Genomic DNA, 115,343 nt, shown 5'->3' on the forward strand with positions numbered 1-115,343 from the left:
TCGATCCTGATGACGCCATGTGCCCGTCGTGGAAAGCCACCCGCGAACGCGCGCAGTCGCCCAAGGGCCGCGCTTCGCTGATTCGCGAATGGCTACGGTTGCAGGGCGAGGCGGGCGTCGATGTGCTCTCGGACGCAATCCGTAAACCGGCGTTTTTCAGCACGCTGTGGCAGCGCTGGCGCAACAGCCGCGATCCGTCGGGAGACTTCTCTCATGAAGTGTATGACGCCATGGCGGGTTGTCTGGCCTGCAAATCCTGCGCGGGGCAGTGCCCGGTGAAGGTCAACGTGCCGGAATTCCGCTCGCGTTTTCTCGAGCTGTATCACAGTCGTTATCTGCGTCCGGCACGGGATTACCTGATTGCCTCGCTGGAATACACCATTCCATACATGGCGCGGGTACCGGCGCTTTATAACGGTCTGATGGGTGCTGGCTGGGTGCGTGGCGCGCTGGCGCGGATCGGTGGCATGGTCGATGTGCCGCTGCTCAGCCGTTTCGATTTCCATGCGGGGATGCGCCGTTGGCAGGTGCAGCCGGCAACCGTCGCAACGTTGTCGGCGCTGACCCCGAAGCAACGCGAACGCAGCGTGGTCATCGTGCAGGACGCCTTCACCCGCTACTTCGAGGCGCCGCTGCTGGCTGATCTGGTCGAGCTGATTTCGCGCCTGGGTTATCAGGTCTATCTCGCGCCGTTCAGCGCCAACGGCAAGCCGCTGCACGTGCAGGGCTTTCTCTCGGCGTTCAATCGGGCGGCGTTGCGTAACGCCGGGCAATTGCAGGCGCTGGCGCAGACCGGCGTGCCGCTGCTGGGGCTGGATCCGGCGATGACTCTGGTCTATCGCCAGGAATACCTGAAAGTACCCGGCCTGAATGAGTGCCCAGAAGTAGCGCTGGTGCAGGAGTGGTTACTCAAGGTCATGCCAGAACGGACGCCTGAGGCTCAGCCGAAAGCGTTCCGTCTGCTCGCACATTGCACGGAGAAAACCAACGCGCCGGCCGCGACCCGCCAGTGGGAACAGGTCTTTGAACGTGCCGGTCTGAAGCTGGCCACGCAAGCCACCGGTTGCTGCGGCATGTCCGGCACCTACGGCCACGAAGCACGTAATCGCCAGACCTCGGCAGTCATTTACGAGCAGTCGTGGGCGCGTCAGGTGCAGGCTCCGGCGGAGCAGGGCGAGGCGTTGGCGACCGGCTACTCCTGCCGCAGCCAGGTCAAGCACCAGTCGGATCAGGCGCTGCGCCATCCGTTGCAGGTGCTGCTCCAGACGCTACGTCGCTGACCGTGTCGCTGGTGTCCCTGTCCCAGATCAGGCGCGGGTCGAAACTCATCGCCGCGAGCATGGTGAACACCACGACCAGGCCGAAGAACAGGATGCCCGGTCGTGGCTCGATATCGCCCAGCGCCTGGAACTTCACCAGCGCCGCGACCAGCGCGACCACCAGCACATCGAGCATCGACCAGTAGCCGATCAGTTCGACGAAGCGGTACAGCTTCGAACGCTCCCTGCGCGCCCAATCGCTGTTGCGCTGTACGGTGACCAGCAGCAAGGTCAGGGCGACGAACTTGACCCCCGGCACCGCGATACTGGCGATGAAAATGATCAGGGCGATGTCCCACGCCCCGGCCTCCCAGAACTCCAGCACGCCACTCATGATCGTGCTGTCGGCGCCGTTGCCAAGCATCACCGTATTCATCACCGGCAGCAGATTGGCCGGGATATAAAAGGCCAGGGCGGCGAGCATGTACGCCCAGGTTCGCGTCAGCGAATTGGTTTTGCGCCGATGCAGCGGCGCATCGCAGCGCGGGCACTCGTGTGGCTCGTCGGTCATATCGCAGGCTAGGCCACAGCTGTGGCACAGGCATAAATTGAGTTCACTGGCGGTCGGTGGACGCTTCATAAAATGTCCCAGAGTTCACGGATGTCACGGCCGGCAATGCGGATCATCATCAGGCTCAGCACCGCCAGGGCGAACAGGCCGATCCCCGGCAGCACATCGAGCAGGCCGGCGAGTTTGAACACCGCGACCATCGCCCCCAGCAGACACACCTCAAGCATGCTCCACGGGCGCAGGGTTTCCAGCCAGCGCATGCACAGATTGAACCCCGGTGCCCGCCTCATGCCGAGGGCGAAACTCAACACCCAGACCAGCAACACTAGCTGAAATGCCGGGGCGATGATGATTGCGATCGCCGCGACCATGGCGATAAAGGTGATCGGCCCCTGGCTCAGCGCGAGCACCGAATCCCATAGGGTCGCGCTGTTTTTCATGCCTTTGAGGCTGATGCTCATCACCGGGTAGAAATTGGCGAACAGCCACAGCATCGCCGCCGTAAACGTCAGCGCCAGACGCTGCTCGATGGTCAGGCCGTTGAAGCGCTGCAGCACGCCACCGCAGCGCACGCACAGGGTTTTCTGATGTTTGGCGAGCACGACTTTCTCGTACACGCAATCACAGTGCTCGCAGATGATCAGGTGTTCGGTGTTGACCATGGACAGCGCTCAAGGGCAGGGCGGACCTGTTCACTATAGAAGGCTGGCGCGGATGGGCAACCTCGATGCTGGATGTTTGGGTTTTGTTTTTTTGATGTTATAAGGTAACGCGAAATTTGCGGACGGCGTTGTGGCTGTCCGGTGTTATTCCTCTCGATTGCGAAAGCCCCATGACTCCTGTGCTTCCCCGTTCTGCCCCATTGACGACTGGCCGGCTGCTGTCCATTGATGCGCTCCGAGGCCTGGTGATCCTGTTCATGCTGCTCGATCACGTACGTGAAACCTTCCTGTTGCACCGACAGGTCTCCGATCCGATGGACATCGCCAGCACCGAGCCGGCGCTGTTTTTCAGCCGCACTCTGGCGCATCTGTGTGCGCCGGTGTTTGTCTTGCTGACCGGTTTGTCGGCATGGCTCTACGGCGAAAAATACGCCGGCAAAGCCGATGTCAGCGCATTTCTGTTCAAACGCGGATTGTTCCTCGTGGCGCTGGAGTTCACCTTGGTCAACTTCGCCTGGACGTTCCAGTTGCCGCCGAGCGTGATTTACCTGCAAGTGATCTGGGCGATCGGCCTGAGCATGATCGCGCTGGCGCTGCTGGTCTGGTTGCCACGTGCGCTGCTGCTGACGCTGAGCGTGGCGATCATCGCCGGGCACAACTTGCTTGATACGCTGCATTTCCCGGTCGAGTCGGCGCTGCATGTGCCTTGGGCGATTCTGCATGATCGAGGCTGGATCGAGATCAGCGAAACCCTGCGCCTGCGCACCTCGTACCCGCTGCTGCCGTGGATTGGTGTAATCGGCCTGGGCTATGCGCTCGGGCCGTGGTTTGCTCGCGGCATGGACGCGGCGGTGCGTCAGCGTCGTTTGCTGGTTGCCGGGGTCGGTGGATTGCTGGGATTTGTGGTGCTGCGCTTGATTAACGGCTACGGCGAAAAACCGTGGGCGATCAGCGATTCGCTGGTGCAGACACTGATGAGCTTTTTCAACATCACCAAATACCCGCCATCGCTGCTGTTTCTCGCGCTGACTGTGAGCTTAGGGCTGTTGCTGTTGCTCGCCTTTGAGCGCGTGCAGAGTCGCCGCTGGATTGGCTGGCTGACCGTGTTCGGCTCGGCGCCGATGTTTTTCTATCTGCTGCACTTGTACGTGTTGAAGGTGTTGTACCTGATCGGTGTCGCGCTGTTCGGCCTGAATCAGGGCAGCTATTTCGGCTTTTCGACGGTGACGGCGGTGTGGCTGGCGGCGGTGGTTCTTGCGGTGGTGCTGTTCCCGGCAGTGCGCTGGTTCTCTGCATTGAAAGCGCGGCGCCGCGACATCAGCTGGCTGAAATATCTGTAAATTGCGAGGAATTGTGGGAGTGAGCTTGCTCACGAAAGCGGTGAATCAGTCGGTATAAATGCTGGCTGATGCACCGCCATCGCTGGCAAGCCAGCTCCCACAGGGTTCTATGGTGTTTGCTGTATCAGTGTCCACCGCAGTATTTGTGGGAGCTGGCTTGCCAGCGATGGCTCCGGTGGATTCGGCATCTTCATCGCTTGATACACCGCTTTCGCGAGCAGGCTCGCTCCCACGGGTTTTTAGGCATCCGGCTTATTTACGATCCAGCCATACGGTCTGCGCGTTGCAGAATTCCCGTACGCCAAAGTGCGACAACTCGCGACCGAAGCCGCTCTTCTTCACGCCGCCGAAGGTCACACGAGGATCGCTCGCCGAGTAGCCGTTGATGAACACGCCGCCGGTTTCCAGTTCGCTGGTCAGTTGCTCGGCCAGCGCGACGTTGGCGGTGTAGATCGTGGCGGTCAGGCCGAAATCGCTGTCGTTGGCCAAGGCCACGGCGTGTGCGCAATCGCGGGCGGTGATGATTGAAGCGACCGGGCCGAACAGCTCTTGCTTGAACGAGGTCATGCGGTCGGTTACATCGGCCAGCAAGGTCGGTTCGTAGTAGTTGCCGGCGCCCTCGGTTTTTCTGCCGCCGAGCAGCAGCGTCGCGCCTTCCTCCAACGTGTCACGCACTTGCTGATCGAGTTCATCACGCAGATCGAAGCGCGCCATCGGCCCGATGTAAGTGTCGGCGTTCAGCGGATCGCCCATCTTCAACTGGCGTGTCGCTTCAACGAACTTGCGGGTGAATTCCTCGACCACACCTTGTTCGATGATCAGACGTTTGGCAGCCGCGCAGACCTGGCCGGAATTCTGATAACGACCGACCACCGCTGCGTGCACCGCCTCATCCAGATCAGCATCGTTGAGCACGATGAACGGATCGGAGCCGCCGAGCTCTAGCACGCATTTCTTCAGTGCTGCACCGGCCTGAGCGCCGATGGCCATGCCGGCGCGGACGCTACCGGTCAGGGTCACGGCGGCAATGCGCGGATCGGCGATGGCGGTGGAAACGCCTTCCGGGGTGACATTGATCACCTCAAACACGCCATCGGGAAAACCGGCGCGGACAAACGCATCGCGCAGCAGGTAAGCGCTGCCCATCACGTTTGGCGCATGCTTGAGCACGTAAGTGTTGCCAGCGATCAACGTCGGCACCGCGCCGCGCAGCACTTGCCAGATCGGGAAATTCCACGGCATCACCGCCAGAATCGGCCCCAGCGGACGGTACTCGATACGCGCCTTGCCGCCTTCAACCAGGGTGGCTTCGGCGTCGAGCATGGCTGGACCGTGTTCGGCGTACCACTCGCAGAGCTTGGCGCATTTCTCGATTTCGCCACGGGCCTGGGCGATCGGCTTGCCCATTTCCCGGGTGATCATGGTTGCCATCGCTTCTGAAGTTTCACGCAGCGCGCCGGCGAGGGCGGTCAAAAGGCGCGAACGATCCTGCAGCGGCTTGCGCTTCCACTTGCCAAAAGCGAAGGCAGCGCGAGTCAGTGCCGCATCAAGGGCAGCGGCGGATTCGAACGCGTAATGACCGATCTGCTCGCCGGTGGCAGGGTTGATCGAGATGGCGTGGGTCTGGCTGGAAATCTGGCTCATTGACGTTGTCCTGTAGGTTCGTCGGATGGGCCTAGAGTAGGGTGGCGTTAGTTTTCTGGAAACTGAATAATAAAGATCGTTTCTTTCACGATCGGAGAATGACTGTGGATCTGGTGCAACTGGAAATCTTCAAGGCCGTGGCCGAGCACGGCAGCATCAGCGCCGCCGCCACGCAGATTCATCGCGTGCCGTCGAACCTGACTACGCGGATCAAGCAGCTTGAGCAGGACCTCGGCGTCGATCTGTTTATCCGCGAGAAGAGCCGTCTGCGCCTGTCGCCGGCCGGGTGGAGTTTTCTCGAATACACGCGGCGCATTCTCGATCTGGTGCAGGAAGCGCGGGCGACGGTGGCGGGGGAGGAACCCCAGGGCGCGTTCCCGCTGGGCTCGCTGGAAAGTACCGCAGCAGTGCGTATTCCCGAACTGCTGGCGGCATACAACCAACAACATCCGAAGGTTGATCTCGACCTGTCCACCGGGCCATCAGGGACGATGATCGACGGCGTGCTGTCCGGGCGTCTGGCTGCGGCATTCGTCGACGGCCCGGTGCTGCATCCGGCCCTGGAAGGTGTGCCGGCGTTCGAGGAGGAAATGGTCATCATCGCGCCGCTCAATCATTCACCGGTCGAACGTGCGGCGGACGTTAACGGCGAGAATATCTACGCCTTCCGTTCCAACTGTTCCTACCGTCACCATTTCGAAAAATGGTTCAGCACCGACGCTGCCGTACCCGGCAAGATCTTCGAAATGGAGTCCTACCACGGCATGCTCGCCTGCGTCAGCGCCGGTGCCGGCCTGGCGCTGATGCCGCGCAAAATGCTGCAGAGCATGCCCGGCAGCGCGACGGTCAGCGTCTGGCCGCTGACCGCGGACTTCCGCTATCTGACTACGTGGCTGGTGTGGCGCCGGGGCACGGTGTCGCGCAGTCTGAGCATGTTCGTGCGCTTGCTTGAAGAGCGGGGCGTAGTGCGTGAGCAAGCCTGATCGAGCATGTCTTTATGGCGTGCCATTGCGCCCGTACAAACGATAACCGTCGCGCTGATTCAAGCGATCGTAATAGGCGCGCACCGCAGCCAGATTCCCGTGATCGAGCGGCGTTTCGAACCAGCGATTGACCGACAGCCCGATCGGAATGTCCGCCAGGGAAAACTGCTCGCCACTGACGTAAGCGCCAGTCTTCTCCAGTTGGCGGTCGAGGATTTGCATGTTGCGCATCCAGTCCCGGCAGTCGGCGGCCAGGGCATCGCCGTCCTGATAATCCGGCGACTTGCGCACCAGCGCCATCAGCGGGTACGACCAAGAGCGATTCAGCTCCGAGGCCTGCCAATCGATCCACTGATCGACCCGCGCGCGGGCGATGGGCTCAACCGGATATAAATGCGCACCGCCGTAACGCGTCGCCAGATAACGAATGATGGTGTTGGATTCCCAGAGAGTGAAATCGCCGTCCTGGATCACCGGCACCATCGCGCAGGGATTGAGCGCGAGAAACTCCGGCGTGTTCGGCGACTGGAAGCCCGAACCCCAGTCTTCGCGCTCGAACGGGATGTGCAGTTCAGCACAGGTCCACAGCACTTTGCGCACGTTGATCGATGAGGCTTTGCCGAGTATTCGCAGCATGGGATTTCCTTCTCCGGGTAATGGACGCAGAAAAAATACCATAGCGCAAAACACAAGGCCCGCATTGCGCGGGCCTTGGTTCATCAGCATCTGACTACGGCTTTTGCCGGGCGGGATTACCGGTTGAGGAACGCCAGCAGATCCTCATTCAACGCCTGCGCATGGGTCACGGCAAACCCGTGCGGCGCGCCCGCGTAAACCTTCAACTCGGCGCCCTTGATTTGCGCAGCGGCCTGCTTGCCGGTGGTTTCGAACGGCACGATCTGGTCGCCGTCGCCATGGATCACCAAAGTCGGCACATCGATCTTGGCCATGTCCGGGCGGAAGTCGGTTTCCGAGAACGCGGTCACGCAATCGACGGTGCCCTTGAGCGATGCCATCAGCGCAATGTTCAGGGTTTGCGTGAGCACGCCGTCAGAGACTTTCTGGCCCTGATTGGTGCCATAGAACGGCGCGTTGAAGTCGGCGATGAACTGCGCGCGATCCTTCAGCAGGCCAGCCTTGATGCCGTCGAACACCGATTTGTCGACGCCCTCGGCGAAGTCGGCTTTCTTGCCGAACAGCGGCGTCACCGCACCGAGCAATACCAGGCCGGCAACGCGCTCGCTGCCGTGGCGGGCGATGTAGCGGCTGACGTCGCCGCCACCCATGGAGAAGCCGACCAGGGTCACGTCGCGCAGGTCCAGATGGTTGATCAGGCCGGCGATGTCATCGGCGAAAGTGTCGTAGTCGTAGCCGGTCCATGGTTGATCGGAGCGACCGAAACCACGGCGGTCGAAGGCGATGGTGCGATAGCCGCGACTGCTCAGGTATTCCATCTGGTATTCCCACATGTCGGCGTCCAGCGGCCAGCCGTGGCTGAACAGCACGGGCTTGCCGCTGCCCCAGTCCTTGTAATAGATCTCGGTGCCGTCTTGGGTCTTGAAGGTGCTCATACAAACTCCTTGTGATCGTGTGTGGCAAGAATAGATGCCGAATGGGCAACGGCCACTATCCGCGCAAAACGCGCCCGCCACTTGTACGCAGGTGCTGGTTTCACCCGTATGAAAGCGCGGCAAATCCCGATGAGCGGAACAAACTTAAGTTTGACGTCAAAATGATGGCCCTCTAATATCGCGCCACTATTTTGATGTCACTTTTTGTGTCGAGGGATCGAACATGTTTTCACCCGCCTTCACGGCGCGGTTGTGCCTGGCGCTGCTCTGCCTTTCTCCGCTTGAATCTGCCTGGGCCGCGCCCACTCCTGGTGAAACCGACCTGATCCGCGAACGTCAGAACCGTTTGCTCGAAGAGCAGCAGCGGCGCCTCGAAGAACTCAAGGATCTGCCCGGCAAAGACGCCAAACCGGCGCAACCGACAGCACCCGCCGATACGCGCTGCTTCACCATCAAGGACATCGAGCTCAAGGGCGCCGACAGCCTCTCGGAGCGCGAAAAGACGCGGCTGCTCAAGCCTTATATCGGCGAATGCCTCGGCGTGCCGCAGCTCAACGAGCTGCTCAAAGTCATCACCGATCACTACATCGAGAAAGGTCTGGTCACCAGCCGCGCTTATCTGCCGCAACAGGATCTGTCCGCCGGGCACCTGAAAGTGCTGGTGGTCGAAGGCAAACTCGAAGGCATGAAAGGCGCAGAAAACAGCCGGCTCTCGGATCGCGAACTGGCCATGGCCTTTCCCGGCAAAAGCGGTGAACTGGTCAACCTGCGCGAGATCGAGCAAATGGTCGACCAGCTCAATCGCCTGCCATCCAATCAGGCCAAAATGGAGCTGGCGCCGGGGCAGAATGTCGGCGGCAGCGAGGTGCGCGTGACCAACACGCCGCAGAAGCCATGGCGCGCCGGCCTGTCCCGAAGCAACGATGGCCAGCGCAGCACCGGCGAGCAGCAGTGGGGCACCTCGTTCGACTGGGACAGCCCGCTGGGTCTGGCTGACCAATTGAGCCTGCGCGGCGGTCACGATGCGATGACCGATCATCAGCACACCTCGAACAACGCCATGCTCAATTACAGCCTGCCGTGGGGCTGGTGGACGTTCAGTTACACCTACAGCCAGAGCGAGTACCGCTCGCAGATCGCCGCCAACGGCTACAACTTCAAGCAGACCGGCGACAGCGAAAACCATCAACTGCGCGCCGAGCGCGTGATCCATCGCGACGCGGTCAGCAAGACCTCCCTCAGTGCGGGACTTTCGTACCTGCGCAGCAACAACTTCATCGAAGACAGCAAACTCAAACTGAGCAGCAATCGCATCAGCGAAGCGCAATTCGGCTTCAACCACGGCCGTCGTGTCGGCAGCGCTTTCGTCAACTTCGACGCTGGCATGCAGGAGGGCATTGGTGCTTTCGATGCGCAGGGCAGTCACGATCCCGGTCCCGGCGAACCGGATGCACGCTACCGCAAATACACCGCAACCCTGAGCTATTTGCAGCCGTTCAAATTACTCGGTGAGTCCTTCAGCTTCAGCAGCCTGATGACCGGCCAGCGCAGCGAAGATGTGCTGTTCAGCCCACAGCGCACCAGCCTCGGCGGCTCGGCGTCGATCCGCGGCTACAAGGATCAATCGCTGTCCGGCGACAGTGGTGGCTACTGGCGCAACGACCTGCGCTGGAGCCGCCCGGTGACCGCCGAATGGCTGCAACCGGTGTTCGCCGAATACGGCACCAGCTTCGGTTACGACCAGGGCGTGATTCGCGGCGATCGCTACAACGGCGATCAGCACGGACGCATGTCGAGCAACTCGCTGGAGTTGTTCGCACGTGGTCAGCATGTGGCCGCCAGCGTGACTTTCGCGCATTCCCTGGAACGACCGGACGCGCTGACCGAGGGTGAAGCGCCGATCTATTTCCGCCTGGATTTCTTCATTTAATTTTTGCCCGCTTCGAGATTCTGATATGGACATTCGCCACCTGGCCTTCCTGGCTAGCCAACCTTCTGCGGCCGTAAAAAAGCGCGAGCAATTCTGGGGCATGCCCAAGCGTGGTCTGGCCTTTTTGCTGGCGAACGTCATGTTCTGGCAACCGGTGTGGGCGCAGGCGGACGGCATCGTTGTCAGTGCACCCGGCACCAGTCTGGATCGCGCCGGCAATGGCGTGCCAATCGTCAACATCGCAGCGCCCAATGGCAGTGGCCTGTCGCATAACCAGTTCCACGACTACAACGTCGGTGCGCAAGGCGTCATCCTCAACAACGCCACCGACCGCATGCAACAGACGCAACTGGGCGGGATCATTCTCGGCAACCCGAACCTGCGTGGCGCAGCGGCACAAACCATCCTCAACGAAGTCAATGGCGGCAGCCCGAGCCAGTTGCGCGGCTACACCGAAGTCGCAGGGCAATCGGCACGGGTGATCGTTTCCAATCCTTACGGCATCAGTTGCAACGGTTGCGGTTTCATCAACACGCCACGTGTCACGCTGACCACCGGTAAACCGGTGCTCGACAACGGTCGCCTGGAGCGCTTTCAGGTCGATCAGGGAAGCGTTTCGATTGACGGCGTCGGTCTTGATGCGAGCAACGTCGACAGTTTCGAAATCATTACCCGCAGTGCGCAGATCAATGCACAGATCCACGCAAAAAACCTGAACATCACCACCGGCCGCAACGACGTCAACGCCGACACGCTCAGCGCCACCGCCCGTGCCGATGACGGCAGCGCCAGACCACAACTGGCCATCGACTCCTCGGCGCTCGGCGGCATGTATGCCGGTGCAATCAAACTGGTCGGCACCGAGCAGGGCGTTGGCGTGAAGCTGGCAGGGGATCTTGCCGCCAGCGCAGGTGACATCCGGATCGACGCCAATGGCCAACTGACCCTGGCCAAAGTCACGGCGGGTAATGCCGTCGATGTAAAGGCCAAAAGTCTCGATGCCCAGGGCGCGGTTTATGCCGGTACGCAGGTCACCGTACAAACCGCCGAAGACCTGATCAATCGCCAAAGCCTCGCTGCCCGTGACCGCGTCAGCCTGAGCAGTGGCGGCAGGCTGACCAATACCGGTGTGATTGAAGCCGGGGTAAGCGCAGACAACAGCCGCAACGCCAATGGTGATCTGTCGATCAACAGTGCTTCGGTGAGCAACAGTGGCAGCGTGTTGGCCAGCCGAACCCTGACCGCCAGCGCAGCCGCAACGTTCGAGAACCAGAACGGTACCGTGCAGGCTCAAGACCTCACTCTGAACGCGGCGCGCTTGGTCAACCAAGGTGTGAATGCGCGTGTTTATGGTGAAACCCGTCTGGTCGTGAGCGCGCCGGCCATCGTCAACCTCAGCGGCCTGATTCGCTTCGCCGATGGGCAAGCGGCAACACTGGTGGTCGACAGTATCGACAACCGTCAGGGCCGTATCGAAATCGCCGTCGGCAGCCTCAAGCTCAATGCTCAGGAGGTAAAAAACACCGGCGGCAAAGTGATCGCCGGTCGCCTCGACGTGGACGCCCGTCAACTGGACAACAGCGGCGGCCTGATCGGCGCCAGCGACGGTGAGGCCAAGGTTGTCGCCCGCGAACGTCTGAATAACGGCGCGGGCAAGATCCAGGCGAAAACCACGCTGGCACTGTCGGGAGGGGAGTTGCTCAATCAGGGTGGGACGCTGGCTGCCGACGACATTCACGTCACGGCCACTCGCCTTGATAACAGCGCCAAGGGTGTGATCAGCGCGGAAAACGGTGCTGCTGATCTGACGCTGATGCAGGATTTCGACAACCACGACGGCAAGGTGCAAGCCTCGGATCGCTTGACCGTCACTGCGCAGAGCATCAACAACCGCAACGCAAGTCTGACGGGCAAAACCCTCGAGGTGGCCAGTCGCGGCACGCTGGATAATACGCAAGGCACGATTTCGTCCGATGACAGCGTGGTTTCCAGTGCAGACCTGGATAACAGCCTTGGCCTGATCCAGGGGACCGATCGCCTGAGCCTGACCGCGCAGGATCTGCAAAACGCCAGCGGCCAACTTTTGGGCGGCATCGTCGACGCTAAACTGCTCAATCTGACCGGCAACAACGACGGCACGCTCAGCGCCGAAACCGGGCAACTGACGCTCCACGTCCAGCAGCACTTGAACAACGCATTGGGCCGTCTGCAATCCATCAAAGGCGATGTGGAACTGCGTGCCAGCTCTGTCGATAACCGTGGCGGTGTAGTCGCCGCCCGGCAATTGCTGGTGTTGGCCAAGGACGGACACGTCGACAACCGTGGCGGGCGGATGATCGCCGACGGCCTGGAGTTGCACGCGGCCAGCCTTGATAACCGTGCCAACGGGTTGTTGGCCGCAGGTGCCGATGGCGCGCGGTTGATCCTCAAGCAAACCTCGCCGGGCCAGTCGCAACTGCTGAATCAACAGGGCCGGATTCAGAGCGAAGGTCAGTTGCACATCGACGGTGACGAGGTCGACAACAGCGCCGGTGTCCTGCTTGGCAACGCTATCGACATCAATGCCAAACAACTTGGCAACAACGACAAGGGCGGCATCGTCGGTAATGGCGGCGATGTCGTCCTCAACATTGCCGGAGTCTTCAGCAACGTCACCGGTCTGGTCGACGCTGGCGCACAGCGCTTGCTCCTTGATCAACTGACCTCGCTGGATAACCGGGGCGGCACCCTGCAAGGCAAGCGCCTGGACATCAATAGCGCCTGGATCAACAACAACGCTGCCGGGCAGATCATCGCTGGCAGCGACGGCCTGAAGATTACTGGCAAAACACTGCTCAATCAGCAAGGTGTGATTCTGGCCAACGGCAGCCATGCCGAACTGGCGCTGAACAACGGCAATTTGCAAAACCAGGGCGGCACGCTGCAAGCCGACTCGGTGAGCATCACCAGTGCCGACCTCGACAACAGTGCAGCCAGCGGCAAGGCCGGGCTGATTTCCAGCCTGATTGATGACTTGACGTTGACCGTGACGCGCCTGGCTAACCGCGCCGGCAAGATGTTCGGCAAGGATCAGGTGATCTTCACTGGTGCCAGCCTGGACAACACCAGCGGCGAGATCAGCGGTAATCAGCTGGGGCTCGAAGCCGTCGGGCAGGTTCTCAATCAGGGCGGCCTGATCGAATCGGCAAACAGCCTCAAGCTGACTGCCTACGGCTTGGATAACAGCGCCGGTGGCCAGCTCCGCGCCCTCGGTGGCGCTGCGAGTCAGATCAAGCTGACCGGCAATCTGAACAACCAGAGCGGCGTGATCGAAATCGGCAGTCAGGACCTGCTGCTGTCTGGTGCCGAAATCAATAACTTCAGCGGCAATGTGCGCCATGCGGCGCAGGGCCTTTTCGATCTGGATGTCAGCCAACTGACCAACAACCAGGGCAGTCTCACCGGGCTGGGCAATGGTGTATGGGATGTCGGCTCGGTCAACGGCGTTGGCACCTGGCAACTGAACGGCGGGCTGACCTACACCAGTGCGCAGAACCTGACGCTCAATGCTGGCGAGCGGATCGCCAGTGCTTCGGCGCTCAGCCTCAACGTGGCCAACCTGAACAATGCCGGACAATTGCTCAGCGGCGGCGATCTGGCGCTGACCCTCGGCGGCAATCTGCTCAACAGCGGCAAAGTCTCCGCGCAGCAGAAACTCACGATCAGCGCCAGCGACGTGATCCAGCAGGACGGGCGACTGGTCAGCGGCGGCGACACCGTCATGAACTTGCGCGGCACACTGGACAATCTCGGTCGCCTGATCGCCAACCAGAACCTCACGGTGACGGCGGCACGGATCAATAACAAAGGCACCCTCGGCGCCCAAGGCAATCTCGAATTCACCGCCGCCAACGGTCTCTACAACGATGCCGACACGCTGCTGTTCAGCGGCGGCACGATGAAGCTGCACGGCAACAGCCTGAATAACTATTACGGCGATATTTACAGCCGCGGCAACATGAGCTTCGACGCTGTCGATGGCGGGCGCGCGGCGTTGTTCAGCAACTTGTCGGGCACCATCGAAGGCGAGGGTGACGTCGACATCAACGCGGTTTCCTTCGAAAACGCCAAAGCCGAGTTCGAGCTGACTTCCGGTCAGTCGTCCGGCAGTTTGAGCTGGGTGTGCGGTCAGCACTGCGATGGTGGTGATGGCTGGAAGCGCGGCACCATCACCATCACTACCCAATTCAACGACGAGGTGCTCAAGGACTCGCGTGCGGCGCGATTCGTGGCAGGCAAGAACTTCACCATCCACGCCAACCAGGTTGAAAACCGTTACAGCCTGCTGGCCGCCAACGGCGACCTGACCGTGACGGCTGACAGCCTGCTGAACCAGGGCGCGGAGTCGCGTTCGGGGACGCGAGTGGTGAAAAGGGGCACCCCTGGGCGTATCGACAACAGCCTCTGGGACAAGATGGAGTTCGTCGATGTTCCGGCGTTCAACGCGGCTACCGCGGCCGGCAACTTCGATCAGGCGCGGTTCGATGAACTGATCAGTCGCTCCAGTGATTCGCGATTCTCTTTGATGAGTGACGTCACCACCTGGAATGCAAACGGCAACGCCGTTTACGCTGCGGTGATGCAGGCCGGCGGCAAGGTCAAGCTCGACGTCACCAACAGCATCCAGAACGGCACGCTATACGACAACACTTATGATCAACTGACAGGTTCCCTGGCCAGCGACCAGACAGACGCGGTCGGCGGCATCAACATCAACCTGGGCAAACGTAGCACCGACGCTGTCGCCCAAACCTCCAGATCCGTTACCCGTATCGAGCATGTCGACGCCGATGGCGTGAAGCAGATCAGCTTCACACCGGTGGACTTCAAAGGTGTGCCGTTCGCCGCAGTCGACCCGACGGCTTCCTCGACCTTCCGGTTGCCGAAAGGCCCGTACGGCATGTTCGTGCAAAGCACGAATCCGCAGAGCCGTTATCTGATCGAAACCAACCCAGAGCTGACTCAGGCGACGGCGTTCATGAGCTCCGACTACCTGCTCGGCAAGCTCGACTTCAGCGCCGACGAAGCGGCGCGTCGCCTCGGTGACGGTCGCTATGAATCGCGGCTGATCAGCGACGCCGTCATGGCCCAGACCGGCCAGCGTTTTCTCGCCGGTGGCCTGGAGAACGACTACGAGCAATTTCGTTATCTGATGGATAACGCGCTCGCCAGCAAAAACCAACTGAACCTGTCGGTCGGCGTCAGCCTGGCCTCGGCGCAGGTCGCTGCGCTGACCCACGACATTGTCTGGATGGAAGAGCGCATCGTCGACGGCCAGAAAGTGCTGGTGCCGGTGTTGTATCTGGCGCAGGCCGAGTCGCGCAACGTGCGCGGTGGCAGCCTGATTCAGGGCCGAGATCTGGAAATGCTGGCCGGTAGCGATCTGGTCAACGTCGGCACATTGAAGGCCAGCAACGACGTGTCCGTCGACGTCAAGGGCAGCCTCTATCAGGGCGGTCTGGTGGAAGCCGATGAGCGTATCAAACTCATGGCCACCGACAGCATTCGCAACGCACTGGCCGGCGAAATCCGTGGCAATCAGGTCGAACTGACGACACTCAAGGGCGATATCGTCAACGATCGTACCGCCATCGCTGTGCGTGATGGCAGCGGCATGCGCACCCTTGTCGACGACGGCGGCTTCATCAGCGCTCGCGACAGCCTGACCATCAAGTCCGGACAGGATCTGACCAACGCGTCTGCCATCAGCAGCGGCGGTGACGCCAGCCTGAGTGCAGCGCGCGACATCAACCTGTTGGCGACACGCGACGAAGACGAACTCCACGAATCATTCGATGGCGGCCACCGCTCAGTCATTACCTCCACCGTGGAAAACCTCGCGTCGACAGTGAAAACCGGCGGCGACCTGAAGCTCGATGCCGGTCGCGACATCAACGTCGTCGCCAGCACAGCCGAAGCCACCGGCAACCTCGCCGCCGAGGCCAAGCGCGACATCAACATGTCCTCGGCCGGAGATGAACACAACGTTGAAACCCATAGCAAGGACGGCAAGAAACGTGTCCATGAACAGGATGACCACACTGTTCAGAAAGCAGCTGAGTTCATCGCCGGCGGCGACGTAAAAACCAGTTCCGGGCGTGACACCACACTGGTCGCGAGCAAAATCAGCGCAGGCAATGAAGCCTACGTCTACGCCGGTAACGACCTCAATCTGCTGGCCGCGCAGAACAAGGACCACACCCTTTACGACATGAAGGAGAAGGGCGGTTTCGGCAACCTGAAACTCCAGCGCGACGAAGTCACCCAGGTCACCCACGTCGGCAGCGAAATCAAGAGCGGCGGCAACCTGTCTCTGGTCAGCCTGGGCGACCAGCATTACCAGGTGGCCAAACTCGACAGCGGCAAGGACATCCTCCTCGACAGCGGCGGCGCCATCACCTTCGAAGGGGTGAAGGATCTGCATGACGAGAGCCATACCAAAACCAACAACAACGCCGCATGGGTCTCGGCCAAGGGTCGCGGCAACACCGACGAAACCCTGCGCCAGACGCAGATGATCGCCAAGGGCAACATCGTCCTGAAAGCGGTCGATGGGCTGAAGATTGACATCAAGGATGTGAGTCAGGAGTCCGTCAGCCAGACCATTGATGCGATGGTCAAGGCTGATCCGCAACTGGCGTGGTTGAAGGATGCGGAGGCTCGGGGAGATGTTGATTGGCGGCGCGTGAAGGAGATTCACGAGTCGTTTAAATACGAGAACTCGGGCGTCGGGCCAGCGGCGCAAATTGCCATCGCCATCATGATGTCTTTTGTGATGGGGCCGGCAGGACTGGGCTTGGTCGGCGGTGGCTTCGGCGGCGCATTCGCCACAACTCTCGCTACGACGGGCGTGACAAGCACGATCAGCAATAAAGGGAACCTCGGCGCTGCATTCAAGGAAACATTCAGCGCCGACAGTCTCAAGAACGCAGCTATCGCTGGCTTCACCGCAGGCATGCTTGATTATGCCGATGCCAATTGGTTTACAGCGGGGGGCAGCAAAGCCGCAAGTATTCTGACCAGCAGTAATTTTACCGACGTAGCGATCCGAACTGCGGGTCGCGCGTTCATTTCCAGTGGCATCTCTACCACCATTGGTGGCGGAAGTTTTGCTGACAACTTTGGTTCCGCGTTGCTGGGAGAAGCGGGCAGTGTCGCGATGGCGACCGGGTTCAATTTCGTTGGCGATCAAACGATCAAGTTCCCGGAAGGTGGCGTAGTAAAAGTTGTCGCGCATGCGCTGATGGGCGGTTTGATTTCCGAAGTAACTGGCGGGGATTTTGCTACCGGTGCGGCGGCTGCTGGGCTGAATGAAGCTGCGATGAATACGCTGGTGAAGTTCGCCGCTGGCAATGATCAGCTGCAGGTGATGTTGTCCCAACTCACGGGTGTTCTTGCAGCGGCCCTCGTTGATGGCAATTCACAGTTGGGAGCCAGCATCGCCGGGAGTGCCACGACTTATAACTATCTCTACCACCGTGAGGTGAAAGAGATGCTCGCTGAGATGGACAGCAAGACCACGGATAAGGAAAAGCTTGCTGTCAGGGATAAATATGAAGCGCTTGACAAGCAAAGAGAGTTAGAGCTGGACGAGTTTTGTAAAGGGGCACCTGATACCTGCCGTCAAATCTCCCACGATTTGGCCGACGATGACGAAAAGTTCTCGAAGCTGATAGCGACGCTACGAAGTGAAGGCAAAAGTGGAGAAGCCTATTGGGTAGGAGTTGTTCAGGGAGGGAATCTAAACTCCACTGGGTCAATAGCCTCCATCGTGAATTTACAGGAAGGTGGTTTCTTTGCAAAATTGGGTGCTGTCGCGATCCAGATGGGGGGTGGAATTTTTCCGGGTAGGGCAACCGGGAAAGGTACGACTGCCACAAAGGAAGCCGACGTAAAGGGTACGGGTGGTGTAAAAGGAAACGAAGCGTCCAAAGCACCGGTTCAAGAACTTGAGGTTGACTCCTATAAGAATCTCAAGTCAAGAGAAGTAGTTGCTGACGGGTTAGAGCACGACCACATCCCTTCCTTTGCTGCATTGCGTACGGCAAAAGAAGCTGAATTAGGTCGTCCCCTTACAGAGGTGGAGGCCAAATCGCTTTACCAAAACGCAACAGCCGTGGAGGTTCCTCGCGATGTCCACATTGCGGGTCCCACGTATGGGGGTAAAAATACCCGTGCACAGGTTCAACAGGACGCCATTGATCTGTGCGGCGCGGTGTGCCGTGATACAGACGCATTGCGAGAAAATTTACGCAATCGAGGTTATGATTCAAAAATTGTCGATGAGACAATTAAAAAAATAGTGGAAAGAAATCGAGAGATTGGGGTTATCAAATAATGAATACTTGGTCTGACTTTATTCACGCTCTCGGTCAAGATGAGAATGGATCAGTCATCACGGGTCTATGGCAACGTTTTGAAGAAAAGCCCGTCATTTCAGAGACTCCTGATGCCTATAATGATCCAGGCGGGAAAACAAAATATTACAAGTTTATAAAGTCTGGGATAGAGCTTGGGTTTCGTGCGGGACAATTAAATCACATTCATTTTTTTGTGCAGGAGGATGAAGGCTATTCACCGTATAACGAATATGTGCTTGATCGGGCTGCTCATGCTTGGACTGCCAAAAATGTCACTCAGGTATTGGGTACGGCAGACGCAGGAGCATCTGCTAAAGTTGATATGTTGATTGGTAAAGTCCGGCAGTGGTGCAAATATCAGTTTTCAACATACGATCTACGTATGGAGTTTTCAGAGGATGGTAAGTTGTGGAAGGTAACCCTGATTGCTAAGGGTTAGGTGAAGGAAAATTACGTTGAAACGGTATTGGAAGAGTGTGGATGAATGGGGGCAGGCCACGTTGAAAAAGTACTCCAAAACGTGGTCTGTCCGCATTTTCCCCCGACCATTCAGCAGCCTAGCCGAGTAATTCAAAGTGTCGACAAACGGGGCAACCCTCAGCCCGGAGCCATTTATGAGTTTGAGGTTCCCGCTTCAGGTGGCGGTACGCGGACAGTGAGAATTCGTGACGACACAGCGGGACATGATTGCGGGGAAGGTGATCCGCAAAATCGCGGGGCGCATTTTAACGACGAAGCGGGAAATTATTATCATTACTAAAATCAAAATTTTGGGAGAAAATGACGTATCTGATTCGAATCAGACAATCAATCTGAATGAGGGTAACGGAAAATGCAGATTAAAGTTGTCTGCAGCTAGTTTTATTGCGTCGAAGCCTCATGAGTCATTGGAAACAATATTCGACTTCATACATGAACGCGTTGTCGAAAATATGCCGGGATATGCAGCCTGGTTGCTTTTGGGTAACTCGGCTTGGCAGCCAGGCACGAGAATCGTCAAATATTTAGGGCTATGGGGTGGGTTCAAATCACGGGGGATTGAAGTTCCCCAAGGAAGTCATTCGATAGTGCATACCATGGAGCGCGATGGGAAGCTAAAGTTTTTTGGAGGTATTCGCCTATCGGATCTTTTAGATGGGACAATTCTGGAGGCGTTCTTGGCTGAGAGATGTTCTTATGTAGCCATTGTGCCTATAGATTTGGATATGGAAGAAGCCTTACTCATTGGCTGGTCTGGAAAGATTTCGGAAGATCTGATGCTCTTCGAATATGTGGCGGAGGGGAACGGACTGTTAATGGCAAAGATTGGTGAATTTGATGATCTTGATAGAGGAGTTGTCGCTGTCGGAAAACGACAAGTGCTGGATGATCTTTTATCAAACTTTGATAATTCGTAAAACCGAATTTCGCTATTTTTTCTCCTTCTGAGCTCCGCGCAGGTCGCCACGCTGATTGTCGATATCGTCTGAGAGATAAATGGGTGCAGACCACGTTGAATGCAAAAGCTGGGTACTCTTGGGGGGGAAGGGAACAGACCACGTATAGAAGGCACTCGAAAACATGGTCTGTCCCCGTTTCCTCAATACTCAACAGAGCAATAAATTCGGAAGCGAAATTTCGAACAAGGGTAAATAGGGACAGGCCACGTTTAAAACGCACTCCAAAACGTGGTCTGTCCCCGTTTCCCCACGTATGGAAAACTACCAAGTGCAGCCGATCTTGAGTCGGTTGGCGTCAAGGTTATCCAGGATGGAGGTCTAGATGCTCGATTCTCGGGGCACACGTTCCTACGCACAGACGGTAGTAAGATTACTGATCTCCATAGTATGAAAACCATCGTTCTAGAGAAAATAAAATGATAGTTTCAGCGATGTTTGATTCCCTCGTCACATTTGACTGCGTATATGGAGGCTTTGAGCTCGAAAATGGAGTAGTTCGCCTTTATGTCGAAAGAGGCCTAGCCTTGAAAAAAACGAAGTTGGTAACAGCGGCGGATGGCGCTCGGATCGTACAGTGTGATGAAGATGAGTGTCCTAAGGGCGAAAGTATTTTTCCTGTTCATTACATTTACGATCCCGCTAGAGATGTGGAGTATGTTGAATGGAGTCTTGTAAATGGTTTGTTACACGCTCGAAGCGAGGGTGGTGAATGGGTCAGATACGAGAGCGAGAGTGAAGGTTTGCACGCAATGCATGAATATGTGGGTGACTGCTGGCTGGTCTTTTCTGGTGTGAGTGTGTTGAGAAAAGTTATCTATGAATATTCTCTCGATCGAAAGAGTTCCTCAGGTAATGAGTTTGTCGAGGAGTTTATTAGTGGGCCTAAAGTCGATAAGTCTGCAAGTGAGTATTTTCTTGAGGGTGAAATAAACGTTTTGCCTGGGCCAGGATGGATGTCTTTGAAAATTGATGCAGATTCGTTTCATATCGAGATTCCCGACGATTGAAAGAAAAGCGGATAAATGGGGACCGGATAAATGGGGAAAGACCACCTTTCGAGAGACAAACGGGGACAGGCCACCTTCAAATTCGCGTCGAGCGTAAAAGCGGCGGTGACCTGCAGCTCGATGCCGTCGCAACATCTATTTGTCCTCGGCCGGAGATGAATACAACGTCGAAACCCATAGCAAGGACGGCAAGAAACGTGTCCATGAACAGGACGACCACACTGTTCAGAAAGCCGCCGAGTTCATCGCCGGCGGCGACGTAAAAACCAGTTCCGGCCGTGACACCACACTGGTCGCGAGCAAAATCAGCGCAGGCAATGAAGCCTACGTCTACGCCGGTAACGACCTCAATCTGCTGGCCGCGCAGAATAGGGACCACACGCTCTATGACATGAAGGAGAAGGGCGGTTTCGGCAACCTGAAACTCCAGCGCGACGAAGTCACCCAGGTCACCCACGTCGGCAGCGAAATCAAGACCGGCGGCAACCTGTCTCTGGTCAGCCTGGGCGACCAGCATTACCAGGTGGCCAAACTCGACAGCGGCAAGGACATCCTCCTCGACAGCGGCGGCGCCATCACCTTCGAAGGGGTGAAGGATCTGCATGACGAGAGCCATACCAAAACCAACAACAACGCGGCGTGGGTCTCGGCCAAGGGTCGCGGCAACACCGACGAAACCCTGCGCCAGACGCAGATGATCGCCAAGGGCAACATCGTCCTGAAAGCGGTCGATGGGCTGAAGATTGATATCAAGGATGTGAGTCAGGAGTCCGTCAGCCAGACCATTGATGCGATGGTCAAGGCTGATCCGCAACTGGCGTGGTTGAAGGATGCGGAGGCTCGGGGAGATGTTGATTGGCGGCGCGTGAAGGAGATTCACGAGTCGTTTAAATACAGCAACTCGGGGCTTGGCCCGGCGTCCCAAATGATCATTGCGATCGTGATGGCTGCGGTTGTTGGACCGGCAGCTTTGACGGCGATGAGTGGGATGGGCACGTTCTGGGCGGCATCTTATGCTGCTGTAGCTACCGGAGCAGCGACAAATGCCGCCACCAGTTTTATCAATAACGGTGGCAACCTTGGCGCTGTATTCAAAGATGTAACGTCTTCTGATGCGCTGGCTGGCTATGTTATTTCAGGAGTAACTGCTGGCCTGACGGCGGGCTACTTCGACAGCATTCTCAAGACCACAACAAATCCGATAACCGGCCAAGTCATGACTGACTTGAGCAGTCTGGAAGGCATTGGCCGTTTCGCCGGTAACCAGCTGCTGCAGAACATGACTTCCACTGTTTTGGGCGCGACTTTCGGTCAGCACGCGGATTTCGGTAATGCGTTGACGGGCGCTCTGTTGAGTACTCTGAACGCCGCGGCATTCAATGCTGTAGGCGATTTTGCTGCTAAACAGGGCTGGAAAGACGGCAGTCTCGAAAAAATCGCATTGCACGCGGTTGTTGGAGGGTTGCTGACTGAAGCTGCGGGTGGCGATTTCAAAACGGGTGCATTGGCGGCGGGTGCAAATGAGGCTCTGGTTACACAGTTGGCGACGCTGGTCAAGAACGACAGCAACCTGTTGTCGATGTCCTCCCAACTAGTGGGTATCGCTGCGGCAGCCGTAAGCGACGGTAACCTTCAAGAGGGCGCGACTATTGCGAAGGACGCTACTAACTACAACTACCTTATGCACCACGAAATCGTGGAAATGCTGGATGAGCAGGCAAAATGCGCATCCGAGACGTGCAAAGCAGAAGTGCGAGAGCGTTATGCCAATCTGGATGAGCAGCGAAATGCGGAGTTGGGTAGCCTCTGTCAGAAAAACTTGAGTGCCTGCAAGCAGCTTTCGGATCAGCTCCTAGCCGATCAGCCAAAAATTCGCGAACTGGCAGAGCAGCTGAGGCTCAGTGGGGATATATGTGCAGCTGCAAACGTAGGCTGGATCATTACGGAGAATAACCAAACTGCGCAAAACACGATCATCAGAGAGATTGTAGTTCAGCGTGATGGTGAAAGCGCCGCGTTTTGGGCAGATGCCGCAGGCGTAGCCGCAGATGTCGCGGGCGGTGGTAAACCGGGCGGTAGCAAAGGAACGACCAAAAACAGCGCTTCTCATTCACCAGATGTCGACGGTAATCTTGGTGGGTCTGGAGGCGTAAAGGGCGCGGGTGATATTGTTGTGCGCAGCGATGACGATTTCAGTGCCACCGTGAATGGAAACGGAAAACCGAAAGCGCATCTTAACGAAAATGGCGATTTAGTTCCGCCAAATATAGACGGGACCGGTAGCGTTCAATCACATGTACGCGGTGGTAACGCTGAAAACTCGCCGTATATTTCTGTTACCGACCCGAGCACAACGTCAAACCCAAAAGATTACGGTACGAACAAAATTGAGATTGACGTAAAAAGATTGCAACAGGACATTGATTCCGGTGTATTGCCAAACACTAAATTTTTGACAAATCAGGAAGTGACAACGGAGTTGCAGACGAAAGTCGATGCGGCGCGTGATAAATTTACGAACAATCCCACGCCAAAAAATCAAACCTCATTAGACAGAGCAGAGACAGATTTGGCAAGCGCTGCGAGGGATGGGGAATGTTTGATCAAAGGTTGTGTTCCGGCTGACTACATTAAACCGGTGAAAAAATAGGTGAAGGCGATGGATCCCAAAACATACGAACTGCTCAATGGTATTCCGGAACACGCCGATTACGCTGTGGAGGCGGGTGACCTTGACCGAGAAGACATTTCAGAAGAAAGAATGGCCGCAGTGAGGCAACTGCTCAACAGTGGGAATGAAATGGAGCGTTTTCAGGCTTCTAAACTTCTCACCAGCTGGGGCGTCCATGACGGCTTGATAGTGCTGGAAGAATATATGCGTCGCCCAGAGATTATTGAGGGTATTTATACCCATAGACTCCATGGGTACGATGATACATATCGGCATATATTGATGGCAGTGACGATGTATTTCGCAAATGCCGCTGAGGTCAGTGGAAAGGAATTAGCGAGGCGTCAGGTATATGATGTGCTTTCAAAAATAATCGCTCTGGCCAACGAGAGGCCTTTTGAAATATCGGAAATATATTCTTTCGTGCATCGTGAAAAGTATTCAGAGTACCTACCGCTGCTGAAGCAGCATTTGATCGCAATGGTTGAACATCCGGAACTTCATCGGTGGAAAATCAAGGATGCCATTGGTTTGATAATGGAATTTGATGCTGATTTTGTCAGAGCCTTATTGTCTGAGAAAAATAAAATTCTGGAAAATTTTGTGAAAAAATAAAAAATCAAATTTTCTGTGAAAAAGAATAGGTGGGGGTAGGTCACGTTTAGAAAACACTCTAAAAACTTGGTCTGTCCCCATTTCTCACTATTGAAGGCGGGTCTGACATTTATAATCATTTTTTTGGGGCGGTAGCCCGTCTAATTACAACCCGGTGAAGGACGCATTTTCCTACATTCCCGGAGGGTATGGCCCTGCAGTATATAGTGGCGGGGATCTTGTGTTTTCAGTTGGAGCAGGTTTTGTAAAAGTATCTTTGAAAGTCATCGCTGCGGATGGCCTCAGGTGAACTTCCTTGTTTGGTGTGACTGTGGTGCGAAATAAAAAATATTGTGCTTTAGCTGATTATGTACTTAAGTCTGGCAGGGTTCGTTTGGACTGTATTCATGACGATTACTTTAGTTATGGTTTTCTTGTTGATGGCTGTTATGTATTTGTTTTTTGAACCGGATTTTGAAATGGTGTTTAAATAGTTGTGCCTGCCGTTGTCTATTCTCATGTCTGTATATTGGGCTTCCAGCAAACTTTCAAAAATCAAAGATTATGTTGAAGGGGCGTAAAGGGGCGGAACACGAGGCTGATCGAGCATTGGTTAGCTCGCTCCCTGGTTACTTGTCTCGATGACTTACGTTAGATAAAATGATTGATGATTTTTCATGAGTGTCTTTAAGACTTAGAGTCAGAAGTGGTTGACCAGATTAGTGCCGCGACCAATGGAAGTAATGTTTTTGGCGGCCCAAAGTTTGCTGTTGAAGTCGAGGCAATGATCGGTCGTCGTGTGCAGCGAGGGAGCCCGGGACGGCCGAAAAAATCTACCATTTAGTAAAAGGTGGGCTGTCCCCCTTTTTCCCAAGAAGAATTTTTAGAGTTTAAGAAATGACCATTGATCAAGAAGTTTTTGATGACCTGTGGGACGGCAAAAAAAGTATCGGTTTTTTTGTTCAGTCAGCTCAGTGCTACTGGGTTGTTGATGAAAAACGTAATTTTACGCTTGACGTTGACAAGAGTCTTAGAGCGTCATTGAGTAACGGAACTATGACGCAAGAGCAATACGAACGATCCTGCCTGAAATTCAGGAATGGAATCTTGAAGATGACAGCTGAGAACTTTCCTTCGTATCTTCAAGGGCCGAGTGTGAAGATTTTGTTGTCTTCCGAATTGCAAGGCTTTATTGGGGCTGAGTCGGATGTTTTCGAAAGAATTGAAAACTACTATCTCACAGGCGAAGGTCTGGATTCGGAATTGTTCAAAAATGCAAATGTCATACGCTCGCGGCTTCCTCTGTTTTACGTGAATTTTGATCGAAAGATTTTCATGCATGTGGATGACGGTCGATTTCATGAGGAGTATGTGCATCCGGGTTGGATTGCTGAATCTAGCGATTTCAGCTACTTGATTCCGTCACGAGAAAAGTATTGGGTGGATGCAGGTAAAGATTTTTGGAAAGTCCGTTTTTTATAAACTAAATGCTGATATTTAATATATTGGAGGGTAAATTGGCGCAGGCCACCTTTGAATCACCTTTCAATTCGTGTCGAACGTAAAAAAAGCGAAAAAAAGGGGACCGTCCCCTTTTGTCACCGGCGGCGGTACAAAAGGCGCTAGGAGTAACATTGAAATGATTTACGGCGATCCGTTTATATTCTCAATTCAGTTTGATGTAGTGAGGGATTGGACTGATTCAAGTTGTTTCTGGGTAAACGGCTTGTTTTCGTTGTTTGTTGGTGGGGAAAGGCTCCTTGATGTCGTGGATGTCGTCGAACTTAAAACTGCCGTGAACTTCTACGCAAAAATGGAATTTGAAAATATAGAGGAGGGCGATTCAGCGATTTCTGCAAAAGAATTATTTGCTTCCGCGCATCGTTATTTCTTCAAAGGGGAGTCCGCCATTTTAGAAGGCGTGCAAGATATGACGTGCACCTTCTTGGGGGACGCCGGTCTGTTTATTTATTTTCAAAAAACGGAGCATGCGGACAGGCTGGTCTGGAGTAAAGACTTTGGCAACCTTGTCCATGAGGCGTTGCTGCCTCGGGGGGCAGTGAATGGCGTAATTGAAGGTATTGATGAATTTTAGAGTTCGCAGCGGCATGGATGGGCAGAATGTCCTGATGTTCAAGTCCATTACTGTCTTTTGACTTTATTTAATGGTGGTTGTAGCGGGGCAGGTTTGTTGAGCCCGACAAATCTGGCCGCTACTCTTTGAAAGGGTAATAAAAATTGATTAAACCCGGACTTTTGCTGCCTTTTGTTTTCCTGATTGCAGGCTGCCATTCCAACGTCAGAGACTCTTCCCCCAGTCTTTTAAAGGAGGGTGTCCAACTTCAGCAAAAAACGGTAACACCAGATGCACAACACGCCAAAATCATCATGAAAGCGACAGGTTACACATACCCTGTCGAGTTCTCGGTTCGCCAGGCTTCAGATCCCGATCGGCGAATGGAAGTGCTGGGTACTGTGGTGGATTCCGGGCGGGGCAAGGTATTCGGCTGGATCGCCAAAGTCAGCGAAGCGGCCAATAGCGCCACGTTCAAGCACTTCCCTCAGTTGGAAACGCAAGCCAATGCCGACGAACCTTTCGAGGTGTCGGGGCGTTCCAACGGCATGGGCACTGGCAATACTTATAGCTGCGGGCCGCTGAACAGTACTTTTACCCCGGAGCGAAGCAAGGTCTACCTGGTGGAGTTTCAGTTTGTTGGGCAGGCTTGCGAGCAGCATGTTTACGATGTCACCCGGCCGGGTCAGCGTAGCCTCATCGGAACCTGAGCCATTTGAAATTAAATATTCATTTCCCTGACAACCTGATCTCCGATGACTTGCTCAGACAGCAACGGATTCCGTGTATTTGCAAGGTTTCAACGCAATTCGAAATTTCCTTCTCGGATACAGTCCCTGAATCATCCGGGATCGTATCGGGCTGGAGTCGTGAGGAACTGGAACGACGTGCGGTCGCCGGGGCGGGTGGTCAATACACCCACTATGCCAATGGTCTGATTACCTTGGGTAAAATTAGCGAAGGCTTGTACCAGATCATTGATCTTGAAATGTTCTACCGAAGTTTTGGTTGGTGCGCCGTTTTCCGAGATGGCCAATACGCACCCGCTGGCAATTTTTGGGACGACGAGCCGACGTAAAACTAAAACGCCCCGAACTCTGCCGGGGCGTTTTAATTTACCGGGCCGAGCCAGTAGGGGGTTACCGAAACGCCGGCACCACATCCCTGATAAACAACTCCAGCGACTTCTTCTTCTCTTCATGCGGCAAGCTGTTGTCACACCAGAAACTGAACTCATCCACCCCCAGTTCCTGGTAGTACTTGATGCGCGGAATGATCTCTTCCGGCGTACCAATCATCGCCGTCTTGTGCAGGCTCTCCAGCTCAAACTCCGGACGTCCGGCAAACTTCTCTTCCGGGCTCGGCGCGAGGAAGCCATTGACTGGTGTTTGCTTGTTGCCAAACCACGCATCAAAAGTGCGGTAGAAACGTGAGATCGCTTTGGCGCCTACTTTCCAGCCGTCCGGGTTATCAGCGGTGTGCACGTGGGTGTGGCGCAGCACCATCAATTGCGGGCGCGGTACGTCTGGGTTGTTGTCCAGCGCGGTCTGGAATTTGTTCTTCAGGTCGAGGACTTCTTCGTCGCCTTTCATCAATGGCGTGACCATGACGTTGCAGCCGTTGGCGACGGCGAAGTTGTGCGAGTCGGGGTCGCGGGCGGCGATCCACATGGGTGGGTTGGGCTTCTGGATCGGCTTCGGCACGCTGGTGGAGGTGGGGAATTTCCAGATGTCGCCGTCGTGGGCGTAGTCGCCTTGCCACAGGGCGCGGACCACCGGGACCATTTCGCGCAGGGCCTGGCCACCGCTGGAGGCTGGCATGCCGCCGGCCATGCGATCGAATTCAACTTGATAGGCGCCGCGCGCGAGGCCGACTTCCATGCGGCCGTTGCTGATGACGTCGAGCAGGGCGCATTCGCCGGCGACGCGCAGCGGGTGCCAGAACGGCGCGATGATGGTGCCGGCGCCGAGGTGGATGGTCGTGGTTTTCGCTGCGAGGTAGGCCAGCAGCGGCATCGGGCTTGGGGAGATGGTGTATTCCATGGCGTGGTGTTCGCCGATCCACACGGTGCTGAAACCGCCGGCCTCGGCCATCAGGGTCAGTTCGGTCAGGTCTTCGAACAGTTGGCGGTGGCTGACGCTTTCGTCCCAGCGTTCCATGTGTACGAACAGGGAAAATTTCATGACGCTACCTCGAGTCTTTTGTAATTGGCCGGTCGTGTGCGGGCCTGTCGAACTGACGTGAGCGCTGTGCGCTCGCGAGTCTTCTCACCATTCAGGCACGCCTTCGAGGACGGCTGTTCGGTTGATTGAATATTGGTATACCATAATACGGAATATCCGCAAAATATTTCTGACCGACACTTCGAACAAGGAAGGCGCAAGCAATGAACATAAAACAAAAACTGACTCTGGCGTTTGCGGTAATCGCCAGCCTGCCGGTGTTACTGGTGGCAGCGCTGATCATCCTCAATGTCCGCGAGGGCGCGCGCGACACCTTTACTGACAGCACCGGGCGCGAGGTGCGTCAGGTGGAAAACGCGATGCAGCTGTTTTTCGAGGGCATCAGCCAGAACGTTGCTTATCTGGCCGAGCATCCGCAACTGCAGAGCATCGACACCAGCCTTAAACGCTACCTGAGCAGCGACGCTGCGCAAGTGCCGATGGGGCCGCAGGATCAACAGCTGTTCAAGCTGTTCGACGGTCTGGCCAAGGCGCACCCGGCTTACACCTATCTATCTGTCGGCACCGAGCAAGGCGGTTATCTGTTCTGGCCGGGCGATGCGCAACTGGCCAACTACGATCCGCGCACCCGGCCCTGGTACAAAACCGCGATGGCCAATCCCGGCAAAACCCTGCGCACCGAGGCCTATTACTGGGCGGCGGATGACGTGGTGCTGGTGAGCACCGTACGCAGTTTCAACAACCAGTTGGGCAGCAATGCTGGCGTGGTCAATATCGATGTGTCGCTCAAGCAGTTGACCGACCTGGTCAAGCAGATCCGCCTCGGCGAGAGCGGTTATCTGATGTTGATGGAAGCCAACAACACCGTGCTGGTGGACCCAAGCGATCCGGCGCACAACTTCAAGAAACTCAGCGATCTCGGCGACGGTTATCAGCAACTGGCCGAGGCGGGCAAAGGCCTGGTCGAGGTGCAACTGGCCGGCGAGGATTACATGGCGCTGGTCTGGCCCTCGCAGGCGTTGGGCTGGCGGTTTGTCGGCTTGGTCAAGGCGAGCGAAGTGATGGCGGGGGCGACGCGTTTGACCTGGCTGATCGGCGTTATCGCTGTGGTTTGCGCATTGTTGTTTGCAATGGCCGGCGCTTGGTTTGCCGGACTGATGGTCAAGCCGATTCGTGGTGTCGCCAGTGGTCTCGAAGGTATTGCTCAAGGCGAGGGCGATCTGACTGCGCGACTGGAAGTACGCGGGCAGGATGAAACCGCGCAACTGGCCGGCTGGTTCAACCAGTTTCTCGAAGCGATTCGTACGTTGATTCAGCGCATCGGCCAAGCAGCGGGGCAGATTCACAGCAGCTCCGGCAGCGCCACCGAGGTCTCGGCGGAAATGGCCGACGTGGCTTCGCGTCAGCGTGAGGCGGTGGACATGGTTTCTACGGCGTTTCACGAAATGGTCGCCACGTCCAACGAGGTTGCGCGCTCGTGCAGTCAGGCGGCCGACTCGGCAGACAACGGTCAGCGTCAGGCACACACCGGGCAGCAGCAGATCGACGCGGCGGTAAGTAACGTCGGGCGCTTGAGTCAGGAGATCGGCCACAGCGCCGAGTCGATGCAGCATCTGGAGGAGGACAGCAACGACATCCAGTCGATCCTCGGCACGATTCGCTCGATTGCCGAGCAGACCAATCTGCTCGCGCTCAACGCCGCCATTGAGGCCGCGCGCGCCGGTGAACAGGGCAGGGGCTTTGCCGTGGTCGCCGATGAAGTTCGCGCGCTGGCCAAACGCACCTCGGATTCCACCGGTGAGATTGACGCACTGCTCGGCAATCTGGCGCGGCGCACCCACCAGATGGGCAAGCAGATGCACGCCAGCCTCGAGGTATCGCAGGAAACCGTGGTGTCGATCAACGCGGCGCGGGCGAGTTTTGAATTGATTCGTGAATCCGTTGACGTGATCCGCGACATGAACACGCAGATCGCCACGGCGGCGGAGGAACAGCATCAAGTGGCGGAGGACATCAATCGGCACATCAGCCAGATTCATGGTGATGCGCAGTTGGTGGCGAGCCTGGCGGATTCAACTCGGCAGGATGCGCAGAACCTGACGGCGTTGTCGCAGACGTTGAATCAGTTGGTGAGCCGGTTTAGGACCTGACACGGTCGCCCAGGCAACACCAAAACCTGTGGGAGCGAGCCTGCTCGCGAAGGCGTCGGGTCAGTCAAAAATATAACAACTGACCCATCGCTTTCGCGAGCAGGCTGGCTCCCACATGGGATATCCGAGATCTGGTGAAATCACGCCACAACCGGTAACGCACCCATCTTGCCGTGGCAATACACCAGCGGTCCGGCGACTTGCTCGGGGACGATCAGGTTCTTCACCGCGCCGACCATGATCGCGTGGTCGCCACCTTCGTATTCACGCCACAACTCGCACTCGATCACCGCCGTCGCATTGGCGAGGATCGGGTTGCCCAGTTCGCTCAACGTCCACTCGATGCCCTGCGCCTTGTCCTTGCCTTTGCGCGCGAAGGCATAGGCCTCGCTTTGCTGCACGCTGGACAACAGGTGAATCGCAAAGCGTTTGTTCTTGATCAGCACGGGATAGGAGTCGGAGCTGTAGTTGGGGCAGAACAGCACCAGCGCCGGGTCCATCGACAGCGAGCTGAACGCGCTGGCGGTCAGGCCGACGATCTGGCCGTCGTCGTCCAGCGTGGTGATGACGGTGACGCCGGACGGGAACGAGCCCATGACTTGTTTGTAAATGGCAGCATCGATCATTGGGTGGTCCTCGGGTGGTGTGACGCGGTTTTTATGGTTTGTAGGTCTGATGGTATACCGTAATACATATCTTGCAAGAGCTTTTCTGGTGAACCGATAAACGCGCCACTTTCGTCGGAAACTCAATGTTTACGGGGAGTTCAGCTAGCCGTGCAGGGGCGGGATCAGCGAGGATAGCGGATCAGACAGCGACAGAATCAGCGGATCAGGCTTGTGCAAAGTTTGGAATACCATAATATGGTCTGCATCTGAGGGGCGGCCCAAGAGTCCTCCCGGTTTGGCTTCATACAAAGATAAAAACAGACAAACTCGAGTTCATGCATATGTCCCAGATGTCCCGGCAAGATCCGTTGATCGAGAATCATACGGTCGATTACGTCCCACTCGCGGAACGCCACGGGAAGGCCCGCGATCTGTTCACTCTTTGGTTCAGCACCAACATCGCGCCACTGCCCATCGTCACCGGCGCCATGGTGGTTCAGGTGTTCCATCTGAATCTGTTCTGGGGGCTGCTGGCGATTGCGCTGGGGCACATGATCGGCGGCGTGGTGATTGCGCTGGCCTCGGCGCAGGGTCCGCGCATGGGCATTCCGCAAATGGTCCAGAGTCGCGGTCAGTTCGGCCGCTATGGCGCGCTGCTGATCGTGTTCTTCGCAGCGCTCATCTACATCGGTTTCTTCATTTCCAACATCGTGCTTGCCGGCAAATCCATCGTCGGCATTGCGCCGTCAGTGCCGGCACCGCTGAGCATTCTGATCGGCGCGCTGGCCGCTACCGCGATCGGTGTGATCGGCTACAACTTCATCCACACCCTCAACCGCATCGGCACCTGGGTGATGGGCGGCGCGTTGCTCGCGGGGTTCATCTACATCTTCGCCCATGACTTGCCGGCGGACTTCCTGACGCGCGGCAGTTTCAATCTCTCCGGTTGGCTGGCGACGGTGTCGCTGGGGATCATCTGGCAGATCAGCTTCTCGCCGTACGTCTCCGACTATTCGCGATATCTGCCAGCAGACATCGGTATCGCCAAACCCTTCTGGGCGACGTATCTGGGCGCGACGCTGGGCACGATTCTGTCGTTCAGTTTTGGCGCGGTGGCGGTACTGGCGACGCCGGAAGGCACTGAAGCGATGGCGGCGGTCAAGCAGTCCACCGGCTGGCTGGGGCCGATTCTGATGGTGCTGTTTCTGCTCAACATCATCAGCCACAACGCGCTCAATCTGTATGGCGCGGTGTTGTCGATCATCACCTCGATTCAGACCTTCGCCAGCCAGTGGACGCCGAGCATCAAGGTGCGCGTGGTGCTGTCGAGCGTGATCCTGACGGGATGCTGTGTGGTCGCCCTCGGCGCTTCGGCAGATTTCATTTCCCAATTCATCGGACTGATTCTCGCGCTGTTGCTGGTGCTGGTGCCGTGGGCGTCGATCAACCTGATCGATTTCTATCTGATCAAGCGCGGCAACTACGACATCGCCTCGATCTTCCGCGCTGACGGCGGGATCTACGGGCGCTTCAACCTGCACGCGATCATTGCCTATTTCATCGGCATCATCGTGCAGCTGCCGTTTGCCAACACCTCGCTGTACGTGGGGCCGTACGCCAATCTGGTGGAAGGTGCCGACCTGTCCTGGCTGGTCGGTCTGGTGGTAACGGTGCCGCTGTATTACTGCCTCGCAACCCGTGGTCAGGCGCAGCAGAGCAGGGCGGCCAGACTCGGCTATACCGACTGATCGAAACGGCAACACAGCAATGCCCGGCCCAGCGCCGGGCATTTTTGTTTGCGTATCACGGCGGTCAAGCAAATTGGCCATATCGATCCCCTTTTGGCCCGCCGCCTACTGTCATCGCGCTACGCTGTCAGCAAGAATCGAAACCATAACAACAGGCTCGACCTTTTTTGCCCTTGGCTATCGTTACAGCCACTGCCGTGTACAGAACATAAAAACCATCGATCTCACGTCGCATTCGGGGAAACAACCATGGTCACGATCAAACGCATTCTGGGCGCCACCGTGTGGGGCCTGACGCTGCTGGCCAGCGCCGTCCAGGCCGAGCAGCGCGAACTGCGGGTGTACAACTGGGCGGATTACATTCTGCCGTCAGTGCCCAAGGACTTCGCCGAGCAAAGCAAGATCAAAGTGACCTGGGACACCTTCGACACCAACGAATCCCTGGAAGCGAAACTGCTCACCGGCAACTCCGGTTACGACCTGGTGGTGCCGTCCAATCAGTTCATCGAAACCCAGATCAAGGCCGGCGTGTTCCAGAAACTCGACAAGTCGAAATTGCCGAACTGGCAGCACCAGGATCCGGCCCTGCTCAAGTTGCTCGACGCCAACGACCCCGGCAACCAGTACGGCGTGCCGTACATGTATGGCACCGTGCTGATCGGCTTCAACCCGGCCAAGGTCAAGGCTGCCCTGGGCGACAACGCGCCGGTGGACAGTTGGGATCTGGTGTTCAAGCCCGAGAACATGGAAAAGCTCAAGGCCTGTGGCGTGGCGATGCTCGATTCGCCGTCGGAAATCCTGCCGCTGGCCCTGCATTACCTCGGCCTCGATCCGAACAGCCAGAACCCGGCGGACTATGAAAAGGCCAAGGCCTTGATGATGAAGATTCGCCCGTACGTGACCTATTTCAACTCGGCCAAATACATGACCGACATTGCCAACGGTGACATCTGCGTGGCGATCGGTTATTCCGGCAGCTTCTACCAGTTCGGTAATCGCGCCAAAGAGGCGGGCAACGGCGTGGTGGTCGACTGGCGTCTGCCGAAGGAGGGCGCGCCGATCTGGTTCGACACCTTCGCCATTCCGAAGAGCGCGAAGAACGTCGCCGAGGCCCACGAATTCCTCAACCACTTGCTCGACCCGAAAGTGATCGCACCGATCAGCGATTTCCTCGGTTACCCGAATGCCAACAAGGACTCGATGCCGCTGGTCAACAAGGACATCACCGACAACCCCAACCTGACCCCGACCAGCGAAGCGCTGAAAACCCTGTATGTGGTGCAGCCGTTGCCGCAGAAAATGGAGCGGGTGCGCACGCGGGTGTGGACGAGTATCAAGTCCGATAAATAAGAGCACCGCACTTCAAATGTGGGAGCGAGCCTGCTCGCGAAAGCGGTGTGTCATTCAACTCCTATGTTGAATGATCCGGCGTATTCGCGAGCAGGCTCGCTCCCACAGGTGGGGGTGGGTTGTGTCATTCGGTGCGGCGTTCTGCCTTGCGGCTGGCCACCAGGCTCAACAGCACCGACCCGAGAATCACCGTCCCGACGATTGCCAGCGACCATTCCACCGGCATGTGGAACCACGGCATCAGCACCATCTTGCCGCCGATGAACACCAGCACGATCGCCAGCCCGTATTTGAGCAGGTGAAAGCGATCAGCCATGTCCGCCAGCAGGAAGTACAGCGCGCGCAGGCCCATGATCGCGAAGATGTTCGAGGTGAAGACAATGAACGGGTCGGTGGTGACGGCGAAGATCGCTGGAATGCTGTCGACGGCGAACATCAAGTCGCTGGCCTCGATCAGCACCAGCACCAGGAACATCGGCGTTGCCCAGCGCACGCCGTTCTGCAGGATGAAAAACTTCTCGCCGTGAAAGCCACTGGTGATGCGCATATGCCCGCGCACCCAACGCAATAACGGATTCTTTTCCAGATCCGGTTGATGATCAGCGAACACCAGCATCTTGATCCCGGTGATGATCAGGAACACACCGAAGGCATACAGCAGCCATTCGAACTGCGACACCAGCCACACACCGGCAAAAATCATGATCGCGCGCATCACAATCGCGCCGAGCACGCCGTAGAGCAGCACCCGCCGCTGCAATTCCGGCGGTACGGCGAAGTAGCTGAAGATCATCACGAAGATGAACATGTTGTCGATCGACAGCGACTGCTCGATCAGATAGCCGGTGAGAAATTCCAGGGTTTTCTGCCGGGCGATTTCACCGCCGAATTCACCGTGCAGATACCACCAGAGCAACCCGGCAAAACTCAGCGCCAACAGGCACCAGGCAACCACCCAGGCCGACGCTTCCCGCACCGAAACCCGGTGCGCCTTGCGCCCGCCGAAGACAAACAAGTCCAGGGCCAGCATGGCCAGAACGAAGATGATGAAGGCACCCCACATCCAGGGTTCGCCGATATTGATGTTCGTGGCAGGCATGGCACGCTCCCCTGTCTTTTTATTTGCAGCAAGCACATCTCCTGTGGGAGCGAGCCTGCTCGCGAATGCGATGGAACAGTGAAGTTGAGGTTGCTGACCCACCGCGTTCGCGAGCAGGCTCGCTCCCACAGGGATCATCTTCTCTTCTCGATCAAAGTCAGACGGGGCCATGCTAGCGACGGATCTGGAGCAAAGAAAAATCGTTTATTTCTGACTGACAGTTCGGCAAAAGCGAAGTGTCAGCGGAAAAACTCCCCCGGTGTCTCGCCAAACTGCTGACGAAACGCGGCGATAAACGCCGAGGTCGAGTCGTATCCACAAGCCAGCGCAACATCGGTCACACGCTCGCCTTTTTCCAGCGGGGTCAGGGCGCCAAGCAAGCGCAGGCGCTGGCGCCAGGCGCGGAAGGTCAGGCCGGTGTCGCGCAAAAACAGGCGGGTCAGAGTCTTTTCGGTGACACCGAATTTTTCGCTCCAGTGGCTCAGCGTGGTCTGCTGTTCCGGGTGTTGCTCAAGGCTTTGGTAGATCTGCTTCAAGCGCGGGTCTTGCGGCAGCGGCAGCATCAAGTCGATGGTCGGCGCGTCGGCCAATTGATCTAGGATCACCTCGGCCAAGCGTCCGTCAGGGCCGCTTTCGTCGTATTCCACTGGCACCTGACTGAAGGCGCGAATCAACTCCCTGAGCAAATCGCTGACGCCGAGCACATGGCAATGCTCAGCCGCCCAGCCGGTGACGCTGCTGTCGATGTACAGGCTGCGCATTTCCGTATGCGGTGCGCTGAACACCCGGTGCGGCACGCCGGCCGGAATCCACACCGCACGCTCCGGCGGCGCGACGAATCGGCCGGCGCTGGTCTGCACTTCGAGCACGCCTTGAATCGCGTAGGACAACTGCACCCACGGATGACTGTGGCGGCGGGTGAGGGCGCGATTGGGCAGCGATTCGGTGCGTCCGTACACGGGGCGCGGCAGGCTGGGCAACCCGGGAACACTGCGGCGCACGCTTTTGCTATGTCCTTTAGGCGGCATCTTGCGGCTCTTCGGCGTTAGTCGGTAATTGCCAGTCACGTTAGAGTCGTCGGCACGCACTGGCAACCCCCGGATGAATCTCATGACGCGCCCACGTTTTCTGCCCGATAACTTCACGCTGACCTTGATCGGCGTCGTCCTGCTGGCCAGCCTCCTGCCGGCCAGCGGCCAGGTCGCGGTCGGCTTCGGCTGGCTGACCAACATCGCCATCGCCCTGCTGTTTTTCCTGCACGGCGCCAAGCTGTCGCGCGAATCGATCATCGCCGGCGCCGGCCACTGGCGTCTGCATCTGCTGGTGTTCGGGCTGACCTTCGTACTGTTCCCGATTCTCGGTCTGGCGCTGAAGCCGCTGTTGTCACCGCTGATAGGTGATCAGCTGTACATGGGCATGCTCTACCTCTGCGCATTACCGGCGACCGTGCAGTCGGCCATCGCGTTCACTTCGCTGGCGCGAGGCAATATTCCGGCGGCGATCTGCAGTGCGGCGGCGTCCAGTCTGTTCGGGATTTTCCTTACACCGCTGCTGGTGACGCTGCTGCTCAACGTCCACGGCGACGGCGGCTCGACTCTCGATGCCATCGTCAAAATCAGTGTGCAATTGCTCCTGCCATTCATTGCCGGGCAGATCGCCCGACGCTGGATCGGCGCGTGGGTAGGGCGCAACAAGAACTGGCTGAAATTCGTCGATCAGGGCTCGATTCTGCTGGTGGTCTACGGCGCATTCAGCGAGGCGGTCAACGAAGGCATCTGGCAGCAGATTCCGTTGTTCGAGTTGCTCGGCCTGGTGGTGGTCTGCTGCATCCTGCTGACGTTGGTTCTGGTGGCATCAATTCTGTTGAGCAAAGCGTTCGGCTTCAATCAGGAAGACCGCATCACCATTCTGTTCTGCGGTTCGAAAAAGAGCCTGGCCACCGGCGTGCCGATGGCGCAGGTACTGTTTGCTGGCAGCACCATCGGCGTGCTGATTCTGCCGCTGATGCTGTTCCACCAGATTCAGCTGATGGTCTGCGCGGTATTGGCCCAGCGCTATGCGAAACGACCGGAGTCGGTGCCGGATCTGATGGCGCAGGTTGATCCGTAAAAGCGCTTCACAGCCCCGAATACTTGACCGCCGCTGCCGCCCGCGTCGGCACATCCAGCGTGCGCAGCAACGAAGACACATGGATGCGTACCGTGAACGGGGAGATATCCAGTTCACGGGCAATTTCCTTGTTGGTCTTGCCTTGCGCGATCAAACGCAGCACGTCCTGCTGACGCGGCGTCAGCGTCGTCGCGGTTTCCAGCGGCAAGAGGCCGGACGGCGCCGACTTCACCAACACCTCGCCTTCACGAATGGCCAGAATCGCCTGGCCGATTTCATCCGGCGCAATGTTCTTGCCGATAAAACCGTCAATGCCCGCCGCCATGACTTCACTGATCAGCGCCTGATCGTCAACCATCGACACCACGATCAACGTGGTGCGCGGCAACTGTCGGCGCAAGTCGGCGAGTTGAGTGATGCAGGTCAGCCCGGGAAAACGCAGATCGAGCATCAGCGTGTCCGGCTCGTTGTCCTGTGGCAGCAGCTCAAGCACGGCGTCGAAGTCGCCGGCCTCACAGATATTCGCTTCGGGCAGCAAGCGCTGCACGGTGCGCAGCATTGCCTCGCGAAACAGTGGGTGATCGTCGGCTATGATGATCCGGCACGTCATGATGCGACCCTCCCTGGGTCAAGCGTGATTCAAGGCCTGCACCTTAGCACTGGACGCGAAGGTTGCCTGTAGGCTGCTTCCGAAACTGCAATCGCTGCACAAGGACGTTTCCCATGAAGTTCGAGAAAAACACCGAACTCGACCAAGCCAATCTGCGCATCATCATCGCCGCCATCGCGGTGGTTTACATGGTCGTGCTGGGTTTTCTGCCGGGCCATCGCTTCGATACCTACCTTCCGGTCATCTCTTACATTGTCTTGTTTCTGCTGGCTTCGATCGCGTTCCGCCAAGCCATTGCGCGTTGGCCCGGGCATTATCCGGCGCGGCGGATTTTTGCCATGGTCCACGATTACACCGGCACCTGTTTTGGACTGGTGATCGGCGGCGAGGCAGCGTTGCCGCTGTATGCGGTGATGGTCTGGGTCAATCTTGGCAACGGCATGCGCTACGGCTCGCGCTATCTGGCGATTGCCACCGGGCTGGCGCTGGTGGCGCTGCTGGTGGTCTATCGCTTGACGCCGTATTGGCAGGCGCAGCCGTTCATGGTGTTGATGCTGCTGATCACCAGCACGGTGATTCCGTTTTATGCGCACTTGCTGTTGGAGCGCACGCGCAAGGCGTCGGAAGAAGCGCTGGCGGCTAATCTGGAAAAGTCGCGGTTTCTGGCGCAGGCCAGTCATGACTTGCGTCAGCCGATTCATTCCATCGGTCTGTTTACCGCGTGTCTGCGAGAGTCGCGCCTGGGCGATGACGAGCGGCGGCTGGTCGATAACATCGACCGCTCACTGCTCAACGTCTCGCAGTTGTTCCGCTCGATTCTTGACCTCTACACCCTCGATAACGGTCGGATCGAAGCGAAAATGCAAACGCTGAATCTTGGTGAATGGCTTGCGGATCTGATACGCCAACACCAGGAAGCGGCCCGTTGGGCGGGCGTCGAGCTGCGCCTGCGGCCGTGCAACTACTGGGTCAGAACCGACCCGGGATTGCTCGCGACCATGGTGCAGAACGTGCTCTCCAACTGTTTCAAATACGGCGCGCATCGGCCGGTGCTGATTGGTGTGCGTAAACGCGGGGCAGGGGTGGCCATCGTCATCTACGACTGCGGCAACGGCATTGCCGAAGAGCATCTGCACAAGGTCTTCGAGGAGTTTTATCGCGTGCGGCAAGTGCGCGACAAAGACGTCGAAGGCGTCGGGCTGGGCCTGTCGATCATCAAGCGTCTGAGTGAACTGATCGGTGTGCAAGTGGCGCTGCGTTCACAGTTGGGGCGCGGCACGGCGGTGACCCTTGGCGGTTTGCCGATCGTAGCGGCACCGCAGTCGCTGGTTGTCCGCGGTGAAGCGCGGCAAGCGGGTTTGTTGACGGGGCTGAAGGTCTGCCTGGTGGAGGATGATCGCAACGTGCTGCTGGCGACTTCAGCTTTGCTTGAGCGCTGGGGCTGCTTGGTGCAGGCCGAGTGGTCGGCTGAAGGCCTGGTCACCGACTGCGACATCATCGTCGCCGACTATGACCTCGGCACCCACGCCACTGGCATCGAATGCATTGACGAAGTGCGCAGGCGCCGCGGCTGGGCTGTGCCGGCGATGATCATCACCGGGCACGACGTCGAGAAGATTCAGGCAGCCTTGCATGACCGCCAGATTGCGATTCTGTCGAAACCGGTGCGCCCGGCCGAGTTACGCGCGACGCTGCGCACCCTGCGTGATCGACAAGGCGAAGCGGTTGAACAGATGCTGTAAAGGCCGATGTAAACGGGCGGCTCAGGAGCTCGCCCGTTATTTCGCGGCGATTATTGTGGGCTGTTGAACTGGTCGGAATAGCTGCCGGTCATCAGCGCCGATGCCACGCGATCAGAACCGACTCCGACCCGGGAGTAGGCCACTCGGTTGACGCCGGTGCGGTCGGCCCCATCCGCTGCCAATGCTCCGGCACCGACACGATCAGCGCCATCGGCAGCCACTGCGCCGGCACCGACGCGATCAGCACCATCGGCAGCCACCGCGCCGGCACCGACACGATCAGCACCATCGGCAGCCACCGCGCCGGCACCGACACGGTCAGCACCATCGGCGGCCACCGCGCCTGCGCCGACACGATCAGCGCCATCGGCAGCCACCGCGCCGGCACCGACGCGATCAGCGCCATCGGCGGCCACCGCGCCTGCGCCGACACGATCAGCGCCATCGGCAGCCACCGCGCCCGCGCCGACACGATCAGCGCCATCGGCAGCCACCGCGCCCGCGCCGACGCGATCAGCGCCATCGGCAGCCACCGCGCCGGCACCGACACGATCGGCGCCATCGGCAGCCACTGCGCCGGCACCGACGCGATCAGCGCCATCGGCAGCCACCGCGCCGGCGCCAACATGATCAGCCCCATCCGAAGCCAACGCCTGCGGTTGCGCCGCCAAGACATTCGGCACCACAACGCTGGCCGCTACCGCAAGAAGCACGCCTGACAACAACTTGTATTTCATGGTTTTCTCCACGACCCGGCTGCCATACAGCGATCAATCGCGCGCGATGCATACAAACGCCACGACTCATTGGCTTGGGTTTTACCTGGTTGGCGAAAGGCACGGGCACACCGAGCGGCGTGCGGGTGTCGAGATAATCCTGATCGAGCCGATTGAGTATAGGATCGGCCTGGGGAACTGCCACGGCGGGGAGATCGACGGACAAAAAAACACGAAGCCCGCATTGCGCGGGCTTCTTGGTGTGGAGCTGTTTACATTCTTGCCAGTGCCTGAGCCAGATCGGCGCGCCAGTCTTCAACGTCCTCAACCCCAACTGACAACCGCACTGATCAGAGCCTTCAGCCACGACGTAGTTGAGCAATTCGCCAATCAACAGGCGTTCGACTCACTGGCTCGGCTCAAGCTAAATGGTGAGTGCAGGCCGAAGGCCGGAAACGTTTGGGATTGAAGCCCGAAAGGGTGAAACGGGCCGGCTCTTTGGCCTGGCTCAACGCGCACCGCGAAAGTCCGGTCCGCAGGGAACGTCCGATGGCAGGATCGGCAGTAAGCCATCACTGATCGCATGCGACCATTGCAACGATGGCCTCAGCGACTTGAAGCACTAAGCTTGACACTTGTTTCCGGTCCCGCTGGCCGCTGAGATTAAACGCCTTCAATCGGGTGAGTGACGTTCCATTTTTCGGCAAAAGCTTTGCCTTGCTCGATTTGTTCGGGGGTCATTTTTTTAGAATATTCTTCTAATCTTTCCCGATCATAGTCTTTATCAGACTCATCATTATCTAAGCCTGCTAAAAGCAACGTAAGGCCATAAGCCTTCACCATATCAAATGGAAAGCCATAGTAATTTGGATTACTTGCATACTCTCGAGCAAGCAAACCGATGCCACTGCCGTCACCCGCCTTCGCAGACTCCTCTAGCCAATACCGGGAAACTGATAGGTCTCCGTTATCTTCATAAATGGAGGCTGCATAGGCAATCATTGCTTTTGGATAGCCATTTTCAGCCGCTCGCTTATACCATTTGTTGATTTCCTTGCGGCGCTGCCCAAACCACCAAAAAAATCCATCTCCAGCTGAATAGCTCTCGGCAAGTTGATATTGTGCGAGCGGGTACCCTCCCTCTGCTGATTTAATCAGCATATTAAAGTCAGAATTGCCTACGTATAACAAATAGGCAGCTTCCATGTCACCGGAAGCAATTTTTTCTCGCGCAATCTTCTCAAATTCTGATTTCCACTCGCGCTGAGTTTTATCTCCCTTAGGGCAGTTCTCAACGATGGTGCATAATTTATCTCCATCATCAAGAGCCAGACGAAGTAGGGAGTTAAAATTCCCTTGATTAGCAGAATGTACTAGCCATTCGCGCGTATCTTCCACCCTATGGTTTTTAGCATAACGAAGCTCATCCTGTAGATGAAACCACTCTCCTACAACATCCGACTTGGCTACCCAATCATTTAGTTCGCCTAGTTGTTGCAAATCATTTGAGGCAAATTTCTCCATTAAAGTTTTTTTGTACTCTTGATCCCATTCACCTCGGCTTTTTTCCCCTTTGGGACAAAATGAAGCGATAACACACACGTTGACGTTGTGAGATAACTGATATAGGGAGAATAAATTGCCTTGATTAGCAGAAGCCACGAACCACTTTACAGATTCTTTCGAGTCTAGCGCTTTACTAAGTTCCATTTGGCGAAGTTGTTGCGCCAAATAAAATTGTGCTTCTGCATCGCCAGCCTCGGCGGCAATGCGCAATTCACGCTCTGCATTTTTCTCTTGTTTATATAGTGAAATGCCGCGTTCCTTGGCTGCCTGCTGCTCCTGTGAAAGCACTGCCGATGCGGTGGCTGAGTTAAATAAAAAAAGTAAACTTAAAATCGATTTAATTAGATTTTTATAATGATTCATTTTCTTCCCTGTGTAATTAACAAGCGAGCGCCGTATTCCATATGCTGTTTGACACCAAGCTGCGAAATGAGGTGGGCGAATGTTGCGACACTTGTGTTGCCGAGTTTGCGCAGCAGCACGGAGCTCTTCATTCGGCAGACTTGATGCCATTTTCAAAAAGACTTGTATGACAATAAAAACGAAAGATCGAAACGCCACAGAGTGGTTTCCCCGTGTGGCGAGGGTATTTATCCCCGTTGGGCTGCGATGCAGCCCCCTTCAAAGAGTCACATCTTAGCCAAAGCCTGCGCCAAATCTTCCCGCAGATCCTCAACATCCTCAACCCCCACCGACAACCGCACCAGCCCATCGCCAATCCCCAGTTTTGCGCGGGTTTCCGGCGGAATTGTCGCGTGGGTCATGATCGCCGGATGTTCGATCAGGCTCTCCACACCGCCCAGACTTTCCGCCAGTGCAAAGATCCGCACGTTCTCGAGAAAGCGCCGCGCACCGGCCAGGTCGCTGTTCAGGTCGACAGAAATCATCCCGCCAAAACCACGCATCTGCCGCTTGGCCAGTTCGTGCTGCGGGTGCGAGGTCAGGCCCGGATAGTAGACGCGCTTGACCTGCGGCTGCTGTTCCAGCCACTGCGCCAGGTCCAGGGCGTTGCTGCAATGGCGCTCCATGCGCAGCGCCAAAGTCTTCACCCCGCGCAAGGTGAGGAATGCATCGAACGGCCCGGAAATTGCGCCGACGGCGTTCTGCAGGAAACCGAGTTTTTCCGCCAGTTCGGCGTTCTGCCCGACCACGGCAATGCCGCCGATCACGTCGGAGTGGCCGTTGAGGTATTTGGTGGTCGAGTGCAGGACGATGTCGAAACCCAGCTCTAGTGGGCGCTGGATGTACGGGCTGGCGAAGGTGTTGTCGGCGACGCAGATGATCCCGCGTGCGCGGCAGATGCGAGCGATGGCGGCCAGATCCGACAGGCTCAGCAGCGGGTTGGTCGGGGTTTCGACCATGACCATGCGCGTGTCGTCCTGCAGCGAGGCTTCGAACGCCGACAGATCGGTCAGGTCGACGAAGCTGAAACGGTGCCCGGCGCTGCGCTGGCGGACCTTGTCGAACAGGCGGAATGTGCCGCCGTACAAGTCATTGCCGGAGACGATGTGTGAGCCGGCGTCGAGCAGTTCCAATACCGTGGAAATCGCCGCGAGCCCCGAGGCGAAAGCGAATGCGCGGGTGCCGCCTTCGAGGTCGGCGACGCAGCGCTCCAGGGCGAAGCGCGTCGGGTTGTGTGAGCGGCCGTAGTCGAACCCCTTGTGCACGCCGGGGCTGTCTTGCAGGTAGGTGGAGTTGGCATAGATCGGCGGCATCAGCGCGCCGGTGGTCGGGTCCGGCTCTTGCCCGGCGTGGATCACCCGGGTGGCAAAGCCTTGGGATTTGGCGTCGTGCTGACTCATGCAAGGGATCTCCGTAATTGGTTGAGCATGTCGGTGCGGGTGATCAGGCCATGGAAGCCGGAGGCGTCGGCGATGATCGCGACGAGGCCACGGCTGAGCACCGATTCCAGCTCGGCCAGGCTCGCAGCCGGGGCGAGAGTTTGCAGTTTGTCGGTCATCACGCTGGACACCGACTGGCTGAAGCGTGCGGCATCTTCGTGGACGCCGAGGAGGATGTCGGACTCGTCGATCACGCCCACCAGTTGCTTGCCTTCGACCAGCACCGGCAGTTGCGAAACGTCCGCCAGACGCATGCGCTGGAACGCAGTGAGCAGGGTGTCATCGGGGCCGACGCTGATCACCCGGCCGTCCTCGAAACGCCGTGCGATCAAGTCGCGCAAGTCGCCGTAGCCTTTGCGTTGCAACAGGCCTTGATCGGTCATCCACTGGTCGTTGTAAACCTTCGACAGGTACCGCGTGCCGGTGTCGCAGACGAAGCTGACCACGCGTTGCGGCTCGGTCTGTTCGCGGCAATAACGCAGCGCGGCAGCGAACAGGGTGCCGGTCGATGAGCCACCGAGAATGCCCTCGGCCTTGAGCAACTGCCGGGCATGATCGAAGCTTTCCGCGTCGCTGATCGAGTAGGCGTGACGCACGCTGGACAGGTCAGTGATCGACGGAATGAAGTCTTCGCCGATACCCTCGACCGCCCACGAACCGGGCGTCGGCAAGGTTCCGTCGCGGCTGTATTGCGCCATCACCGAGCCGACCGGATCGGCGAGGACCATTTCCAGATCCGGTTGCACGCGCTTGAAGAAACGGCTCAGCCCGGTCAGCGTGCCGGCCGATCCCACGCCGACGACGATGGCGTCCAGATCATGTTCGGTCTGCGCCCAGATTTCCGGCGCGGTGCTGCATTCATGGGCCAGCGGGTTGGCGGGATTGTTGAATTGGTCGGCGAAAAACGCGCCGGGAATGTCCTTGGCCAAGCGGGCGGCGACGTCCTGGTAATATTCGGGATGGCCCTTGCCGACGTCAGAACGAGTGATGTGCACTTCGGCGCCCATGGCCTTCAAGTGCAGGACTTTCTCGGTGGACATCTTGTCCGGCACCACCAGCACCACACGATAGCCTTTCGCTCGGCCGACCAGCGCCAGACCCAGACCGGTATTGCCGGCAGTGGCCTCGACAATCGTCCCGCCCGGTTGCAGGCGACCGTCACGTTCGGCAGCGTCGATCATCGCCAGACCGATACGGTCTTTGATCGAGCCGCCGGGGTTCTGCGATTCAAGTTTGAGAAACAGCGTGCAGGGTCCGGTATCGAAGCGGGTGACCTGCACCAGCGGAGTATTGCCTATCAGCCCAAGCACGGCAGGGCGTGATTCCTTCGACATTTCTTCACCTCTTTATGGTGTTGATCGCGTTCCAATCGCGGGGAAAAGACTCGCGTGCAACTTAGGCGCAGACATCCTCTCTCGCAACCTCTAATCCTTGGAAAACCCAGCCATTTGGATCTAACGATAGAACGAAAACTTGCATGTTGCCCTGACGTGTTCTGATCGTTCCCACGCTCCGCGTGGGAATGCAGCCTTGGACGCTCTGCGTCGCTACGGCCAGAAGATCCCAGCCTTCGGCAGCTCCCACGGGGCGCCTGTGCATGAGTAGAACTTGTGATGATCTAGAATTTATTGAGTTTGTTTCATCAAGTCCGGTTCCCGACAATACCCGCCATCGATTAAGCATCTGGAGTTGTTTGTCATGGCACTGGCCCATTCCCTTGGATTTCCGCGCATCGGTCGCGACCGCGAACTGAAGAAAGCGCAAGAGGCGTTCTGGAAAGGAGAACTGAACGAGGCGGGCCTGCGTGACGTCGGGCGTGAGCTGCGCAAGGTCCATTGGGACTTGCAGAAAAACGCCGGCATCGACTTGCTGCCGGTTGGCGATTTCGCCTGGTACGACCAGGTGCTGAGCCACTCGCTGATGTTCGGCGTGATCCCCGAGCGCTTCCGCCCGCATGACGGCAAACCCACGCTGCAGACCCTGTTCAGCATGGCCCGAGGCGTCAGCAATGCTTGCTGCGACGAAGGCCACGCTCAGGAAATGACCAAATGGTTCGACACCAACTATCACTATCTCGTACCGGAATTCAGCGCCGATCAGCAATTCCAGCTCGGTTGGGAGCAGCTGTTTGAAGAAACCGAAGAGGCCCGTGTGCTGGGGCACAACGTCAAACCGGTGATCATCGGTCCGCTGACCTATCTGTGGCTGGGCAAAACCAAAGGCGCCGATTTCGACAAGCTCGATTTGCTTGACCGCCTGCTGCCGCTGTACGGCCAGATCTTCGCGCGGCTGGCGGCGTTGGGTGTGGAGTGGGTGCAGATTGATGAGCCGATTCTGGTGCTCGATTTGCCACAGGACTGGAAGAATGCCTTCGAGCGCGCCTACAACCAGATCCAGCGCGATCCGCTGAAAAAACTGCTCGCCACGTACTTCGGTGGTCTGGAAGAAAACCTCGGTCTGGCGGCGAACCTGCCGGTCGACGGCCTGCACATCGATCTGGTGCGCGCACCGGATCAATACCCGACCATTCTGGATCGTCTGCCGGCCTATAAAGTGCTGTCGTTGGGTGTGGTCAACGGTCGGAACGTCTGGCGCTGCGATCTGCAAAACGCGCTGGCGACGCTGCGCCATGCTCATGAGCGTCTGGGTGATCGTTTGTGGGTAGCGCCGTCCTGTTCATTGCTGCACAGCCCGGTTGATCTGGGCCGCGAAGACCAGCTCGATGCCGAACTGAAAAGCTGGCTGGCGTTCGCCGTGCAGAAGTGCGAAGAGGTCGCCGTGCTCGCTCAAGCGGTCAGCGAGCCGGAAGCGCCGAAGGTACTGCGTGCCCTCGCGCAAAGCCGTTCGGTGCAGACCAGCCGCGCTGCCTCGCCGCGTATTCACAAACCGGCGGTGCAAGCGCGGGTCGCGGCGATCACTGCCAAGGATGCGCAACGCCAATCGCCGTTTGCCCAGCGCATCGCCAAACAGCGCGGCAAACTCGATTTGCCGCTGTTTCCGACCACCACCATTGGTTCATTTCCGCAGACGGCGGCGATTCGTCTGGCGCGTCAGGCCTACAGGCAAGGCAAGCTCAGCGCGGCCGATTACACCGATGCGATGCACACGGAGATTCGCCACGCGGTGGAAATTCAAGAACGCCTCGGCCTGGATGTGCTGGTGCACGGTGAGGCAGAGCGCAACGACATGGTCGAATACTTCGCCGAGCAGCTCGACGGCTATGCCTTCACCCGCTTTGGCTGGGTGCAGAGCTACGGTTCGCGCTGCGTCAAGCCAGCGGTGATCTTCGGTGACCTGAGCCGCCCGCAAGCGATGACGGTCGAGTGGATCCGTTACGCCCAAGGCCTTACCGACAAGATCATGAAAGGCATGCTGACCGGCCCGGTGACCATGCTGATGTGGTCCTTCGCCCGCGAAGACGTCAGCCGCGAGGTGCAGGCACGACAACTGGCGCTGGCCATTCGTGACGAGGTGAATGATCTGGAAACGGCGGGAATCAAAATCGTGCAGATCGACGAAGCGGCGTTCCGTGAAGGCTTGCCGTTACGCCGGGCGCAGTGGCCGGCGTATCTGGAATGGGCAAGCGCAGCGTTCCGCCTGTGCGCCTCCGGCGTGCGCGACGAAACCCAGATCCACACGCACATGTGCTACAGCGAATTCAACGACGTGATCGAGTCGATCGCGGCGATGGACGCCGATGTCATTACCATCGAAACCTCACGGTCGGACATGGAACTGCTCGAAGCGTTTGAAGCGTTTGCCTACCCGAACGACATTGGCCCCGGCGTGTACGACATTCACTCGCCACGGATTCCGGATGTGTCGGAAATGGTCGGTTTACTGCGCAAAGCGGCGCAGCGTATTCCGGTGGAGCGCCTGTGGGTCAATCCGGATTGCGGGTTGAAAACCCGAGGCTGGCCAGAGACCGAAGCGGCGCTGGTGCACATGGTCAGCGCCGCACGGCAACTGCGCAAAGAGTGGGCCTGATCCTTTACCGCCCTGGAATACATAACCCTGTGGGAACGAGCCTGCTCGCGAAAGCGGTGTGTCAATCGACATCAATGTCGGATGACCTGACGCCTTCGCGAGCAGGCTCGCTCCCACAGAATTCGCGTTCCCCCTGTCATTCACGGCAACACACAAATCCTTTGTGGGAGCGAGCTTGCTCGCGAAAGCGGTGTGTCAGCTACACATGCATCAGGCAAGGAAACGCAATATCGGTGCACCATCGAACGGGTCCGTCAGATAGTGCGCCCTGACGCCGAAGGTCGTCTGTAACCGCTCCGGCGTCAGCACGTGCAGCGGCTCGCCCAATGCCACCAGACGCCCGCGCTCCAGCACTGCCAGGCGATCGCATTTGAGCGCCTGATTGAGATCGTGCAGGGCGATCAACGTAGTCACCGGCAGTGCGCGCACCACTTGCAGAATGCTCAACTGATGCTGGATATCGAGGTGGTTAGCCGGCTCGTCGAGCAGCAGGATCTGCGGGCGCTGCGCCAGTGCGCGGGCGATGTGCACGCGTTGGCGTTCACCGCCGGAGAGGCTGCGCCAGAGGCGGTTGCGCAGGTGCACGGCGTCGACGTCGACCAGCGCTTGCTCGACGATGGCGTCATCGGCCGGCGACCATGGTTGCAGCGCCGACAACCACGGCGTGCGCCCCAGCGCCACCGCGTCGAACACGCGAATGCCATCGTCGGTATCGGCCTGTTGCTCAACCACCGCGAGCGTCTGCGCGATAGTGCGCCGCGACATCTTGCCCAGCGTCCGACCGTCGAGCTGCACCTGACCTGCGCTCGGTTCGCGCAGGCCGGCGAGCAGTTTCAGCAGAGTGGATTTACCCGAACCGTTCGGCCCGACAATGCCCAGGGTCTCGCCGCGCTGAACATCGAGACTGACACCATTGAGCAACTCGGCACCGCGCACTTTGAAGCCCACCCCCGCACAACTCAGAACCGTGTTCATCGCGCCGATCTCCGGCCCACCAGAATCAGCGCGAACACCGGCGCGCCGACCAGCGCAGTGATCACGCCGACCGGAATCACCTGACCCTTGATCAGGGTGCGTGACAGCACATCGGCGGCGATCAGAAACACTGCGCCGCCCAACGCACTGGCAGGCAGAAGACGCGCATGGCCGGTGCCGAGCAACAACCGTGCGGCATGGGGAATCACCAGACCGACAAAGCCGATCGAGCCGACAATCGACACCATCACCGCCGTCACCAGCGCGGCGCAGCCAATCAACAGAATCTGCACACGTCGCACTGGAATGCCGAGAGACGCCGCCGAGTCCGCACCAAAGGTGAACGCATCCAGCGCCCGGCGATGCCACAGACAAACAACCAACCCCAACACCGCCACCGGCACCGCCAGCCACACCGACGGCCAGCGTACGCCGCCGAGATTGCCCAGCAGCCAGAACATGATGCCGCGCGCTTGTTCGGAGCTGGCCGAGCGGGTGATCAGAAAAGCGGTGAGGGCGTTGAACAGCTGCGAGCCGGCAATCCCGGCGAGAATGATCTGCCCGGTGCCGCTGGCCGAGCCGCTGACCCGCGCCAACAGGATTACCAGCACGAACGCCGTCACCGCGCCGGTAAACGCACCGACCGACAATGAAATCGCCCCGGCGCCGACGCCAAGCAGGGCGACCATCACCGCGCCAGTCGAGGCGCCAGCAGAAATACCCAGCAGATACGGATCGGCCAGCGGATTGCGCAGCAGCGACTGCAGGATTACGCCACAGGTCGCCAGACCGGCGCCGCAGGCCGCCGCGACCAAAGCGCGGGTCAGGCGATAGTTCCAGACAATGCCTTCGTCGATCGGGTCGAGCACATAACCGGCGCCCCACAGCTTGTTGGCCAGCACCTGCAATACCACGCTCGGCTCGATCGAAGTCTCACCAATGGCCACGCCGCCGATCAGCGCGACCGACAGCGTCAACAGCACCAGCAGCAAACGGATCAGGCGTCTGCTCATGGCGACAGGTCGTAGCCGTTGATCGCGCTGGCCAGTTGTGCGAGGCCGTCGAAGGTGCGCAGGCTGGCCTGCATGGCCATGGCGTCAAGGATGATGATGCGGTTGTGCTTGACCGCGTCCATGTTGCGCGTCACCGGATCACTGCGCAGGAAGGCGAGTTTCTTCTGATAGTCGTCCGCCGGGAAACGTCGACGATCCATGCGCGCGATCACCAGAAACGTCGGGTTGGCCTTGGCGATGGTTTCCCAGCCGACGGTTGGCCATTCTTCATCCGACTCGACCACGTTGCGCACGCCGAGGGTGCTGAGCATGAAATCGGGAACGCCTTTGTGCCCGGCCACGAACGGCTCGATGTCCATCTCGGCGCTGGAGAACCACACCAGGGCGCTGACGTCTTTGCGCTGCTTCTTTTTTGCGGTGGCGATCGACTGCGCGAGGCTGGCTTTGAGCTGCTCATTGAGCTGCTCGCCACGCGCCTGCACATCGAAAATCGCTGCGAGCTGGCTCACGGCTTTGTAGATGCTGTCGATGCGAAACGGCGCCAGCCGCGTGCCGTCCGAACCGACGAGGTTGTCCTTGGCTTCGCAATCGGAGGGCAGCAGATAGGTCGGAATCTTCAGTTCATGAAACTGCTCGCGGGTGCCGACCGCGCCTTGCGGGCCGACCATCCATTCCAGCTCGACGGCTACCAGTTCCGGGCGTTTGGCGATCACCGCTTCGAAACTCGGCTCGTTGTCGGCGAGGCGCTCGATCCTGTCGTTCTGTGCTTTGTATGTGCCCAGCACGTCGTTGAACCACAGCGAAGTGCCAACGACTTTGTCGCCCAGGCCCAAGGCGTAGAGCATTTCCGTGCCGGCCTGACCGATGGTCACCGTGCGAGCGGGTGCGTGTTGAAAGGTCAGGCTGCTGCCACAGTTTTCGACGGTCAGCGGATACGCAGTCGGCGCCGCTTGCGCCAGGGCGCAAAGGCTCAGAGCGGTGAGCAGGGTGGCAATGCGGGGCAGCAGCATGGGGCAGTCTCCAGGAGAACCGTACGGGAGCGGGCGGCTACGGTTGGAAACACACCTCGGGCGCGGTCGTGGAAACTGCGCAAGGCCGGCACGGGGAAAATGCGCACGGCACGATGTCCTTCCCGGACACCCCGCCGGTTAGTCAGTCATTGTGCCGGCAGGTCTCCTGACTGATGCGTCATCGCCACGCTCCGGCCTTCCCGGGATTCACCCAGTGGCAGTCGAGGAGCAGGCTCGGCACCTACAGTTGCGGGGGCAGTTCCGATTGATGCTGTGCAAGCATTTCGGATTCCCTATTAATTCCGTGTGGAAACCGGCGGCGGCATGGTAGTCGATTTGCGCGGTGGAGGGGGAGGCGAATCTGCCACAGCGTCGATTTTGTCGTCGGCATTGCAATCTGTCATATGCCTTGGCTAATATACGATCCATATACAAATCGTATCGGATTCATATATGGGCATCGTAAAGATTTCAGAGGACATGCACGAGAACCTGCGCATCTCCAGCAACGCCCTCAGCCGCTCGATCAACGCGCAGGCCGAGCACTGGATGCGCATCGGCATGCTCGCCGAGCTGCATCCCAACCTCGACCACAGCGCCATTTGCCGCCTGCTGATCCGCGCCGAACAGAACGGCGGACTGGATCTACAACAACTGACTCAGGAAGCCGTCAGCGCATGAGAAACCAGATCAAGATCAACACGCCGGCCGACATCGATAAATCCCGCGCCGCCGGCAAGCTCGCCGCTGAAGTGCTGGCGATGCTGGTGCCGCATGTGAAGGCCGGGGTGACCACCGATGAGTTGGACCGGTTGTGCAACGACTACATCGTCAATGTGCAGAAAGCCGTGCCGGCCAACGTCGGTTATCACGGCTTTCCGAAAACCGTCTGTGCGTCGGTCAACGACGTGGTGTGTCACGGAATTCCATCGGGTACGCCATTGAAGGATGGCGACATCGTCAATCTCGACATCGCCGTGATCAAGGATGGCTGGTTCGGTGATACCAGCCGCATGTACGTCGTGGGTGAGGCGACTCCTGAAGCGCAGCACCTGATCAAGACCACCTACGAAGCCATGTGCGCAGGTATTCGCGCAGTGAAACCGGGCGCAACGCTGGGCGATATCGGTCATGCGATCCAGAGCCTGGCGGAGGCGGAGGGCTTCAGCGTGGTGCGCGAGTACTGCGGCCATGGCATCGGCAAGGTCTATCACGACGAACCGCAAATCCTGCATTACGGCTTTCCCAATCAAGGGCTGAAGCTCAAGGCCGGGATGATTTTCACCGTGGAACCGATGCTCAATGCCGGCAAACGCCATGTGAAGAACATGCCTGATGGCTGGACCGTATTGACCAAGGATGGCTCGTTGTCGGCGCAGTGGGAGCATATGGTCGCGGTGACGGAGAGCGGGTTTGAAGTGCTGACGGCGTGGCCGGATGAGATTGAAGGGTACCGGGCCATTGGCTGATACCGTGTCGCCTGCTTGCCCTCACCCTAGCCCTCTCCCAATGGGAGAGGGGACTGACCGAGGTGTTGTTGCGAGATACGCCGACGTGCGATACCGAGTCGAACTTACATTTTGAACAGCATGAAGATCGGCTCCCTTTCCCCCTCGCCCCCCGTGGGGGAGAGGGCTGGGGTGAGGGGGTAGATCCAACTGACTCAGCGCAATCAGTGAGCACCTGCTGCCTTGTTCAAATCGCTCTCGGTCCATTCGGTATAAACACAAGCATCCGCCGTCGCCCAGCGCACCCGGACCGGATCGCCGGCCTTGAGTGGCATGCCCGCTGCCGACAGCGCTTTCACCGTCATTGACGTCCCGCCCGCCGTCACGACACTGCAGGTCTGGCTCTCACCGAGAAACAGCACCTCCACAACATTTGCCGACACCTCATTCCAGCCCGCCGCCAACGGCTCATCCAGCGCCTGCTGCGTGCTCAACGCCAAGGCTTTTTCCGGGCGCACCATCAGCAGCACATCCTGATCAGTGTGCAACCCGGACGTCAGCCGAATCGACAACGACTGACCCTCGAAACTCGCCGCTGCATTGCCTTGCGCCTTGAGCTTGAGGAAGTTCGAATTGCCCAGAAACGACGCGACAAACGCATTCGGCGGATTCTGGTAAAGGTCATAACCACTGCCCAGACCGACGATTTTGCCGTGGCTGAAAATCGCGATGCGTTGCGACAGCCGCATGGCTTCTTCCTGGTCGTGGGTCACGTACACGATGGTGATGCCCAGGCGCCGGTGCAGTTGGCGCAGTTCATCCTGCAAGTCCTCGCGCAGCTTCTTGTCCAGCGCGCCCAGCGGTTCGTCCATCAGCAGGATGCGCGGCTCGTAAACCAGCGCCCGGGCGATGGCGACACGTTGTTGCTGGCCGCCAGACAACTGCGAAGGGCGGCGATGGGCGAACTGTTCGAGCTGCACCAGCTTCAACATCGCATCGACGCGTTTTTCACGCTCGGCGGCAGCCAGTTTGCGAATCGCCAAAGGGAAGGCGATGTTGTCGCGCACCGACAGATGCGGGAACAGCGAGTAACGCTGAAAGACCATGCCGATGTCGCGCTTGTGCGGCGGCACATTGACCAGCGACTGGCCATTGACGAGGATCTCGCCGCTGCTCGGTGTTTCAAAACCGGCGAGCATCGACAGCGTGGTGCTTTTGCCCGAGCCGCTGGAGCCCAGGAACGTGAGGAATTCACCGTCCTTGATGTCCAGCGAGATGTTATCGACGGCAGCAAAATCGCCGTAGTGCTTGTTCAGGTTGCGCAGGCTGACCAGGGGTTTGTCGTTCTGCTGGGATGCGTCTTTGATCACGGCACTCATGTCGTACTCCTGGGCGCTCAGGCGCTGATTTCGTTGCGCCGGCGCAATGCGGCGGCGATGACCATGACCAAAACCGACAAGCCGATCAGCAGCGTCGAAGCGACGGCGATCACCGGGGTCAGGTCCTGGCGCAAAGTGGTCCACATTTTCACGGGAAGGGTTTGCAGAGTCGGGCTTGCCATCATCACGCTGAGCACCACTTCGTCCCACGAGACGAGGAAGGCGAAGAGGGCGCCGGCGACCATCCCCGGACGGATCGCCGGGAACGTCACCTTGAACACCGCTTGCAAGCGCGAGGCACCGCAGATTACCGCCGCGTCTTCAATCGACTGATCGAACAGCTTCAGCGAGTTGATGATCGAGATGATGGTGAACGGCAGCGCGACGATCACATGGCTGACGACGAAGGCGAACATGGTCCCGGTGTAGCCGAGCTTGAGAAACAGCGCGTACACCGCCACGGCAATGATCACCAGCGGCACGATCATCGGCAGGGTGAACAGGCCGTAGAGCATCTCGCGGCCGGGGAAGCGTCCGCGCACCAGCGCAAACGCGGTCGGCAAACCGAGGGCCACGGCGCAGATCGTGGTCAGCACGGCAACTTTTAGGCTGGCGGCAGCGGCGTTCATCCAGTCGGGATTGGAGAAGAACTGGCCGTACCATTTCAGCGTCCAGCCCGGCGGAGGGAACACCAGCCACTGCGAGGAGCCGAACGACAGCAGCACGATGAACACGATCGGCAACAGCAGGAACAGACCGATCAGCCCGGTAGTGGCGTAGAGGCCGAAACGCATGCGCCGGCTCATGGCATTGGGGGTCAGGAGCATGTCGGCTTACCTCGCGTTACTGGCGCCAACCGGGGATTCCGGTTGAAGCTTCAGGTAGAAGTAGAACAGCACCAGGGTGATTGCGATCAGCAACGCGGCGCCGGCACTGGCCAGACCCCAGTTGAGGAACGATTGCACCTGCTGAATGATGAACTCCGGCAGCATCATGTTTTGCGCCCCGCCGAGCAGCGCCGGGGTGACGTAGTAACCGAGCGACATCACGAACACCATCAAACCACCTGAGGCCAGACCCGGCCGGCACAGCGGCAGGAACACCCGGAAGAAGTTGGTCCACGGACTGGCGCCGCAGATCGAGCCGGCCTGCAGGATCATCGGGTCGATGGCCTGCATGGTCGCCTGCAACGGCAGCACGATGAACGGGATCATGATGTAACTCATGCCGATCACCACGCCGGTCAGGTTGTGCACCATTTCCAGTGGCTGATCGATGATGCCCAGCGCCATCAGCGCCTTGTTGATCACGCCCGAGGCTTGCAGCAAAACCAGCCACGAATAGGTGCGGGCGAGCAGGCTGGTCCACATCGACAGCAGGACGATGTTGAGGATCCAGCGCCCCCAACCGCGCGGCACCAAAGTGATCGCCCAGGCCAGCGGAAAGCCCAGGAGCAGGCTGAACAGCGTCACCAGCCCGGCCACCGAAAAGGTGTTGAGCAGCACTCGCGCGTAGGCCGAGTTGGCGAACAGTTGTTCGTAGTTGCCAAGGCCAGGTACAGGTTCGAGCACACCGCGCAGCAGCAGGCCAATCAACGGCGCGAGAAAGAACAGGCCGAGGAACAGCAGCGCCGGGACGAGGTTGCCGGCGCCGCGCCAGCGTTGCTTGAAGGCCGAACCGGCAGCGCCGGCGGCGCTCCCGGTGGCAGTGGAAGGACGAGGCGCAGTGGCCGCGATTTTCATTTGACCAGCCATTCGTTCCACCGTGTCGCGATAGCCGGACCGTTCTTGGCCCAGTAAGCGAAATCAAGGGTGATCTGATCCTTGGCGTAAGCCGTCGGCAGGTTGGGGGCCAGCGTCGAATCCAGACGCTCCACACTGTCGAGGTTGACCGGCGCGTAGGCGGTCAGGTTGGAGAAGTCGGCCTGGCCTTTGGCGCTGCTGGCATTGGCGAGGAACTTCATCGCCGCATCTTTGTTTTTCGAGCCTTTGGGGATGACCAGAATGTCGGCCATGACCAGGTTCTGTTTCCAGCTCACGCCGACCGGTGCGCCGTCTTCCTGCAAGGCGTGCACACGGCCATTCCAGAACTGGCCCATGCTCGCTTCGCCGGACGCCAGCAGTTGCTGCGACTGCGCGCCGCCGCCCCACCAGACGATGTCTTTCTTGATGGTGTCGAGTTTTTTGAAAGCACGATCCAGATCCAGCGGGTAGAGCTTGTCAGCCGCAACGCCGTCGGCCAGCAGCGCCAGTTCGAGCACGCCGGGGCTTGGCCATTTGTACAGGGCGCGTTTGCCGGGGTAGGTCTTGGTGTCGAACAGCGCGCTCCAGTCCTGCGGCTTGTTGGCGCCGAGCTTGCCTTCGTTGTAGCCGAGGACGAAGGAGAAGAAGAACGAGCCGACGCCGTGATCGCTGACGAAGCGCGGGTCGATCCTGTCGCGCTGGATCACTTTGAAGTCGAGGGGTTCAAGCAGGCCTTCGGCAGCGGCGCGCAGGGCGAAATCGGCTTCGACATCGACCACGTCCCACTGCACGTTGCCGCTTTCGACCATGGCCTTGAGTTTGCCGTAGTCGGTGGGGCCGTCCTGGACGACGGTGATGCCGCTGGCCTTGCTGAACGGATCGGCCCAGGCCTGTTTCTGCGCATCCTGGGTGCTACCGCCCCAGCTGACAAAATTCACGCTTTCGGCAGCCATTGCAGCCTGGCCGGTAACGCTGAGCAGTCCCGCGAAAAAGATCGCGGTTGCAGCTTTGTTCAACACCATGTTCACGCCCTCATTGTTGTGTTTTTGAGCGGGCCTTGCGTTGTTGCCCGCCTGTCGGGAGCAGTAGCTGGACGGTTTTTTCAGGTCGCCCGGTCTATGGAATATCATATTATGGTATTCCAAGCTTTGTGCAAGCACTTTGCCTTACCGGTTATCTGGCGGATCTGTTTTTCCGGCCTTCATCCAAATGTGTAGCGAATGAAACTGTGGCGAGGGGATTTATCCCCGTTGGGCTGCGGAGCAGCCCTGAAAGCGGGACATGCGATATTTCTGGCGGATCGCGTTGGCAGGAATCGCGGCCGCTTCGCAGCCCGACGGGGATAAATCCCCTCGCCACAGGGGATTATCGATAGCAGGCTTATTCAGTGAACGGGATGCTCTCAACCACCTCGAGGTCATACCCGGTCAACCCCGCGTACTTCAGCGGCGGACCGAGGTGGCGCAGCTTGCCAACCCCAAGGTTCTGCAGAATCTGCGCCCCCGTCCCGACCTCGGAATAAATCCGCGATTGCGAACGGCTGAACTGCCGTGGCGGTTGGGTCAGCTGCGGCACGCGTTCGAGCAAGGCCTGCGACGATTCATGATTGGCCAGCACCACCACAACCCCATGACCTTCTGCCGCGACCCGTTGCAGCGCCGCCCATAGCGTCCAGTTTGTCGGCCCGCTGTACTCGGCGCCGACCAGATCGCGCAGCGGATCGATCACATGCACGCGCACCAGTGTCGGCTCTTCGCGGCGCAGGTCGCCCATGACCATCGCCATGTGCACACCGCCTTCGATGCGATCCTCGAAGGTGATCAAACGGAACGTGCCATGCACCGTCGGCAGCTCTCGTTCACCGATGCGTTCGACGGTGTGCTCGGTGCTCAGGCGGTAGTGGATCAGGTCGGCAATGGTGCCGATCTTGATCCCATGCTTGCGCGCGAACTGCTCCAGATCCGGGCGGCGGGCCATGGTGCCGTCGTCGTTCATCACTTCGACGATCACCGAGGCCGGGGTGAAACCGGCCAGACGCGCCAGATCGCAACCGGCCTCGGTATGCCCGGCGCGGGTCAGCACGCCACCTTCCTTGGCGCGCAACGGAAAGATATGACCGGGTTGCACCAGGTCTTCGGCGCGGGCATTCGGCGCGACGGCGGCGGCGACTGTGCAGGCGCGATCTGCGGCGGAAATGCCGGTAGTCACGCCGACCGCCGCTTCGATCGACACGGTAAATGCAGTGCTGAACACACTGCCGTTGGCGGGTACCATTTGCTCCAGGCCCAAGCGCTGACAATGTTCGTCGGTCAGGGTCAGGCAGATCAGCCCGCGTGCTTCGCGGGCCATGAAGCTGATAGCCTCCGGCGTGCAACGATCAGCGGCCAGCAGCAGGTCGCCTTCGTTCTCGCGGTCTTCGTCATCGACCAGCAGGACCATTTTGCCGAGGCGATAATCTTCGATGATTTCTTCGATGCTGTTGAAGGCCATGCTGGACTCTCAGGGTTCGTTGGAAATATATTGGTATACCATAATACAAAATCAACAAAGAGGTCACTATGAAGGCGTACTGGATTGCACATGTGGATATAGCCGATGCCGAGCACTACAGCCAATACACCCAGCGCACCCCGCAGGCGATTGCCGCATTCGGCGGCAGGTTTCTCGCCAGAGGCGGGCGCAGTGAAGCGCTGGAAGGGCGGCAGACGCCACAGCGTACGGTGATCATCGAGTTTGAAAGCTACGAAACAGCCGTCGCGTGCTACCGCTCGGCGGCGTATCAGGAGGCGAAGAGCTACCGCGAAGATTGGGCGAGAGCGGAGATCATCATCGTTGAAGGCATCAACCCAATTTAAGCCACACTGATGATCGTTCCCACGCTCCGCGTGGGAATGCAGCCCGGGACGCTCTGCGTCCCATCCAGAGCCGAACGCGGAGCGTCCGTAGAGGCATTCCCACGCGGAGCGTGGGAACGATCAGTGGGAAGGTGATTTTTAGCGCATGAAGTGAATTTTGCCGCTGTCATCATTACCCATGTAAATCCCGTAAACCCCCGCTTGGCGCTCTTCGATATAGCGCTCGAGAATCTGCCGGATCGCCGGGTAGTAGATCTGCTCCCAGGGAATCTCTTCCGGGGCGAAGAATTTGTAATCCATGGTCTCCGGCCCGTACTGCCCGGTGATCTCCAGGGCGATGGCGCGGAAGATGATGTACACCTCGCTGATCTTCGGCACGCTGAAGATCGAATACGGCGAGACGATTTCCGCGCGCACGCCGCTTTCTTCCCAGACTTCGCGCAGCGCCGCCTGCTCGGTGGTCTCAAAGCTTTCCATGAAACCGGCCGGCAGCGTCCAGGTGCCGGGGCGCGGGGGAATCGCCCGTTGGCACAAGAGGTATTTGCCGTCCTGCTCGATGATGCAGCCGGCAATGATCTTCGGATTGACGTAGTGGATATAGCCGCAGCCGCGGCACATCAGGCGCTCGTGCGTATCGCCCGGCGGCGTCTGCTGACCGAGGTCAGGGCCACCGCATTTCGGGCAAAAGCTCGGGCTGAACATGTCATTGACCTATGCGAGGTTCTTTCAGCGCGATCGGCAGGGTGATCGCCGGGGTGCCTTTGACGGCGACGCCGGTCTCTTCCTGTTTGCGCTTGAGGTAATCGAGGGCCACGGCAGCCGCCGCGCGGACGTGATCGACACACGCCTGATGCGCCGCCAGCGGATCACCGCTCTTGATCGCCTCGACCATTTTTTCCATCTCGTGATTACTCGCGCCGCGTCGGTTTTCCTGGGACACCGAGGTCGCGCGCAGATAGCTGATGCGCGCCTGCAACTGGCGCAATTGGGTGGCGGCGACATGGTTGCCCGAGCCTTCGAGCAGCACGTCGTAGAAGCCCTGCACCGAGTCGATCACCTGTTGCAGCTCGCCGTCCTTCAACGCCTTGCGGTTGTCATCGAGGGCTTTTTCCAGGGCTTTGATGTCCTTGGCTTTGGCGCGCAGGGTGAACAGTTGCACGATCAGGCCTTCGAGCACACAACGCAGTTCGTAGATATCGACGGCGTCGTCGAGGGTGATGATGGCTACGCGCGGGCCTTTGGCATCGGCGAATTCGACGAGACCTTCGGATTCAAGGTGACGCAAAGCTTCGCGCACCGAAGTGCGGCTGACGCCGAGACGATCGCACAGGTCGCGTTCGACCAGACGATCACCTGGCATGAGCTGGAAATTCATGATCGCGCTACGCAGTTTGTCCAGCACGATTTCGCGCAGGGTAACGGGGTTGCGATTGACCTTGAAGCTGTCGTCGAGTGGCTGGCGTTTCATGGGGTCCGCTCTTGAGCTTGGCTGTCCATGCCAGACGGGCATCAAAACAGCCGAGGGTTAACTGGAGGCCTCGGCGTCGGCTTCGGCAAAGGCTTCACGGGCCAGCCGGAAACTGTCCACGGCCGCCGGAACGCCGCAATAAATGCCGACCTGAAGCAGAATTTCGCGTATTTGCTCACGACTCAGGCCGTTACGCAAGGCGCCACGCACATGCAGCTTGAGTTCATGCGGGCGGTTGAGCGCCGAGATCATTGCCAGGTTGATCATGCTGCGCTCCTTGAGCGACAGACCCTCACGCCCCCAGACATGGCCCCAGCAGTATTCAGTGACCATTTCCTGCAGCGGGCGGGTGAAGTCGTCGGCGTTCTCGATCGAGCGCTGAACATAGGCTTCGCCCAATACCTGGGTGCGGATTTTCAGACCTTTTTCATACTTATCGTTACTCATCATTCCTCCAATCCACAGGTGTTCCCTGTGGGAGCGAGCCTGCTCGCGAAGGCGTCGTGTCAGTCGATGCAAATGTTGAATGATCGACCGCTTTCGCGAGCAGGCTCGCTCCCACATTTGGCAATCGTGTCTGGCTGTCAGGCCAGGGGCGGCAACGGGCCGAGCTTGCCCTTGTGATAAATCATCGGCGTCACCGGTTGCTCGGGCAGGATCAGGTTCTTCACTGCGCCGACAATGATCGCGTGATCGCCGCCGTCGTATTCACGCCACAACTCGCACTCGATGATCGCCGTGGCCTTGGCCAGAATCGGGTTGCCCAGATCGCTCAGGTGCCACTCGATGCCCTTGGCCTTTTCCTTGCCCTTGCCGGCGAACGCGTAGGCTTCGGCAGTCTGCTCGGCGGAGAGCAAATGGATGGCGAATTTCTTGCTGTCGCGCAGTACCGGGTAGGTGTCGGACGCATAGTTGGGGCAGAACAGCACCAGCGCCGGGTCGATCGACAGCGCGCTGAACGCGCTGGCGGTGATGCCGACGATGCCGCCGTCCGGGTCGAGGGTGGTGACCACCGTAACGCCGGACGGGAACGAGCTCATGACGTCTTTGTAAATGCCGGGTTCGATCATTTCGCAGGACTCCTAGCGCATCACAAACGGATCAGGCATTGGCGCCTGGGAGAGGTTGATCCACACCGTTTTCAGTTCGGTGTAGGCCAGCACCGAATCGATGCCGCTTTCGCGTCCATAGCCACTGTTCTTGAAGCCGCCGATCGGCGCCATCGCCGACACCGCGCGGTAAGTGTTGACCCAGATGATCCCCGAGCGCACATCGCGTGCCAGACGATGGGCGCGGCCGAGGTCACGGGTCCAGATGCCGGCGGCGAGGCCGAACTGTGAGTCATTGGCGATCGCCAGCGCTTCGGCTTCGTCTTTGAAACGAATCACCGAGGCGACCGGGCCGAAGACTTCTTCCTGCATGATCTTCATCGAATTGCGGTCGCACTCGAACAGCGTCGGCTCGTAGAACCAGCCTTCACCGAGATCCGCCGGACGCTTGCCACCGGTGCGCAAACGCGCGCCTTCGGCGATCGCATCGGCGACCAGACCTTCGACCACCGCCAGTTGCTGCGCGGTGGCCATCGGCCCCATCTCGCTATTGTCTTCCTGTGGGTTGCCGATGCGGATGCGCTGGGCGCGCTCGACCAGACGATTGACGAATTCATCGTAGATTTCATCCTGCACCAGCAAGCGCGAACCAGACACGCAACTCTGCCCGGACGCCGCGTAGATCCCGGCAATCGCGCCGTTGATCGCGCTGTCGAGATCGGCGTCGGCGAAGATGATATTCGGCGACTTGCCGCCCAGTTCCAGCGACAGCTTGGCGAAGTTTTCGGCGCTGCTGCGCACTACATGCCGTGCCGTCGCCGCGCCGCCGGTGAAGGCGATCTTGCGGATCAGTGGATGGCGGGTGAGGGCGGCGCCGGTGCTCGGGCCGTAACCGGTGACGACGTTGACCACGCCCGGCGGAATCCCGGCTTCGAGGGCCAGGCGTGCCAGCTCGAGAATGGTCGCCGAGGCGTGCTCGGACGGCTTGATCACAATCGTGTTGCCGGCGGCGAGGGCCGGGGCCAGTTTGATCGCGGTCAGGTACAGCGGGCTGTTCCATGGAATGATCGCGGCGACCACACCCATGGCTTCGTGCACGGTGTAGGCAAACAGATCCGGTTTATCCAGCGGCAGGGTGCCGCCTTCCAGTTTGTCAGCGAGGCCTGCGGTGTAGTGGAAGAACTCCGGCAGATAGCTGACCTGGCCACGGGTTTCGCGGATCAGCTTGCCGTTGTCGCGGCTTTCCAGCTGCGCCAGGTGTTCCTTGTTTTCTGCGATCAGATCACCGAGGCGGCGCAGCAGTTTGCCGCGCGCAGTGGCGGTCAGACCGCGCCAAGCCGGGCTGTCAAAAGCAGTTTGCGCTGCTTGCACGGCGCGTTCGACGTCCGCTTCATCGGCGTCGGGCAGTTCCGCCCAGGCTTGCGCGGAGGCCGGGTTGAGGCTTTCGAAGGTCTTGCCGGAGAGGGCGTCGACCCAGTCTCCGCCGATGCACATCTGGAAGCGTGCGAGTGTCATGCAACGATCCCCTTTATATGGTTTTGTCGGGAGTGTGCGAATTGGAGAAATTCCAGCAGCATCTGGTTGACCAGACGCGGCGACTCTACCGGCATCATATGCCGTTGCTCGGGCAGCACGGCAACCTTCGCGCCGGGGATGCGTCGGGCCAGTTGCTCGGCCATTTCCGGGGTCGAACCGGGGTCGAGTTCGCCGGTGGCGATCAGCGTCGGTGCCTGAATGCTGCTCAGGTCGTCGGCGCGGTACATGTCCTGGGTGGCGAACAATTCGTAGGTGGTCAGATAGCCCTGCGGATCGTTGTTGGCCAAGGTCTGGCGCAACGCGGCGATCTGCGCCGGGTTGGCCGCCTGATATTCACGGCTGAACCAGCGCGACAACGCCGCTTCGGCATTGGCGTCCGGGCCGTGTTCGGCAGCCTGTGCAGTGCGGGCAATCACGCCGGCACGCTGTTCTTCGCTGCGGTTGAACACGCTGTTCAGCACCACCAGGCTTTGCAGGCGCTCCGGGTAATGCAGGGCGAAGGCCCGCGCGACCAGGCCGCCCATGGAGAAACCGATCACCGCTGCCTGGGGCAGATTGAGGTGATCGAGCAGCTCGAGCAACTGATCGGCGTAACCGAGCAGGTCGGTGCCGCTGGCCGGGCGCGGGCTGGCGCCGTGGCCGAGCATGTCGTAGGCGATCACCTGGTACTGGCTGGCGAGGCCGACAATCTGCCCGCCCCACATTTCTTTGTTCAGGCCCACGCCGTGGATCAAGACCACGGGCTGGCCTTGGCCGGTCGCCAGGTAACTGGTGCCAGCCGGGGTGAGTTCAGCGGTGAGCCGAATCATGGAGCGCTCCTGCAATGCCTTTTTATTGTGATTACTGGGCTTGTTCGGCAGCCAGTTCTTCCAGATCGATATAGCGGTTGCCGATGCGCGGGTGCAGGCGGCCACCGTCGGCGCAACCGAGCACGACGACGATTTCGTCGGCACGCGGCGCGTCTTCGATCTGCATTTCCAGGGTGATGTAGTGCGAACGCAGGCCTTCGTCGTCCTTGTGCATCATCGGGATCTGAATCGACGTGCCCGGGCCGCCGCGCTTGTTGGTAAAGCTCAGGTAACTCTTGGCTTTCACCGCTTCGCGATAGTGGTTACCGAAGCGCAGGGTGTGGATCACCGCCGACGCGTGCTCGATCTCGCCGTCAGCGCCGACGACCGCCGCTTTGCCGTAGGCCTCGATCTTCTCGGCACCGCCGATGATCCCGACCAGGCGTTCGACCATCATTGCGCCGAGGTCGGAGCAGTTGGCGCGGATCTGCGGCTTGAGGTCTTCGACAAAACCGTTGCCCACCCACGGGTTCTTCATCACCACGGCGAGGCCGACCATGGTCACCGGCTTGTCAGTAGCCTTGCCGCCTTCAATGAAGGTTTCTTCGACATAGCTGACGATCTTGCGAATTTCGAAACTCATGAGCTGCTCCGTTGGGGGATTGAGAGTGTCTGTGCGTCTGATGGTATACCATAATACCGATCGTGCAAGTGCTCACGGGAAATTTCTAGTTCAATAGGGGGCTGCGGCCGCCGTGGGTGGCATCTGGCTTTAGAGGGGAAGCCTGAGGAAGCGCTTGAAAATCAAATCGAACATGACAGCCAACCGTGAGATAAAGTCGCGTTTTTCAGGAAAGGATGCTCACGGAAGATGCTTGTTTACATTTCAACCTATTTGATTGCTGCTCTGATTCTCGAAGTAATCAGGCGCAACATGAATGCTCCACTGTTTATCCGAACAAGGCTTAAACATTTTCCGTGGAAGCTCAACTACAGCTGCCGTTGGTGGGGAACTGATGAATACCTGGCCGCAATTACACTCTCGGCCTTCGTGTTGTTTCTGGTGCTCGGCATCTGGATTCGTCTGGGTATTCCCATCTACAAACCTTACGGATGGGGTCTCTGGGCGATTATCTGCATCTGCTCGTCGGTACTCTCAATCAGGCATTTCGGCCTCGTACGGAAATTTGTAGCAAATATCTGGTGGTTGACACTTACAGCCGCTGTGATTGCTGTCGGTTTCGGGCTGTTTGCAAACGCCTTGGCTGATGCTTTTATTGTCAATTACACCCGAATTGATGCCGCCCAGTTTCCAATCGCTCAGAAATCGCTGGGCATGCTGATGCTGGTGTTTTGCTGGATTTACTCTGGAACGCTTTTGCTTAGCGTGGTTGTCATCTTTGCGTATTTCTATGCAAATGTAATGACCCCGGATTCTGCTGATCCGCTCAAAGACATATGTCTGCCGCCTCAGTTCGGGAAGGGTTACAGAACAGGGCGGAGCGAAACCAGACGCAAATCAATGCGTCTGATTGTCCTGTCTGGTTCACTATTCACTGTCCTTAGTTCTTGGAATTTCTGGGACGTTGTGATTAGTCACGCCGAAGAAACCGTTCAGGAAACACTGGTTTTTGCTTCGTTCCACCTTCACCCTCGCGATTGCGATATTCCCGGCCGACCCCAAGGTGCGAGAGCGGCATTGATCAGCGAAGGGCGCGTAGTTGTTGCGACACCCGTTTCTAAGGGCTACGTATTTGAAACCCTGAAATGCAAAATGCAATCGATCGAACAATTGCAGCGCCAGTCCAGTGACAGGTTGAAACTTGATTACTACCTGTGAAAGCAAGGGGGCAGACTTTGTAGTTCAAGTCGTCATCACTCCTGCGAATAGCCCTTTATTCACCCCCAGCCTTCACGCCATGCGGTTAACAAAAGATAACGCGGCGCCGATTGTCAGACATTTGCAAAGCCCGATAGGATGAGCCAGCTTCCGAAGGGGCTCTGGATTGCGGGTTTCAGGACTATGCTTCTGAAACGCCACTAGCCGAGCACCCTTGCGGCGCCCTTGAAGGCCCGATGGCCCAACAATAATAAATAGGGGAAGGTCTATGAGTCGTTGCCGCCCGCCGGCGTTACGCAACACCGCGTTGCTGGCCACAGCACTCTCACTGCTGGGCTTTGCCACGTTATCGGCACCTGTGATTGCCGCCGAGGCCCCGGCTGACGTGGTCTATGCCACTGAATCGGCCAAGGCCGCAAAAAGCCTGATTCTCGATGTCGTCCATGCCGGCGCGCGTCTGGTCGCGGTCGGCGATCGCGGGCACGTCGTCTATTCCGATGACCAGGGCAAAACCTGGACCCAGGCCAAGGTGCCGACCCGGCAACTGCTCACTGCCGTGTATTTCGTCGATGACAAAAACGGCTGGGCCGTGGGCCACGACGCACAAATTCTCGCCAGCGCAGACGGCGGTCTGACCTGGACCAAGCAATTCGAAGACCTCGCACGCGAATCGCCGCTGCTCGACGTCTGGTTCAAGGACGCCAGCAGCGGCTTTGCCGTGGGCGCCTACGGCACGCTGCTGGAAACCACCGACGGCGGCAAAAACTGGGAAGACGTCAGCGATCGCCTCGACAACGAAGACCAGTTCCACCTCAACGCCATCGCCGCCGTGAAAGACGCCGGGCTGTTCATCGTCGGCGAGTCCGGCAGCATGTTCCGCTCCGCCGATAACGGCCAGACCTGGGAAAAGCTTGAAGGCCCGTACGAAGGTTCGCTGTTCGGCGTGATCGGCACGGCGCAGCCGCAGACCCTGCTGGCGTACGGCTTGCGCGGCAATCTTTATCGCTCCACTGATTTCGGCAGCAACTGGGAGCAGGTCGAACTCAAAGCCGCACGCGGTGCGCTGGAGTTCGGCCTGTCCGGCGGCACGCTGCTGGAAGACGGCTCGATCGTCATCGTCGGCAACGGCGGCTCGGTGATCAGCAGCAGCGACAACGGCGAAACCTTCAGCGTGTTCAACCGCCCGGATCGCATTTCGCTGTCGTCGGTCACCGCCGCCGGCAACGGCAACCTGATTCTGACCGGGCAGGGTGGCTTGCACATCACCCAGCCAAACGGTGCCGAGACCAATAACAAGAAGGCGGGGCTATGACTTCCTTGATCACTCCTCAGCAGGAAAAGGCGACGGTTCTCGAGCGCCTGATCTTCAACAACCGTCCGGCCGTGATCCTGATCTGCCTGGTGGTGAGCATTTTCCTGTTCTGGCAGGCCACGCTGATTCGGCCGTCGACCAGTTTTGAAAAAATGATCCCGCTGCAGCATCCCTTCATCGAAAAGATGATGGAGCACCGCAACGATCTGGCGAACCTCGGCAACACCGTGCGTATTTCGGTGGAGGCCACCGACGGCGACATCTTCTCCAAGGAGTACATGGAGACCCTGCGCCAGATCAACGACGAAGTGTTCTACATTTCCGGCGTCGACCGTTCCGGCCTCAAATCGCTGTGGAGCCCGAGCGTACGCTGGACCGAAGTGACCGAAGAGGGTTTCGCCGGCGGCGAAGTGATTCCGCAGAGCTACAACGGCTCGCAGGACAGCCTCGATCTGCTGCGCAACAACGTGCTCAAGTCCGGCCAGGTCGGGCGTCTGGTGGCCAACGATTTCAAGTCGAGCATCGTCGACATCCCACTGCTGGAGGCCTATCCGGACCCGCAGGACCAAGGCAAGTTGCTGGCGCTGGACTATCGCCAGTTCTCCCATGAGCTCGAAGACAAGATCCGCAACAAGTTCGAAGCGCAGAACCCCAACATCAAGATCCACATCGTCGGTTTCGCCAAGAAAGTCGGCGACCTGATCGACGGTCTGGTGATGGTGGTGCTGTTCTTCGGTGTCGCCTTCGTCATCACCCTGATTCTGCTGCTGTGGTTCACCAACTGCCTGCGCAGCACCATCGCGGTGTTGAGTACGACGCTGGTGGCGGTGGTCTGGCAACTGGGGTTGATGCACTTCTTCGGCTTCGGGCTCGACCCGTATTCAATGCTGGTGCCGTTCCTGATTTTCGCCATCGGCATTTCCCACGGCGTGCAGAAGATCAACGGTATCGCCCTGCAATCCAGCGAGGCCGAGAACGCCCTGACCGCTGCACGGCGCACCTTCCGCCAGTTGTTCCTGCCGGGGATGATCGCGATTCTGGCCGATGCGGTGGGCTTCATCACCCTGCTGATCATCGACATCGGCGTAATCCGTGAACTGGCCATCGGCGCGTCTATCGGCGTTGCGGTGATCGTGTTCACCAACCTGATCCTGCTGCCGGTGGCGATTTCCTATGTCGGCATCAGCAAGCGCGCGATTGCCAAGAGCAAGAAAGATGCGAACCGCGAGCACCCGTTCTGGCGCCTGCTGTCGAACTTCGCCAGCCCGAAAGTCGCGCCGATTTCGGTAGCGCTGGCGCTGATCGCCTTCGGCGGCGGCCTCTGGTACAGCCAGAACCTGAAGATCGGCGACCTCGACCAGGGCGCGCCGGAACTGCGTCCGGACTCGCGCTATAACAAGGACAACAACTTCATCATCAGCAACTACTCGACCAGCTCCGACGTGCTGGTGGTGATGGTCAAGACCAAGGCCGAAGGCTGCTCGCGCTACGAAGCGATGGCGCCGATCGATCAGCTGATGTGGAAGATGCAGAACACCGAGGGCGTGCAGTCGGCGATCTCGCTGGTGACCGTGTCCAAGCAGATGATCAAGGGCATGAACGAGGGCAACCTGAAATGGGAAACCCTGTCGCGCAACCCGGACGTACTGAACAACTCGATCGCCCGCGCCGATGGCCTGTACAACAACAGCTGCTCGCTGGCACCGGTACTGGTGTTCCTCAACGACCACAAGGCCGAAACCCTCGACCGTGCGGTGCAAGCGGTGCAGGAGTTTGCCAAGGAAAACAACAAGGACGGCCTGGAGTTCATCCTCGCTGCCGGTAACGCCGGGATCGAAGCGGCCACCAACGAAGTCATCAAACAGGCCGAGCTGACCATCCTGATTCTGGTGTACATCTGCGTGGCAGTGATGTGCATGATCACCTTCCGCTCGTGGGCGGCGACGCTGTGCATCGTCCTGCCGCTGGTGCTCACCTCGGTACTCGGCAACGCGCTGATGGCGTTCATGGGCATCGGCGTGAAGGTTGCGACGCTGCCGGTGGTGGCGTTGGGCGTGGGGATTGGCGTGGATTACGGCATCTACATCTACAGCCGCCTGGAAAGTTTCCTGCGTGCCGGGCTGCCGTTGCAGGAAGCCTATTACCAGACGCTGAAGTCGACCGGTAAAGCGGTGCTGTTCACCGGCCTGTGCCTGGCGATCGGCGTGTGCACCTGGATCTTCTCGGCGATCAAGTTCCAGGCCGACATGGGCCTGATGCTGACCTTCATGCTGCTGTGGAACATGTTCGGTGCGCTGTGGCTGCTGCCGGCGCTGGCCAAGTTCCTGATCAAGCCTGAGAAGCTGGCGGGGCAGAAGGGCAATTCGCTGTTTGCCCACTGATCTGACAGGCTGAAACGACAAAGCCGCAACCTTTGGGGGTTGCGGCTTTTTTTGTGCTTCAAGATCAAGAGCCCCTCACCCTAGCCCTCTCCCGGAGGGAGAGGGGACTGACCGAGGGGTGCGGCTAGATATATCGACCTGAAATACCGAGTCGGTTATGGATTCACAGCAGAACGTTCAAGTCGGCGTAAATCTCAAATATTCCCCAATCGGTCCCCTCTACCTCTGGGAGAGGGCTAGGGTGAGGGCAAGCGGTCTCAAGCCCTAAGAAAGCTCAGCGCCAAGCACCACACTCAACGCACTACGCGCATCATCCAGCTGCACCAGCGTCGCATGCCGGGCGCCCAGGGCATCACGATTCTCGATCGCGGTCAGGATCGCCTTGTGCCTGGGCAACGCCAGTTCATGCAGATTCGGCCGCTGATTGGAATGCTTCAACGCCTCGGCAATCGCTACCGCCAACATGTTGCACAGGTTCGCCAGCAAGTCGTTGTGCGTCGCATCGGCGATGCGGCTGTGGAAGTCCAGGTCCGGCTGCAACAGCGCTTCCGGAGTCGGCGCGGCTTCCATGCGTTGATAGGCTTCGTTGATCGCGGCGATGTCGGCATCGGTTGCGTGCTGGGCGGCGAGGGCGGCAGCTGCCGGTTCGATGATGCTGCGCACGCTGGTCAGCACGTTGAAGAACTCATTTTGCGGGCTGCTCTGCATCAACCAGTGCAGCACGTCCGGGTCGAGCATGTGCCATTCGCGGCGAGCCTTGACCACGGTGCCGACGCGCGGTTTGGAATACACCAGACCCTTGGCCACCAGCACCCGCGTCGCTTCGCGCAATACCGGACGACTGACCGCGTACTCCTCGCACAGCAGGGCTTCGGCGGGCAGTTTGTCGTCGGGCAAAAAGCGTCCGGAGACGATCTGCATGCCCAGTTCCTGGACGATGCGCGAGTGCATGCTTTTACGGTCGGAAGGTTTGCGGTAATCCATGGGGAGTGGCGCGATCCTGAGCGATGGAGATGCCGCGCATCATAGCAGGCACGGCACAATCTTGAGGTAGGCAATGATCGTTCCCACGCTCTGCGTGGGAATGCCTCAAGGGACGCTCCGCGTTCCAGCTCTGAAAGGGACGCGGAGCGTCCCGGGCTGCATTCCCACGCGGAGCGTGGGAACGATCAGTTGGGTGTCAGTGGGAGTGGCGCGGAACCTCGGCACCTCGGCAACCAACCAGGAAGTCAAAGTCGCAACCCTGATCCGCCTGCAGCACGTGGTCGATGTACAGTTGACGATAACCGCCCACCAGCAACTGTTGCGGTGCTTGCAGATCGGCCATGCGCGCGGCCAGTTCAGCATCCGGAATGTCCAGATGCAGACGGCCGCTGGCGCAATCGAGTTCGATCCAGTCGCCTTCCTTTACTGCCGCTAAAGGCCCGCCGGCTGCGGCTTCCGGGGCGACGTGCAAAACCACCGTGCCGTACGCGGTGCCGCTCATGCGTGCATCGGAAATACGCACCATGTCGGTCACGCCTTCTGCCAACAGTTTGGCCGGCAGGCCCATGTTGCCGACTTCAGCCATGCCCGGATAACCCTTCGGCCCGCAGTTTTTCATCACAAGAATCGAATCCTTATCGACGTCCAGCTCCGGATCGTTGATCCGCGCCTTGTACATGTCGAAGTTCTCGAACACCACGGCGCGACCGCGATGCTGCATCAGTTCAGCGCTAGCGGCGGACGGCTTGAGCACCGCACCCAGCGGCGCCAGATTGCCGCGCAACACGCAGATGCCACCGTCAGCGCGAATCGGATTGTCGAGGGTGCGGATCACTTGGTCTTCGCCGTAGATCGGCGCGTCCTTGGTGTTCTCGCCGATGGACTTGCCGTTGACCGTCAGTGCGTTCGGGTTGGGGATCAGATTGGCTTCACCGAGGCGGCGCAGTACCGCTGGCAAGCCACCGGCGTAGTAGAACTCTTCCATCAGGAAACGCCCGGACGGTTGCAGGTCGACGATGGTCGGCATGCCGCGACCGATGCGGGTCCAGTCGTCCAGGTCCAGCTCGACGCCGATGCGCCCGGCGATGGCTTTCAAGTGGATCACGGCGTTGGTCGAACCGCCGATGGCAGCGTTGACACGAATAGCGTTCTCGAAGGCTTCCTTGGTGAGGATCTTCGACAGTTTCAAATCTTCGCGAACCATCTCTACCGCACGCATGCCGGACATGTGCGCCAGCACATAACGGCGTGCATCCACCGCCGGAATCGCGGCGTTGTGCGGCAGCGAAGTGCCCAGCGCTTCAGCCATGCACGCCATGGTCGACGCGGTGCCCATGGTGTTGCAGGTGCCCGCCGAACGCGACATGCCGCCCTCGGCTGCGAGGAAGTCATCGATGGTGATGGTGCCGGCCTTGACTTGTTCGCTGAGCTGCCAGACCACGGTGCCGGAGCCGATGTCCTTGCCTTTGTGCTTGCCGTTGAGCATCGGCCCGCCGGTGACGACGATGGCCGGCACGTCGCAACTGGCCGCGCCCATCAACAGTGCTGGAGTGGTTTTGTCGCAACCGGTGAGCAGCACTACGCCGTCGATCGGGTTGCCGCGAATTGCTTCTTCAACGTCCATGCTCGCCAGGTTGCGGGTGAGCATGGCCGTCGGGCGCAGGTTCGATTCGCCATTGGAGAACACCGGGAATTCCACCGGAAAACCACCGGCCTCGATCACCCCGCGTTTGACGTGCTCCGCGATCTGGCGGAAGTGCGCGTTGCACGGTGTCAGTTCCGACCAGGTATTGCAGATGCCGATGATCGGCTTGCCGTGGAACTGATGGTCGGCGATGCCCTGATTCTTCATCCAGCTGCGGTACATGAAGCCGTTCTTGTCGGCCGTGCCAAACCATTGGGCGGAGCGCAGGGTGGGTTTCTTATCAGACATGATCGATTCTCTTATTGTAAGACTATTGTTTGCGAGCTGACGCTTAATCTAAGCTCAAAATCCGCGCTTTGGAAGAGTTGTTGGGTAATTAGTATTACTATATAGTCGTTTTCGACGGAGGGATGGCCCTGGCTGTTTTGGCGAGAGGCGTCCCCCGAGGTTCTATAAAAACAACAATCGGAGACCGATCTCATGAGCCAGGAATTGCGGCTTGTCCGGCGCATCACACTGAAACTGATTCCCTTCCTGATCCTGCTGTACCTGATCGCCTATGTGGATCGCTCCGCCGTCGGCTTCGCCAAGCTGCACATGGGCGCCGACATCGGCATCGGCGATGCGGCCTATGGCCTCGGTGCCGGGCTGTTCTTCATTGGTTACTTCCTTCTCGAGATTCCCAGCAACCTGATGCTCGAACGCTTCGGCGCGCGGCGCTGGTTCGCGCGGATCATGATCACCTGGGGCGCGATCACCATCGGCATGGCCTTCGTGCAAGGGCCGCACAGCTTCTACGTGATGCGCTTTCTGCTCGGCGCGGCCGAGGCGGGCTTCTTCCCCGGCGTGCTGTACTACATCACCCAATGGTTCCCGGTGCGCCATCGCGGCAAGATCCTCGGCCTGTTCATCCTCTCGCAACCGATCGCGATGATGATCACCGGTCCCGTGTCCGGCGGTTTGCTCGGCATGGACGGCATCCTTGGTCTGCACGGCTGGCAGTGGCTGTTCATCGTCATCGGCACGCCGGCGATCCTGCTGACCTGGCCGGTCCTGCGCTGGCTGCCGGACGGCCCGCAGCAAGTGAAGTGGATGGATCAGGCGGAAAAAGACTGGCTGACCGGCGAACTGAAAAAGGATTTGCAGGAATACGGCCAGACCCGTCACGGCAACCCTCTGCATGCGCTGAAAGACAAACGCGTGTTGCTGCTGGCGCTGTTCTATCTGCCGGTGACCCTGAGCATTTATGGCCTCGGCCTGTGGCTGCCAACGTTGATCAAACAGTTCGGCGGCAGCGATCTGGTCACCGGTTTCGTCTCTTCGGTGCCATACATTTTCGGGATCATCGGCCTGCTGATCATTCCGCGCAGCTCCGACCGCTTGAATGATCGCTACGGCCATTTGGCGGTGTTGTATGTGCTCGGTGCGCTGGGCCTGTTCCTCAGTGCCTGGCTGTCGCTGCCGGTAGCGCAACTGGCGGCGCTGTGTCTGGTGGCGTTCGCGTTGTTCTCGTGCACCGCGGTGTTCTGGACCTTGCCCGGTCGCTTCTTTGCTGGCGCGAGTGCTGCGGCGGGGATTGCCTTGATCAACTCGGTGGGCAACCTCGGCGGTTACATCGGGCCGTTCGTGATCGGCGCGTTGAAGGAATACACCGGCAATCTGGCTTCGGGGTTGTACTTCCTCTCGGGCGTGATGGTGTTCGGGCTGATTCTGACCGGCATTGTTTATCGCGTGCTGGAGCGCAAGCACGTGCTGCCCGTCGACCAGTTCGCCGCCAGCGCCCGTGGCGCGACCAGAACCTGACTGACCAACACTGGCCCCTGTGGGAGCGAGCCTGCTCGCGAAGAGGCCATCACATTCAACACTGCTGGTGACTGGTACACCGCTTTCGCGAGCAGGCTCGCTCCCACAGGGGATAGCGGCGTTTTTGATGGAACAGGAGAAAATCATGCATCTGGTTCAATTCGAATTACCCAACGGCGAGCGCCGTGTCGGCGTGGTCGACAACGGTCAGGTCCGCGAAGTCGAGGACGCCCGCAGTGTCCGTGATCTGGCCTTGGCCGCGATCGAGGCCGGCGGCTCGCTTGAGCAGCAAGTGCAAAGCCTCGGCCTCGGCGCCAGCCACGACTACGCGCAATTGCTCAAAGACCTGCGCATCCTGCCGCCACTCGATCACCCGGACCCGGCGCACATGCTGGTCAGCGGTACTGGTCTGACCCATCTGGGCAGTGCTTCGGCCCGGGACAAGATGCACCAGCAGGCCGGCGATGAAGCGGCGATGACCGACACCATGCGCATTTTCAAATGGGGCGTGGAGGGCGGTAAACCAGCGGGGGGGCAGGCCGGCGTGCAACCGGAATGGTTCTACAAGGGCGACGGCAGCATTGTCGTGCGTCCGGGGCAGCCGTTCCCGCTGCCGCCGTTCGCCGAAGACGCCGGCGAAGAGCCAGAGATGGCCGGCCTGTACGTCATCGGCAACGACGGCAAGCCTTATCGCCTCGGTTTCGCCGTCGGTAACGAGTTCTCCGATCACGTCATGGAACGCAAGAATTACCTGTACCTGGCGCACTCGAAATTGCGCAGTTGCAGTTATGGCCCGGAACTTCGTACCGGTGAATTGCCTCAACACCTTGCCGGCACCAGCCGAATCCTGCGTGACGGCGAAGTGCTCTGGCAGAACGAGTTCCTCAGCGGCGAGGCCAACATGTGCCACAGCCTGGCGAACCTTGAGTACCACCACTTCAAATACAGTCAGTTCCTGCGTCCGGGCGACGTGCACATTCACTTTTTCGGCACTGCGACCCTGTCGTTTGCCGACGGCATCCGCACCCAGCCGGGCGACACGTTCGAGATCAGCCAGGCCGACTTCGGCGCACCGCTGGTCAACGGTATCGCACCGGTTCAGGCGGCTTTTGAACCGGACAGCATCGGCACCCTTTAAGGAGATCCCATGACTCAGATTCTCGGTCACAACTACATCGGCGGTCAGCGCAGCGCCGCCGGCAGCGTCAAACTGCACTCGGTCGACGCCAGCACTGGCGAGGCCCTGCCGCACGATTTCACTCAGGCCACGGCCGAAGAAGTCGACGCCGCCGCCAAGGCCGCCGCTGCGGCTTACCCGACCTATCGCAGCCTCAGCGCCGAACGTCGCGCGCAGTTCCTCGACGCGGTCGCCGATGAACTGGATGCGCTTGGCGACGATTTCGTCGCCGTGGTCTGCCGCGAAACCGCGCTGCCGGCCGGACGCATTCAGGGCGAGCGTGGTCGCACCAGCGGGCAGATGCGTCTGTTCGCCAAAGTCCTGCGTCGCGGTGATTTCTACGGCGCGCGGATCGATCTGGCACTGCCGGATCGTCAGCCGCTGCCACGTCCGGATCTGCGTCAGTACCGCATCGGCCTCGGCCCGGTCGCCGTGTTTGGTGCCAGCAACTTCCCGCTGGCGTTCTCCACTGCCGGTGGCGATACCGCAGCAGCACTGGCCGCCGGTTGCCCGGTGGTGTTCAAGGCGCACAGCGGCCACATGGCCACGGCTGAACTGGTCGCCGACGCGATTATTCGTGCGGCGGAAAAAACCGGCATGCCTGCCGGCGTGTTCAACATGATCTACGGTGGCGGCGTCGGTGAATGGCTGGTCAAGCATCCGGCGATTCAGGCCGTTGGTTTCACCGGTTCGCTGAAGGGCGGTCGCGCCTTGTGCGACATGGCTGCCGCACGTCCGCAACCGATCCCGGTGTTCGCCGAGATGTCGAGCATCAACCCGGTGATCGTTTTGCCGCAAGCACTGGCCACACGTTCGGAAACCGTCGCCCGCGACCTCACCGCTTCGGTGGTTCAGGGGTGCGGTCAGTTCTGCACCAACCCGGGTCTGGTCATCGGTATTCGCTCGCCGCAGTTCAGCGCGTTTGTACAGCAAGTCGCCGCTGCGATCGGTGATCAACCGGCGCAAACCATGCTCAACGCCGGCACCCTCGGCAGCTATGGCAAAGGCCTGGAAAAACTCCTGGCGCACAGCGGCATCGAGCATCTGGCCGGTAATCCGCAGCAGGGCAATCAGGCGCAGCCGCAGTTGTTCAAGGCCGATGTCAGCCTGTTGATCAACGGCGATGAAGTGCTGCAGGAAGAAGTGTTCGGCCCGACCACAGTAATCGTCGAAGTGGCCGATCAGGCACAACTGAGCGCGGCGCTGCACGGCCTGCACGGTCAATTGACCGCGACGATCATCGGCGAGCCGTCTGATTTCGAGCAATTCGCCGAACTGACGCCGCTGCTGGAACAGAAGGTCGGGCGCATCCTGCTCAACGGTTATCCGACCGGTGTCGAAGTGTGCGATTCGATGGTGCATGGCGGCCCGTACCCGGCGACGTCCGATGCGCGCGGCACGTCAGTGGGCACGCTGGCGATCGATCGCTTCCTGCGCCCGGTGTGCTTCCAGAACTACCCAGACAGCTTGCTGCCCGAGCCGCTGAAAAACGCCAACCCGCTGCGGATCCAGCGCCTGGTGGATGGCAAGCCATCGCGTGAGGCGATCTAGCCAACACCGCGATTTTTTGTGTTGATCGTTCCCACGCTCTGCGTGGGAATGCAGCCCGGGACGCTCTGCGTCCCACTGGAACGCGGAGCGTCCCTTGAGGCATTCCCACGCGGAGCGTGGGAACGATCAGCTGGCACACCGCCTTCGCGAGCAGGCTCGCTCCCACAGAGGTTCCAGCAGGGGCCTCTGGATCACATTGGGCTATCATTGGCCCTTTCCCCCCAAAGAAAGACTGTTTGCCATGACTGCCCAAACCCTTCTCAACGCCCTCGAACATTGCGGTATGGTCGAAATCGATGGCCTGCACGCCTTCGAATTCGCCCTCGACGAGGACGATAACCTGCACATCGAATGCATCGATGGCCGCGAAGCCAAGCACTGGCAATTCACCCCGGCGCAGGTTGCGGCTGCGACGTTCGATGAGACGCTGCAGAGCTGGCTGATCGTCGGTTACGCCAGCGACACCAAGACCACGGGCGAGCATCGTCTGGTGTGCGTCGGCGACGTAGTCAGCAGCAGCGACGATGAGGATGACAATAATGAAGATGCGTAATTTCTGGCCTTTGCTGATGGCCGGCAGCGTCGGCGCGATGGGGCTTTCCAGCGCCTCTGCCGACACCTTGCAGTTGCTGGTCGGCTCATACACCGCCGGTTCCAGCCAAGGCATCTACCGCATGCAGTTCGACAGCGCCACCGGCCAGATCGACGCCAAGCCGCTGCAAGTGGTCAAGACCGAAAACCCGTCGTGGCTGACCCTCTCGAAAGACCAGAAGCGCTTGTTCGTGGTCAACGAAAACGGCCCGGGCCAGACTGACCCGGTCGGCCGCGTCAGCAGCTTCGCCATCGACCCGAAGACCCATGCGCTGAGCCTGATCAATCAAGTGCAGAGCCTGGGCAACGAGCCTACCCATTCCAGCCTCAGCGCTGATGCCAAACACCTGTTCGTCAGCAACTACTCGGTGATGGAAGATCCGGGCGGCACCCTGGCGGTATTGCCGGTCGATGCCGACGGCCAGCTGAAACCGGTGGTGCAGATGAGCGGCCACCCGGCCAGCCGGGTCAATCCTGAGCGTCAGGCATCGAATCACGTGCACTCGACGGTGTCGTCGCCGGACGGGCGCTATGTGTTCTCCAATGATTTGGGCGCGGACAAGGTTTTCATCTATCAATACGACCCGAAGGCCAACCCGCACTTGCCGCTAACCCCGGCGAAAACCGCCTCGGTAGCCTTGCCGGCCGGCAGTGGCCCGCGTCATCTGCTGTTCAGCGCTGACGGCAAACACGCTTGGCTGACCATGGAGATGAGTGCACAGGTCGCGGTGTTCGACTACAAGGACGGCGTACTGACCCAGACGCAACTGGTCGATCTGGCAGCGGGCCAGCCGACCTCGGACAAAGCCGGCGCGGCGCTGCATGCTTCGGCTGACGGCAAGTTTCTCTACGTGAGCAATCGCGGCACGGCCAATCAGCTCGTAGTGTTCAGCATTGATCCGGCGACCGGTCAGCTCAAAGAGCTGCAAAAGCGCTCGGTCGAAGGTGATCACCCGCGCGAGTTTGCCCTTGATCCGAGCGGTAAATTCGTCTTGATTGCCAACCAGAAGAGCAACCAGATTGTTGTCGTCGAACGCGATGCCAAGACCGGTCTGCTGGGCAAAACCGTGCAAAAACTGCCGATCGACGCGCCAAGCGATCTGAAATTCCTGGTGCGACAATAAGCCACAGGCCCCGGTCTACGGGGCCTGCATCGTTGTATTAATTGCACTGATATCGGCTAATGCTACAAAAGATTTCAAGGAGGCAACCCTCGAGCGTTACGTTTGTTTCACAGCCCGACCGGGCAAACCAAGCAAACGAACACGAGGGTTACCGCCATGAACTTCAATCTCTTCTCCGTCATCGCCGCTTCCGCCATTTCTGCCACGGTGGTATTGCCAGCCGGTGCCAACGTCGAAATCGCCAGCAAAAAATCCCACACCCAGAGCTACACCCAGAAATACCTGCAACAAAGCGCCAACTTCTACGCCGCGCTGGATCACAAAACCCAAGCCTGAAATTGCCATCTCCTTGTTGGAGCTGCCGAAGGCTGCGATCTTGATCGCAGCCTTCGGCAGCTCCTACGCGCGCGCGTAACCTGATCGTTCCCACGCTCTGCGTGGGAACGCAGCCCGGGACGCTCTGCGTCCCATTGGAACGCGGAGCGTCCCTTGAGGCATTCCCACGCGGAGCGTGGGAACGATCAATCAGAAGATCGCAGCCTTCGGCAGCTCCTGTGCGCGTACGCGTTCTGCACTCATAGGTTTTCTCTCGCGGGCAAATAGAGCCTCTAAATAATCAACGAAGCTGATATTCACCATTGCAAACCCTGAGTGGTTGCTTCGGCTTTTTTGATTGATTCTGTGGCCATCGAAACCTTTGCCCACGGAGAACACCATGGCCAGCGCAATCCTCACTTCCGCCAAACGCGGCGCCTACCTGGCCATCGGTCTGTACCTGGCCGTGGTGCTGTTCGTCAGCATCGGCGCACAGATGGAACACAGCTTCGACGCCCCGATCGACGTCGCCCACCCCGGCATCCAGTTCGAACTGCGCTCGCAAAGCGCGATGGTCGACAGGGCCGAACTCGCAGGAGTCGGCGGCGCATGAAAGGCTACAGACTCTGGGTCATCGCCAGCCTCGCGCTGATGACCAACGGCGCCTCACTCTTGGGATTTGGCCAAGGCTCGGTGGGTGGCTTGGCCCGGGCCATAGAGACCAACCACAACATCGCGCACAACATTGAACGCGCCAACACGCTGGGGCTGATGGCCGGCAATCCACCGGTCAAGGTCGCGGTGGATTTTCTCGGGCCGTTTGAAGTGGATTGCATGGCGCTGGGCATGTGCAACGCCCTGGCCTGACGAAGATCGTTCCCACGCTCTGCGTGGGAATGCCTCAAGGGACGCTCCGCGTTCCAATGGGACGCAGAGCGTCCCCGGCTGCATTCCCACGCGGAGCGTGGGAACGATCAAATCAAGAGGGAGAGAGGGTTACTTCTTCATGATCGAGGTGAACAGTTCGGATTCGAGCAGGCGCTGCAACCAGGCCTGCAAGCGAACATAAGGCGTCTGCGCGAACCACTCGCGATCAACATGAGCGAACTGCCGGACGAAGGGCAGCAGGGCGATGTCGGCGAGACTGAGCCGGTCACCCAGCAAATAGTCGTGGTCTGCGAGCGTCAGATCCAGATAGTGGGCGATCATCTCGCACTGCATGCGATAGACCTCCATCGGTTGCTCTGGATAACGCTCAGCGTATTTGTAGTGGTTCAACGAAGTCTTGAATCGTTGATCGTTCGTCTCGATCAGCATGTCCATGATGACGTCAGCACCCGGATCATCCTTGAACAACCAATCATCCGGATCATTCTGCGCCAACGCCCAGCGCATTATCTGCAGACTCTCATCGATCACTACGCCATCGGCATTCAGCACCGGCACCGTGCCCTTGGGCGAGAGCGCGAGCATCTGCGCCGGTTTGTCCTTGAGACTGACTTCGACAATCTCCACCGGCACGCCCGCATAACGCAGCGCCATTCGCGCACGCATCGCGTAAGGGCAGCGGCGGAAGGAATACAGCGTGTTCATTTCACCTCCAGCGTGCTCAAACCATTGCCCTGGCGCCGCACCTGAATCTGCACCGGGATGCGTTCGTGCATTTCCTGCACATGGGAAATCACCGCCACCTTGCGTCCCTGCGCCTGCAAGCCATCGAGCGCGTCCATGGCCAGTTGCAAGGATTCAGGATCAAGGCTGCCGAAACCTTCGTCGATAAACAGCGATTCGATTTTCAGCGTGCTCGACGCCATCGAGGCCAGACCCAGCGCCAATGCCAGCGATACGAGGAAAGTTTCGCCGCCGGAAAGCGAATGCACCGAGCGCAGTTCGTCGCCCATTTCCGTGTCCATCACCAGCAGGCCGAGCATGCTGCCGCCGCGTTTGAGGCGATAGCGTTTGACCAGTTGGCGCAGCTGCGCGTTGGCGTGATGTACCAGCAGGTCGAGGTTGTAGGCCTGGGCGATCTTGCGGAAGGTGTCGCCGGTGGCCGAGCCGATCAAGGCACTGAGCCGCGCCCAGCGCTGGTACTCGGCATAGGCGTCGGCGATCTGCTGGGCCAGCGCCTGATTGGCGTTCTGCCGACGCTGGTCTTCCACCTGTTCGGCGCGCAGTTCGGCGCACTGCTGTTCGCTGGCGGCGAACTGGTTTTGCAGCTCGGCGAGGGCGCTGTCCAACTGTTCGGCGTCAAGATTGCCGTCCTGCCGGGTCTGGTGATCGAGCAGGCGCTGATCGCGCTCCTGCAACAGGACCTGGGCCTGTTCGATGGCTTTTTCGTTGTGCTGAAGGGTCTGGCGCAGTTCGGCGACTTGCGCGTCATCGAAGCGCAGCAAGTCTTCGAGGCCGCCGTCATCCAGTTCCGGGTGGCTGGCGCGCCAATCAGCGATCTTGCCGGCGAGTGCCAGGTCTTCAGCTTGCAGTGCTTGCAGGCGTTCCTGTTGGGCCTTGAGCTCAGCGGCGATCTGCACCAGCTGCGTGCGCACGCTTTGCAGCTCCTCAGCGGTGCTGGTTTCCGCGCTGCGCGCCTGTTCCACGGCGTGTTCCAACTGCTGCTGCCAATGCTCGGCGCTGCTGTGCTCGCCAAGTAACTGCGCGAGTTTTTCCTGACAGCTTTGCTGCTGCTCGGTCAACGCCGTGAATTGCTGTTCGGCACTGTGCAGCTGCTGAGTGCGCAGCTGCTGGCGATCCTGTTCTTTCTCGAGGGTCTGCTGGCGTTGCTGCTGTTCGCTCAGCTCTTCCTTTTGCTGTTCGAGCTGGGTCAAACGCTCGGCGATCTGCCGGTCCAGCTGCATGAACGTTGCCGCCGGCTCCAGGCGCAAGGCTTCGAGCGTGTCGGCGGGCAGCAGCGGGCCGAACGCGCTGAGTTCTTCTTCAAGGCGCTGACGGTCGCTGTTGAGTTCATGCTGCTGATGGCTGAGCTGTTGCGCCGCTTGCTGATGCGCTACCTCGGCCTGACGCAATTGTTGCGACAAGCGCGCCGCGTCCTGTTGCAAGGTGAGCAGGGCGCTCTGGCGTTGTTCGTCCTGAGTGATGCTCTGGTTCAACTGCTCGGTCTGGCGGCTGAGCCAGGCGTCGCGTTTGTCGGCGTCCTGATTGAACAGTTGCGCGGCCAGCGGATGCGCGTCGAGGCTCGGGGCCAAGGCTTGTTGCTGCGCCGCGAGTTGTTCCTGTTGCTGGAGCAATTCTTTCTGTTGCGCGATCACGCCACCGACTTCGCCGCGCAGCTCGATCAGTTTTTCCTTGAGCTGATCGACCACTTGCTGGGCGTTGGCCTGTTCGTTTTCATCGTGACGGCCAAGGCTTTGCAACAGCGCTTCGGGCTGATGATAGGGATGCTCGTTGCTGCCGCAGACCGGGCAGGGCTGATCGTCCTGCAACTGCGCGCGCAACTCTTCGACACTGGCACTGCGCGCCAGCCGCTGACGCTCGAGCAGTTCGCGAGTGACGCTGAGGGTCTGCTCGGCGACGGTCAGTTCGGCCTTGGTTTTCACACCGTCCTGGGTCAAGCGTTCGCGTTGCTGCTGCGCGTCGAGCTGGCGTTGTTGCAACTCGGCGCTGCGCTTGTCGAGATCCTGCCGAGTCGCCCACAGGCGCGACAGGTCTTCGATCGCGCGTAGCTGCTTGCGGTTGTCCTGCAACAAGGTGCCGAGCAGGCCGATCTGTTCGGCGACTGCGTCCGGCTCTGCGCCGGCCTCTTTGAACAGCACTTCCAGTTGCTGTTTGTGCGAGGCCAGTTGCTCAGCACTGTGCGCGGCGTTCTGTTCGAGCGACGCCAGTTCGCTCTGGCCCTTGTTCAAGCGGTTGCCGATCAGCATCAGCTGTTGCAGACGATCGCGATAGGCGCTCCAGGCATCGCTCAAGGGCGCCAGATGCGCACTCTGCTCAAGCTCGGTGGCGATGCGTTGCAAACGCGCGGCGACTTCAGTCTGCTTTTCCTGCAAAGCCTGAATCGCGCTCTGGCCATCCTTGAACGCTTGCTCGGCGGTTTGTCGGGCTTCGGCGCTGCTGGCAGTGTCCTTGATCAGGCGGGCGAGGGTGCTTTGTTCTTCAAACGCCTGACGCAGCAACGGCGCATTTTCGCTCTGGCGTTGTTGCGCTGCGCTCAGGGCGACTTTTGCTGCGTCGAGGTTCTGTTCCAGCTGCGTCTGGCGTTCCCCGAGTGCCGCGTGTTGTTGGGTGTGCGCGGCAATCTGCGCCGCCAGTGGTGTCAGCAGCGCATCGAGCTCGGCCTTGCGCGCGAACTGATGGCGTTGCGGGCCAAGCTGTTCCAGACGCGTCAGTTTCACCCGCTCGCCGGCCAGTGCCTGCCATTGCTGTTGCGCGGTTTGCAGTTGTCCGCTGGCCGCTTGCTGCGCTTCCTGCAACAGACGCAAATCCTTCAGCCAGGCATGCTGTTGCTCAAGCTGTTTGAGCTGCGCTTGTTGCGCCTTCATCTGTTGCTGCGCGGTGTTGAAACGCTCGTCGAGTTCGGCGCGGGCTTCGGGGGCCATTGGCGTCACGCCGGTGGCCTGATCCTGCAACAGCTTGTGCGCTTCGCGGGCTTCTTTGGTCTTGTCGAAGGCGCGGCGGCCGAGGCGGGTGTACAGCGCGGTGTCGGTGAGTTTTTCCAGAAGTTCACTGCGGTCGTTGTCGTCAGCCTTGAGAAACGCACTGAACTCACTCTGCGCCAGCAGCACAGCGCGAGTGAACTGTTCAAAGTTGAGACCCAGAGCGGCTTCCAGCTGGGTTTTGTATTCGCCTTTCTGGCTGGCGAGCAGTTGATCCTGATCGATGTCGCGCAGGCTCTGCCGGCTCGCTTGCAACTTGCCGCCAGCCTTCTCGCGAGCACGATTGGCTTCCCAGCGCGCGCGATAGCGGCGGCCATCAACGCCGACAAAATCCACTTCGGCATAGCCTTCACCGGTGCCGCGTCGCAGCAAGGTGCGCGGGTCGCCAGTGGCGATTTCACCGTCAGCATCCGGGACTTTCGCATCGCGACCGGTGTTGTTCAGGCGCGGCACAGCGCCAAACAGCGCCAGACACAAGGCATCAAGCAACGTGCTTTTGCCGGCGCCGGTCGGGCCGGTGATCGCAAACAGCCCGGCGCTGACCAGCGGTTCAGCGGTGAAATCAATCTCGAACGGCCCGGCCAGCGAGGCGAGGTTCTTCAAACGAATGGCGAGAATCTTCATGGCTGCTCGCCCTCCAGTTGCACGTCCTGCAGCAGTTCGGCGAAGTCCTTGAGCGTCTGCTCGTCGACCTCGCTGCCGTAATTGTCGAGCCAGGCGCGGCTGAACAATTCCTGCGGGGTGAGCTGGTCGAGTTCGATCAACGTGCTGCCGTCATCGCTGCCATCGGCGCCACGATTGCCGGCGTATTCAGCGGCGATGCGCACCAGTCGCACGGCTTTGCCTTGCAGTGCGGTTTCCACTTGATGGCGCAGATCCGGCTGCGGCTCATCCAGACGCACGCGCACTTCGAGCCAGGGCTGGCGCTGGGTTTCGGCGAGCAGATCGATGTTCGGCAGGTCGGCCAGTTGCAGCAGAATCTCGGCCAGCGGCGCCGGGCCGATGCGTTGCAGATTGACCGAGCGCGGGATCAATTTCGGCTCGACGCCGACCAGGGTTTCACCCTCGAGGACCACATCGAGAATCTGATGCTGATAACCGATTTCGGAGAACGACAGCGGAATCGGCGAGCCGCTGTAGCGAATGCGCTCCTCGCCGTTGACCTTCTGCGGCTTGTGCAAATGGCCGAGGGCGACGTAACTGATGCTTTCGCCGAACAGGCTGGCGGGTAGCGCTTCGGCATTGCCGATGATCAGGCTGCGCTCGGAATCCTCCGACACCGAGCCCCCGGCCATGTGCGCGTGGCTGATAGCGATCAACGCCTGCCCGGGCTGACGCTTGGCATTCGCCGCCGCGATCAGCCATTCATGCACCTGACCGATGCCGCGCAGATAGTTGTCACCCAGATGCGCGCCAGTGACTTCCGCCGGGCGCAAAAACGGCAGCGCCAGACACCACGCGGCGATTTCTCCCTGCGCATTCGGCAACGGCAGCAACAAACGTTCGGCGTCGAGCTGCCCGTCATCCAGCCACAGCACCCGACCCAATGCGTGAGTGCGCAAACGCCGCATCAACGGCGCCGGCAGCTCGATCCGCGAGCCGGAATCATGGTTGCCGGCGATCATCACGATGGTCAGCAACGGCTGCTGTTCGTGAGCGCTGACGATGAAGTCGTAAAGGCGTTCCTGAGCTTTGACTGGCGGGTTGACCGTATCGAAGATATCGCCGGCAATCAGCAGCACATCCGGCTGCGCCAGGTGCAACTGGCGCAGCAGCCATTCGAGAAAACACGCGTGCTCGAAATCGCGCTCCTGGCCGTGCAGGTTTTGCCCAAGGTGCCAGTCGGAGGTGTGGAACAGACGCAAGGTGGACTCCGCATTTTGATCAAGAGGGTGGCCGCGAAGAAGAACGGGCGGCGAGAGGAGGGGAGTTTACTGGCAAATCACGCCCCTTGCCTTGTCGCGTGTCTGCTTGCACCGACAGCGGCGAATATTTCGGTAATCGGCCGATGCGGCTGGCGCTTGTGCATCCGCCGCACTTGTTCACTCAGTCGCAACAACTCTTCACTGGGCTTGGCCCATTGCTCTTTCGGCAATGGCTCGGACCAGGCACGCATAACATCCGGCAGCGCCTGCTTGCCGATTCTTTCCAGCCGACGAATTTCCCATTCGAGCAGACGGTTGGGAATCGTCCATAAGGTCATGACGTGATACAGGTACCAGAAGAACCCCGACAACCGCGAGCGGCGGCCTTCATGGATCTCCTGATGCATCCGCGCGCGGGCATTGTGGAATGTATGCAGGCCTTCGTGGGGTGGGTCGTCCGGGCCTTGCAGATCCTGCAAATCCTGAATCGATTTGAGGTCGTTGACCTCGTACTCCATGTAACCGCGAATCGCTTCCCAATGGCTGATCGCGAGCTCCAGGCCGGCGCATTGGAATTCCTGGCTTATGAGGGTTTCACCTTGGTAGAAACCGATGCCCATACCGTATTGGCGATGGATCCCGAACTGGGTGGCGCCCTTGGCTTCGATGATCCACGCGCTGAGCGACTCCCACGGGACAAAAACCGGCTCGGTGGCGCCTTCGGGCATGAAGCAGACTTCGCGGCGTTGGCGGTTGAAGCGGGTTGGGATGAGGGAGAGGCGTTTTTTGTGGACGTGGTGCCAGACGCCCAGGCCGATACCCAAGGCCATAAAACCCGTTAATAACGCCAATTTGTAAAGGGCAAGAAAAACACCCTCAATAATTTCCTGAATAAACTCCCAGTTATCTCCAAACATGAGCCCAATAAAGCCTCCCACCAGTGGATATAGAAACGCGATCATGAATGTGCCACTGAACGGTCCTCCTAAAGTCACCTGCCACATAAATACCTGCGGGTTTCCCAACCCGAAGTCCATGTAAACACTGTTTAGTTCCCCTATGTGAGGCCCGTAAGGTGGCGTTTTTGTTGGTAATGGCAAGGGCGCGAGATAGGTAATTTTTCCACTCGGAAACGGCTCTACATCGCCCGCTTTTCTGATCACCTCACATTGCGCATCAACAAGAGGCTCATTGTGATTATTCAGCATGGTCAGCCCTTTCGAGGTATTGATTTTCAACCAGCAGAACCATCGGGTTTTCCTTGAACGAGCCGGGAGCAACAACTGCGAAATGGCCGTCACCCCGAGGGTCTCTCGCCTCGGCCAACATCAACCGAAACATCCGCATCCAACGCGGTCCTCTGTGGGAGCGAGCCTGCTCGCGAAGGCGCGCAAACAGGCAAAAAACCTCCCTCCCTCTGGTCACAAAACTGCTCTGCATCAGTCCACAGCCCGCCTGCAAACCTCAGCGAAAATCTGCGTAATCGGCCGATGCGGCTGGCGCTTGTGCATCTGCCGCACTTGTTCGCTTAGTCGCAACAGCTCTTCACTGGGCTTGGCCCATTGCTCTTTAGGCAGCGGCTCGGACCAGGCGCGCATGACTTCCGGCAGCGCCTGCTTGCCGATTCTTTCGAGTCGGCGCACTTCCCATTCGACCAAACGGTTGGGGACCGTCCATAAAGTCATGACGTGATACAGGTACCAAAAAAATCCCGACAACCGCGAGCGGCGGCCTTCACGGATCTGCTGATGCATCCGCGCCCGGGCGTTACGAAAAGTGTGCAGGCCTTCGTGGGGCGGGTCGTCCGGGCCTTGCAGGTCTTGCAGGTCCTGAATCGATTTGAGGTCGTTGACTTCGTACTCCATGTAACCGCGAATCGCCTCCCAATGGCTGATCGCGAGCTCCAGGCCGGCGCATTGGAATTCCTGGCTTATGAGGGTTTCACCTTGGTAGAAACCGATGCCCATGCCGTATTGGCGATGGATGCCGAACTGGGTGGCACCCTTGGCTTCGATGATCCAGGCGGACAGCGATTCCCATGGGACGAAGACAGGTTCGGTGGCGCCTTCGCGCATGAAGCAGACTTCGCGGCGTTGACGGTTGAAGCGGGTTGGGATGAGGGTGGCGCGGGTTTTGTGGACGTGGTGCCAGACGCCTAGGCCAATAAACAAGGCAATTAAACCCGTTGAGAAAGCCAATTTGTAAATGGCAAAAAAAATACCCTCAATGACTTCTTTAATGAACTCCCAGCTATCACCTAACAGAAGTCCTATAAACCCTCCCATCAGTGGATATAGGAACGCGATCATTAATGTGCCGCTGAATGGTCCGCCTAAAATGACTTGCCAAGAAAAAACCTCCAGTGTCCCTAAACCGAAATCCATATAAACGTCATTCAGTTCACCAATATGCCGACCGTAAGCTGGCATTGATGTTGGTAATGGCAAGGGCGCGAGATAGGTAATTTTTCCGCTCGGAAACGCCTCAATGTCACCGGCCTTTCTAGGCTGTTGAAGCGGGCGAATTGTTAATGGATCATCGTGATTATTCAGCATGGTCAGCTCTTTCTAACAGGTGAGCCTCAACCAGCAAAACTGGAGGTTTTTCTTTGACCTGTTGAGGAGTAACAACCCCAAAATGACCCTCACCACGCGGATCTAGGTGAATGACGCGAGTTCGAGATGCCCATTCACCTTTTTCATTCAATGTCTGAACGCACACAGCCAATTCCAGCGTTTCTTTCGCGGGAACAAATTCCGACCCGAGGCCCGCTGGATACTGGAGACAAAGTATCAGTCCTTCTGGGCTGGACTTCACGATGCGCAGGCTGCTTAAAATCTCGTCACTAATGACATCTCGCTGCTCTCGTGGTGCTCCTCGACTGTGCAGCGGAATTGAAATGCGGTGCGCGCCGATACCTAAACGGGAGGTTGGGTTGCCGCCAAACGGAGGCAGCAGATCATTCAGCGTTAGGGTCGGCAATGCTAAGTGAATATCGCTGGGTTTGGCTTTGAATAACAGATCCTTCAGCCAAGAGTCGTACAGATTTGGGCCAAGCTGCGCGTAAGGTGCGTGAATTAAAAAAGCCAGATAACTTTGATAGTCATCAAGTGAGTGGTCGCCACGCATCTCGCTATCCCTACTCCACGGTGTGATTTTCAACCATTTATCGTGAGCACTGATGTTGTAGCGGCTGTACAGCCAGCTGCCGCCCAGCTCTAGAACGGTAAAAAGTGCTCCAGCGAGATTGAAGCGGAAAAAGACGGTGGATAAACGTGTGCCAGCAGCGGCCCAAGCAGCTCTTCGAGCGGCATTACTTGACGCCTTCAATACCTTGAATGTGGAGTGGACAGTGTTGGTCAAACCATAGCTAGTAGTTGATGTCATGCCACCAGCTCCCATCGTCGCCAATGCAGCTGCGCTTTGCGCCGAATGATTTCCACTGCGAACCGCCTGTTCCCAGTTTTTGCGCTGCGTGACAAAACTGTTCGTAGAAGAAGCCAACCCTGACAAATATGTAAAAAAACCCAATCCCACATGCAATTTCCCCATCTGCACGTGCACGGTCTGCAAGGCATGGAGCTGAACGCTTGCCACTAGAGAAGCGCAGCGAACTTTTAACGCCGTATCAGCAAGACTTTGTGCGGCACTAAATCCCGCCGCTCCCGTTGCAGCGACTGAATTCATCAACGAGGTCCACACTCTTTCATTTACAGCCTGCCTGCGCAGCTCCCGATAAACCCCCACCAAATTCACCACCTGCACCATCACCACCAACAACCCCATCCCCTCCGTCCGCACCAGACTCGCCTTCGAAACCCCCGCCACTCCCGCGCGAATGTTCTCCAGCAACCCTCGCAATTCCCCGTGCTGCGCCGGCGGAAACACCACCGTCACGCCCGCTTTCGCCGGGGTGGCGCCATACAGCCGTGCCGAGCGATCCGGCAGTTCGTCAATCGGGCTTAGCGCTGCCGCAAGGCGGCCTTCGAACAAGGCCAGTTGCGTGCGCACGCGGACGATTTCTTCCTGCAATTCCATCGCCCGGGCGGTTTTGTGGCCTTGGCGGTTTTTATTGTGGGTGAGCTGGTTGCGTTCGCGGTTGAGGGTTTTCAGGTAGTCGCGTTCGCGCAGCACTTCCTTGATCGTGGCTTGCAGCGCCGCTTGTTCCGCCGGGGTGGATACGGTGAAGGTCACGCCGCTGGTTCGCGCGGCGTCGAAGACGCGCAGGCGCAGGGCTTTGGGCAGGCGCTGGAACAGTTCGTCGAGGTCGGGGATTTTCTCGCCGGCGAGATCAAAGCCTTCCAGCGCCCGGCTCAGCCCGAGGTTCAGCGCCGGGCTGTAGGTGTCTTGCACGGCATCGGCGAGGACTCGGCTGTGTGCGGGCAGGTCGTCCAGCGCGGGCAGCTGCGGCTGCTCGATGCTCTGCAACTTGGCCAGCCAGTCCGGCAGGTTGTTGAACATCGCCATGCCGGCGTTGAACAGCGTTGAATATTGCCCGGCCTGCTCGGTCTGCAAGCGCAGCGGCAAGGTGTAGAACAACGGGCGGGTCAGTTGCGGGTGTTGTTCGAGGTAATCGAGCATTTGCTCGTTGGCCGCGTCGCTGCGGCCGATGTCCTTGAGACAGGCGTATTCGCTGGCGAGCGCCTGATCGATCTGCGCTTGGCCGTCGAAATACCACGCCGAGCGATGGAAACGCCCGGCGCACAGCAGTTGCGCGCGATCGGCGGTGATGCGTTCGAGCAGGCGATTCCAGCGTCCGAGGTTGTCGCGATGACTGTTCAGCACCTCATCCATGGCCGGGCGGTCGATCAGGTCGTTGATGCCGCGTTTGCCGCTGAGCAACGGGCCGTCGAGCACGTCTTTCATGCGTCGGCTCTGATCCTTGCCGAGGTCGACCAGTGTGTTCAGGTGGCGCTCGACGAAGTCGGCCGGGGCGACTTCAGCAAAATATTCGCGGGTGTAAAAGCGTCGGTCCGCCTCGGCGGTGACGCGAGCGTGCGCGGTGAAATCAGGGGCGACGCCATCAAAGCGGTTCAGCGCCAATGACTCGTCTAAAGCCTTTTCGCGCTGTTGCTGCAGTTCAGGTCGAGCCTGGGTATCGGTCGGGACAACCTCACCACCTTTGTTCAAATACTCGAGCAGCGCCTGCCGGGTATTTTCCCGATCCGGCTCGGGCAATTGCTCCAGTTCAGCAAACAATGCCTGGGCGCGCGGATCGTCGCTGGCCTTGGCCAGGGTGTCGAAATCCTGAGCGCCCAACTGGCTCAGCGACTCGATGTAGCTGGCCAGCAGATAGTCGCGCTCGTTGTTGTCGGTGTTGCTCCACTGCTCGATCCAGCCGACCACCAGGTCCTGATAATCGGCCAGATCGCGCATCACCCCGAGGTCGTCGTTGACCAGCAGAAACAGCGTGTCGTCCTGATAAGGCCCGCGCACCCGACCAAGAAATTCGCCGATATGCGCCTCGCGAAAACGTCGTGGGTTTTCCCACAGATAGGGTTCGCGTTCGTGCTCCGGCGCATCGCTGACCTGCACCGCCGGCATCCGCGTGGCGTCTGCCTCGGCCAGCGGTTTCGCTGTGCAGGCCACTTCCGCCAGCCACTGTTTGGCCTGGGCCACGGTGAGCAGATGCTCGCCGCCGATCAGACAATGCACCGGGCCGAGATCGACCGCCTGCATGAAGTGCTCGCGTTCCTCCGCGCTGTCCAGCACCTGTCGGCATTTCGCCGCGCTCAACTGCACATCGGCGAAGGTCACGTAAAGGGTGCTTTTGCGCGAAAAGATCAACGCCGGACGTTCTTCGATGGCGCTGCGCTGATCCTCGCTGACGCTTTTGCCGCGATGCAGCAATGCGCTGATGACGCCTTCAAGCACGCGGTATTCGTAGAGCTCGCCGCTGAGACTGTCGACGATGTACAGCCAACCGTCGCGCAGGCGGCGGATGCCCATGGGGCGCGTGGTCAGGGTGTACGGCAGCGTGATTTCGGTGCTGGGGTCGAAGGGTTTTTCCACCAGGCCGTACGCGAGGGGCAACAGTTGCACGTGGGTGTTGCGCAAGGGGCAGGCGGCGGGGCCGATGATCGGGGCTTTGGACGCTGCGGCTGCCGCGAGGTTGGCGGGGTGCATCATTGAGCACATTTCCCTGTGTCTGTTTGTGACAGAGAAATGTGCGTGTATCTGGAAAACGACAGCAGTCAGATCTTTCTGTGTTTTGCGTAGGAATCGAACACTCGGGATGAAACCTACAAGGGATCGTCTGAAATCTTACAGAGGTTACTTCGGATGAATCGTGAGTAACGCTGAAGGCGTACCCGCGCTCGCAAACTTACCCTGATAAATAGATCCGTTAACACGCTCATTGCCTAGGGATTTGAGCCGTACCGCTCATCGAAATCGATTTTTCAACGCATCCATTAATTGACGCCAAAATAGTGGCCATCTAATATCGCGCCACTATTTTGATACTAGTGCGCTATTGCAGGGATGCCAGCGACTCTTTGCGCTCATCCGCGCCGCTTACCTGCGGAGCATGGCACCTGATCAAACCGATTATTGCCCGTTGCAGGATCTTCTACATGGACGTTCGCCAGTACGCATTCCTCGCTCGCCAGCCTTCTGCCGCTACGGCCAAACGCGAGCAGTTCCTCGGCATGCCCAAGCGCGGACTGGCGTTCCTGCTGGCCAACGTCATGTTCTGGCAACCGCTGTGGGCGCAGGCCGACGGCATCGTCGTGGCCAACCCGAATACCACGCTGGACCGTGCCGGCAACGGCGTGCCGATCGTCAACATCGCCACGCCCAATGCCAGTGGCCTGTCGCACAACCAGTTCCACGATTACAACGTCGGCGCACAGGGCGTCATCCTCAACAACGGCGCGATTCAAACTTCGAACACGCAACTGGGCGGTCACGTCATCGGCAACCCGAACCTGAAAAACAGCGGTTCGGCGCAGGCGATTCTCAACGAAGTCATCAGCGGCAACCCGAGTCAGTTGCGCGGTTACACCGAAGTGGCCGGGCAGTCTGCGCGGGTGATCGTCGCCAACCCTTATGGCATTACCTGCAATGGCTGCGGTTTCATCAACGCACCACGGGTGACGTTGACTACCGGTAAACCAGTGCTGGAAAACGGTCGGCTGGATCGCTTTCAGGTCGATCAAGGCAGCGTGGCTATCGAAGGCGCGGGCATCAACGCAACCAATATCGACCGCTTCGAAATCATCACCCGCAGCGCCAAGATCAATGCGCAGATTCAAGCGCAGAACCTGACCATAGTCGCCGGTCGCAACGACGTTAACGCCGACAGCCTCAACGCCACAGCCCGCGCCGACGACGGCAGCGGCAAACCGCAACTGGCCATCGACTCTTCAGCACTCGGCGGCATGTACGCCGGGGCGATCAAACTGGTTGGCACCGAGGCCGGTGTGGGGGTGAAACTCGACGGCAAACTGATTGCCAGCGGCGGCGATATTCAGCTGGATGCGAACGGGCAACTGAGCTTGGCCGACACCTCGGCTACCGGCGCGGTCAACGTCAAAGCGGCCAGCCTCGACGCGCAAGCTCCGATCTATGCAGGCACGTCGCTCAACGTGCAAACCCAAGGCAATCTGACCAACCGCCAGACCCTCGCCGCCCGTGACAGCGTGGTGCTCAGCGCCGGTGGGCAACTGACCAATGCCGGCGCCATCGAAGCCGGCGTCAATGCTGACGGCAGCCGTAACAGCAACGGTGATTTGAGCCTTCGCGCACAGAATCTGAGCAACAGTGGCAAGAGCCTCAGCGCCAGCCGCAACCTGACCGTCAACGCCGCGCAAACCCTCAACAACCAGAATGGCCTGCTGAGTGGCCAGACCGCGAGCATCACCGCCGGCACGCTGGACAACCGCAACGCCGGCAAAGTGCTGGGCAACAACAGCCTGACCCTCACTGCCAATCAGGTGCTGAACAATCAAGGCACGCTCACCAGCAATGGCAGACTCACCGGCAACATCGGTCAGTTGATCAACAGCAACGGTGAACTTGGCAGCCAGAGTGACGTAGTGCTCACGGTCACCTCGCTGGACAACGTCGCCGGCCTGATCACCGCTGGCCGTTTGCTCGACATCACCGCCCTCGGCGCCATCAACAATCGCACCGGACGGATCGGCGCGAAACAGGCCGTAGCGATCAAAGCGCAACAACTGGACAACAGCCAGCAAGGCCAGCTGACCAGCGAAGGCACGCTGACCACGCGCATCAGCGACCAGTTGAACAACCAGAACAAGGGCCTGATCCAGGCCAACGGTGCGATGGACGTGCAGGCCACGCGCCTGGATAACCGCGCCGGCAAGATTTCCGGTCTCGACATCTTGACCGTCAGCAGCGCGACCACCGACAACCGTGCGGGTGTTTTGCGCGCCGACAAAGCGACGACGCTGCTGATCGATAATCTGGATAACCGCGACAAGGGCCGCGCCGAGAGCAAGGCAGCGCTGACCTTCGAAGGCAGCACGCTGAACAACAGCAATGGCGGCTTGCTGACCTCGACCGGACTGTTGAGCATCAAAGCCCGGGATGTCACCAACGATGCCGGACGGATTTCCGGCAAGGGCGATATCGACGCCAGCATCGACAACCTGACTCAGCAAACCGGCGAACTGGTTGCCGAAGGCAATCTGAAACTCACCGGCAAAACCCTCAACAGCCGCCAGGACAGCCTGGTCGGGTCGCTCAAGACCCTGACCGTCAATGTCGACCAGATCGACAACCGCGCCAGTACGCTTTCCAGCCAACTCGACCTGCATATCAATGGCGCACGCCTGGACAACAGCGAGGGCGGCAAGGTGCTGTCCGACACTACGCTGGGCCTGAAAGTCGCGCAGATCATCAACGCCACCAATGGCCTGATTTTCAGCAAAGGCGCGGCGACGCTCAGCGGCATCGGTTTGAGCAATGTGGGCGGGCGGATCGTCAGCCAGAACACACTGAACCTGACCCTCGACAATGCCCTCGACAATCAGCAAGGTCTGATCAGCAGTGAAGGGCACATGACCCTGAATCTCGGCAGCCTCGACAATCGCCTGGGCAAGCTGTCGAGCCTGGAAGCGATGGCACTGACCAGCGTCGCCGGGGTACAGAATCAGGGCGGGCTGATCGCCTCGCAAAAGGGCCTGACCTTCACCAGCGGCAGTCTCGATAACAGCGACAACGGCATCCTCAGTGCCAAAGCTGATTCGACCCTGACCACCGGTGAGTTCAAAAACCGTCAGGGCGGCAGCCTCGCCACGGACGGCACGCTGTTGCTGACCACCGCGCATCTGGATAACTCCGGCGGCATCATCGGCAGCCAGAAAACCCTGCAGGCTTCCGTCACCTCGCTGCAGCAGGACGGCGGCGAGTTGTTCAGCAACGGCGACCTGACCCTGGACCTCAACAATGGCCTGCTCGATAACCAGCGCGGCAACATTCATACGCCGGGCCAACTGCTGCTGAAAAATCTCAAGGATGTGAACAACAGCGCCGGGGAAATCTCCGCTGCCAAAGCCTGGAATCTAAGCGCGCAAAGCCTGAACAACGACGGCGGCAAGCTGCTCAGCAATGAAAAACTCACCCTGGTCATCGACCGTGCGCTGAGCAACGTGAAAGGCCTGATCGCCTCTGCTGGCCTCCAAGCGCGCAGCGCCAGCCTCGACAACAGCGGCGGTGAGATTCGCGGGCGTGGCGAGGTCGATTTCACCGTCACCGGTCTGTTCGACAACCAGGCTGGCGTGGTCATCGCTGACGAGGGCCTGACGCTCACGGCGGCGCGTCTGGATAACCGCCGCGAGGGCCTGGTCGGTTCGACCCAGGCGCTGCAACTGGTCGTCGACCGTGTCGATAACCGCAGCGGTGAACTGTCGAGCAAGGCCGGCGTGAGCCTGATCGGCGCCTGGCTCGACAATAGCGACAGCGGCTACATGCTGGCGGGCGGCAATCTGGCGTTGACCGTCAACGAGGTGATCAACCGCAACAACGGCGTGCTGTCCGGCGCTACCGGCCTGACGCTGGTCGGCAAAAGTCTGGAAAACAGCGCTCGCCTGACCACGCAACAAGACCTCGCGATTACCCTCTCTGGCGAGCTGAACAACGCGCAGGGCAGTCTGCTCAGCGAAGGTGCGCTGGCGATCGATGCGCAAAGCTTCAATAACGATGGCGGTACGCTGTCCAGCGCCAAAGCGCTCAGCGTCGACACACGCGGTGCGGTCAGCAACCGGGGCGGCCAGTTGTTGACCGATGCAGCGTTGACGCTCACCAGCAGCGCGCTGGACAACCAGCAGAAAGGCGTGATCAGCAGCAAAAGCAATCTGCACATCACTACCGGCGAACTCAATAACAGTCAGGCGAGCATTTACGCCGCCGATCAGCTTGAGTTGAGCGCCGGCAAAGTGACCAACACGGCTGGCAGCCTCGGCGCTGGCAATGCGTTGACTGCCGATATTCAGGGCCTCGATCAGCAGGGTGGCAAACTGTTCAGCAGCCACGCCAGCGTCAGCGTCGACCTGCACGGTGGTGCGCTGAACAACCAGGGCGGGGTAATCAATGCGCCGGGACAGTTGCTGCTGAAAAATCTCGCTGAGGTGAACAACCGTGGCGGCGAGATTTCCAGCGAGCAGGCCTTTGAACTGATCGCCAAATCGCTGGACAACAGCGGCGGCCAAGTGCTGAGCAATCAGAAACTGAGCCTGACCCTCGACAAGGTCCTGACCTCGATCAAAGGCACGATCGCGGCAGCAGCATTGCAGGTTCGCGCGGCCAGTCTCGACAACAGCGATGGCGGCGTATTGCTCAGTGACAGCGATATCTCGGTGACCGTCGATGGCCTGCTCGACAACCACAACAAGGGCAGCATCCGCGCCGCGCAACAACTGACCCTCAACAGCACCGGCCTGAACAACGAGGAGGGCACGCTGGTGGGTGCCGCTGGCCTTGCCATCGACCTCGGCGCCACCGCGCAGGACCTCAACAACCAGGGCGGGGTGATCAGCAGCAAAGGCGCGTTGAGCATTGCGCACCTGCGTGACCTCAACAACCAGGACGGCGTGATCAACAGCAAAGGCGTGCTGAGCATCGCCACCCTGCGTGACCTGAACAACCAGAAAGGTGAAATTTCCAGCGTCAACAGGTTCAGCCTCAGCGCCAACAGCCTGGACAATCGCGGCGGCAATCTGATCAGCAATCAGCAACTGTCCCTCACCGCAGCCGAGCTGAAAAACAACGGCGGCCTGATCTCAGGCTGGACCGGCGTGACCCTGGCCGGCGGCACTATCGATAACAGCCTCGGCGGCGCGATCTCCAGCCAGCTCGGCAATGTCAGCATCGACCTCAGCAGCGCGCTGATCAACCACAGCCAGGGTGGCGTCGGCAGCAAGGGCGAGCTTTACATCAAGGCCGGCAGCCTCAACAACAGCGCCGGCACGCTGACCAGCGACGGCAAGCAGACCTTGACTGTGCTCGGCGGTGAAGTCAGCAACGCTTCCGGCGGCTTGATCAAAAGCGCTGACACCCTCGATATCCGGGCGGCGAGTCTGAACAACGCCTCGGGTAACCTGAATGCGAAAAAAGCCCTGACCTTCACGGGCGGTGCGGTGAACAACAGCGGCGGCAGCCTGGTCGGCGACGACCGCGTCACACTCGACCTGCTCGGCGCGCTGACCAACGTCAACGGCGCGCTCGGCAGCACCGGGCCGCTGGTGCTGACGCGTTCGGCCAGCATCGACAACCGTGGCGGCCAGATGATCAGCCAGAGTCTGCTGAGACTGCTCACCAGCGGCGATCTGAACAACAGCCAGCGCGGCACCATCGCCGCCAGCAGCCAACTGAACCTTACCGCCGGCGGCCTGCTGCGCAACGACGGCGATGGCCTGATTTCCAGCGGCGCCGCCGACGCCATCCTCACCGCAGCCGCACTGAACAACGCCGGCGGCGCGGCGCAAAGCATGACCGCGCTGACCGTCAACACGGGCAACGGCGCAATCGACAACCAGGGCGGCAAGATCATCGCGCAGAACGGCGATCTGAACCTCACCGCCGCCAGCCTCGACAGCCGAGGCGGCGTGCTGTCGAGCCTCAAAGGTCTGCTGCAAACCCGTCTGACCGGTGTCCTGCGCAACGGCCAGTCAGGCAAGATCGAAGGCAGTCGCCTCGACCTGCGCGCACTGGGCGGCATCTACAGCGACGGCGGGCGCATTGCCGCCAACAGCGGCGACATCCTGCTCAACGCCGGCGGCAACGCCCTCGACAACAGCGGCGGCGGCATCTATGCCCGCGGCCAGGTGAACGTCATCGCCGGCTCAATGAACAACGCGGCCGGCCAAGTCAGCGGCAGCCTCATCGACCTTGGCCTTGGCGGCAATCTCGCCAACAACGGCGGCCTGATCGAAAGCGCCAGCACTCTGGCGATTCGCGCCGCCAACCTCAACAACCAGAGCGGCAAACTACGCGCCCTCGGCGGCAGCGGCAAAACCGATTTCCAGATCGGCAGCCAGTTCGACAACCGCAACGGCCTGGTGGAAACCGCCAACACCGACTTCTCCCTCGCCGCACCGAGCTTGCTCAACGCTGGCGGCACAGTGACCCATGTCGGCCTCGGTGAATTCGGCGTCTCCACCGCCAACGTGATGAACGCCGGCGGCTCACTGGTGACCCGTGGCGGCCTGACCCTGAACGCGGACAGCTGGACCAACAGCAGCGTGATCCAGGCGGGGCGCTTGACGGTGAATGTCGGCAATTTCGTGCAGACGGCCAGTGGGCAATTGTTGGCTTCGAATCAGTTGGTGGGGCGTGGCGGGAACTGGACGAACGAGGGGTTGATTGCCAGTGATGGCGGGCTTGATATTCAGTTGAGTGGGACTTACGGCGGTAATGGGCGGGTGAGCAGTCTGGGCGATCTGCAACTCGACGCCTCCACCCTCAACCTTACCAGCGCAACGAGTATTGCGGCCGGAAGCAATACGACCGTAGGAGCGCGCGGCGGCTTGGCGATCGTCAACAACTACGGCCGCCTGACCGCTGCCAATAATTTGATAGTCAACGCCGGAGTCGTTAACAACTACGGCACGCTCGCAGGCGCGTCGGGTATGAAGCTGACGACCTCGTCACTGCTCAACGATCAGGGCGGGTTCCTGTTCAGCGGTGGCGACATGAAGCTTCGCGTGGGCGGCTTCAGCAATAAGAAATCCGACGTTTACAGCCTCGGCGCAATCGATATTGCGCGGGACGATGCCGGTAATCGCGCGGCGACGGTGGAGAACCTTTCCGGGACGATGGAGAGCACTGGTGACTTCTCGATCAAGGCGAACTCGATTGTTAACCGCAGGGATCAATTCAAGACTGTTTCCGAGATGTACTCGGCGGATATCGGGGTGCGATGCCTCACATGTGACCAGCTTCCACTTTACTGGACTGATCTACTGGGTAACCGAGCGCCTGCAAAACAATTGGTTTGGGAGCAAAAATTCAGGGTAAGTATCCTTGAGGGGGAGAGCTCCAAAGCTGCCTCCATTACTTCCGGGAAAAATCTTGATTTATCCGGTGGCTCACTTCTGAACTCGAACTCTGCCATTGTCGCCTCTGGAAACATCAGCGTCGACGTAGCCAACTTCGAGAACTCGGGTACTGCTACAGGCGATTATGTTTCTCGTCGATATATTCAAGCGGGTCAATCACTTAATCAGTGGCGTGAAATCGCCATGTATAACATGCAAAACGACGCTGATTACAACAAAGACATACGTTTCTGGAATGTTAACGACATTGATTCGAGAGTAAATCCTAGAGAAGTGAAACAGGGAGCCAAGAATGAGAATGATTATTATCAGATAATCGGGCCCGTTGTACTGTATCTGGGGAGTTATACCGGTCCACGATACAAGGCGGTGAGTTTTGGCGACTCGTTGTATTCGAACGGTGTCCGAACCGAAGCTCCTGACTTTATAAAGAATGCAGCTTTTGATGAAAAAATAGTCACGTCCGACGCTTCAGGCTTCGCCTCGGCCATCATTCAGGCCGCGGGCGACGTCACCATTAAAGCCAGCAATAAAATCAGCAACGGCGTTGAAAAGGCTTACAGCGCGGGGGCTGCCGGCGCGTTTCGAAACGCCGACACTGGCGCGACCGGAACCGGCAGAACGACAGTCATCAGCCTCAACAGCCAACTGCCACCCGACCTCGCCCAGCAACAAGTCAATCCGCTGACATTGCCCGGTTTCAGTCTGCCGGTGGGTGGCAACGGCATGTTCCGACTGAGCGGCAAAGAGGGCAGCGAACAAACAATGGCGCCAGGTCAGGCCTGGGCCATTGGTTCCATTTCCGGCACTGCCGCCAAACATACGGAAGGTATGCCGGTGCGCAAGGCAACCGACTTCCAGTTCGACGGCAATGACCCGGTTTCGATAAAAAATCGCGATCTGATGCTGGCCAACGGCGCGTCAGTGAACCTCAACGACAAAACTGCCCAGTTCAACGTCGGCACGACCATCGCTGATGTGCCAGTAGGCGTGCTACTGCCTAATCGTGGCAACGTTTCTTTCGATGTGCCGCGCGTGCAGGGTCTGCCCGACACCAGCGTGCGCTCCAACCCACACAAATACCTGATCGAAACCAATCCGGTACTCACCGACCTGAAAAAATTCGAGAGTTCGGATTACCTGCTGCAGAAGCTCGGCTACGACCCCGACACCAGCGCCAAGCGCTTGGGCGACGGCCTGTTTGAACAACGCTTGGTGCAGCAGGCCGTGGTCGCCCGTACTGGTCAGCGCTTCATCGACGGCCAGACTTCCGACGAAGCGATGTTCAAGTACCTGATGAACAACGCCATCGCCAGCAAGGACCAGCTCAACCTGTCGATGGGCGTCACCTTGACCGCGCAGCAAGTGGCAGCACTGACCCACGACATCGTCTGGCTTGAAGAGCACGAAGTGAATGGTGAAAAAGTGCTGGTGCCGGTGCTGTATCTGGCCCAGGCCAATAACCGGTTGGCGCCAAATGGGGCACTGATTCAGGGTGGAGACGTGACCCTGATCGCCGGCGGCAATCTCGATAACGCGGGTACGCTGCGCGCCTCGAACAACCTCTCGGCAGAAGCAGGCAATAACCTTACCAACAGCGGCCTGATCGAAGCGGGCGAACGCCTGATGCTCAAGGCCGGCAACGACATCATCAACAAGTCCGGCGGCATCATTTCCGGCAAGGACGTCAGCCTGACAACCGTAAAGGGTGATGTAATCAACCAGCGTGACGTGATCGGCTTCGACCTGACTGGTCGCGGTAATGTGTTGCACCGTGACTATTTGAACAACGCCGCGCGAATCGAAGCCGCCAATGATCTCAACATTGGCGCAGGTCGCGACATCAGCAACATCGGTGGTGTCCTGAGCAGCGGACAGGACATGGCGCTCGATGCCGGACGCGACGTCAACATCACCTCGGTCCAGGATCGCCGCACCGACTCGCGCGGCAGCAACTTCCTCAACCAGACCATCACCCAGCACGGCGCTGAAGTGACGTCCGGACGGGATCTGTCGATCAGTGCCGATCGCGACGTGGCAATTGTTGCCAGTCGACTGGATGCCAAGCGCGATCTCAGCGTCGATTCAGGCCATGACATTGTCATTACTTCGGCCGCCGACGAGAGTGACTACTTCTCGCGCAGCAAGAAGCGCGCGAACGAAACCCACAGCATCACGCAACAGTCGTCGGTATTGAACGCCGGACGCGATATCGCGCTGAACGCGGGCAATGATTTGGGCGTTATTGCCAGTCGTATAAAGGCGCAGGACGATGTCAGCCTCGATGCGGTACAGGACATCACGGTAGCATCGGCGAAAGACGAAACCTCTTCGTACTATTACAGAAAAAAGAAGGGTTCGTTCGGACGAAGCAAAACCACACAGTCGGAAAGCTATGAAAGCGAAAACGTCGCTTCGGTAATCGAGGCGGGTCGTGACCTGACGATGAACGTCTCGAAGCGTAAAGATGATGGCGTCAGCCTCGATGGCGGGCGCAACGTCACGATCATCGGCAGTCAATTGAGCGCCGGCAACGATTTGCTAATCGGTGCGACCAATGATGTCGCGGTACTTTCTGGCACCGAAGAGTCAGGCAGTTACAGCAAAAAAACCAAGACTGGCCTGTTTGGTATGTCTAAAAGTGGCAGCAGCCATCTGCAAACCTCGGTGACTCAGGTTGGCAGTGAGTTGAACGCCGGTCACGATGCGGTAGTGATAGCCGGGCGTGATGTTCGGCTGAATGCCAGTGAAGTCAACGCGGATAATAACGCAGAACTGAATGCCGGCCTTGTGGACAAGGCCGGCGATATCACTCTGTCGTCAGCTGATGACCAAGCGTATATCCGGGCTGAGGAATATAAGAAGAAAGTCGGGCTTTCGCTGAAGGATGCTATCGGTTGGGCCGTCGGTACGCCGGGTTTCGGCGCCGATATGACATTCGCTACTTCGCACAAGGGTGTGCGGGAGGTCGTCAGTTCCGAGAGCATCGGAAGCCAGGTCAACGCAGGCAACGATGCAATTCTGAATGCTTCCCGAGACATCAATATCATCGGCAGTGGGATCAGCGCGGACCACAATGCGTCTCTCAATGCCGGTCGCGATGTCAATGTGGTCGCGTCGATCGACAATCACCGCAGCACTAGTTGGGATACAGATAAGACCGTCGGTATAAAACAGACCATAGACAGCAATGCTTTCACCACCTTCGCCGGCAGTGAAACCATTCAACATGGCGTTAACAGCACGGGCTACACCGCAGCGGGCAGCTCCATCGATGCGGGGATGAATCTTAAGGTAAACGCCGGTCGCGACATCAATCAGCAAGGCTCGGATTTGTCAGCCGCGAACAACATTAACCTCAAAGCTGATCGCGACATCAACATCGATGCCAAGGAGGAGGCAAGCGAAGTCACCATCCGTGACATCATCAAGCGTAACGGCCTCACCGTGACCACGGCCTACAACATCGGCAACACCATTGATGGCCTCAAAGGCACTGGCAAGGGCGAGGATGGGGTCAGCAAAGGATCCAGCGTACTGAAAGCGGTCGATACACTGGACCAGTTCTTCAGCGGACCAAAGTTCGACGGCCACATTGGCGCCTCCAGTGTCAGCTCCAGCAGCACGCAGAGCTCGGTGACACAACGTCCATCGACGCTTTCAGCGGGTGGCGACGTCTCGCTCGACGCCGGGAACAACGTCAACGTCAGCGGCAGCCAGTTCAATGCCGGGCGTGACATCAACGTCAAAGGCAAAGACATCACGTTCGATGTGGCGCACGGTTCCGAAAGCAGCGATGGGCATTCAACCCAGAGCAAGGGCGGAGTCAAAGGTGGCACCACCGGTGGCTTCAAACTTGGCGTGGGTGTCAGTAACGCCGGGACTGAAGAAAAATCGAATCAAGGCACTTCGACGGCAACTCAGCTGAATGCTGGCGGCAGTATCAATCTGGATGCGAAAAACGACCTGACGCTGATTGGTACCCGTGCCACCGCGGAGCGGGATATTTCCCTCAAAGCCGCCAACGATCTGAATATCCTTTCCGCACAAAATGCCTATGAGAGTTCCCATGATCGGCGTAGCTGGGGCGCAGAAGGCGGAATCATCGCCGGCCAGGACGGTTTTGGTATCTACGGTTCGGGGAACGTGGGCATCGGCGATCTCAACCGCGAAGGTGTGAAGCAACAGGAAGCCTACCTGTATGCCGGCAATAAGCTGGGCTTCGAAAGCGGGCGTGACACAACGATCGCCGGCGCCACTCTTCGAGGTGACGAGGTCATCGGCGATGTCGGCCGCAACCTCACCGTGACGTCTGTGTCGAACACCGGCAAGGTCGAAGGTAAAGAGTTCGACGCCAGCCTCACGGTTGCAGTCAGCATCGGTGTAACAGCCAGCGGTTCACTGGGGTATGGGGAGACCAGCGGCAAAACCAACTGGGTCGAAAACCAGACGGTGATCAGTGGCAAGAGCAAAGTCGATATCCACACCGAGAAGCACACACAACTCGACGGCTCGGTCATTAGCGCTGACAACCGCAACCTGAAACTCGATACCGACACCCTCGGCCATCGCAACATCACCGGCAAGGATAACGAGCATGGTTATTACCTCAATGTCAGCGGCAGCTATAACCATAACGGCGGCGCCCAGGCTGACAAGCCGAATAAAGGCATGGAAGGAGAGAATAAAAATAGCTGGGCGGTAGAGGGTTACAAGTACGACAAGGATCGTCAGCAGACGCTGAACGCCACCGTGGGTGAAGGTCAGATCGTTGTGCGTAACGACAAGGCCACGGGGCAGGACTCGACATCCGGACTCAATCGCGACGTCAACAGGGCGTATGAGATCACTAAGGATGACGAACATCGAACGACGTTGTACGCCAGCAGTTCCTCAATCGACGCTGTTACCCATCCGGTAAAAACTGTCGAGGGCTGGAGCGATAACGTCGTTGATTTCAAAAAGAACATGCTTGATCAGGCTAAAGCCGGGGCGAGTTTCCTGCAGAACCTGAACCAGGCGATCAATGCTCAGCTTGTCGATATTGATGATGTTTCCCCGACACTTATCGATGAACTGGGTAAAGAGCGTGCACTGGCAGTCACCAAAAACTTCGTTAGACAGGGACTGGACCCCGCCCAGATAAAATCATTGCCTGAGGCAGTCCTGAAAGGGCTGTCCGAGTTTGCGAAACAAGCGGCTGATTACGAAAAGCTGGTGGAGAGTTGTACCGCAAATAATACCTGCCCGCAGATGACGGCTGACCCATCAAGCGGCCCGGATAAACCGGGAACAATGACGCTGCCGCCTATTCCGGTTCCTGCAAGCCTGGTTACTCATGGCCAGCTGGCATTGAATCAAGTACTGGACTTGATTGATCTGACCAAGGATATGCCGACAGAGAAAATTCAGGCCACCGTTATCGCTGTACAAGCGGTGATGGGCCCGATGAAGTTCCTGTTGAGCATGGCCGCCAATGGACTACTCAACGCTGCGTATGGCGACAAAATCGATGAGCTGAAAGATCTGGCCGCGATCAAGCTGGCGGCGAAATTGCTCGGTGAGTCAGAAGAAGAGCTGACGAAGCTTCACGAGACCGCCAAGCAGGAGCACAACGGCGGTAATGAGGAGTACAAATACGACGGCGATGGGTATGTAGTTGCTACGCGTTTCCTGATCGATGCGGTACTTGGGGAATTCAAGTCCCTCGGAATCAAGGCTGTCACCAGAACCGTCGCGGTTGTAAAAAAAGATCCGGCCGATGTACTGGGCGGTCCGCACAAGGAAACCAGCAAACCGGTGAATGATGGATTGGATTCACACCATTGCCCTGCTCAGAAATGCTACAAAGGTGCGCCAATCAGCAGTCGTGATGGTCCTGCCATCAAGATGGATCCAGAGGATCACAAAAAGACCGCGAGTTTTGGTCGTTCCGAAGAGGCCAAGGCTTATCGAGACAAGCAACAAGAGCTGCTCGAGGAGGGGCGCCTGATGGATGCTATTCAGATGGATATCAATGACATCAGAAGTCAGTTTGGCAACAAGTACGATGAAGGAATCAGACAAATGTTGGAGTACGCCTCCAAACTAGATCCGAACGATTTCAGGAGGTAATGACGGTGGATTTTTCATTCCAGGTATTTGGAACGGTAGGACCTCTGAATGGCACCTTGTCCAGAACGCAGGTGCGTAGCATTTTGGGTGGTGATTTTGAGGAGTTTAAGAAAACGGCTGCCTCGTTGAATACGACGGATGCGTTTGTAAGATACGACTTACATGTCTTTTATGACCCTCGAGATGTTGTGAAAGGTGCGGAGTTTTTCGAAAGAAGCGGCGTCACCTGGATGGGGCACAAACTTGTGGGACAAAAATTGTCTCGCATACTGAGCCTGTTCCGCAGTAACGGCATTCAACCTGTCATTGACGATGACGGGTTTGACGTTAGCGAATTTGGTATGAGCTTTTATGTACCGGACATCGAGGACGGTGAGGACGCATTGATCAAATCCCTGTACATCAACCTGCGTACCGATAGGTAATCCTCCATTTTCATGGCTCTGAGGAAACTCCACTTCCACCGCACTCCGGAGGTTTTACAGTGATTACCGAAGACATAAAGATCATCCAAGAGATTTTTCAGGTGGTCGAAGCCGGCATCGTCCATGGCTATGACGCGTTCCGTTATGGCGTGGAGTTGGGGGAGGGCTACATCGAGACGGAGCTGTGCGTTGAGAAAGATGGCGTCGAGGACTGGAACGCTGAAACTGATATTAACGGGGCGATTATCCTTCGTTTGGTCGACCAGCTTCAGGAAAACGCAGTCAAGCGTGGCGAGCCATGGAAGTCATTCGTCCTCTCCTATCGAGAAGGCGAACAAGTCAAAACGAAATTCGCATATTGATTCCGGACTTTCAGATCAAAAGATCGCAGCCTTCGGCAGCTCCTACAGGGGATACGTACCCACTCTGTAGGAGCACCGAAGGCTGCGATCTTTCGCTTTTCACTTCGGATAAAGCGGCGGCAATCCACTCTCACTCACCGGATCCTGCACGCGCTCGGCGGCGGGAATAGTGCGGATCGCCCGCCACAAATCCTCACCCTGCCAGTGCTGTCCCGTCTCGCTGTACAGCGCTCCATTCAACCCATCCAGCGCATCCGACAACGGCACAAACCGCGCCGCCATATCCGCCAGTGTCTCCGGCTGCTGCCGCGCCCAGGCGTCCAGTGCCTGGCGGGTGGCGTGGGGGTCGTTGGCCTGGCTGGCGCGTTTGATGTCGTCGAGCAGGGTGCGCGGGCTCGGGCCGGTTTGGGCGGCGCGGTGGATTGCCGGTTGCCAGCGGGCGCGCCACCAGAGGCCGAAACCGAGCAGGGTGGTGCAGGCGAGGATCAGGGTGCTGAGTTTCCACCACCACAGGGTGTCGTTGTCGGGCGTGCTCGGTTGCAGGGTGCCGGCCGGGGTGTCGATTTGCAGGCTGGGGTTGTTCGCCACTTGCAGGGTGCGCGCGGGCAGGCTGCTGTGTTCGAGGTGGTCTTCGAAGGTGTTCCACCAGACCACGTCGACGGTTGGCAGGTCGATCGCGCCGCTGCGGCTTGGCACCAGGGCTTCGCGTTCTTCGCGGCTGCCGATGATCCCGCGGTCGCTGCTCTGGTTGCTCAGCACGGGTTGATCGGGGTAGCGGCGCAGGCCGTTGACGTCGGTGGCGGGCAGGGCTGGCAGTTGCGAGCTGGCGAGGCCTTCGACTTTCAGGGTCAGGCTGCGGGTCAGGGAATCGCCGACCTGGGTGTGATCCGGTTCCGGGCTCCAGCTTTCGCTGAGGCTGAGGTTGCGCGCCGGCAGCCAAGGTGCATCGACCGGGTAGGTCAGCGGTTTCGGTTTGACCGTCAGCGGAATCGACGCCGAGCTGACGCGCATCAGTTTGCCGGGCTTCGGCCCCGAGGCGTCTGCCGATGGCGCGGTATCGACCAGCGTGGCGCTGAACGTCTGCGGGGCGATCATCAGCAGGCCGCTGTGTTGCGGATAGATCGCGTAGCGCATCTCGATCACGCCGTGGCGCAGACCGTTGATGTCTTTCTCGTAGGTGCGCGTGTCGCCGAGCTGCTCGATGCGCGCATCGGCGATTTGCAGCGGGCTCAGGCTGCTGTCGTCATACAGCGAGACTGAATGATAGATGCGTAGGGTCAGGATGGCCTGGGCCTGCACGTAAACGCTGGTCTGATCGAGGCTGGCTTCGATGAACACCGGATCGAGGCTGTTGTTGTCTTCGCGGTTGTCGCTGGCGATCACCTGCACGGTGATCGGCTGGCTCTGTGCTTCGCCCAGTTGCAGCGGCGGAATCACGACGCTGCCGTTCTCTTTCGGCAGCAGGGTGATGATCCAGCGTGTGGTCGCGCGGTTGTCGCCGTTGAGGGTGTTGAGCTGGTTGACCTGGCGCGTGCCGCGCACTTCGAACAGCGCTTCCAGTGCCGACAGATCGGGCTTGCCGAACTGGGTGACGTCGTCAGTTTCGAGGGTGAGCTCGACCGTCTCGCCGGAGTTCAGGCGACTGCGATCCACGCTGGCGGTCAGCTCGGCCGCCTGAGCGGTGGCCGTGCAGATCAGCAGGGGCAGCAAGAGAGCGGTGAAGCGGGTCATCGATTGTTTTCCTGATCCTGATGTTGTTGCTGTTCGTACCAGAATTTGCGCCTGAGCAGTTCGCCCGGGTCGTCCGGGATCTTGCCCAGCCATTGCTCGAGCGCCTGACGCTGCTCGCCTTCGAGGTTGTTCTCGCTCGGGCGCAGGGTCGGCACCGTGTCGGTTTCCTCTTCCTCGTTGCTGCCGGGGACTTCATTGGGGCCGGGCAGCGGCGGGGCGGTCGGCGGCGGTTCGCTGGCCGACTCGGCCGGTTGCGCCTCGCTCTGGGTTTCACTGCTCACCGCCGGAGGGGGCGCGGTGGTGGGCGAAGGCTCATCGCCGGGCAGACTTTGTTCGTTGGGCTGGTTGTCCGGTTCGGGCGGCGGCGGGGCGTTTTTCTGCTTCAGCAGGCTTTCCACCAGCGCCTTGTTGGTCTGCGCCGGACGCAGATCCGGTTGCAGTTCCAGCGCCTGTTCGTAGGCATCGATTGCTGCTTCCAACTCGCCACTTTTTGCCAGAGCGTTGCCACGATTGTAGTGGGCGCGGGCATCGCTGCCCTCGGCAAAACGCTGAGCGGCGCCACTGTAGTCGCCGGCCTCGTACAACGCCACCCCTTGCCACTGATGATCATCAAAATGCTGCGCGGCTTCGGCCGGGCGCTTCTGCTTGAGCAGGTGCAAACCTTGCTGGTCGGGGCGCAGCCACAAGTCTTCGAAGTCGAAAGCGTAGCTCGGTTGCGGCAGGCACCACAGCAGCGGCAGGCAGAACAGCCAGCCACGGCGCCCGGCACACGCAGCCAGCAACAACAGCGGCAACAGCAGCCAATAGCCCTGATCGGCCCACGTATCGAGGCGCACGGTCTGGCCGTCGTCGCGCAGGCTGCGCGGGCCGTTGAGCAAACCGAGAGCGCCAAGATCAGCCTCGTCAAGACGCGCCGGGTGATACTCGCCGCCGACGCTGTTGAGGAATGTCGCCAGACCAGGACTGTCGAGTTGCGGCACGCGGATCGCGCCTTGCTCGTCCTTGAGGAAACTGCCGTCCTCCTGGGCAATCGGCGCACCTTCGGCGGTGCCGATGCCGAGCATCAGCAGTTGCGTCGACTCGCCATTGAGCACACGGCGAATGCCTCGCCGTTCTTCTTGGTTGAGCGACGAACCGATCAGCAGAATCCGTCCCTGTCCCAGCGCACCTTGCTTGAGCAACGCCAGCGCCTTGTCCACGGCCAGATCGGCGCGGTGGCCGGCTTCCGGCATCAGCGACGGCTTGAGCGCGTCGAGCAGGTTGCGACTGGTCGCCAGATCATCCGACAGCGGCACCAGCGTGTGCGCGCTTCCGGCATAAACGACGATGGCGGTCTGCGCATCGCTGCGCGCCTGCAACAGGTCGAACAGCTTGCGCCGCGCCTGTTCGAGACGCGTCGGTGGCGAGTCGGTGGCGAGCATCTCCGGGGTCAATTCGAGCACGACTACCAGCGGATCGGCGGGTTTCTGGCTGGTCTGTTCGACGCGCTCCCAGCTCGGCCCGAGCAAGGCCAGAATGGTCAGCAACCACGCCACGCCAAGGGCGACCCACGGCAGTTTGCTTTGGCGCCCGCTGCCGCCACTGAGCAGCGCAGCGTGAAATGCAGGCGGCAGAATCATCTGCCAGCGCCCGGCGCGTTTCTGCCGGTGCCAGAGTTGCCAGAGCAGCCAGCCGAGCAGCGGCAACAGCAGCAGCCACCAAGGGCGGAACCAGTGCGGCCAGAGCGCGATCATCGGCGCCTCCGCAGGCGCAAACGCTGCAAGCGCTGACGCCAGTCCGGCAGCGGACTTTGCAAATACAGTTGCTTGGTAAACAGGCGTTGCAGTGGGTTATCCGGCCACAGTTCGCGGACGACCAGCAACAGACTCAACCACAGCGCCAATGCCAGCGGCCAGTGATACAAGGCTTGCGCCGGACGTGCCTGAGTCGGTTGCTGGGTCACCGGTTCGAGCTGATCGAGGGTGTCCTTGATCGCTTGCAGCTCCAAGCCGTCGTGGGCGCGGAAGTACTGGCCGCCGGTGATTTCGGCGATGGCCTTGAGCGCCGGCTCATCCAGATCAAGGCTCGGATTGACCCCGAGCAGGCCGGTCGAGCCGCTATCCTCGGGATTGGCGCCGATGCCGATCGGGTAGATTCTGACGCCTTCACTGGCGGCCAGTTTTGCGGCGGTCAGCGGATTGATTTCGCCGCCGTTGTTGGCGCCGTCGGTGACCAGAATCAGCACGCGACTTTGCGCCGGGCGCAGGCGCAGGCGTTTCAGGGCCAGGCCGATGGCATCGCCGATCGCGGTGTTCTTGCCGGCGATGCCGATCCGCGCCTCGTCGAGCCAGACGCGCACGGTACGTCGGTCAAAGGTCAGCGGCGCTTGCAGGTAGGCCTGACTGCCGAACAGGATCAGGCCGACGCGGTCGCCGTCGCGGCTTTCAAGGAAATCCCCGAGCAAGTGCTGCACCAGCGACAGGCGACTGACTTCTTCGTCCTGCCACTGCATGTCGGGAAAATCCATCGAACCGGACACGTCCACCGCCACCAGCAGATCACGGCCACTGGCGGCAATCGGCAGCGGTTCGCCGAGCCATTGCGGGCGCGCGGCGGCGGTCAGCAGGATCAGCCATAGCAAGATAAACGGCGCCTGCTGCCGCCAGGCCGGCAAGTTGGCGCGGGCGCGGCGGCGGGCAAGGCCTTCGAGGTCGGCGAGGAAACTGACTTTCAACGCCGGCTCGCCGCTGTCGGCCACCGGCAGGACAAGACGCATCAACCACGGCAGCGGCAACAGCACGAAGATCCACGGCCAGGCGAACTCAAACATGTTTGCGAATCCACGTGTCGACCGCTTGGGTCAGGCCGGCGATGGCTTTGTCGTCGAGTTTGCATTCCGGCTTGTACGCGCCTTCGACCAGCACCATCCAGCGCGTCAGGCCGGCAGCCGGGCAGCGGTTATCGAGGAAGGCCAGCCATTTGCGGCCGTTGAGGGTGTGGCTCTGGCTGTACGGATAGTGGTTGCGGCACAGGCGTTTGAGCAGGCCGTTGAGTTGTTGCAGCCAGGCACCGGCGGGTGCGCCGTCGTAAGGCTTGGGCATTTGCGCCAGTTCGGCGAGCGCGGCGATGCGCACCGGATCCAGCGGTTGCTCGGCGCGTACCACCGGGCGTTTCTTCATCGGAATGAAGCGGCGCAGCTTCCACACGGCAAAACCCAGCAGCGGCAACAGCAGAAGCAGCAGCCACCAGCCCGGCGCCGGTGGCCAGAAGGCGATCGGCGGCGGCGAGATCAGCGGCTGCAGTTGGTCGAGGCCGTTCATCGACCTTTCCCCGGACGCTGCGGGTTCAGGAACTCGCGCATCTGCTCGACCATTTCGCTCTGCGTGCTCAACGGCATCAGCAACACCCGCAGCTTTTGTGCGAGCAATTCCCAGCGAGCGATGCGCGCTTCGGCCTGGGCGCGGTAGGTCTGGCGCAGGTCGAAGTTCAGCGTGTCGATCTCCAGCTGCGCGCCACGCTCGGCAAAGCGCAGCAGGCCGGCAGCGGGCAGGGCGTGATCGAGTGGGTCAGACAGCGGCAACATCAGCAGATCGCAATGCCGCGCCAGCAAACTCAACTGCTGCTCGGCGCTGTCGGACAACGCGCGTTCATCGCAAATGACGATGGCCAGACTGCCCGGCCGCAGCACTTCCCGCGCGCGGCGCAGGGCCACGCCGAAGGCATCGCGATCCGGCTCGCGCTCGCTGTGCAGCGACTGGTTGACCTTGACCAGACGGTTGAGCAATTGCAACAGGCTCTGCTTGCTCCGGCGAGGCTTGATTTCGTAGTGCTCGTTGTCGCCGAACACCAGCCCGCCGACGCGGTCGTTGTGCCCCAGCGCGGCCCAGCCGATCAACGCCGCGACCTGCGCCGCCAGTACCGATTTGAACATCAGCCCCGAGCCGAAAAACAGCCGGGTGCTTTGCTCGACCATGATGAAAATCGGTCGCTCGCGCTCTTCATGGAACAGCTTGGTGTGCGGTTCCTGCGTGCGCGCAGTGACGCGCCAGTCGATGGTGCGCACATCGTCACCGGCCTGATACACCCGCACCTGATCGAAGTCGACGCCACGGCCACGGAATTTCGAGTGATGCAGCCCGATCAGCGGGCTGCGCTGACTCGGCGTGGAAAACAGTTGCACCTCGCGCACGCGATGACGCATCTCGATCAGCTCGGCGAGGCTGATACGGATACCGGGTTCGGAGGGCAGGGCGGCGTTCATGGGGGTCAAGCGACGGCGACGACGTCGAGAATCCGCTGCACCACGCGATCCTGATCGATGCCAGCAGCTTCGGCTTCGAACGACAGAATGATGCGGTGGCGCAACACGTCGAACAGCACGGCCTGAATGTCCTCCGGGCTAACGAAGTCGCGACCGGCCAGCCAAGCGTGGGCGCGGGCGCAGCGATCGAGGGCGATCGAGCCGCGCGGACTGGCGCCGTAAGCGATCCACTCGGCCATTTCCGGATCGAACTTGGCCGGGTTGCGCGTGGCCATGACCAGTTGCACCAGGTATTCCTCCACGGCGTCGGCCATGTACAAACCGAGGATTTCCTTGCGCGCGGCGAAGATCGCCTGCTGACTGACCCGACGCTCGGGCTTGGTCTCACCGTTCAACGCCTCGCCACGGGCCTGCTGGAGGATGCGCCTTTCGACAGCGGCGTCGGGGAAGCCGATTTTCACGTGCATCAAGAAGCGGTCGAGCTGGGCTTCCGGCAGCGGGTAGGTGCCTTCCTGTTCGATCGGGTTCTGCGTGGCCATCACCAGAAACAGCGGCGACAGCTCATAGGTGCTGCGCCCGACGCTGACCTGACGCTCGGCCATCGCTTCGAGCAAGGCCGATTGCACCTTGGCCGGCGCGCGGTTGATTTCGTCAGCCAGCACCAGATTGTGAAAGATCGGCCCTTGCTGGAAGACGAAACTGCCGGTTTCCGGACGGTAGATTTCGGTGCCGGTGATGTCGGCCGGCAGCAGGTCGGGGGTGAACTGAATTCGATGGAACTGGGCTTCGATGCCCTCGGCGAGTTCTTTGATCGCTTTGGTCTTGGCCAGACCGGGAGCGCCCTCGACCAGCATATGGCCGTCGGCGAGCAGGGCGATGAGCAATCGCTCGATGAGTTTTTCCTGGCCGAGAATCTGCGTTGAAAGAAAGGTTCGCAGCGCCAGCAGCGCTTCACGATGTTCCATCGGTGACTGTTCCTGGAAAGGGGGTGGCCGGGGCGTTCGGATAACGCCGGGGCTGGGGGCGTTACTTTAATCCATCGTGGGGGGCGGCGACTAACGGCATTTGCGCGATTTGTCAGTATCGGTCTCCGTTTGCACTGTGTAGGGCCGTTTCTGGACGTTGCTACGATTCAGGTCTGCGTGTGCAAGCTGTTCAATATGACCTTGATGGCGGGGCGCTCAAGCAGTTCGCACCATTTGCCTTCATCAACGATGGCGCCCCGCTGCATGACGAGCACGCGGTCAAAACGATGGAGATGTTCAACATCATGAGTGACACATATAAAGCCCTGTCCAGCGAATGTCTTGAATAGCAAATCCCACACTGGTGTGGCGAGTTTCGGTTCAATCGAAGCACTCGGCTCATCAAACAGATTGAATTTGCCCGGTCGATTCAGGAGTCGCAGCAACGAAAGCCGCTTCGCTTCACCTCCGGAGATATTGGTGGCGTTTTCAGCGATGTGACCTCGGCCAATGATTTCATCAAGCTGGAGAGATTGAATTGCCTCGTTCAATGTTTTCGACTGCTCAACACCGAAAAGTACGGACTGTTCAAAACTTCCTTCCAGGAACTGCGGAGACTGGGGGCTGTAACGCACCGTTTCCAGATGAACGCGAGCATTTAAGCGATCTATGCACAGCTCGTCGATGAACAGCCGGGGCCGCACCGAAAAATCCAGTCCTGCCAGCGCTTCGAGTAACGTCGATTTGCCAGCGCCGCTGGGCCCGATGATCGCGACGGATTGGCCCTGTCGGAAGCTGATCTGGCTGGCAATTGATAGCTGCGCAACACCGTTATGGGTGATCTCGCAGGGCTCGAGCCGTAATGTTGATAGGTTATGCAACGCATCAGAGTAATGGCGGCGATCGTTATCGAAGTCAGCAGTTGCAAGTAATTCTTTGAGTCGCCGTTGATCAGCCGAGAATTGATCCAGCACCCGATAGCCTTCGGTCAGTGCCGATACATTCAACAGGAACGTACCAGCAATAGAGAAAATGGCCACCAACTGACCGACGCTGATACTTGCTTGTCCGGACGTCTGATCCATGACTCCCCAAGCCAACAAACCGCCGGTGGACAGGCTGATAAACAAAATCTTCGCCGCGCTCAACAGTCCGCCCGAGCCTGCTACGGTTACAGCAGCGTTGGCGTAGCGCTCAAATGCTCGGTTCAAGGGTTGCAGGGCCGTGCGTTCGGCGCGTTCCAGTTTTATCGATTTACCAGCCCTCAAAGTATTGACCAAGGTTGCACTCAGCTCATCCTCCTGGTCATTAACAGCATCGATGTGTTTTCTGCGCCATCGAATGATCCGGTGAGTTGCGTAGAGATAACAGCCACCGAGGCCAGCTAGCGCGCAGAAAACCCAGGCTCCGCCCATATACCAGAATGCGCCGGCCACAATAAGAAACTCCAGACACAGGGGAAAACCCGTAGTGACGAAGAACATCAGCAACTGTTCGTGGGCAGTGATTCCGCGCTCGACCGACTTGATGAACTGTCCTATTCGCCACGTGCCGAACTGGGAAAAATCCTTGCCCATCAACCGCGCCATCCAATTGATGGAAGCACCCATGACAATTCGCTGGACAAGCTTTGAGAGCAGCAGCGTTTGCAGGGGGGTGGTCATCGACTGAATGCAACCGGCCAGCATAAAAGCTGCGGTGAAAAAAAGCAGCGTACGCAGCGTTGTGTGATCGGCATCGTTTAGTGAATCGACGATCTTGCCCAATAACAAAGGAGGAGCCAGGGCCAGGATTTTCAGGGTGATGGTTGCGCCTATTGTCATCACCAGCAGGAGTCGATGTTTCTCGCAGGCTGTTCTTATAAATGTCTGCATGAGTATGTGCCTGTGGTCGTTTTGAATCACGCCGTTGGCGAGCTCCTGGTGCCGAGCAGAATGTGCTGAGGAGCCACGGGTTGGCCATTTCTGATTATGTTGAATCGGTCGAGACCCGGGATATAGGTCTGGGTAACTACGTTGGTCCCGGGGTACTCCATGACTGTTCTGAAAAATAGGACTTTGTTCATACCGCTCAGGTTTTTTCGGAGCAAGGCAAGTTGTTCAGGAACAGAGAGTGCAAGCAGGTTTTTTGGCGGCGCCAGGTATTGAGTTTCAAGTTTTTAACAGGTGCGAAGTCTACAAGCTGTTTCAGTTTCTCGGATTGACAAAGCACATCAAGTACCTTTCGGTCCGCGATTTCATCGTTGGCGTCGTATAAGGCGTTTGATTGGAATTGCTCCGTTACCGCTCTTTGGATGGCGATAAATATGTCCAAAGAACAGCCGGAGCCGATTGCGGATATATGTCGGTCGCCGGGGCCGGTTCGTGGTAATGCAACTGCCAGATAAACTTCTGACTCGTCTTTGATAATGATGATCTGCAAAGCTTCGGCAGCCCGTAGCGCGTATGAGTTGTTGAACAGGGCTTGCGCAAGCAGGGGCGCCGACGGTGAGTAGAGATCGATCGGAGGTATCAGTCTGCAGACGGCCATGAAAAACCGGGACAACAGGTGTCGCTCAATCAGTTCCAGGGTACCGTGCAGCAGTGCTTCTGATTTCGTGCAGCCGAAAGCAGTTCCTGAGTTAGAGGCGTAGCGATTTAAAAAGCGCGTCGGTTGACTCGTTGTTTTACGTTCATCTTTGACCGGATACAGCAGGGCGCATGGCACAAAAAGCCCAGCGCAGCCGTCGAGTGATGCAAGCTGAAGACACTGTAGAGACTCGATGTTTTTTCGCAGACTTGTGAAAATGCCGTCCGACTCGACCCCGTTCTGCGAAGCGATGTCACTGCAACCAAGCGTTTTGCAAAATGGCGGCTCGGCGTGAAACATCGCGTAGTGCTCAAGGCTTTCAGCAAGTGCACCTACAAGCGCGTCGGGACCTTTGCCTGCGCCTGATTCAATCAGCGTGTCGTATTCGTTATAGAGTTCGGCAGTAGCGACCAGATTACCGTCATCGACATAGCGCACTCGCGCTCTCAAACCCAGTGTCTGGATAACATTGTTTATTCGGACAAACGCTTCCCTGGATGAAATCTCACGCTCTGACATGGTGAGCCTCGTAGGCTTGAATGCCGAAAGATCGACTTTCGGCATTTTCAGGATTGGCTGATCGGGAGGCCGAGTCAGCGGGTCAGTGAGGCGAAGAAGTCCAGTTCCGTCGCCAGGAAACCTTCAAAGTGGCCCGTGCCATAAGGCAAATCATCGAAGGTGTTTATTTCAGAACGTTTTCTACCCATTACATATGACTCCATTGAATATCACGTTGTCGGCATTTTTTTGCGCGCCGAGCTTGCATGTTTTTTTGCAAGCGCAACGAGTAATAACAAGGGAGAGTTGAACCCGCAATCAGACGGCTTCCGATGATTGCGTAGGGCGCTTCTTGAGGAGTAGTAGGATCGAACTTCGTGCTGTTAAACACAGCGGCGTTCTATGCGGAAAATTAGCGCGAATTATGGTTTGCAGGTGTTTAGAACTTGTAGAGGTGTCAATTAGCGTGCAATTAATGACGATGGCATAAGAGGCGATCAAATGCCGTCGTCATTTATCTTGTCATGCGAGCCGAACTGGTTATTCCAGATTAATTACAAAAGTTCCTGTCCCATCGAGAATATTCTTCAAAGTCTCAACAACCTC

The 115,343-nt window shown here is 59.0% G+C and carries 85 protein-coding genes, 1 pseudogene and 1 riboswitch (2 of these 87 cut by a window edge); of the genes and pseudogenes, 39 read left to right on the forward strand and 47 right to left on the reverse strand.

The annotated features are described in order from the left end of the window. On the forward strand, window positions 1-1,280 hold the end of the coding sequence (ydiJ, locus tag AAEZ10_RS01605) for a D-2-hydroxyglutarate dehydrogenase YdiJ (RefSeq protein ID WP_350567541.1). Its footprint begins 1,747 nt before the window's first position; the window shows 1,280 of its 3,027 coding nt (coding positions 1,748-3,027); its start codon lies beyond the left edge, outside the window; it ends in the stop codon at window positions 1,278-1,280. Here the strand turns inward: ydiJ and AAEZ10_RS01610 are convergent. Both AAEZ10_RS01610 and AAEZ10_RS01615 read right to left on the reverse strand, forming a co-directional pair. Next, window positions 1,213-1,899 carry a paraquat-inducible protein A gene (locus AAEZ10_RS01610; RefSeq protein WP_130929789.1) on the reverse strand — a complete coding sequence of 229 codons (687 nt, stop codon included), beginning with the start codon at window positions 1,897-1,899 and terminating at the stop codon, window positions 1,213-1,215. The two genes, ydiJ and AAEZ10_RS01610, sit on opposite strands and share 68 nt — an antisense overlap. Beyond that, window positions 1,896-2,492, reverse strand: a complete 597-nt coding sequence (locus AAEZ10_RS01615; protein ID WP_122507947.1) for a paraquat-inducible protein A — start codon at window positions 2,490-2,492, stop codon at window positions 1,896-1,898. The genes AAEZ10_RS01610 and AAEZ10_RS01615 overlap by 4 nt, the downstream gene beginning before the upstream one ends. A 170-nt stretch (window positions 2,493-2,662) precedes the next feature. Here AAEZ10_RS01615 and AAEZ10_RS01620 point away from each other — a divergent pair, with 170 nt between their 5' ends. Next, on the forward strand, window positions 2,663-3,832 hold the full coding sequence (locus tag AAEZ10_RS01620; RefSeq protein ID WP_350567196.1) for an acetyltransferase domain-containing protein: 1,170 nt from the start codon (window positions 2,663-2,665) through the stop codon (window positions 3,830-3,832). A gap of 252 nt (window positions 3,833-4,084) precedes the next feature. Here AAEZ10_RS01620 and AAEZ10_RS01625 read toward each other — a convergent pair whose 3' ends face one another. Continuing rightward, window positions 4,085-5,476, reverse strand: a complete 1,392-nt coding sequence (locus AAEZ10_RS01625) for an aldehyde dehydrogenase family protein (RefSeq protein WP_350567199.1) — start codon at window positions 5,474-5,476, stop codon at window positions 4,085-4,087. 104 nt (window positions 5,477-5,580) lie between these two features. Here AAEZ10_RS01625 and ptrR point away from each other — a divergent pair, with 104 nt between their 5' ends. Continuing rightward, the gene (gene ptrR / locus AAEZ10_RS01630) at window positions 5,581-6,459 is read left to right on the forward strand and encodes a putrescine utilization regulator PtrR (RefSeq protein ID WP_038862196.1); all 879 of its coding nucleotides are present in this window, start codon (window positions 5,581-5,583) and stop codon (window positions 6,457-6,459) included. A 12-nt stretch (window positions 6,460-6,471) separates the two neighbouring features. On the opposite strand, the gene AAEZ10_RS01635 is transcribed toward ptrR, so the two are convergent. Together AAEZ10_RS01635 and AAEZ10_RS01640 are read right to left on the reverse strand one after the other, a co-directional pair. Next, window positions 6,472-7,095, reverse strand: coding sequence for a glutathione S-transferase family protein (locus AAEZ10_RS01635; protein WP_350567202.1), 624 nt, complete (start codon window positions 7,093-7,095; stop codon window positions 6,472-6,474). Between the two features lie 116 nt (window positions 7,096-7,211). Further along, window positions 7,212-8,030, reverse strand: coding sequence for an alpha/beta fold hydrolase (locus AAEZ10_RS01640; RefSeq protein ID WP_122507943.1), 819 nt, complete (start codon window positions 8,028-8,030; stop codon window positions 7,212-7,214). Between the two features lie 223 nt (window positions 8,031-8,253). Here AAEZ10_RS01640 and AAEZ10_RS01645 point away from each other — a divergent pair, with 223 nt between their 5' ends. The 12 genes and pseudogenes from AAEZ10_RS01645 to AAEZ10_RS01700 all read left to right on the forward strand — a co-directional run bounded on the left by AAEZ10_RS01645 (window position 8,254) and on the right by AAEZ10_RS01700 (window position 27,222). Then, window positions 8,254-9,960 (forward strand): ShlB/FhaC/HecB family hemolysin secretion/activation protein, encoded by a 1,707-nt coding sequence (locus AAEZ10_RS01645; protein ID WP_350567205.1) that lies wholly within the window; start codon window positions 8,254-8,256, stop codon window positions 9,958-9,960. Window positions 9,961-9,985: 25 nt separating this feature from the next. Continuing rightward, the gene (locus tag AAEZ10_RS01650) at window positions 9,986-18,337 is read left to right on the forward strand and encodes a two-partner secretion domain-containing protein (protein WP_350567208.1); all 8,352 of its coding nucleotides are present in this window, start codon (window positions 9,986-9,988) and stop codon (window positions 18,335-18,337) included. Continuing rightward, window positions 18,337-18,798 (forward strand): DUF6392 family protein, encoded by a 462-nt coding sequence (locus tag AAEZ10_RS01655; protein ID WP_016775045.1) that lies wholly within the window; start codon window positions 18,337-18,339, stop codon window positions 18,796-18,798. The genes AAEZ10_RS01650 and AAEZ10_RS01655 overlap by 1 nt, the downstream gene beginning before the upstream one ends. A 45-nt stretch (window positions 18,799-18,843) precedes the next feature. After that, window positions 18,844-19,119 carry an HNH/endonuclease VII fold putative polymorphic toxin gene (locus tag AAEZ10_RS01660; protein ID WP_125927969.1) on the forward strand — a complete coding sequence of 92 codons (276 nt, stop codon included), beginning with the start codon at window positions 18,844-18,846 and terminating at the stop codon, window positions 19,117-19,119. Next, complete coding sequence (locus AAEZ10_RS01665; protein ID WP_177434005.1) at window positions 19,025-19,756, forward strand: hypothetical protein; 732 nt, start codon at window positions 19,025-19,027, stop codon at window positions 19,754-19,756. Before AAEZ10_RS01660 ends, AAEZ10_RS01665 begins: the two co-directional genes overlap by 95 nt. Window positions 19,757-20,229: 473 nt before the next feature. Next, on the forward strand, window positions 20,230-20,805 hold the full coding sequence (locus tag AAEZ10_RS01670) for a hypothetical protein (RefSeq protein WP_225927626.1): 576 nt from the start codon (window positions 20,230-20,232) through the stop codon (window positions 20,803-20,805). A gap of 115 nt (window positions 20,806-20,920) precedes the next feature. Beyond that, window positions 20,921-23,455: pseudogene (locus AAEZ10_RS01675) on the forward strand (DUF637 domain-containing protein); the annotation flags it as partial. A 9-nt stretch (window positions 23,456-23,464) separates the two neighbouring features. Further along, window positions 23,465-24,091, forward strand: a complete 627-nt coding sequence (locus AAEZ10_RS01680) for a hypothetical protein (protein WP_350567213.1) — start codon at window positions 23,465-23,467, stop codon at window positions 24,089-24,091. 876 nt (window positions 24,092-24,967) lie between these two features. Continuing rightward, window positions 24,968-25,552 (forward strand): hypothetical protein, encoded by a 585-nt coding sequence (locus AAEZ10_RS01685; protein WP_125927943.1) that lies wholly within the window; start codon window positions 24,968-24,970, stop codon window positions 25,550-25,552. A gap of 157 nt (window positions 25,553-25,709) precedes the next feature. Further along, entirely contained in the window at window positions 25,710-26,165 is a 456-nt protein-coding gene (locus AAEZ10_RS01690; RefSeq protein WP_125918453.1) for an Imm42 family immunity protein, read from the forward strand. A 146-nt stretch (window positions 26,166-26,311) separates the two neighbouring features. Then, a complete protein-coding gene (locus tag AAEZ10_RS01695) occupies window positions 26,312-26,854 on the forward strand; it encodes a hypothetical protein (RefSeq protein WP_125918489.1) in 543 nt (180 codons plus the stop codon). 5 nt (window positions 26,855-26,859) lie between these two features. Continuing rightward, entirely contained in the window at window positions 26,860-27,222 is a 363-nt protein-coding gene (locus AAEZ10_RS01700; RefSeq protein ID WP_125918454.1) for a hypothetical protein, read from the forward strand. Between the two features lie 61 nt (window positions 27,223-27,283). Here the strand turns inward: AAEZ10_RS01700 and AAEZ10_RS01705 are convergent, their stop codons facing one another. Then, entirely contained in the window at window positions 27,284-28,327 is a 1,044-nt protein-coding gene (locus tag AAEZ10_RS01705; protein ID WP_110603706.1) for an LLM class flavin-dependent oxidoreductase, read from the reverse strand. Window positions 28,328-28,530: 203 nt separating this feature from the next. On the opposite strand from AAEZ10_RS01705, the gene AAEZ10_RS01710 reads away from it, so the two are divergent. Beyond that, on the forward strand, window positions 28,531-30,477 hold the full coding sequence (locus AAEZ10_RS01710) for a methyl-accepting chemotaxis protein (RefSeq protein WP_350567218.1): 1,947 nt from the start codon (window positions 28,531-28,533) through the stop codon (window positions 30,475-30,477). 140 nt (window positions 30,478-30,617) lie between these two features. On the opposite strand, the gene AAEZ10_RS01715 is transcribed toward AAEZ10_RS01710, so the two are convergent. After that, window positions 30,618-31,103 carry a flavin reductase family protein gene (locus tag AAEZ10_RS01715; protein WP_016775037.1) on the reverse strand — a complete coding sequence of 162 codons (486 nt, stop codon included), beginning with the start codon at window positions 31,101-31,103 and terminating at the stop codon, window positions 30,618-30,620. Window positions 31,104-31,426: 323 nt separating this feature from the next. Here AAEZ10_RS01715 and AAEZ10_RS01720 point away from each other — a divergent pair, with 323 nt between their 5' ends. Next, a complete protein-coding gene (locus AAEZ10_RS01720; protein ID WP_350567222.1) occupies window positions 31,427-32,833 on the forward strand; it encodes a purine-cytosine permease family protein in 1,407 nt (468 codons plus the stop codon). A 249-nt stretch (window positions 32,834-33,082) separates the two neighbouring features. Continuing rightward, entirely contained in the window at window positions 33,083-34,183 is a 1,101-nt protein-coding gene (locus tag AAEZ10_RS01725) for a polyamine ABC transporter substrate-binding protein (protein WP_071172722.1), read from the forward strand. Between the two features lie 124 nt (window positions 34,184-34,307). Here the strand turns inward: AAEZ10_RS01725 and AAEZ10_RS01730 are convergent, their stop codons facing one another. Both AAEZ10_RS01730 and AAEZ10_RS01735 read right to left on the reverse strand, forming a co-directional pair. Next, window positions 34,308-35,282, reverse strand: coding sequence for a TerC family protein (locus AAEZ10_RS01730; RefSeq protein WP_073471143.1), 975 nt, complete (start codon window positions 35,280-35,282; stop codon window positions 34,308-34,310). A 239-nt stretch (window positions 35,283-35,521) separates the two neighbouring features. Further along, on the reverse strand, window positions 35,522-36,310 hold the full coding sequence (locus tag AAEZ10_RS01735) for an AraC family transcriptional regulator (protein WP_073471141.1): 789 nt from the start codon (window positions 36,308-36,310) through the stop codon (window positions 35,522-35,524). Window positions 36,311-36,392: 82 nt separating this feature from the next. Between AAEZ10_RS01735 and AAEZ10_RS01740 the strand changes: the two genes are divergently transcribed. Then, a complete protein-coding gene (locus AAEZ10_RS01740; RefSeq protein ID WP_016775032.1) occupies window positions 36,393-37,391 on the forward strand; it encodes a bile acid:sodium symporter family protein in 999 nt (332 codons plus the stop codon). A 7-nt stretch (window positions 37,392-37,398) separates the two neighbouring features. Here AAEZ10_RS01740 and AAEZ10_RS01745 read toward each other — a convergent pair whose 3' ends face one another. Next, on the reverse strand, window positions 37,399-38,001 hold the full coding sequence (locus AAEZ10_RS01745; RefSeq protein WP_095180212.1) for a LuxR C-terminal-related transcriptional regulator: 603 nt from the start codon (window positions 37,999-38,001) through the stop codon (window positions 37,399-37,401). A gap of 113 nt (window positions 38,002-38,114) precedes the next feature. Between AAEZ10_RS01745 and AAEZ10_RS01750 the strand changes: the two genes are divergently transcribed. Next, window positions 38,115-39,743, forward strand: a complete 1,629-nt coding sequence (locus AAEZ10_RS01750; RefSeq protein ID WP_350567227.1) for an ATP-binding response regulator — start codon at window positions 38,115-38,117, stop codon at window positions 39,741-39,743. Between the two features lie 50 nt (window positions 39,744-39,793). On the opposite strand, the gene AAEZ10_RS01755 is transcribed toward AAEZ10_RS01750, so the two are convergent. Continuing rightward, the gene (locus AAEZ10_RS01755; protein ID WP_252867755.1) at window positions 39,794-40,480 is read right to left on the reverse strand and encodes a hypothetical protein; all 687 of its coding nucleotides are present in this window, start codon (window positions 40,478-40,480) and stop codon (window positions 39,794-39,796) included. On the opposite strand from AAEZ10_RS01755, the gene AAEZ10_RS01760 reads away from it, so the two are divergent. Next, complete coding sequence (locus tag AAEZ10_RS01760; protein WP_350567230.1) at window positions 40,470-40,928, forward strand: hypothetical protein; 459 nt, start codon at window positions 40,470-40,472, stop codon at window positions 40,926-40,928. The genes AAEZ10_RS01755 and AAEZ10_RS01760 overlap by 11 nt on opposite strands. A gap of 194 nt (window positions 40,929-41,122) precedes the next feature. Here the strand turns inward: AAEZ10_RS01760 and AAEZ10_RS01765 are convergent, their stop codons facing one another. The 3 genes from AAEZ10_RS01765 to AAEZ10_RS01775 form a co-directional block, all read right to left on the reverse strand. Next, complete coding sequence (locus tag AAEZ10_RS01765) at window positions 41,123-42,388, reverse strand: tetratricopeptide repeat protein (RefSeq protein WP_350567233.1); 1,266 nt, start codon at window positions 42,386-42,388, stop codon at window positions 41,123-41,125. A gap of 266 nt (window positions 42,389-42,654) precedes the next feature. Beyond that, window positions 42,655-43,827: a cystathionine gamma-synthase gene (locus tag AAEZ10_RS01770; protein WP_350567236.1), complete on the reverse strand. Its 1,173-nt coding sequence runs from the start codon at window positions 43,825-43,827 to the stop codon at window positions 42,655-42,657. Next, on the reverse strand, window positions 43,824-45,200 hold the full coding sequence (locus AAEZ10_RS01775; protein WP_350567239.1) for a pyridoxal-phosphate dependent enzyme: 1,377 nt from the start codon (window positions 45,198-45,200) through the stop codon (window positions 43,824-43,826). Before AAEZ10_RS01775 ends, AAEZ10_RS01770 begins: the two co-directional genes overlap by 4 nt. Before the next feature lie 364 nt (window positions 45,201-45,564). Between AAEZ10_RS01775 and metE the strand changes: the two genes are divergently transcribed. Further along, window positions 45,565-47,853, forward strand: coding sequence for a 5-methyltetrahydropteroyltriglutamate--homocysteine S-methyltransferase (metE, locus tag AAEZ10_RS01780; RefSeq protein WP_350567242.1), 2,289 nt, complete (start codon window positions 45,565-45,567; stop codon window positions 47,851-47,853). Between the two features lie 210 nt (window positions 47,854-48,063). Here the strand turns inward: metE and AAEZ10_RS01785 are convergent, their stop codons facing one another. From AAEZ10_RS01785 to AAEZ10_RS01795, 3 genes are read right to left on the reverse strand one after another with little or no spacing between them, the layout of a single operon-like run. Next, window positions 48,064-48,828: an ABC transporter ATP-binding protein gene (locus AAEZ10_RS01785; RefSeq protein WP_071172710.1), complete on the reverse strand. Its 765-nt coding sequence runs from the start codon at window positions 48,826-48,828 to the stop codon at window positions 48,064-48,066. Beyond that, window positions 48,825-49,841 (reverse strand): FecCD family ABC transporter permease, encoded by a 1,017-nt coding sequence (locus tag AAEZ10_RS01790; protein WP_350567245.1) that lies wholly within the window; start codon window positions 49,839-49,841, stop codon window positions 48,825-48,827. The genes AAEZ10_RS01785 and AAEZ10_RS01790 overlap by 4 nt, the downstream gene beginning before the upstream one ends. Then, entirely contained in the window at window positions 49,838-50,851 is a 1,014-nt protein-coding gene (locus AAEZ10_RS01795; RefSeq protein ID WP_282386918.1) for an ABC transporter substrate-binding protein, read from the reverse strand. Before AAEZ10_RS01795 ends, AAEZ10_RS01790 begins: the two co-directional genes overlap by 4 nt. Window positions 50,852-50,990: 139 nt before the next feature. Beyond that, a riboswitch (cobalamin riboswitch) is annotated at window positions 50,991-51,184 on the reverse strand. 120 nt (window positions 51,185-51,304) lie between these two features. Between AAEZ10_RS01795 and AAEZ10_RS01800 the strand changes: the two genes are divergently transcribed. Further along, window positions 51,305-51,532: a ParD-like family protein gene (locus tag AAEZ10_RS01800; protein ID WP_007918027.1), complete on the forward strand. Its 228-nt coding sequence runs from the start codon at window positions 51,305-51,307 to the stop codon at window positions 51,530-51,532. Continuing rightward, window positions 51,529-52,320: a type I methionyl aminopeptidase gene (map, locus tag AAEZ10_RS01805; protein WP_350567249.1), complete on the forward strand. Its 792-nt coding sequence runs from the start codon at window positions 51,529-51,531 to the stop codon at window positions 52,318-52,320. Before AAEZ10_RS01800 ends, map begins: the two co-directional genes overlap by 4 nt. Before the next feature lie 203 nt (window positions 52,321-52,523). Here map and AAEZ10_RS01810 read toward each other — a convergent pair whose 3' ends face one another. From AAEZ10_RS01810 to ribBA, 5 genes are all read right to left on the reverse strand, one after another. Continuing rightward, window positions 52,524-53,678 (reverse strand): ABC transporter ATP-binding protein, encoded by a 1,155-nt coding sequence (locus tag AAEZ10_RS01810; RefSeq protein WP_071172706.1) that lies wholly within the window; start codon window positions 53,676-53,678, stop codon window positions 52,524-52,526. Between the two features lie 17 nt (window positions 53,679-53,695). Continuing rightward, entirely contained in the window at window positions 53,696-54,505 is an 810-nt protein-coding gene (locus AAEZ10_RS01815; RefSeq protein ID WP_007918021.1) for an ABC transporter permease, read from the reverse strand. A 6-nt stretch (window positions 54,506-54,511) separates the two neighbouring features. Beyond that, window positions 54,512-55,420, reverse strand: a complete 909-nt coding sequence (locus AAEZ10_RS01820; protein WP_024013193.1) for an ABC transporter permease — start codon at window positions 55,418-55,420, stop codon at window positions 54,512-54,514. Continuing rightward, the gene (locus AAEZ10_RS01825; protein WP_016775018.1) at window positions 55,417-56,442 is read right to left on the reverse strand and encodes an ABC transporter substrate-binding protein; all 1,026 of its coding nucleotides are present in this window, start codon (window positions 56,440-56,442) and stop codon (window positions 55,417-55,419) included. The genes AAEZ10_RS01820 and AAEZ10_RS01825 overlap by 4 nt, the downstream gene beginning before the upstream one ends. A gap of 358 nt (window positions 56,443-56,800) precedes the next feature. Beyond that, window positions 56,801-57,910, reverse strand: a complete 1,110-nt coding sequence (gene ribBA, locus AAEZ10_RS01830; RefSeq protein ID WP_123442274.1) for a bifunctional 3,4-dihydroxy-2-butanone-4-phosphate synthase/GTP cyclohydrolase II — start codon at window positions 57,908-57,910, stop codon at window positions 56,801-56,803. A gap of 68 nt (window positions 57,911-57,978) precedes the next feature. Between ribBA and AAEZ10_RS01835 the strand changes: the two genes are divergently transcribed. Further along, window positions 57,979-58,275: a DUF1330 domain-containing protein gene (locus AAEZ10_RS01835; protein ID WP_071172703.1), complete on the forward strand. Its 297-nt coding sequence runs from the start codon at window positions 57,979-57,981 to the stop codon at window positions 58,273-58,275. Between the two features lie 138 nt (window positions 58,276-58,413). On the opposite strand, the gene AAEZ10_RS01840 is transcribed toward AAEZ10_RS01835, so the two are convergent. The 7 genes from AAEZ10_RS01840 to AAEZ10_RS01870 all read right to left on the reverse strand — a co-directional run bounded on the left by AAEZ10_RS01840 (window position 58,414) and on the right by AAEZ10_RS01870 (window position 63,759). Further along, window positions 58,414-58,977, reverse strand: a complete 564-nt coding sequence (locus AAEZ10_RS01840; RefSeq protein WP_016775015.1) for an NUDIX hydrolase — start codon at window positions 58,975-58,977, stop codon at window positions 58,414-58,416. Between the two features lies 1 nt (window position 58,978). After that, complete coding sequence (locus AAEZ10_RS01845; RefSeq protein ID WP_016775014.1) at window positions 58,979-59,743, reverse strand: GntR family transcriptional regulator; 765 nt, start codon at window positions 59,741-59,743, stop codon at window positions 58,979-58,981. 57 nt (window positions 59,744-59,800) lie between these two features. After that, window positions 59,801-60,190, reverse strand: coding sequence for a carboxymuconolactone decarboxylase family protein (locus AAEZ10_RS01850; RefSeq protein ID WP_003225716.1), 390 nt, complete (start codon window positions 60,188-60,190; stop codon window positions 59,801-59,803). A gap of 137 nt (window positions 60,191-60,327) precedes the next feature. Continuing rightward, on the reverse strand, window positions 60,328-60,813 hold the full coding sequence (locus AAEZ10_RS01855) for a flavin reductase family protein (RefSeq protein ID WP_073471127.1): 486 nt from the start codon (window positions 60,811-60,813) through the stop codon (window positions 60,328-60,330). 12 nt (window positions 60,814-60,825) lie between these two features. Then, window positions 60,826-62,307, reverse strand: a complete 1,482-nt coding sequence (locus AAEZ10_RS01860) for an aldehyde dehydrogenase (protein ID WP_125927343.1) — start codon at window positions 62,305-62,307, stop codon at window positions 60,826-60,828. After that, entirely contained in the window at window positions 62,304-63,137 is an 834-nt protein-coding gene (locus tag AAEZ10_RS01865) for an alpha/beta fold hydrolase (RefSeq protein WP_116658480.1), read from the reverse strand. The genes AAEZ10_RS01860 and AAEZ10_RS01865 overlap by 4 nt, the downstream gene beginning before the upstream one ends. A gap of 31 nt (window positions 63,138-63,168) precedes the next feature. Continuing rightward, window positions 63,169-63,759: an amino acid synthesis family protein gene (locus AAEZ10_RS01870; RefSeq protein WP_073471126.1), complete on the reverse strand. Its 591-nt coding sequence runs from the start codon at window positions 63,757-63,759 to the stop codon at window positions 63,169-63,171. Between the two features lie 228 nt (window positions 63,760-63,987). Here AAEZ10_RS01870 and AAEZ10_RS01875 point away from each other — a divergent pair, with 228 nt between their 5' ends. From AAEZ10_RS01875 to AAEZ10_RS01885, 3 genes are all read left to right on the forward strand, one after another. Continuing rightward, entirely contained in the window at window positions 63,988-64,956 is a 969-nt protein-coding gene (locus AAEZ10_RS01875; RefSeq protein ID WP_122746065.1) for a hypothetical protein, read from the forward strand. Between the two features lie 268 nt (window positions 64,957-65,224). Further along, complete coding sequence (locus tag AAEZ10_RS01880; RefSeq protein WP_350567260.1) at window positions 65,225-66,268, forward strand: WD40/YVTN/BNR-like repeat-containing protein; 1,044 nt, start codon at window positions 65,225-65,227, stop codon at window positions 66,266-66,268. Next, on the forward strand, window positions 66,265-68,649 hold the full coding sequence (locus AAEZ10_RS01885; RefSeq protein WP_073471124.1) for an efflux RND transporter permease subunit: 2,385 nt from the start codon (window positions 66,265-66,267) through the stop codon (window positions 68,647-68,649). The genes AAEZ10_RS01880 and AAEZ10_RS01885 overlap by 4 nt, the downstream gene beginning before the upstream one ends. Before the next feature lie 264 nt (window positions 68,650-68,913). Here the strand turns inward: AAEZ10_RS01885 and AAEZ10_RS01890 are convergent, their stop codons facing one another. Beyond that, on the reverse strand, window positions 68,914-69,633 hold the full coding sequence (locus tag AAEZ10_RS01890) for a FadR/GntR family transcriptional regulator (RefSeq protein ID WP_024013185.1): 720 nt from the start codon (window positions 69,631-69,633) through the stop codon (window positions 68,914-68,916). Window positions 69,634-69,829: 196 nt separating this feature from the next. After that, a complete protein-coding gene (locus tag AAEZ10_RS01895) occupies window positions 69,830-71,566 on the reverse strand; it encodes an IlvD/Edd family dehydratase (RefSeq protein WP_071172698.1) in 1,737 nt (578 codons plus the stop codon). A gap of 192 nt (window positions 71,567-71,758) precedes the next feature. Between AAEZ10_RS01895 and AAEZ10_RS01900 the strand changes: the two genes are divergently transcribed. From AAEZ10_RS01900 to AAEZ10_RS01925, 6 genes are all read left to right on the forward strand, one after another. Next, complete coding sequence (locus AAEZ10_RS01900; protein WP_024013183.1) at window positions 71,759-73,081, forward strand: MFS transporter; 1,323 nt, start codon at window positions 71,759-71,761, stop codon at window positions 73,079-73,081. Window positions 73,082-73,226: 145 nt separating this feature from the next. Next, entirely contained in the window at window positions 73,227-74,219 is a 993-nt protein-coding gene (gene araD1 / locus AAEZ10_RS01905) for an AraD1 family protein (RefSeq protein ID WP_350567265.1), read from the forward strand. Window positions 74,220-74,228: 9 nt separating this feature from the next. Beyond that, window positions 74,229-75,809 carry an aldehyde dehydrogenase (NADP(+)) gene (locus AAEZ10_RS01910; protein WP_350567268.1) on the forward strand — a complete coding sequence of 527 codons (1,581 nt, stop codon included), beginning with the start codon at window positions 74,229-74,231 and terminating at the stop codon, window positions 75,807-75,809. Window positions 75,810-76,050: 241 nt separating this feature from the next. Continuing rightward, window positions 76,051-76,362: a DUF5629 family protein gene (locus tag AAEZ10_RS01915; protein WP_282386445.1), complete on the forward strand. Its 312-nt coding sequence runs from the start codon at window positions 76,051-76,053 to the stop codon at window positions 76,360-76,362. Next, window positions 76,349-77,524 (forward strand): lactonase family protein, encoded by a 1,176-nt coding sequence (locus tag AAEZ10_RS01920; RefSeq protein WP_339101451.1) that lies wholly within the window; start codon window positions 76,349-76,351, stop codon window positions 77,522-77,524. The genes AAEZ10_RS01915 and AAEZ10_RS01920 overlap by 14 nt, the downstream gene beginning before the upstream one ends. Window positions 77,525-77,680: 156 nt before the next feature. Next, the gene (locus AAEZ10_RS01925; protein ID WP_016775003.1) at window positions 77,681-77,860 is read left to right on the forward strand and encodes a hypothetical protein; all 180 of its coding nucleotides are present in this window, start codon (window positions 77,681-77,683) and stop codon (window positions 77,858-77,860) included. Between the two features lie 189 nt (window positions 77,861-78,049). Here AAEZ10_RS01925 and AAEZ10_RS01930 read toward each other — a convergent pair whose 3' ends face one another. Next, on the reverse strand, window positions 78,050-78,241 hold the full coding sequence (locus AAEZ10_RS01930; RefSeq protein ID WP_350567273.1) for a hypothetical protein: 192 nt from the start codon (window positions 78,239-78,241) through the stop codon (window positions 78,050-78,052). Between AAEZ10_RS01930 and AAEZ10_RS01935 the strand changes: the two genes are divergently transcribed. After that, window positions 78,240-78,452 (forward strand): hypothetical protein, encoded by a 213-nt coding sequence (locus AAEZ10_RS01935; RefSeq protein ID WP_039763920.1) that lies wholly within the window; start codon window positions 78,240-78,242, stop codon window positions 78,450-78,452. The two genes, AAEZ10_RS01930 and AAEZ10_RS01935, sit on opposite strands and share 2 nt — an antisense overlap. Next, a complete protein-coding gene (locus tag AAEZ10_RS01940; protein WP_350567276.1) occupies window positions 78,449-78,706 on the forward strand; it encodes a hypothetical protein in 258 nt (85 codons plus the stop codon). The genes AAEZ10_RS01935 and AAEZ10_RS01940 overlap by 4 nt, the downstream gene beginning before the upstream one ends. Before the next feature lie 129 nt (window positions 78,707-78,835). On the opposite strand, the gene AAEZ10_RS01945 is transcribed toward AAEZ10_RS01940, so the two are convergent. From AAEZ10_RS01945 to AAEZ10_RS01970, 6 genes are all read right to left on the reverse strand, one after another. Next, entirely contained in the window at window positions 78,836-79,432 is a 597-nt protein-coding gene (locus tag AAEZ10_RS01945) for a glutathione S-transferase (RefSeq protein WP_071172691.1), read from the reverse strand. Further along, window positions 79,429-83,070, reverse strand: coding sequence for an AAA family ATPase (locus AAEZ10_RS01950; RefSeq protein WP_350567280.1), 3,642 nt, complete (start codon window positions 83,068-83,070; stop codon window positions 79,429-79,431). The genes AAEZ10_RS01945 and AAEZ10_RS01950 overlap by 4 nt, the downstream gene beginning before the upstream one ends. Continuing rightward, window positions 83,067-84,311, reverse strand: a complete 1,245-nt coding sequence (locus AAEZ10_RS01955; protein ID WP_073471116.1) for an exonuclease SbcCD subunit D C-terminal domain-containing protein — start codon at window positions 84,309-84,311, stop codon at window positions 83,067-83,069. The genes AAEZ10_RS01950 and AAEZ10_RS01955 overlap by 4 nt, the downstream gene beginning before the upstream one ends. A gap of 77 nt (window positions 84,312-84,388) precedes the next feature. Further along, window positions 84,389-85,549 (reverse strand): hypothetical protein, encoded by a 1,161-nt coding sequence (locus tag AAEZ10_RS01960; RefSeq protein WP_350567283.1) that lies wholly within the window; start codon window positions 85,547-85,549, stop codon window positions 84,389-84,391. 201 nt (window positions 85,550-85,750) lie between these two features. Then, window positions 85,751-86,866 carry a SoxR reducing system RseC family protein gene (locus AAEZ10_RS01965; protein WP_252886334.1) on the reverse strand — a complete coding sequence of 372 codons (1,116 nt, stop codon included), beginning with the start codon at window positions 86,864-86,866 and terminating at the stop codon, window positions 85,751-85,753. Beyond that, the gene (locus tag AAEZ10_RS01970) at window positions 86,856-90,449 is read right to left on the reverse strand and encodes a toxin VasX (RefSeq protein ID WP_350567286.1); all 3,594 of its coding nucleotides are present in this window, start codon (window positions 90,447-90,449) and stop codon (window positions 86,856-86,858) included. Before AAEZ10_RS01970 ends, AAEZ10_RS01965 begins: the two co-directional genes overlap by 11 nt. Window positions 90,450-90,886: 437 nt before the next feature. Here AAEZ10_RS01970 and AAEZ10_RS01975 point away from each other — a divergent pair, with 437 nt between their 5' ends. Genes AAEZ10_RS01975 through AAEZ10_RS01985 form a run of 3 tightly spaced genes read left to right on the forward strand, consistent with a single transcriptional unit; the run spans window position 90,887 to window position 104,735 of the window. Continuing rightward, window positions 90,887-103,948, forward strand: coding sequence for a hemagglutinin repeat-containing protein (locus AAEZ10_RS01975; RefSeq protein ID WP_350567289.1), 13,062 nt, complete (start codon window positions 90,887-90,889; stop codon window positions 103,946-103,948). Between the two features lie 5 nt (window positions 103,949-103,953). After that, entirely contained in the window at window positions 103,954-104,373 is a 420-nt protein-coding gene (locus AAEZ10_RS01980) for a hypothetical protein (RefSeq protein WP_143497886.1), read from the forward strand. A 59-nt stretch (window positions 104,374-104,432) separates the two neighbouring features. Beyond that, window positions 104,433-104,735, forward strand: coding sequence for a hypothetical protein (locus tag AAEZ10_RS01985; protein ID WP_110645657.1), 303 nt, complete (start codon window positions 104,433-104,435; stop codon window positions 104,733-104,735). Window positions 104,736-104,834: 99 nt separating this feature from the next. Here the strand turns inward: AAEZ10_RS01985 and AAEZ10_RS01990 are convergent, their stop codons facing one another. The 9 genes from AAEZ10_RS01990 to AAEZ10_RS02030 form a co-directional block, all read right to left on the reverse strand. After that, a complete protein-coding gene (locus AAEZ10_RS01990; protein ID WP_350567294.1) occupies window positions 104,835-106,466 on the reverse strand; it encodes a BatD family protein in 1,632 nt (543 codons plus the stop codon). Further along, entirely contained in the window at window positions 106,463-108,199 is a 1,737-nt protein-coding gene (locus tag AAEZ10_RS01995; RefSeq protein ID WP_350567297.1) for a vWA domain-containing protein, read from the reverse strand. The genes AAEZ10_RS01990 and AAEZ10_RS01995 overlap by 4 nt, the downstream gene beginning before the upstream one ends. Continuing rightward, window positions 108,196-109,275: a vWA domain-containing protein gene (locus AAEZ10_RS02000; RefSeq protein ID WP_110645660.1), complete on the reverse strand. Its 1,080-nt coding sequence runs from the start codon at window positions 109,273-109,275 to the stop codon at window positions 108,196-108,198. Before AAEZ10_RS02000 ends, AAEZ10_RS01995 begins: the two co-directional genes overlap by 4 nt. Continuing rightward, on the reverse strand, window positions 109,268-109,765 hold the full coding sequence (locus tag AAEZ10_RS02005; RefSeq protein WP_110645661.1) for a DUF4381 domain-containing protein: 498 nt from the start codon (window positions 109,763-109,765) through the stop codon (window positions 109,268-109,270). The genes AAEZ10_RS02000 and AAEZ10_RS02005 overlap by 8 nt, the downstream gene beginning before the upstream one ends. Then, complete coding sequence (locus tag AAEZ10_RS02010) at window positions 109,762-110,706, reverse strand: DUF58 domain-containing protein (protein ID WP_016774988.1); 945 nt, start codon at window positions 110,704-110,706, stop codon at window positions 109,762-109,764. The genes AAEZ10_RS02005 and AAEZ10_RS02010 overlap by 4 nt, the downstream gene beginning before the upstream one ends. Before the next feature lie 5 nt (window positions 110,707-110,711). Next, window positions 110,712-111,671: an AAA family ATPase gene (locus AAEZ10_RS02015; RefSeq protein WP_007913915.1), complete on the reverse strand. Its 960-nt coding sequence runs from the start codon at window positions 111,669-111,671 to the stop codon at window positions 110,712-110,714. 167 nt (window positions 111,672-111,838) lie between these two features. Continuing rightward, complete coding sequence (locus tag AAEZ10_RS02020; RefSeq protein WP_350567303.1) at window positions 111,839-113,545, reverse strand: ATP-binding cassette domain-containing protein; 1,707 nt, start codon at window positions 113,543-113,545, stop codon at window positions 111,839-111,841. Between the two features lie 196 nt (window positions 113,546-113,741). After that, on the reverse strand, window positions 113,742-114,758 hold the full coding sequence (locus AAEZ10_RS02025; RefSeq protein ID WP_350567306.1) for a YcaO-like family protein: 1,017 nt from the start codon (window positions 114,756-114,758) through the stop codon (window positions 113,742-113,744). 519 nt (window positions 114,759-115,277) lie between these two features. Beyond that, window positions 115,278-115,343, reverse strand: partial view of a hypothetical protein gene (locus AAEZ10_RS02030; RefSeq protein WP_110647060.1) — the 3' portion only. Its footprint extends 291 nt past the window's final position; the window shows 66 of its 357 coding nt (coding positions 292-357); its start codon lies off the right edge, out of view; the stop codon is at window positions 115,278-115,280.

The sequence above is a fragment of the Pseudomonas sp. H26/SER47-MNA-CIBAN-0231 genome (assembly GCF_040310465.1).
Lineage (GTDB): Bacteria > Pseudomonadota > Gammaproteobacteria > Pseudomonadales > Pseudomonadaceae > Aquipseudomonas > Aquipseudomonas atacamensis.

What these genes read in the sequence shown, in the direction of transcription:
- AAEZ10_RS01720 (WP_350567222.1), top strand. Translation starts at nt 31,427, where the DNA reads ATGTCCCAGATGTCCCGGCAAGATCCGTTGATCGAGAATCATACGGTC.
- AAEZ10_RS01835 (WP_071172703.1), top strand. Translation starts at nt 57,979, where the DNA reads ATGAAGGCGTACTGGATTGCACATGTGGATATAGCCGATGCCGAGCAC.
- AAEZ10_RS01995 (WP_350567297.1), bottom strand. Translation starts at nt 108,199, where the DNA reads ATGATCGCGCTCTGGCCGCACTGGTTCCGCCCTTGGTGGCTGCTGCTG.
- AAEZ10_RS01975 (WP_350567289.1), top strand. Translation starts at nt 90,887, where the DNA reads ATGGACGTTCGCCAGTACGCATTCCTCGCTCGCCAGCCTTCTGCCGCT.
- AAEZ10_RS02005 (WP_110645661.1), bottom strand. Translation starts at nt 109,765, where the DNA reads ATGAACGGCCTCGACCAACTGCAGCCGCTGATCTCGCCGCCGCCGATC.
- AAEZ10_RS01920 (WP_339101451.1), top strand. Translation starts at nt 76,349, where the DNA reads ATGAAGATGCGTAATTTCTGGCCTTTGCTGATGGCCGGCAGCGTCGGC.
- AAEZ10_RS01855 (WP_073471127.1), bottom strand. Translation starts at nt 60,813, where the DNA reads ATGATCGAACCCGGCATTTACAAAGACGTCATGAGCTCGTTCCCGTCC.
- AAEZ10_RS01895 (WP_071172698.1), bottom strand. Translation starts at nt 71,566, where the DNA reads ATGTCTGATAAGAAACCCACCCTGCGCTCCGCCCAATGGTTTGGCACG.
- AAEZ10_RS01815 (WP_007918021.1), bottom strand. Translation starts at nt 54,505, where the DNA reads ATGCTCCTGACCCCCAATGCCATGAGCCGGCGCATGCGTTTCGGCCTC.
- AAEZ10_RS01645 (WP_350567205.1), top strand. Translation starts at nt 8,254, where the DNA reads ATGTTTTCACCCGCCTTCACGGCGCGGTTGTGCCTGGCGCTGCTCTGC.
- AAEZ10_RS01735 (WP_073471141.1), bottom strand. Translation starts at nt 36,310, where the DNA reads ATGCCGCCTAAAGGACATAGCAAAAGCGTGCGCCGCAGTGTTCCCGGG.
- AAEZ10_RS01640 (WP_122507943.1), bottom strand. Translation starts at nt 8,030, where the DNA reads ATGAGCACCTTCAAGACCCAAGACGGCACCGAGATCTATTACAAGGAC.
- AAEZ10_RS01615 (WP_122507947.1), bottom strand. Translation starts at nt 2,492, where the DNA reads ATGGTCAACACCGAACACCTGATCATCTGCGAGCACTGTGATTGCGTG.
- AAEZ10_RS01965 (WP_252886334.1), bottom strand. Translation starts at nt 86,866, where the DNA reads ATGCTGAATAATCACGATGATCCATTAACAATTCGCCCGCTTCAACAG.
- AAEZ10_RS02015 (WP_007913915.1), bottom strand. Translation starts at nt 111,671, where the DNA reads ATGGAACATCGTGAAGCGCTGCTGGCGCTGCGAACCTTTCTTTCAACG.
- AAEZ10_RS01745 (WP_095180212.1), bottom strand. Translation starts at nt 38,001, where the DNA reads ATGACGTGCCGGATCATCATAGCCGACGATCACCCACTGTTTCGCGAG.
- AAEZ10_RS01670 (WP_225927626.1), top strand. Translation starts at nt 20,230, where the DNA reads ATGTTTGATTCCCTCGTCACATTTGACTGCGTATATGGAGGCTTTGAG.
- AAEZ10_RS01870 (WP_073471126.1), bottom strand. Translation starts at nt 63,759, where the DNA reads ATGAGTTTCGAAATTCGCAAGATCGTCAGCTATGTCGAAGAAACCTTC.
- AAEZ10_RS01705 (WP_110603706.1), bottom strand. Translation starts at nt 28,327, where the DNA reads ATGAAATTTTCCCTGTTCGTACACATGGAACGCTGGGACGAAAGCGTC.
- AAEZ10_RS01750 (WP_350567227.1), top strand. Translation starts at nt 38,115, where the DNA reads ATGAAGTTCGAGAAAAACACCGAACTCGACCAAGCCAATCTGCGCATC.
- AAEZ10_RS01820 (WP_024013193.1), bottom strand. Translation starts at nt 55,420, where the DNA reads ATGAAAATCGCGGCCACTGCGCCTCGTCCTTCCACTGCCACCGGGAGC.
- AAEZ10_RS01850 (WP_003225716.1), bottom strand. Translation starts at nt 60,190, where the DNA reads ATGAGTAACGATAAGTATGAAAAAGGTCTGAAAATCCGCACCCAGGTA.
- AAEZ10_RS01930 (WP_350567273.1), bottom strand. Translation starts at nt 78,241, where the DNA reads ATGGTGTTCTCCGTGGGCAAAGGTTTCGATGGCCACAGAATCAATCAA.
- AAEZ10_RS02010 (WP_016774988.1), bottom strand. Translation starts at nt 110,706, where the DNA reads ATGAACGCCGCCCTGCCCTCCGAACCCGGTATCCGTATCAGCCTCGCC.
- AAEZ10_RS01655 (WP_016775045.1), top strand. Translation starts at nt 18,337, where the DNA reads ATGAATACTTGGTCTGACTTTATTCACGCTCTCGGTCAAGATGAGAAT.
- AAEZ10_RS01770 (WP_350567236.1), bottom strand. Translation starts at nt 43,827, where the DNA reads ATGAGTCAGCACGACGCCAAATCCCAAGGCTTTGCCACCCGGGTGATC.
- AAEZ10_RS01880 (WP_350567260.1), top strand. Translation starts at nt 65,225, where the DNA reads ATGAGTCGTTGCCGCCCGCCGGCGTTACGCAACACCGCGTTGCTGGCC.
- AAEZ10_RS01915 (WP_282386445.1), top strand. Translation starts at nt 76,051, where the DNA reads ATGACTGCCCAAACCCTTCTCAACGCCCTCGAACATTGCGGTATGGTC.
- AAEZ10_RS01945 (WP_071172691.1), bottom strand. Translation starts at nt 79,432, where the DNA reads ATGAACACGCTGTATTCCTTCCGCCGCTGCCCTTACGCGATGCGTGCG.
- AAEZ10_RS01940 (WP_350567276.1), top strand. Translation starts at nt 78,449, where the DNA reads ATGAAAGGCTACAGACTCTGGGTCATCGCCAGCCTCGCGCTGATGACC.
- AAEZ10_RS01795 (WP_282386918.1), bottom strand. Translation starts at nt 50,851, where the DNA reads ATGCTGCTGCCCCGCATTGCCACCCTGCTCACCGCTCTGAGCCTTTGC.
- AAEZ10_RS01935 (WP_039763920.1), top strand. Translation starts at nt 78,240, where the DNA reads ATGGCCAGCGCAATCCTCACTTCCGCCAAACGCGGCGCCTACCTGGCC.
- AAEZ10_RS01625 (WP_350567199.1), bottom strand. Translation starts at nt 5,476, where the DNA reads ATGAGCCAGATTTCCAGCCAGACCCACGCCATCTCGATCAACCCTGCC.
- AAEZ10_RS01730 (WP_073471143.1), bottom strand. Translation starts at nt 35,282, where the DNA reads ATGCCTGCCACGAACATCAATATCGGCGAACCCTGGATGTGGGGTGCC.
- AAEZ10_RS01885 (WP_073471124.1), top strand. Translation starts at nt 66,265, where the DNA reads ATGACTTCCTTGATCACTCCTCAGCAGGAAAAGGCGACGGTTCTCGAG.
- AAEZ10_RS01840 (WP_016775015.1), bottom strand. Translation starts at nt 58,977, where the DNA reads ATGTTCAGCCCGAGCTTTTGCCCGAAATGCGGTGGCCCTGACCTCGGT.
- AAEZ10_RS01620 (WP_350567196.1), top strand. Translation starts at nt 2,663, where the DNA reads ATGACTCCTGTGCTTCCCCGTTCTGCCCCATTGACGACTGGCCGGCTG.
- AAEZ10_RS01790 (WP_350567245.1), bottom strand. Translation starts at nt 49,841, where the DNA reads ATGAGCAGACGCCTGATCCGTTTGCTGCTGGTGCTGTTGACGCTGTCG.
- AAEZ10_RS01715 (WP_016775037.1), bottom strand. Translation starts at nt 31,103, where the DNA reads ATGATCGATGCTGCCATTTACAAACAAGTCATGGGCTCGTTCCCGTCC.
- AAEZ10_RS01785 (WP_071172710.1), bottom strand. Translation starts at nt 48,828, where the DNA reads ATGAACACGGTTCTGAGTTGTGCGGGGGTGGGCTTCAAAGTGCGCGGT.
- AAEZ10_RS01800 (WP_007918027.1), top strand. Translation starts at nt 51,305, where the DNA reads ATGGGCATCGTAAAGATTTCAGAGGACATGCACGAGAACCTGCGCATC.
- AAEZ10_RS01660 (WP_125927969.1), top strand. Translation starts at nt 18,844, where the DNA reads ATGGGGGCAGGCCACGTTGAAAAAGTACTCCAAAACGTGGTCTGTCCG.
- AAEZ10_RS01865 (WP_116658480.1), bottom strand. Translation starts at nt 63,137, where the DNA reads ATGATTCGGCTCACCGCTGAACTCACCCCGGCTGGCACCAGTTACCTG.
- AAEZ10_RS01685 (WP_125927943.1), top strand. Translation starts at nt 24,968, where the DNA reads ATGACCATTGATCAAGAAGTTTTTGATGACCTGTGGGACGGCAAAAAA.
- AAEZ10_RS02000 (WP_110645660.1), bottom strand. Translation starts at nt 109,275, where the DNA reads ATGTTTGAGTTCGCCTGGCCGTGGATCTTCGTGCTGTTGCCGCTGCCG.
- AAEZ10_RS01875 (WP_122746065.1), top strand. Translation starts at nt 63,988, where the DNA reads ATGCTTGTTTACATTTCAACCTATTTGATTGCTGCTCTGATTCTCGAA.
- AAEZ10_RS01765 (WP_350567233.1), bottom strand. Translation starts at nt 42,388, where the DNA reads ATGAATCATTATAAAAATCTAATTAAATCGATTTTAAGTTTACTTTTT.
- AAEZ10_RS01970 (WP_350567286.1), bottom strand. Translation starts at nt 90,449, where the DNA reads ATGTGCTCAATGATGCACCCCGCCAACCTCGCGGCAGCCGCAGCGTCC.
- AAEZ10_RS01825 (WP_016775018.1), bottom strand. Translation starts at nt 56,442, where the DNA reads ATGGTGTTGAACAAAGCTGCAACCGCGATCTTTTTCGCGGGACTGCTC.
- AAEZ10_RS01950 (WP_350567280.1), bottom strand. Translation starts at nt 83,070, where the DNA reads ATGAAGATTCTCGCCATTCGTTTGAAGAACCTCGCCTCGCTGGCCGGG.
- map (WP_350567249.1), top strand. Translation starts at nt 51,529, where the DNA reads ATGAGAAACCAGATCAAGATCAACACGCCGGCCGACATCGATAAATCC.
- AAEZ10_RS01810 (WP_071172706.1), bottom strand. Translation starts at nt 53,678, where the DNA reads ATGAGTGCCGTGATCAAAGACGCATCCCAGCAGAACGACAAACCCCTG.
- AAEZ10_RS01650 (WP_350567208.1), top strand. Translation starts at nt 9,986, where the DNA reads ATGGACATTCGCCACCTGGCCTTCCTGGCTAGCCAACCTTCTGCGGCC.
- AAEZ10_RS01710 (WP_350567218.1), top strand. Translation starts at nt 28,531, where the DNA reads ATGAACATAAAACAAAAACTGACTCTGGCGTTTGCGGTAATCGCCAGC.
- metE (WP_350567242.1), top strand. Translation starts at nt 45,565, where the DNA reads ATGGCACTGGCCCATTCCCTTGGATTTCCGCGCATCGGTCGCGACCGC.
- AAEZ10_RS01755 (WP_252867755.1), bottom strand. Translation starts at nt 40,480, where the DNA reads ATGAAATACAAGTTGTTGTCAGGCGTGCTTCTTGCGGTAGCGGCCAGC.
- AAEZ10_RS02025 (WP_350567306.1), bottom strand. Translation starts at nt 114,758, where the DNA reads ATGTCAGAGCGTGAGATTTCATCCAGGGAAGCGTTTGTCCGAATAAAC.
- AAEZ10_RS01690 (WP_125918453.1), top strand. Translation starts at nt 25,710, where the DNA reads ATGATTTACGGCGATCCGTTTATATTCTCAATTCAGTTTGATGTAGTG.
- AAEZ10_RS01910 (WP_350567268.1), top strand. Translation starts at nt 74,229, where the DNA reads ATGACTCAGATTCTCGGTCACAACTACATCGGCGGTCAGCGCAGCGCC.
- AAEZ10_RS01990 (WP_350567294.1), bottom strand. Translation starts at nt 106,466, where the DNA reads ATGACCCGCTTCACCGCTCTCTTGCTGCCCCTGCTGATCTGCACGGCC.
- AAEZ10_RS01890 (WP_024013185.1), bottom strand. Translation starts at nt 69,633, where the DNA reads ATGGATTACCGCAAACCTTCCGACCGTAAAAGCATGCACTCGCGCATC.
- AAEZ10_RS01925 (WP_016775003.1), top strand. Translation starts at nt 77,681, where the DNA reads ATGAACTTCAATCTCTTCTCCGTCATCGCCGCTTCCGCCATTTCTGCC.
- AAEZ10_RS01860 (WP_125927343.1), bottom strand. Translation starts at nt 62,307, where the DNA reads ATGACACTCGCACGCTTCCAGATGTGCATCGGCGGAGACTGGGTCGAC.
- AAEZ10_RS01775 (WP_350567239.1), bottom strand. Translation starts at nt 45,200, where the DNA reads ATGTCGAAGGAATCACGCCCTGCCGTGCTTGGGCTGATAGGCAATACT.
- AAEZ10_RS01725 (WP_071172722.1), top strand. Translation starts at nt 33,083, where the DNA reads ATGGTCACGATCAAACGCATTCTGGGCGCCACCGTGTGGGGCCTGACG.
- AAEZ10_RS01610 (WP_130929789.1), bottom strand. Translation starts at nt 1,899, where the DNA reads ATGAAGCGTCCACCGACCGCCAGTGAACTCAATTTATGCCTGTGCCAC.
- AAEZ10_RS02020 (WP_350567303.1), bottom strand. Translation starts at nt 113,545, where the DNA reads ATGCAGACATTTATAAGAACAGCCTGCGAGAAACATCGACTCCTGCTG.
- AAEZ10_RS01680 (WP_350567213.1), top strand. Translation starts at nt 23,465, where the DNA reads ATGGATCCCAAAACATACGAACTGCTCAATGGTATTCCGGAACACGCC.
- AAEZ10_RS01845 (WP_016775014.1), bottom strand. Translation starts at nt 59,743, where the DNA reads ATGAAACGCCAGCCACTCGACGACAGCTTCAAGGTCAATCGCAACCCC.
- AAEZ10_RS01900 (WP_024013183.1), top strand. Translation starts at nt 71,759, where the DNA reads ATGAGCCAGGAATTGCGGCTTGTCCGGCGCATCACACTGAAACTGATT.
- ribBA (WP_123442274.1), bottom strand. Translation starts at nt 57,910, where the DNA reads ATGGCCTTCAACAGCATCGAAGAAATCATCGAAGATTATCGCCTCGGC.
- AAEZ10_RS01635 (WP_350567202.1), bottom strand. Translation starts at nt 7,095, where the DNA reads ATGCTGCGAATACTCGGCAAAGCCTCATCGATCAACGTGCGCAAAGTG.
- AAEZ10_RS01740 (WP_016775032.1), top strand. Translation starts at nt 36,393, where the DNA reads ATGACGCGCCCACGTTTTCTGCCCGATAACTTCACGCTGACCTTGATC.
- araD1 (WP_350567265.1), top strand. Translation starts at nt 73,227, where the DNA reads ATGCATCTGGTTCAATTCGAATTACCCAACGGCGAGCGCCGTGTCGGC.